63 protein-coding genes and 1 pseudogene are annotated in these 86537 nt (G+C 43.3%); 28 read left to right on the forward strand and 36 right to left on the reverse strand.

Annotation, left to right across the window (positions count from 1 at the left end; all coding sequences use genetic code 11):
- The first annotated feature begins 232 nt into the window (after window positions 1-232).
- Entirely contained in the window at window positions 233-1558 is a 1326-nt protein-coding gene (locus tag CXF69_RS03325; protein ID WP_101205364.1) for a S1C family serine protease, read from the forward strand.
- 170 nt (window positions 1559-1728) lie between these two features.
- Here the strand turns inward: CXF69_RS03325 and yfaE are convergent, their stop codons facing one another.
- The 7 genes from yfaE to CXF69_RS03360 all read right to left on the reverse strand — a co-directional run bounded on the left by yfaE (window position 1729) and on the right by CXF69_RS03360 (window position 11956).
- Window positions 1729-1998, reverse strand: a complete 270-nt coding sequence (yfaE, locus tag CXF69_RS03330; RefSeq protein ID WP_101205363.1) for a class I ribonucleotide reductase maintenance protein YfaE — start codon at window positions 1996-1998, stop codon at window positions 1729-1731.
- Between the two features lie 156 nt (window positions 1999-2154).
- Window positions 2155-3288: a class Ia ribonucleoside-diphosphate reductase subunit beta gene (gene nrdB / locus CXF69_RS03335; protein ID WP_057759544.1), complete on the reverse strand. Its 1134-nt coding sequence runs from the start codon at window positions 3286-3288 to the stop codon at window positions 2155-2157.
- Between the two features lie 97 nt (window positions 3289-3385).
- Window positions 3386-3757, reverse strand: coding sequence for a hypothetical protein (locus tag CXF69_RS03340; protein ID WP_101205362.1), 372 nt, complete (start codon window positions 3755-3757; stop codon window positions 3386-3388).
- A 48-nt stretch (window positions 3758-3805) separates the two neighbouring features.
- A complete protein-coding gene (locus CXF69_RS03345; protein ID WP_102083157.1) occupies window positions 3806-7177 on the reverse strand; it encodes a P-loop NTPase fold protein in 3372 nt (1123 codons plus the stop codon).
- A 210-nt stretch (window positions 7178-7387) separates the two neighbouring features.
- Complete coding sequence (nrdA, locus tag CXF69_RS03350; RefSeq protein WP_101204778.1) at window positions 7388-9664, reverse strand: class 1a ribonucleoside-diphosphate reductase subunit alpha; 2277 nt, start codon at window positions 9662-9664, stop codon at window positions 7388-7390.
- Window positions 9665-10164: 500 nt separating this feature from the next.
- Window positions 10165-10455 (reverse strand): YbeD family protein, encoded by a 291-nt coding sequence (locus tag CXF69_RS03355; protein ID WP_057762424.1) that lies wholly within the window; start codon window positions 10453-10455, stop codon window positions 10165-10167.
- Between the two features lie 541 nt (window positions 10456-10996).
- The gene (locus tag CXF69_RS03360) at window positions 10997-11956 is read right to left on the reverse strand and encodes a bestrophin family protein (RefSeq protein WP_101204779.1); all 960 of its coding nucleotides are present in this window, start codon (window positions 11954-11956) and stop codon (window positions 10997-10999) included.
- 694 nt (window positions 11957-12650) lie between these two features.
- Between CXF69_RS03360 and CXF69_RS03365 the strand changes: the two genes are divergently transcribed.
- Entirely contained in the window at window positions 12651-14150 is a 1500-nt protein-coding gene (locus CXF69_RS03365; RefSeq protein WP_101204780.1) for a SulP family inorganic anion transporter, read from the forward strand.
- 272 nt (window positions 14151-14422) lie between these two features.
- Here the strand turns inward: CXF69_RS03365 and CXF69_RS03370 are convergent, their stop codons facing one another.
- From CXF69_RS03370 to CXF69_RS03400, 7 genes are all read right to left on the reverse strand, one after another.
- Complete coding sequence (locus CXF69_RS03370; protein ID WP_101204781.1) at window positions 14423-14731, reverse strand: ArsR/SmtB family transcription factor; 309 nt, start codon at window positions 14729-14731, stop codon at window positions 14423-14425.
- A 543-nt stretch (window positions 14732-15274) separates the two neighbouring features.
- Entirely contained in the window at window positions 15275-15805 is a 531-nt protein-coding gene (locus CXF69_RS03375; protein WP_198551522.1) for a DUF2798 domain-containing protein, read from the reverse strand.
- 30 nt (window positions 15806-15835) lie between these two features.
- The gene (locus tag CXF69_RS03380) at window positions 15836-16630 is read right to left on the reverse strand and encodes a siderophore-interacting protein (RefSeq protein ID WP_101204782.1); all 795 of its coding nucleotides are present in this window, start codon (window positions 16628-16630) and stop codon (window positions 15836-15838) included.
- 16 nt (window positions 16631-16646) lie between these two features.
- Window positions 16647-17090 carry a MarR family winged helix-turn-helix transcriptional regulator gene (locus tag CXF69_RS03385; protein WP_101204783.1) on the reverse strand — a complete coding sequence of 148 codons (444 nt, stop codon included), beginning with the start codon at window positions 17088-17090 and terminating at the stop codon, window positions 16647-16649.
- Between the two features lie 352 nt (window positions 17091-17442).
- The gene (gene rpoD, locus CXF69_RS03390) at window positions 17443-19365 is read right to left on the reverse strand and encodes an RNA polymerase sigma factor RpoD (protein ID WP_101204784.1); all 1923 of its coding nucleotides are present in this window, start codon (window positions 19363-19365) and stop codon (window positions 17443-17445) included.
- A 529-nt stretch (window positions 19366-19894) separates the two neighbouring features.
- On the reverse strand, window positions 19895-22144 hold the full coding sequence (locus CXF69_RS03395; RefSeq protein ID WP_101204785.1) for a DNA primase: 2250 nt from the start codon (window positions 22142-22144) through the stop codon (window positions 19895-19897).
- Window positions 22145-22296: 152 nt separating this feature from the next.
- Window positions 22297-23478: an outer membrane protein assembly factor BamD gene (locus CXF69_RS03400; RefSeq protein WP_101204786.1), complete on the reverse strand. Its 1182-nt coding sequence runs from the start codon at window positions 23476-23478 to the stop codon at window positions 22297-22299.
- Between the two features lie 774 nt (window positions 23479-24252).
- Between CXF69_RS03400 and CXF69_RS03405 the strand changes: the two genes are divergently transcribed.
- Together CXF69_RS03405 and CXF69_RS03410 are read left to right on the forward strand one after the other, a co-directional pair.
- Window positions 24253-25488 carry an RluA family pseudouridine synthase gene (locus tag CXF69_RS03405; RefSeq protein ID WP_101204827.1) on the forward strand — a complete coding sequence of 412 codons (1236 nt, stop codon included), beginning with the start codon at window positions 24253-24255 and terminating at the stop codon, window positions 25486-25488.
- 40 nt (window positions 25489-25528) lie between these two features.
- On the forward strand, window positions 25529-26407 hold the full coding sequence (locus CXF69_RS03410) for a purine nucleoside phosphorylase YfiH/LACC1 family protein (RefSeq protein ID WP_101204787.1): 879 nt from the start codon (window positions 25529-25531) through the stop codon (window positions 26405-26407).
- 234 nt (window positions 26408-26641) lie between these two features.
- Here the strand turns inward: CXF69_RS03410 and CXF69_RS03420 are convergent, their stop codons facing one another.
- Window positions 26642-27895, reverse strand: coding sequence for a YeeE/YedE family protein (locus CXF69_RS03420; protein ID WP_101204789.1), 1254 nt, complete (start codon window positions 27893-27895; stop codon window positions 26642-26644).
- Between the two features lie 843 nt (window positions 27896-28738).
- Here CXF69_RS03420 and CXF69_RS03425 point away from each other — a divergent pair.
- The 5 genes from CXF69_RS03425 to guaD all read left to right on the forward strand — a co-directional run bounded on the left by CXF69_RS03425 (window position 28739) and on the right by guaD (window position 37089).
- Window positions 28739-29356 (forward strand): flavodoxin family protein, encoded by a 618-nt coding sequence (locus CXF69_RS03425; RefSeq protein WP_101204790.1) that lies wholly within the window; start codon window positions 28739-28741, stop codon window positions 29354-29356.
- Between the two features lie 773 nt (window positions 29357-30129).
- Window positions 30130-31836 (forward strand): xanthine dehydrogenase small subunit, encoded by a 1707-nt coding sequence (locus CXF69_RS03430; protein ID WP_101204791.1) that lies wholly within the window; start codon window positions 30130-30132, stop codon window positions 31834-31836.
- A gap of 95 nt (window positions 31837-31931) precedes the next feature.
- Window positions 31932-34505 carry a xanthine dehydrogenase molybdopterin binding subunit gene (xdhB, locus tag CXF69_RS03435; protein WP_101204792.1) on the forward strand — a complete coding sequence of 858 codons (2574 nt, stop codon included), beginning with the start codon at window positions 31932-31934 and terminating at the stop codon, window positions 34503-34505.
- Window positions 34498-35469 (forward strand): XdhC family protein, encoded by a 972-nt coding sequence (locus CXF69_RS03440; protein WP_101204793.1) that lies wholly within the window; start codon window positions 34498-34500, stop codon window positions 35467-35469. The genes xdhB and CXF69_RS03440 overlap by 8 nt, the downstream gene beginning before the upstream one ends.
- 222 nt (window positions 35470-35691) lie before the next feature.
- The gene (gene guaD / locus CXF69_RS03445) at window positions 35692-37089 is read left to right on the forward strand and encodes a guanine deaminase (protein ID WP_101204794.1); all 1398 of its coding nucleotides are present in this window, start codon (window positions 35692-35694) and stop codon (window positions 37087-37089) included.
- Window positions 37090-37199: 110 nt separating this feature from the next.
- On the opposite strand, the gene CXF69_RS03450 is transcribed toward guaD, so the two are convergent.
- The 6 genes from CXF69_RS03450 to uraD form a co-directional block, all read right to left on the reverse strand.
- Window positions 37200-37727 carry an ureidoglycolate lyase gene (locus tag CXF69_RS03450; protein ID WP_101204795.1) on the reverse strand — a complete coding sequence of 176 codons (528 nt, stop codon included), beginning with the start codon at window positions 37725-37727 and terminating at the stop codon, window positions 37200-37202.
- Complete coding sequence (gene alc, locus CXF69_RS03455; RefSeq protein ID WP_101204796.1) at window positions 37727-38839, reverse strand: allantoicase; 1113 nt, start codon at window positions 38837-38839, stop codon at window positions 37727-37729. The genes CXF69_RS03450 and alc overlap by 1 nt, the downstream gene beginning before the upstream one ends.
- Before the next feature lie 113 nt (window positions 38840-38952).
- A complete protein-coding gene (gene puuE / locus CXF69_RS03460; RefSeq protein WP_101204797.1) occupies window positions 38953-39933 on the reverse strand; it encodes an allantoinase PuuE in 981 nt (326 codons plus the stop codon).
- 80 nt (window positions 39934-40013) lie between these two features.
- Window positions 40014-41369 (reverse strand): urate hydroxylase PuuD, encoded by a 1356-nt coding sequence (locus tag CXF69_RS03465; RefSeq protein ID WP_101204798.1) that lies wholly within the window; start codon window positions 41367-41369, stop codon window positions 40014-40016.
- Between the two features lie 111 nt (window positions 41370-41480).
- Entirely contained in the window at window positions 41481-41849 is a 369-nt protein-coding gene (uraH, locus tag CXF69_RS03470; RefSeq protein ID WP_101204799.1) for a hydroxyisourate hydrolase, read from the reverse strand.
- A 77-nt stretch (window positions 41850-41926) separates the two neighbouring features.
- Entirely contained in the window at window positions 41927-42448 is a 522-nt protein-coding gene (gene uraD, locus CXF69_RS03475; protein WP_101204800.1) for a 2-oxo-4-hydroxy-4-carboxy-5-ureidoimidazoline decarboxylase, read from the reverse strand.
- 523 nt (window positions 42449-42971) lie between these two features.
- Here uraD and CXF69_RS03480 point away from each other — a divergent pair.
- On the forward strand, window positions 42972-43637 hold the full coding sequence (locus CXF69_RS03480) for a TetR family transcriptional regulator C-terminal domain-containing protein (RefSeq protein ID WP_057759606.1): 666 nt from the start codon (window positions 42972-42974) through the stop codon (window positions 43635-43637).
- A 142-nt stretch (window positions 43638-43779) separates the two neighbouring features.
- Here the strand turns inward: CXF69_RS03480 and CXF69_RS03485 are convergent, their stop codons facing one another.
- The 5 genes from CXF69_RS03485 to tolQ all read right to left on the reverse strand — a co-directional run bounded on the left by CXF69_RS03485 (window position 43780) and on the right by tolQ (window position 49369).
- Window positions 43780-45186 (reverse strand): nucleobase:cation symporter-2 family protein, encoded by a 1407-nt coding sequence (locus CXF69_RS03485; RefSeq protein WP_102078477.1) that lies wholly within the window; start codon window positions 45184-45186, stop codon window positions 43780-43782.
- 480 nt (window positions 45187-45666) lie between these two features.
- Window positions 45667-46959, reverse strand: coding sequence for a PD40 domain-containing protein (locus tag CXF69_RS03490; RefSeq protein WP_101204802.1), 1293 nt, complete (start codon window positions 46957-46959; stop codon window positions 45667-45669).
- Between the two features lie 136 nt (window positions 46960-47095).
- The gene (locus tag CXF69_RS03495; RefSeq protein WP_101204803.1) at window positions 47096-48103 is read right to left on the reverse strand and encodes a cell envelope integrity TolA family protein; all 1008 of its coding nucleotides are present in this window, start codon (window positions 48101-48103) and stop codon (window positions 47096-47098) included.
- Window positions 48104-48191: 88 nt separating this feature from the next.
- A complete protein-coding gene (gene tolR, locus CXF69_RS03500) occupies window positions 48192-48650 on the reverse strand; it encodes a protein TolR (protein ID WP_101204804.1) in 459 nt (152 codons plus the stop codon).
- Window positions 48647-49369: a protein TolQ gene (tolQ, locus tag CXF69_RS03505; RefSeq protein ID WP_101204805.1), complete on the reverse strand. Its 723-nt coding sequence runs from the start codon at window positions 49367-49369 to the stop codon at window positions 48647-48649. The genes tolR and tolQ overlap by 4 nt, the downstream gene beginning before the upstream one ends.
- A gap of 621 nt (window positions 49370-49990) precedes the next feature.
- On the opposite strand from tolQ, the gene CXF69_RS03510 reads away from it, so the two are divergent.
- The 3 genes from CXF69_RS03510 to CXF69_RS03520 all read left to right on the forward strand — a co-directional run bounded on the left by CXF69_RS03510 (window position 49991) and on the right by CXF69_RS03520 (window position 55993).
- Entirely contained in the window at window positions 49991-51286 is a 1296-nt protein-coding gene (locus CXF69_RS03510) for an NCS2 family permease (RefSeq protein ID WP_101204806.1), read from the forward strand.
- A gap of 739 nt (window positions 51287-52025) precedes the next feature.
- Window positions 52026-55289, forward strand: a complete 3264-nt coding sequence (putA, locus tag CXF69_RS03515; protein WP_101204807.1) for a bifunctional proline dehydrogenase/L-glutamate gamma-semialdehyde dehydrogenase PutA — start codon at window positions 52026-52028, stop codon at window positions 55287-55289.
- A gap of 11 nt (window positions 55290-55300) precedes the next feature.
- The gene (locus CXF69_RS03520; RefSeq protein ID WP_101204808.1) at window positions 55301-55993 is read left to right on the forward strand and encodes a 1-pyrroline-5-carboxylate dehydrogenase; all 693 of its coding nucleotides are present in this window, start codon (window positions 55301-55303) and stop codon (window positions 55991-55993) included.
- Between the two features lie 192 nt (window positions 55994-56185).
- Here the strand turns inward: CXF69_RS03520 and CXF69_RS03525 are convergent, their stop codons facing one another.
- Window positions 56186-57358, reverse strand: coding sequence for a cupin domain-containing protein (locus CXF69_RS03525; RefSeq protein ID WP_101204809.1), 1173 nt, complete (start codon window positions 57356-57358; stop codon window positions 56186-56188).
- 190 nt (window positions 57359-57548) lie between these two features.
- Between CXF69_RS03525 and CXF69_RS03530 the strand changes: the two genes are divergently transcribed.
- Window positions 57549-57734: an NF038104 family lipoprotein gene (locus tag CXF69_RS03530; RefSeq protein WP_057759633.1), complete on the forward strand. Its 186-nt coding sequence runs from the start codon at window positions 57549-57551 to the stop codon at window positions 57732-57734.
- 213 nt (window positions 57735-57947) lie between these two features.
- On the opposite strand, the gene purB is transcribed toward CXF69_RS03530, so the two are convergent.
- Both purB and mnmA read right to left on the reverse strand, forming a co-directional pair.
- Window positions 57948-59339 carry an adenylosuccinate lyase gene (gene purB, locus CXF69_RS03535; protein WP_101204810.1) on the reverse strand — a complete coding sequence of 464 codons (1392 nt, stop codon included), beginning with the start codon at window positions 59337-59339 and terminating at the stop codon, window positions 57948-57950.
- A gap of 212 nt (window positions 59340-59551) precedes the next feature.
- Entirely contained in the window at window positions 59552-60778 is a 1227-nt protein-coding gene (mnmA, locus tag CXF69_RS03540; RefSeq protein WP_101204811.1) for a tRNA 2-thiouridine(34) synthase MnmA, read from the reverse strand.
- A gap of 260 nt (window positions 60779-61038) precedes the next feature.
- On the opposite strand from mnmA, the gene ispF reads away from it, so the two are divergent.
- The 5 genes from ispF (at window position 61039) to CXF69_RS03565 (ending at window position 66660) form a co-directional block, all read left to right on the forward strand.
- Window positions 61039-61542 (forward strand): 2-C-methyl-D-erythritol 2,4-cyclodiphosphate synthase, encoded by a 504-nt coding sequence (gene ispF / locus CXF69_RS03545; RefSeq protein WP_101204812.1) that lies wholly within the window; start codon window positions 61039-61041, stop codon window positions 61540-61542.
- Between the two features lie 257 nt (window positions 61543-61799).
- The gene (grxD, locus tag CXF69_RS03550; RefSeq protein ID WP_057759647.1) at window positions 61800-62150 is read left to right on the forward strand and encodes a Grx4 family monothiol glutaredoxin; all 351 of its coding nucleotides are present in this window, start codon (window positions 61800-61802) and stop codon (window positions 62148-62150) included.
- 267 nt (window positions 62151-62417) lie between these two features.
- Window positions 62418-62966: a hypothetical protein gene (locus tag CXF69_RS03555; RefSeq protein WP_101204813.1), complete on the forward strand. Its 549-nt coding sequence runs from the start codon at window positions 62418-62420 to the stop codon at window positions 62964-62966.
- A gap of 600 nt (window positions 62967-63566) precedes the next feature.
- Entirely contained in the window at window positions 63567-65462 is a 1896-nt protein-coding gene (gene mnmG, locus CXF69_RS03560) for a tRNA uridine-5-carboxymethylaminomethyl(34) synthesis enzyme MnmG (protein ID WP_101204814.1), read from the forward strand.
- A 238-nt stretch (window positions 65463-65700) separates the two neighbouring features.
- Entirely contained in the window at window positions 65701-66660 is a 960-nt protein-coding gene (locus tag CXF69_RS03565) for an AEC family transporter (protein ID WP_101204815.1), read from the forward strand.
- A 110-nt stretch (window positions 66661-66770) separates the two neighbouring features.
- Here CXF69_RS03565 and CXF69_RS14295 read toward each other — a convergent pair whose 3' ends face one another.
- The 5 genes from CXF69_RS14295 to katG form a co-directional block, all read right to left on the reverse strand.
- On the reverse strand, window positions 66771-66935 hold the full coding sequence (locus CXF69_RS14295; protein WP_156410686.1) for a hypothetical protein: 165 nt from the start codon (window positions 66933-66935) through the stop codon (window positions 66771-66773).
- 48 nt (window positions 66936-66983) lie between these two features.
- Complete coding sequence (locus CXF69_RS03570; protein WP_101204816.1) at window positions 66984-67985, reverse strand: LLM class flavin-dependent oxidoreductase; 1002 nt, start codon at window positions 67983-67985, stop codon at window positions 66984-66986.
- Window positions 67986-68331: 346 nt separating this feature from the next.
- Window positions 68332-70806, reverse strand: a complete 2475-nt coding sequence (locus CXF69_RS03575) for a glucose/quinate/shikimate family membrane-bound PQQ-dependent dehydrogenase (protein WP_102078723.1) — start codon at window positions 70804-70806, stop codon at window positions 68332-68334.
- A gap of 204 nt (window positions 70807-71010) precedes the next feature.
- Window positions 71011-71940 (reverse strand): LysR substrate-binding domain-containing protein, encoded by a 930-nt coding sequence (locus CXF69_RS03580; RefSeq protein ID WP_057759664.1) that lies wholly within the window; start codon window positions 71938-71940, stop codon window positions 71011-71013.
- A gap of 395 nt (window positions 71941-72335) precedes the next feature.
- Window positions 72336-74519, reverse strand: a complete 2184-nt coding sequence (gene katG / locus CXF69_RS03585) for a catalase/peroxidase HPI (RefSeq protein WP_101204828.1) — start codon at window positions 74517-74519, stop codon at window positions 72336-72338.
- Between the two features lie 783 nt (window positions 74520-75302).
- Between katG and CXF69_RS03590 the strand changes: the two genes are divergently transcribed.
- The 5 genes from CXF69_RS03590 to CXF69_RS03610 all read left to right on the forward strand — a co-directional run bounded on the left by CXF69_RS03590 (window position 75303) and on the right by CXF69_RS03610 (window position 81899).
- Complete coding sequence (locus CXF69_RS03590) at window positions 75303-77219, forward strand: AmpG family muropeptide MFS transporter (protein WP_101204818.1); 1917 nt, start codon at window positions 75303-75305, stop codon at window positions 77217-77219.
- A 50-nt stretch (window positions 77220-77269) separates the two neighbouring features.
- Complete coding sequence (gene prmC, locus CXF69_RS03595) at window positions 77270-78142, forward strand: peptide chain release factor N(5)-glutamine methyltransferase (RefSeq protein WP_101204819.1); 873 nt, start codon at window positions 77270-77272, stop codon at window positions 78140-78142.
- A gap of 47 nt (window positions 78143-78189) precedes the next feature.
- Window positions 78190-78993 carry a HesA/MoeB/ThiF family protein gene (locus CXF69_RS03600; protein WP_371546733.1) on the forward strand — a complete coding sequence of 268 codons (804 nt, stop codon included), beginning with the start codon at window positions 78190-78192 and terminating at the stop codon, window positions 78991-78993.
- Window positions 78994-79163: 170 nt separating this feature from the next.
- Window positions 79164-80507, forward strand: coding sequence for an ABC1 kinase family protein (locus CXF69_RS03605; protein WP_101204821.1), 1344 nt, complete (start codon window positions 79164-79166; stop codon window positions 80505-80507).
- Between the two features lie 126 nt (window positions 80508-80633).
- Window positions 80634-81899 (forward strand): YbfB/YjiJ family MFS transporter, encoded by a 1266-nt coding sequence (locus CXF69_RS03610; RefSeq protein ID WP_101204822.1) that lies wholly within the window; start codon window positions 80634-80636, stop codon window positions 81897-81899.
- Here CXF69_RS03610 and CXF69_RS03615 read toward each other — a convergent pair.
- Window positions 81896-82384, reverse strand: a complete 489-nt coding sequence (locus CXF69_RS03615) for an Lrp/AsnC family transcriptional regulator (protein WP_101204823.1) — start codon at window positions 82382-82384, stop codon at window positions 81896-81898. The genes CXF69_RS03610 and CXF69_RS03615 overlap by 4 nt on opposite strands.
- A 221-nt stretch (window positions 82385-82605) precedes the next feature.
- Here CXF69_RS03615 and leuA point away from each other — a divergent pair, with 221 nt between their 5' ends.
- The 4 genes and pseudogenes from leuA to CXF69_RS03635 form a co-directional block, all read left to right on the forward strand.
- Complete coding sequence (gene leuA / locus CXF69_RS03620; protein ID WP_101204824.1) at window positions 82606-84390, forward strand: 2-isopropylmalate synthase; 1785 nt, start codon at window positions 82606-82608, stop codon at window positions 84388-84390.
- 217 nt (window positions 84391-84607) lie between these two features.
- The gene (locus CXF69_RS03625) at window positions 84608-85243 is read left to right on the forward strand and encodes a hypothetical protein (RefSeq protein ID WP_101204825.1); all 636 of its coding nucleotides are present in this window, start codon (window positions 84608-84610) and stop codon (window positions 85241-85243) included.
- 133 nt (window positions 85244-85376) lie between these two features.
- Window positions 85377-85817 (forward strand): transposase family protein, encoded by a 441-nt coding sequence (locus tag CXF69_RS03630; protein ID WP_102078722.1) that lies wholly within the window; start codon window positions 85377-85379, stop codon window positions 85815-85817.
- 8 nt (window positions 85818-85825) lie between these two features.
- Window positions 85826-86209 (forward strand): annotated as a pseudogene (locus CXF69_RS03635) (transposase family protein); the annotation flags it as partial.
- A gap of 93 nt (window positions 86210-86302) precedes the next feature.
- Here the strand turns inward: CXF69_RS03635 and CXF69_RS03640 are convergent.
- Window positions 86303-86537: transposase (locus CXF69_RS03640; protein ID WP_145990088.1), on the reverse strand; the 235-nt coding region annotated here is incomplete at its 5' end.

The following is an 86537-nucleotide window of genomic DNA, read 5'->3' on the forward strand; positions in this document are numbered from 1 at the left end:
TCGTAAAAGCTATTTTAACATGCCGTTGTAAGCAAGCAGACAAGCTGGATAACTGAAATGGTACACGATACGTTACTATTTACTGGTATTGCGGTTATAATTTATATACGTGAGTCTGCCTAGCTGTATAGCATTTGACCATCTGATGAATGGGTCAACACTAGCTAAGCGGTCGCCATTATCTCACATCGTTTTTCACTGTCTGTTTGCAATAAATTTATAGAGGTTTTATATGTCGTCATCCCGGAACACCAATAACAAGGCGTCTTTATTAAAATGGTTACCTTGGGTCTTATTGCTGCTAGTGTTGGCAGCGTTTATCTGGTTGTTCACGAGTATGAAGTCGACGTCAGAGGCCACATGGGAGCCGCCGAGAACCCCGCCTGCGGAGCAGCAAGCAGCAGAGCCAGTGTCGGACACGCCAGCGCCTATCTCTTCTTATCATAATGCAGTGGCGCGTGCGTCGCAGTCTGTAGTCAATATCTATACGACGCAAACGATGACCGAGCATCCTTATATGGATGATCCCGTACTGCGCCGGTTTTTTGAGTATCATGGTGGCCCATCACAAGAGCAGGGCAATACCAATTTAGGCTCTGGTGTGATCGTATCAGAAGATGGCTATATCGTGACCAATGCCCACGTAATCGAAAAGGCCGATGAGATCACAGTCGCGTTCAATGATGGTCGTAAGAGCCGTGCCAGAATCATCGGTACAGATCCTGATAGTGACCTAGCTGTGATTAAAGTCGATATGACTGGATTGACGCCACTTGGCTTCCGTGAAGATCCGATTCGTGTGGGTGATTTGGCTCTAGCGATTGGTAACCCATTTGGTGTGGGTCAGACAGTGACGCAGGGGATTATTTCAGCGACTGGACGTACTGGACTGGGTGTCAATAAATTCGAAGACTTTATCCAGACTGATGCCGCTATCAATCCGGGTAACTCAGGCGGTGCGTTGGTCGATGCTCGTGGTGAGTTGGTCGGTATCAATACCGTTATATTCTCGCGCTCTGGTGGTTCGATGGGTATTGGCTTTGCCATTCCGACGGCACTGGTTGAGCAAGTGATGAATGCTTTGATTAAAGACGGCCGTGTAAGTCGTGGCTGGCTAGGTATCGAGATCCAGTCACAGCTACGTGATCCAACGCAATTAGAGACGTCAACAGGTGTAGAAGTACTAAACGTCATTGATAACAGTCCAGCGGCGAAAAGTGGTCTACGTGTCGGTGATATCGTCCTAACCATCGATGATGTCGAGATGACAGATGCCAATACGTTGATTCAGTATGTTGCCCGTAAGCCACCAAACACTGAGCTAGATGCGCAAATATTGCGTCAAGGTAAAAACGCCCAAGTAAAAATCACCCTAGAAGAGCGTCCAGCACAAGAACCACTTGAGCGTCCTGTCGTACTGCAAAATGAGAGTATGGGCGGCATGGGAGAGCCAAGCATCCAAGGTGATGAAGAAACGCCGATGATGTCAAAGGCAGAGCGTGATCGTATGCGCGAAGAGCTGATGAAACTGTTTGAGCAAGATACCGCAACGCAGTAAGTCGTAGGTTCTTCTTACCACTATGTGCTGGCTCATAACGTGTTTATGGGACAGCACACTGATGTAGCTAATAGCATAAAAAAGCGCGTTCCTTATCTAAAGGAGCGCGCTTTTTGTTGGAGCTGATTTTTCTAAATTTTAAAGGCTAGCTTTATCTATACCTAACCCTGCTATAACTTCTCAATAGGGTCATGATTGATATAGATGACACCTTGCACACGGCAACAGCAGGGCAGGATCTCATCTTCTTCAATCATCGCCAGTGGGTCAAATGGATAATCGACCGTATGCGAGCTAGCAATACGTTTGACTCGGCAACTACCACAGTAGCCCTCGCGGCATTGATAGTTTACCTCGTGTCCGGTGCGTAGCAGTCCATCTAGCAGACTCTCGTCATCATGTAGATAGAACTGCTTTTTACTGGTCATTACCCAAGTCATCGTTAATCCTATTGGGATATGTCTGTGCTACTGCTATCCCTACTATTAACCCATAAGACGATTACAGCGATAGAAATTTTATAACTTCAAATTTCTACCGCTCAAACCTTTATAGCTCAAAGCTCTTATAATGTAGATTCTTATAACGCAAAGCTCTTACAATTCAAAGTCATCAAAATCACTGTCTGATAAGTCAGAGTCAATCTGACCAACCAAGTACGAGCTAATCTCAGTCTCTTGCGGTGCTACTTGCACATTGTCAGACGACAACCACGTGTTGATCCACGGGATTGGGTTTGATTTTGAATTCGGGAACGCCGCTGGCAAGCCGACCGTTTCCATACGCAAGTTGGTGATGTATTCGATATATTGGCAAAGGATGTCTTTGTTTAGACCAATCATCGAGCCATCTTTGAATAGATAGCCTGCCCATTCTTTTTCTTGCTCAGCAGCCTTGCGGAAAATCTCAATGCTTTCCTCATAGCATTCTGCGGCAATCTCGACCATCTCAGGATCGTCACGACCGTTGCGCATGAGATTTAGCATATGCTGCGTACCCGTCAAATGCAGCGCTTCGTCACGAGCGATGAGCTTGATGATTTTGGCATTACCTTCCATCAATTTACGCTCAGCAAAGGCAAATGAGCAAGCAAACGATACATAGAAACGAATGGCTTCTAGGACATTGACCGCCATGATGCATAGGTACATTTGCTTTTTGAGTGATCTTAAATCAACCGTCACTTGCTCGCCATTGATGTTGTGCGTACCTGGCCCATACAGGCTATATAGCTGCGAGTTGCGGTACAGCTCATCATAATACTGAGCGATATCAGAGGCACGGCCTAAGATGTGCTCGTTTTGCATAATGTCATCAAAGATAATATTTGGATCATTGACGATATTACGAATGATATGCGTATAGCTGCGTGAGTGAATGGTCTCAGAGAACGACCATGTCTCAATCCACGTCTCAAGCTCAGGGATAGATACTAGCGGCAGTAGCACCACGTTTGGACTACGACCTTGGATAGAGTCGAGTAGGGTCTGGTACTTGAGGTTACTCAAAAATATGTGCTGCTCATGCGACGATAGATTGCTAAAGTCGATACGGTCGCGTGATACATCGACTTCTTCTGGACGCCAAAAGAACGATAGCTGCTTTTCAATCAATTGCTCAAAGATAGGGTGCTTTTGTTGGTCATAGCGCGCCACGTTGACGGGCTGACCAAAGAACATCGGCTCTTTTAGCGCATTGTTTGGCGTTTGAGAAAAAATCGAGTAAGTCATGGGACTGCCTTTATAATTGATACGGTTATTAATTTGTAGGGATTTGACTGGTTTTGATTTGAGGTTATGACACGTTTTTGGATTATAGCGTTTTAGCTTAGAGGTTCTCTAGCGATATCTGCGACGACTCTTGTCCATCGTTCATATAGGCTTTGAAAATCTCGCTCAGTTCACTATCATCGAGCGCTTCTAATTCATCAAGTGCGCTTTTGCGTAGGGTGCTCACATCAGACTCTTCCGCTGCTGTTTTTACGTCTTTTTTAGCCGCTCTCGATACTGGCTTTTTGGCTGCTTTTACCACGCTTTTTTTGGCGACGGCTGCCTTTGGTGCTTCATTTATACCTAACTGCTGACGCACCTCTGCAATATCAACCTCGACTTGTACGATATGCGAGCCACCATCGTTTAGGTCTGAAAATACGTTTGGGATAAACAAACCACCGTCTTTGATGATTGCGGTATATTGCACATGACCTCCGTCGTTTTATTCTGTCTATATGTTGCTTTTATAGTGGTTTTAAGTTTTATTCATTCTATTTTTGACTTCAACTTGAGATTTATTATCTTTAAATTCGGGTATTTGTATACTTAATCCTAATTTCTTGTTTAATTTTTCATAAATTTGAAATTCATTACGGTCACTTGACGATAGTTTATGCTCAACCTGCGCAACAAGGGTTTCTTGATGGCTTTCTCTAAAACCAATAGGAATGTCTAAAAGCCATTTTATCTTCTGCATATGATTACTTTCTATCCAGCTACTGATCCTGCTTTCTAAGTCTCTTTGATCTAGATGTTTGATATAGGGTGCAATAGATGGGGCTATCAACATGAAATCCATCTCATCTAGAGGATCAGTTTCATTATGTTGAAAATAGCTTTTTGTTACTTCCTCAAGACGTAAATCTATATCTAGAACCTTATTTTTCAAACTCCAAAATTTTCTTAAAATATCATGATTTGGTAAATCTAAAGTATTGGAAGTGATTAGTTGAAAGTAGCTTGCCCATGCCATACTAAATGTAGGAGTACTATCTGGTATGCACGATAATAGTTCATTATCGCTTTCAAAAGCTTCTAACCATTGCTTTTTATTTAAGTTTTTTAGAACTGATTTAGCAAAATCCCTAGCCTCCTTATTACCATGTTTAGTTAGCAGATTAATAGCTTTATGATATGCGTTAGGTTTCTCCCTAATATCTTCATGTATACTCTCTAACGCTCCATTCTCGCATAGCTTAACGATCACTTCTTCTAAAATTGAGTCAGAGCTCCATTCAATTTCATCAAAATGTGCTGCACCACACGAAAATAAATCTGTGTCATCACTATTTTCTAAAATATGTACGGCAAATTTATTTTTCTCATTTCTAGCTAAGTCCCAGATATTATGTAAGCTATTAGCTTCCCTGAATAAATTTAAAACCCAATCAAGTTTATCTTCTTCAAGCTCATGTGATAAATATTCCTTAATGAAATCAGGTACTTGGGCGTTATCTCTATATTTTTCATCTATAATAGCTACTAAAAAAGGTAGTGTTGGATTTTTTTCTATACTTGAATACCTAGATCTTTGCCAAAATCCAGATGATTTTATACATTCTTCAAGTTTTTCCCTATCAGTTTCTTTTAACATAGGTGTAATATTTATAATGAAATTATAGAATGGTTCTATATCATGTTCTCTGGAAGGTAAATTAAGCCAGCTTATAACTGAATTTACTAATGTTTTCCAGTTAGATATATCGCTATCTATTTCCAGAGACTTAATTAGTACTTTGAAATTTTCTGTTTTTAATTGATTAGAATTAAAACCACAGTTAGCAACAATTTGTTCGTAAATATTAGTCTGAGGTAAGACTGTCTTAATTATACTATCTTCACTTGAGCATTCTGTTATCCATGTTTTCCAGTTTTCGTAGGTAAAAGTGTAACGAGATTTTCTTATAGAACTGTCATGCGCAAATAGTATAGCCTCAATCTCTGATAGACCTGATAATTCTGAACGACTAAATTTCTCAGTACCAACTGATTTTACTAACTTGACCACTCTAGTTTTAAACTTCGAATTTAAATGTTCAATAAAATCTTTTCTATTCCTAGTAATCTTAATTAATTTCTGTACAGTCTCCGTATAACTGTATTTTTCAAAATTTAAATCTTTGAAGAAATCTATAAAAGTAGTTTCTATCTTGTTTACATATTCATATATATTTTCTACTTCATCTACAAAAGCATCATGTAAGCTAGCAATAGAGTTTATGACGTGACCATCATTACTACCATCTTTTATTATCCATTCGTTTTCACTAGCTCTAAATGCAAGCCAAAAAGCATCTTGATGATTTTCTCTAAGTTCTTTAAGCTTCTTCCCCTCACCTTTGAAAATAGATGATTTTATTTCTGGAGAGAGAAGTAGTTGTGTGCCTTTATCTGCGCTAACACCGAATAAAAGACCAGCAAGCTCGGGTTTGATCTGTGATTCTTTGAGGCTAGTTGGGAATGACTCAGGAATACCTTCTTTCAACAAAGCAGTTCTAAATTCATTCTCAGTCATTGATTGTCGAGCAAGACTATAGATACATAACGATTCGGCACTAAATTCATTTTTCCAATGTAAAGCTAGAATTCCAACTCTATTAATTGTGCTATGTATATATCTAGGCGATGGTGACTTATCTAGCTTGCTCATACATCTGATATAACTCTCTATATACGCATTTTTAAATTCTTCATGCCAACCATAAAGTGACTTATCAACGCATTTTTTAAAATAATCAATCCAAGCAGACATGACAGGAGGTGGCACCTCAACTGTAATTTGAAAACATTTCTCCATAAATGAAGTTGCCACTATATTTCTTGACGCTGCTTCAGTTTTCCCGTTATCAGTTTTTGAATCGTTATCTTGAACTTGAAAATTGTCACTTTGCCAGATTTTCTGTATAGCTTCCCTATCAAAAGGAATTAGGAACCAAAGTTTATCTTTCCATTCGAGAGGTTTTGAGTTAAGTGAAGAGCTTCTATGTTGAAAAAATGTCTGTAATGTTGACCAAATTGTTTGAGCATAGTCAGGATCAACTCGGTCGAGGTTATCAATAACAATAATAGCTTGTTCATAAGTAGTTGTAGATTCTGATGAGAACAAATGTGACATAATCTCATCAAAGAATTTCTCAAACTCGATAGAGGTTCTTTCTCCATCTTCAGTAATGTCCTGAGTATAGTTTTCAGTCGACTCTGATTCAAAAAAGTCCCATTTAGTCTTATCATCAGAATCTTTATCACCCCAGAACTTCCACCAAATAATCATTAATAAAGGACCGAAGGCAAAGAGCAGGCCAAAAATTAATCTAAAGCTAGGAGAGGTAGCTGCTTCATGAGTAGGCCATACTAAACTATCATACGGAGTTTGGTTTAGTAAGGCCGCTCCTGCAGGTACAAGAATAGCAACAGTTGATAGATATTTCCCAAGCTTTGAAGCAGACTTTTCAGACTTAACAGTTACAGTTTTCTTCCTCGCGCTTACTTGATTTTTCAACTCAATTAACTTTTTATCTTCACTGCTTGATTCTATGGAATCAATTAAACTTTCTAAAAAAATTTTTCTTAAAGGATCTCCATCATGTGCCCACGCATCAAAAGCGAAAAAAAAGACATTCTTATCTTCTTCTTGTAATTGTTGCCTAAGAATATTAATGATTGTTGATTTACCAGAACCCCAGCTACCTTCCAAACCAATAGTTAGACCGTATTCTTCTTGAGTCATTAGCTTGTTTAAGGTCGTTGCCACCTTTTCATGAGTTTTATCTTCAAACAGGTCAGTTTTTGCAACTTGTTCATGAAGTACATGAAATGAGTAATCGTGATTGAGTTCTTTATCAGTCATTAAAGTTGCTGCCTTTTATTTTTGAGAAAAAAGTATAGTTCTTTTGCAAACATAAAATACATACTTAGTACGACACCTAATTATGAAATAAGCTTGAAGTTCAAACTTATTTCATATGACTGATAACTTATACTTATAATTTTCGTAGAAAACTTGGACTAAATCTTTATATTACAGATGAAGACCTTAATTTCTCTAAATTATTCCAACTTAAATCTTACATGCACCGCCAGCACAATCATCTTCCATATCCGCTTGGGCATCGTTCGCACCATCACGAGTATTATGATAGTACAACGTCTTCACACCCATCTTATAAGCGTTTAGCAAGTCTTTTAGCAATATCTTCATCGGTACACGGCCACCAGCATAACGAACAGGATCGTAGTTGGTATTGGCAGAGATACTTTGATCGACGAATTTTTGCATGATAGCGACCAGCTTTAGGTAACCGTCATTGTTTGGCATTTGCCATAGTAGCTCGTACTGATCTTTTAGGGTAGCAATCTCAGGCACGACTTGCTTTAAGATGCCATCTTTGGACGCTTTGATAGAGACCAGACCACGTGGTGGCTCGATACCGTTGGTCGCGTTGGCGATCTGACTTGAGGTCTCAGACGGCATCAAGGCGGTTAGGGTAGAGTTGCGTAGACCGTGCTCAGTGATCTCGCCACGTAGTGTTTCCCAATCGAGATGTAGCGGCTCTTGGCAGATTTTATCCAAGTCGGCTTTGTACGTATCAATCGGTAAGATACCTTGTGAGTACGTGGTCTCATTGAACGCAGGGCATGCGCCTTGCTCTTTTGCCAATTTGTTCGACGCTTTCAAGAGGTAGAACTGCAACGCTTCAAAAGTCTGATGGGTCAGACCAAGCGCGCTGTCGTCAGAGTAGCGTGCACCATTCTTAGCTAAGTAATAAGCATAGTTGATTACGCCCACACCTAGCGTACGGCGACGCATGCTGCCGTTTTGAGCGGCTTTTACTGGATAGTCTTGATAGTCGAGCAGGGCATCAAGCGCACGGACGATTAGCTCGGCTGGCTCTTCGATGTCGCTGACGTTTTCGACTTTACCCAAGTTGACCGCTGATAGCGTACAAAGAGCGATTTCGCCTTCTTCGTCATTGATGTTATCCAGTGGCTTGGTCGGTAGCGCGATTTCCATACATAGGTTTGACTGGCGAATCGGGGCAACCGTCGCATCAAATGGGCTATGGGTGTTGCAATGATCGACGTTTTGGATATAGATACGACCCGTGCTGGCGCGCTCTTGCATCATTAGGCTGAACAAATCAGCGGCTGGGATTTGACGGCTACGTACGTTAGGATCGTTTTCGTACTTGGTGTATAGCTCTTCGAATTTGTCTTGATCTTCAAAGAACGCATCATATAGGCCTGGCGTGTCACCTGGTGAGAATAGCGAGATGTCTTGACCTTTGATGAGGCGCGTGTACATCGTTTTGTTTAACTGTACGCCGTAGTCCATATGACGGACACGGTTGTCTTCGACACCGCGGTTGTTTTTGAGTACCAGTAATGACTCAACTTCTAAATGCCATAGTGGATAAAATAGAGTCGCAGCACCGCCACGGACGCCGCCTTGTGAGCAGCATTTCACAGCCGTTTGGAACAGTTTGTAGAATGGGATACAGCCAGTATGCTGTGCTTCGCCGCCACGGATAGGACTACCAAGGGCACGGATACGACCCGCGTTGATGCCGATACCAGCACGCTGTGATACATAGCGTACGATGGCGCTAGTGGTCGCGTTGATAGAGTCTAGGCTATCGCCGCACTCGATCAAGACGCACGAGCTAAACTGGCGTGATGGCGTACGCACACCTGACATGATAGGCGTCGGTAGTGAGATTTTGAACTCTGAGGTTGCATCATAGAAGCGTTTGACGAAATCAAGACGGTCTGACTTGTCGTATTGGCTAAACAGACACATACCGACGAGCATGTATAAGAACTGCGGGCTCTCATAAACAGTTTTGCTCACACGATCTTGTACCAAGTACTTACCAGCCATTTGCTCAACAGCGGCATAAGCAAGGTTCATATCGCGCCAGTGATCCAGATACTCTTCTAGCTCGTCAAATTCAGCACGGCTATAGTCAGCTAGGATATGTTGATCGTATTTGCCAGCATCAGTCAAAGTTTTGACATGGTCATATAGGTGCGGCGGGGTGAATTTGTTATAAGCAATCTTACGTAAATGGAAAATAGCCAAACGCGCTGCTAGATATTGATAATCAGGCGTGGTTTCAGAAATTAGGTCGGCGGCAGACTTGATGATGGTTTCGTGGATATCACGAGTCTTGATACCTTCATAAAACTGGATGTGCGATTTTAGCTCAACTTGCGATACTGACACATTTTCTAAACCATCAGCCGCCCACGCGATTACCTTGTGAATTTTGTCTAAATCAATAGGCTCTAAACGTCCATCACGTTTGGTTACTTGGATTTTGTCAATATGTGTCATGCTGGCCTCTATTTTGATTGCTTATTGTGATGCTGCGCGCCAAAGCAGCGGCAGACATTCTTTATAACGCTATTATACGGGGGTGTGGTAGCTGTTTTTTTGGGCAAAAAGCTACCACTACTCGTAGTGACGGTTAAAATCACTGAGTACTACATATAGCGTTTTTGTTAATTGGTAGGCACAATATAGCGGGAAAATTTTGAAAATACTATATTGATTTTAGAATAAAACTATGTTGCTACAAGGTTGTAGGCAGTCCAAATTTTGGCAAAGGACGATGGGATAAGGGTTAGACGCAAATGCGGTCAATAATAAATTTTTGTAAAAATATCGTGAGATTTACTTTTCATTCTCTCGGTTATTGTCGACTGATAATGGGAGTCATGGCGGCAATAATGCGGGCGCAGATTGTACATTAAACCACAAAAAATCGCCACCCATAACTTATTACTAGCGAGTGACGATTTGGACTAAAAAGGCGTGAAAGTTTTTTATGCGACTTATAAAACAATACGAACCGTTTTTGCATTATCAAGTGAGGCATAAAGCGCATTCACTTGCTCAGCAGCGGTTAGGTACAAATTAACCCGTGCTGAGTGAAAACGACCCGTTTTAGACGGCTTAACTTCGATAGACGCCAAATCAAAATCAGGGAATTGGCTACCCAAAATTAGCTTCACTTCATTAAGCAAACTCTCACGCTCGCCTTCATGACCGATGATGCTCAGTGGGTAGTTCATCGGGAACTCCCAAAGCTCTGGGTTTTGAATATCAGTCTTTTTGCCTACCAATGCGCCTTTATTTGGCGTCAGGTCAGTGACTTTAACTGACGGCTGATTGCTGGTTGGGTTATTTGTGCTGTTGTCGTTGTTGTCTTTTGAATCATCACTCATGATATGAGCCTCGCTTATATAGGTAAATAGGAAAAAGTTAATCAGTCATTAGTAGTAAATAAGTAAGTAACTAACATTAAGTCATTCGAAAATCGCTGCTATAGATATTTAGTTAGTTAAACATCTGCTCAAATCATGCCAAAAGCATAACGCAAAAATCTGAGACAGGCTCAGTATGGTCGTAAGTGGCACTTAAATCAGTCAAGCTATAGTCGATTCAATTTAAAAGTAGTACAAGGCAACCGAGTGTAGATGTAACTGTGATACTTCAAGCGAGGTTAACGCTGTCATACTTTTATAGTGGAATGGCTATATTAGGCAGAGAATATATGCACTGTTTATAGTGGTCTATAGGTGATTATTCAAGTGAAGTCTGTATTTAGTCCGTTTCATCTTGAAGTAGTAAGCTAAATGGCTTTTATTAAAACTATTATAAAAGCTATTGCAAATAGCCATTGATAGGAGTGATATCAGGCGGAATATCCGTCTCTCCCAATGCTTCTCTTAGATTAATCTCGATAGTGCGTGACAAGGCAGTCAAAGGTAACTGGTTAGCGGCCAAACCAAAAGGCTCTTCTAACTCTTCACTAAGCGCATCCAGACCAAAAAAAGTATAAGCAATCACCGCACAAACCAACGGGGTTGCCCAACCGAGTGATGCCACCAAACCGAAGGGCAACATAATGCAATATAAATAGGTCGTGCGATGTACCAGCAGCATGTAAGCAAAGGGCAGTGGTGTGTTATGAATGCGCTCGCACGCTGCCAGTACAATTGTCATAGAGGTCAGGCGTTCATCCATATTTTGTATGACTTGTTCCGATACCAGTCCTTGACGCCGAATATCGCCAAGCTGTTTACCCATTAGGCGCATTATATAATCAGGTACGTTTTTCGCTTGGCGCATACGGTCATGGTGTATCGCTGCAACAAGAGGCTCGATATCCGCCCAAGGTGGCGTACCACGCAATCGGTGGCGCACAGCATGGGCAAAAGAAATGGTCAGATATACCATCGTTCGCTGAGTATCGTGTGCAGTCGCATTGTCATCCTCGCCATCATCTATGGCATTCGCATCGTCATCATCTATAAAAGACAGCACTTGGCGCGTTAAGCTACGAGAGTCATATACCAGCTGACCCCACAGTCCGCGCGCTTCCCACCAACGCTGATAACTGGCATTGTTTCGAAACCCAAGAAACAACGATAAGGCAATCCCGAGCAAGGTAAACGTTGCCATACCATAATAAGGAAACGAGTCAGGCATCCAGTGCTGAATAATCGTGATGAGCGTACTAAGAATAGTAATCAGCAAAATTTGCGGATAAATTTTTGGAATGATTGATCCACGTAGAGTGAAAAATATCTTAAGGGCATTGGGTGTTTGCCGGACAATCATGTCAGTTTCCTAGCGATGGGGTATATGTAGACACTATTAAATGTCACGTGTGATTCTAATATAGAAATGAGTTCTGTAAAGCCCAAAAGGCTATAAATTTATTCAAACTAAAGAGTAAGGTGATTACTTAAGCTTGATAATTGAGATAGCTATAGGAGTTAAATCCTCGCCAAAAGAGCGATGTTTTTATTAATCTACTTTATGTATGTTAAAATGATGCAAAATATCACTTCTTAACTCTATAAAAGCTGCCACCACAAAGATGAATACGCCACCCTAGCTGTACCCCTCCTCAGTAATGATTGCTTCCTATAGCAATTACTCTTATAAAGCGTCTGACGCTTTTTCTTGTGCGCACGCACTGCTTTAACGTTTGTATCACTATTCGATATATCTAGTGGATCATAAAAATTATCCCACTAAAAATATGTTATGACGATAACTCGATAACTATGCTCGTTCACATTTTTATATTTATCATTTGATAGGCAATGGGCAACGTGTCTGGATATCAAAGGGTATAAACAGAGATGTGCCTAGATAGCAAAGGATCTAAATAAAGATGTGTCAGACTTTTCATGTGAGATGATTTTTAACTACTTTTTAGATACTTTCCAATTAGATATTTTCTAAATAATGATTAGATACCTCGTTTATTGACAGACTAAAGCAGTTCCCCAAAACTGAGTTAAATATGTTAAATACAATTAAAGAGCATTGGCTATCCAATGTGAGAGGCGATGTCTTGGCTGGCATGGTCGTCGCTTTGGCGCTTATCCCTGAAGCGATTGCGTTTTCTATCATTGCCGGTGTCGATCCCCAAGTAGGGCTTTATGCCTCGTTTTGTATCGCGGTAGTGATTGCGTTTGTCGGTGGTCGTCCAGCGATGATTTCGGCGGCGACTGGTGCGATGGCGCTACTAATGGTGACGCTGGTCAAGGATTATGGATTGCAGTATTTGTTAGCAGCCAGTGTGCTGACAGGTGTTATACAGATTATCTTTGGCTTCTTAAAGCTAGGTAATCTAATGAAATATGTGTCGCAATCCGTAGTGCTCGGCTTTATCAATGCCTTGGCTATTTTGATTTTTATGTCACAGGTTCCTGAGCTGATGCCGCAGGCAGGTTCAAACCTAGTACACGTATACGGTCTTGTGGCGCTAGGTCTAGTCATTATCTATGGCTATCCATATATTCCAAAGATCGGTAAAGTGATTCCATCGCCATTGGTCAGTATTGTACTGGTCACGGCTATAGCTATCTTATTAGGTGCAGAGGCTCGAACCATCAATGATATGGGTCAGCTACCTGATACCCTGCCGATGTTTTTGATACCTGATATCCTGTTGAACTTAGATACGTTGATCATTATTTTCCCGTACTCTATCAGTTTGGCGATAGTGGGCTTACTTGAGTCTATGATGACCATGACTATCGTAGATGATTTGACCGATACCAAAGGCGACCGTACGCAAGAGTGTAAAGGCCAAGGTATTGCCAATGTGGTTAGTAGCTTTTTTGGCGGGATGGCAGGCTGTGCGATGATTGGGCAGTCGATCATCAACGTCAAATCAGGCGGCTATACACGTCTTTCTACTTTAGTGGCAGGCGTGTTTTTATTATTGATGGTAGTGTTCTTAAGCGATTGGTTAAAGATTATTCCAATGGCCGCATTGGTCGCTGTGATGATTATGGTGTCTATCGGTACTTTTAACTGGGATTCGTTTAAGGAACTAAAAACCAAGCCGTTACAAAGTAATGTGGTCATGATTACGACTGTCGCTGTGGTGGTCGCAACGCATAACTTGGCCTATGGCGTATTGATTGGCGTGCTGCTGTCAGCATTGTTCTTTGCCAATAAGATTGAGCGCTATATGAGTGTGCATAGTCACATGGATGAAGCATCGCAAACGCGTTATTATCGAGTTGACGGACAAGTATTTTTCTCATCAGCAGAGCGTATGATTGATTCCTTTGATATTAAAGAATCTGTCTCTAACGTGGTCATTGACGTGTCGCGCGCGCATTTTTGGGACGTGACAGCAGTCGCCGCCATAGATAAAGTCATCATTAAATTTCGCCGCGAAGGCACTGAGGTAGAGCTAATCGGTTTGAACGAGGCGAGCCAAGCGATGATAGATAATTTCGGTGTGCATGATAAGCCAGATGCTGAGCAAAGCTTAGGCGCGCATTAAATCAGCCATGCATTAATAGTGTCATATTGATAAGTGTAAAAAAGCTGAGTGTACCTTGGCTTTTTTTGTGCAGATTAAAACCTGATTAGAAGACTATATTCTTTTATGGATAAATATCTTAGAAGCTAATAGGACGGCAGAAACGAAGGGGTAGCTAGAAGGGAAGAAGTAACAGGTTTGGATGATGCGGTATGGAGATAGTTAATCGTTATATTGAAATATCTAGATGTTTTGTAACAAAGAAAAATAGCTCTATAGATTATGAGAATTTTTTAAAGCTTCAACAGCTCTTTTTCAACTTCATTGAGAAATGCTTCGATATTAGCTTCATGACGCTGATAAAACGTCCATTGTCCATGGCGTTCGGACGTAACCAATCCTGCTTTTTTTAACACACCCATATAGTTTGAAATGGTTGATTGCGACAATCCAGCTTTTTCTTGGATGTAGCTGACGCATACACCATCCAGATTAGCATGCTCTGGTAATGACGCTGGAAAGTTTGATCTGTCTTTCAACCACTTTATGATTTGGCGACGCATGGGGTTGTTAAGTGCAGATATTATGTTTTCTGTATTCATAAAATGTGTGATATCGATACCTAGTTAATAATCAACAACTGTCAGAGTGGAACATTGGATTTTTAGCTTACTCATTATGAGTATAAACACTAAAGCGTAGTAGTATTTGTTTACTACCAATGTGTCAACCATATACAAGTAAACGGCTACTAGTAGCATACAGCTTATAACTAGCGTTTGTATTCTGACTATACATTTCTATAACAGTAGAGTATACAGCCAAAACCAGTTTAATTATGACAGTTGTACTGTCTAGTCATCGGAATATTGTCGAATAGTAACAATATATGATGGACAAAAAAAGACTGTATCAAACCGTATTTAATACTAAACGTTGTTACGACTGACTTATTAAATACACGTTAGTTCTTTGCCAAACCAACAGTAAAATAGTATTAGAAAGCTTCTGACATGACAAGGGCGTGTTGAATATTCAACACGCCCTTGATGCTTTATGTTCTTAAATTTTATTAAGCGTTTTTATTAATTTAGTTAGCATCGCGGTAGAGTACCGAAAAACCTAAAAAGCATAGTTGTGATATCTTAGCTTTTTAGAAATGCCTCAATTTTTGGTTTAATAGTCATAGAAACGATGACCATTAACGTCAATCCTACTGGTAATGCAACTAGAAACCCTTCTAACCAGCCATTCAAAAATGCTGTTTGATTAGCAAAACCGATCGTCTTTGAGGCAGTACTAAAGGCTAACATAGACTCCATTATGCAAGCCATCAACACACCTGTAATGAGATTGCGCTTGTACGCTTTGGTATTAGATAACTTATGATTAATAAATTTTGTGACCAGACCCATCAGTAAAAAGCCAATCGGCATGATCGCATACGCCGCTAGTAGCGCTCTAGACCAGTCTATAAAAAATGTATCGGAATATCCGACATTCATATAGGTCATCACACCTGTTAAGAGACCACCTATGACAGTCATTAAGGCAAGTATTAATAACACTTTGTAGAGCAACGGTGTTTTTTTAGTGCCATCATTCTTAGCGCTACCACTTTTAGAACCATCAATGAGCAGGGTCTCGGTATTTGACGGCATAGTATTTGGAGCCATCGTTATTTTCCTCTCATAAAGAGCGTTTAATTAGTCAGTGTTTTTTTCTGCCTGTCGATCGCTTACAGATTGGTCTTCTGCAACACCTGCTTTCCAGTAAGAAAAGGCATATAGCTCATCTTTAGACCACTGTTGCTCGACCTTTAGATAATGACGAAGGGCTTTGATAGATGAGAATTCGCTAGCGATATAAGCAAAACGGCTCTGTTCTGCAGTTGGCAAATCGAGAGATTTCACTATGTCGATTAATTGGCTACCTTGCGTTGGATCTGGGTTGTGTAACCATGTCATGGTGATATTGGCCGCTGTCGGCAATTCTTGCTCATCTTCTGTACCGTGCACTTCGATGATGCATTGACCAGTCGCACTGTCAGGCAAGGTTTCTAATATCGAGCCGAGCACTGGTATCGCTGTGGCATCGCCAATCAGTAGAAAATAATCTGCATCAGGACAAAGCGCTTTGGTTTTAGGCTTCATTAAGATACCGATCTCGTCGCCAACCTCAGCATGAGTGGCCCAGCCTGAAGCGGGTGCCTCATCACCATGAGCGACAAAATCAATCCAAATCTGTTGTTTTGCTACATCGGCGCCGCGATGAGTATAAGTGCGAACAACGAATGTAGTATTGTCATTTAGGTCAATTGGCTGAGCTTTATCGACAGGAATAAGTACTTTATTGTTTGCACCAACTGTCATGGTCGCGATATTGGCAATAGTATCTGCTTGGCCTGTGAGGTATATACGGATGTAGTGCGGAGTAATCATTTGCTTGTGAGCAACGGTCATGATTTCGCGTACTGGTTTTTGATTTATTGTGTTATTCATACGGATCTGTCCTTACTTATTTATCGGTAGTCTTGCTGGTGCTAACGTTGTCTATCATGGTGCGACTGACACGGAAAAATAGCGCAAGCTCTACGAGGCTTAAATCTTTCGTTAATTGCTGTCTTGTCCATTCTTCTGCTGCATCAAGCTTTGTCATAACTTCTTCGCCTTTAGAGGTCAGCTGTAGTAATTGGCTGCGACCATCAAGCGGGTTATCTGTCTTTAATATTAGCTCAGCTGCTAAAAGATCATTTAAGGCACGAGTGATTTGCGCTTTGTCTCGCTGCATGTGTTTAGAGATTGATAGCGCAGTGCTATTCGGGTTATAGCAGACACCTTTTAAGGTTCTGATATTAGTCACGGACAACTCGACACCTTGCTGACGAATGCCTTCTAGCAGCAGGTTGGTATAGGTATGCATCAATTGATGTAGTGTTTCGCTCAATGAATTGTTAGACATAAAAACTCTTTGGTATAGTTGATAGAAGCAACTATATAGAATAAGGTTGATAGTGTCAACTATAAAGTGGTTCTTGAAGAGTAGTCTGTGTCTATAATTAAATAATTTTTAATGAAAGAAGGTAGTAGAAGGTAAAGAAAATAGGGGTGTACATTGAACAAGGAGCGCTTGGGTTAAAGAGATCTATGACTAGGAGGCTATGCAATTATGGAGCTTTGTAATTAATAAATACAGTAATTAATAATTTCTAGAATTAAAAAGCAGGCACAAAAAAAGCTGAGATATACTCAGCTTTTTTATTTTTAATCACTATCTGAAACCTATTAGCTAGGCTCAGTATTTCTCTTCGAGTTTAGTCGTTTTCAAGGAAAGAGCGCAAGTGCTCAGAGCGTGATGGATGACGCAATTTACGCAATGCTTTCGCCTCAATCTGACGAATACGCTCACGCGTTACATCGAACTGTTTACCGACTTCTTCTAGAGTATGATCCGTTGGCATATCGATACCGAAACGCATTTTTAGGACACGCGCTTCACGTTCAGTCAGGTTACCCAATACATCACGCGTCGCTTCTTGCAGACCAGCAGCAGTCGCATCATCAACAGGGCTTGAAATCGTACCATCTTCGATAAAATCACCTAGGTGCGAATCTTCATCATCACCGATAGGGGTTTCCATAGAGATAGGCTCTTTAGCAATTTTCAGCACTTTACGGACTTTAACTTCGTCCATCTCTAAGCGTTCGCCTAATTCCTCAGGTGTTGGCTCGCGCCCCATTTCTTGTAGCAATTGACGTGAGACACGGTTGATTTTGTTGATGGTCTCAATCATATGCACAGGAATACGAATGGTGCGCGCTTGGTCAGCAATAGAGCGGGTAATCGCCTGACGAATCCACCATGTGGCATAGGTCGAGAACTTATAACCACGGCGATATTCAAACTTATCAACGGCTTTCATCAGACCGATGTTACCTTCTTGGATAAGATCCAAGAACTGTAGACCACGATTGGTATATTTTTTGGCGATAGAGATAACCAGACGTAGGTTAGCTTCAACCATTTCTTTTTTCGCGCGGCGAGCTTTTGCTTCACCAACAGCCATGCGACGTGCCACATCTTTCATATCGTGGATTTTCATATCGAGCTGCTGCTCATAATCACGGATACGACGTTGTAATAAAATAACGTCATCAGTGACTTTTTCTAGCGTACCAGCAAATGCAGGCTTACCTTTGATACGTTCAATCAACCAATCAACGTTGGTTTCATTGCTAGGGAAGGTCTTACGGAACTCTTCACGCGGCATACGACCACGGCGAATCACCAAACGCATGATCTGACGCTCTTGCTTACGCACGTCATCATAGACGTCATGCATGATAGCCATGACTTGATCTGACAAGCGGTTGTTTAGCTTCAACATCATAAAGCGTTCAGCAAGTAGGGCATATGCTGTATCAGCCTGTACGCTACCACGGCCATAATCAAGCAATGCTTGCTTGGCTTTAATAAATAGATGCTCGATCTCTTCTAGGCGTAAACGAACTTCTTCTGGATCAAGACCGCTGGTTTCTTCTTCAGCTTCGTCTTCAACGTCATCTTCATCTTCGTCGTCATTATCAAGCGCGGCTGCTTTCGCATTGACCTTAGCTTTGATAACCGGTGGGTTTTCTTTTTCTTCTTTGATGCGTTCACGCTCTTCTTTCGCCGCTTCCTTTGCTTCTTGAGCTGCGATTTTGTCTTCTTCGGTCTCAGGGTCTAAGAAACCAGTGATGACGTCAGATAGCTTTTTTTCGCCGTCTTGGACTTTTTGATACTCGTCAAGGACAAACTGTACGGTACCAGGCCAGTAAGACATGGCATGCTGTACATCACGAATACCTTCTTCGATACGCTTAGCAATGGCAATTTCGCCTTCGCGAGTTAGTAGGTCAACCGTACCCATTTCACGCATATACATACGTACAGGATCAGTGGTACGACCAGGCTCAGTTTCAACAGAGGCGAGTACTGCCGCTGCCTCATCTGCTGCCATATCATCATCACTTGAATCATCGTTCATCAAGATGTCATCGGCATCAGGAGCTGATTCAAAGATTTTGATACCGACATCGGTCAGCATTTGCACAATGTCTTCGATCTGATCGCTTTCGGTAATAGAGTCGGGCAGCTGGTCATTCACCTCAGCGTAGGTAAGATACCCTTGCTCTTTGCCCATTTGGATTAAGGTGGCCAGTTGAGATGTGGACTTAGAAACTGACTTATCGTTCATAAATACTCGCTTACTTGCATCGGACATTTTTATATTGTGACTCGCTATCGCTCGCTCTTTGCGTTGATCTTATCAATCGATTGATCAAAATATGGCGTAGAGGTTGTCAATAATATCAAAAATGAGTTGATATGAATAAAGGCTCAAAACACTACAATAACAATGCTGATAAACAGCTAAAAATTAGAAAAGCTAAAAAGACTTCAATATGGTACTTAAAAAAATACAGTACTTAAAATTTAATACTCAAAAATAGTATCTAAAAGCTGATACGTAAAATAATACCTAAAATTTGTGCTTAACGATGCATGCTCACAATCATTCACCAAGCAGTGCTGTCAATATACAGCGACACAGTTTAACACAGACCACAGTCGTCAAGCACGAGCTAGTGATAGCTACCGACCATTTTTTGCCGTTTATTTGCCATCAGCTAAATGATTTGGGAGCGACTCATGCTACTGGGCATAATCATTAGTAGTGGGGGCAGCTGCTAGACTTTTAAAGGGTCAACATTTGAAATTAAACATTAAGACTGCACAGTGACCATCTGGGCAGATTGCTCTGCCTGCTGTGCGCGTAGCCAATCATTCAATAATTGGGTTTGTTTACGGACGATCGCAAGCTTAATATGATCAGGGTTCTGTATCAGCTCTTGTATTTTTTTCTTCATATTGCGCTCAAGCAGCTGACTGACTAGTTCTTCGATTAGGCCATCAAGCCCCAAGATATTGCGTACAGTTAGCGCTTTATAGAAGCCGCCCCAATTACGGCTGAGCATGTCTTGGGTCGCAGGCTTTACGTTCGATAAGATAAAATGCGCCGCTGCATTGACGTCTTTTGGTAGGTAATTAAGACAGCGCTTAATAGTGCTTACGATGTCTAGCAGGGCAGCATCTTGCAAGTCTTCCCAGGCAAGCGGACGTAGCGTATCAGGCGATGCTTTTTGTTTGATATGAGCAGGTAGGTGTAAGCCATTAATCCCTGACTGTTGCCAAATCGACTCAATAGGGTCGTCGATTAACGCGCGCGGCTGAAACAAAAAGCAAAGCTGCAATTGCTGACTGATGGTCATATCACCATCAAAATCTAGCAGCGCATCTTTGGCCTCGACATTTTGACTGCGTTTACCGCCAAGCTTTTGATAAACGTCATTGTTGAGCAAATAGCGAAAGCTACTGCCTTTGGGCAAGGCGGTCGTCAACGATCGTACTTGGGACATGAGCTTGGCCTTGCCTTCAGCCAGACTCATGTCATAACGCTCACTCAAATATGCAAAAATATACTGCGATAGCGGCATGGCATTAGCGATTTGCTCACGCATGGCATCGCTGCCCTGACTCTTAATAAAAGTATCAGGATCATGATTGTTAGGCAGGGTTAAAAACCGCAGTTCTTTATCATCGGCCAATACAGGCAGGGCAACTTCAAGTGTACGCCAAGCGGCTTTTTGTCCTGCGCTATCTCCATCAAAGCTTAAAGTAAGCGTTGGATTTAGTGTCAGTAGACGCGATATTTGACTTTCATTAATTGCTGTACCCATCGAGGCGATTGCCCCATAGATACCTGCTTGATAAAGAGCGATCACATCCATATAGCCTTCGACCACCAGCCAGCTGTCTGCGCGCTGCTGACGTGATTCATAATAGCCGTATAGTACGTGCTGCTTATGAAAGACAGGTGAGTCTGATGAGTTGATATATTTAGGCTTTACTTCGTCATCGAGCGCCCGACCGCCAAAACCAATAGTGCGGCCTTGGTTATCACGAATTGGGAAGATGACTCGGTCGCGCAATAGATCGTAGTCGCGGCCAGACTCTGACTGACGTACCAATCCTAAGGCTTTTAGTCCTTCAATATCCTGCGGAAATTGATGCTCAAGATGCTGCCAACCAAATGGCGCATAGCCAAGACCAAAGGTCTCAAAGATGTCTTCGGTGATACCGCGTGATAAAAAGTAATGCTTGGCATGGGGATGCGTGGTCAGGTTGTGCTGATAGAACTGCTGGATTTGCTCTAGTAGCTCATATAGATTGCCATCTTTATCCTCGCTTTGCTCAATGCCATGAGCGTCCTGCATACCAGCGCCAGTATCCGTATCTGTCAACCATGCTGGCGGATAGCCACTATCATCTGCATGGTTTGGCAAATATGGCTCTGAGGAATACGAGTCCATAGAATAGGACGCTGAATCATACGCCTCTAACGGTGGAAAATTCTCATAGCCCTGATTGTCATCGTAGCCTTGATTGTCATTATAAATGGGCTGGTCGATGTAGTTTTGGTCGCTGTGGGCGACATTGTTTTGATGACTGTCTTGACGATTATTTTGACGATTATTTTGATGATTATTTTGATGGTTGTCTTTATTTGTACCGTCTTGGCTTACTTTGCTATGTTCTACAGTTGGGCTAGGCACATTGTGAAGTGGCGGCGGTGCAATAGGTTTGGGTGCGCGACGTTGATAACTAACGTTTTGCTGTTCTTCTTTCGGTACTTCAATGCCTGTTTGTTTTGATAGTTCATTAACAGCTTCAATAAATGTCAAATTCTCATAATCACGCAAAAAACTGATGGCATTGCCACCGACGCTACAGCCAAAGCAGTGATAGATGTTTTTTTGTGGATTAACATAAAAGGAAGGCGATTTTTCACCGTGAAAAGGGCAGCAGCCTTTATATTCACTACCAGCCCGTTTAAGCGTGGTGTGTTTGCCAATGATGCTGATCAGGTCAGCTTGGCTATTTAATTGTTCAAGAATATGGTTAGGAATGCTCATACAAAAAACAGTTTACCATAGGTCGATTATGTTGGGGCAGAGGTAATAAGGTACTGCTAGAAAAATAAGGCCAACATAATGTTGACCTTATTATCAATGAATACAGACTGTGTTAGTTAGGCTAAGCTAAGCTAAGAAGAGACTTAACGTAATCAATTATTATCCATATCACTCACACTGTCGTCATTTAGTGTAGTGCGGCGTGTTGGATTGGTATTTAGGGGATCGACGTTGGCTTCTCGTGCAGTCGAGCCAGTGCTTGATTGACTGGTTACGCGCTCAGCTGACGCTTCAGGCAGACCTAAGCCCACACTAATACCATTACGTGCAGCAGTATTATTGGCGACTGGAGTATTGGCAGGCGTCGTATTTGTCCCTGCTAGTCTCAACTGGGCTGCATTACGAATCATTTGTGTCTTGGTGGCGCCGTTATACTCGCCAGACGCGACTGATTTGTCAGTCGTGTTCGAACGACCAAGCTTGCCAAAGGTGATCTTGTTGAGCCAAGTACGGTCACGTTTGGTGCTTAATTTCACACTACCGTTGCTGGTTAGCATTTCTGGGTAGTTGATCTGCAACAGCGTTTTGTATTCATTGGCCAAATCGGTTAGACCAAGTTTTTCATGGCTATAAGCTAATACCGCAAGAGCATCTGGCGTTGACTCACTAAGTGGGTAATACTGAAATACCCATTTGGCACGGTTGACCGCTGCTACATAAGCTTCACGCTCGATATACCAATTTGCGGCGCTCATTTCGCTCTCAGCAAACTGATTATAGATGAACGTCATACGCTGAGCGGCATCTGGTGCATACGGGCTGTTTGGATATTTATTGATAAGCTCTTGGAAATTGGCAAAGGCAATACGCAAATACGCGGTATCACGCTCAGCTTGGTTCAGTTTAAAGAGCTTTAGGCTCTCAGATGAACCTTCCATATTGGCAACGCCGCGCACATAGTAGGCATAGCTGACTTGTGGGTTAGACGGATACAGACGGATAAACTGCTCAGCACTTGCTGCCGCCATCTCATACTTATCGCCTTCGTATTGTGCATACATCATGTCAAGCAAAGCTTGTTCAGCGTACTGTCCGGTTGGGTAGAATGTACGCAGATTGGTCAGCTCTTCGATACCTTGAATATAATGACCTTTGTCAATCTGATTGACAGCCTCGTTATAATACCCTTGCTCTGATTTTTCAGCTGTTTCTACTGCCTCACCATCTTTGGCGCCAGTTAGATTTTTGAAAGTCTGGCAACCCACTAGATTGACGCTAAGCGCCAGTAAGGTTATTGAGGACAGTTTGATAAACGTATTGCCAACAGCTTGCATACTTCTTCTCCGACACAAGACGCATAATAGCAGCGGCGCTATCATGCTATATAAAAGGTTAGTGATAAAAAACGACGCTAAATAGTCAACGATCCACCAGCAAAAATTTTTTATCGAATGCAGTTTTTGTTATGACGTATTGTACTGATAGATTGGGTTTGATACATAGCGCTTGTATAGTAAGCCAGTCATAGACCACATGCATTTAACCACCACATGCATTGAACCGTAGTCAAACGGTTTAAATGGCAAATACTGTTAACAAAACCCAATGCCATTTTCAAACTGTATCTAAGTACGGCATTCGCATACAGTGCCATAGCATACAGCAAAACATGGCTATACTTTATAGAATAACATTTGCTACGTCTATTTTTTCGCCATCTATATTGTATAGGCAGTTTAACATGAGCGGATGTCACGAGCGATATCGAATGTCGCTAGCATGAGTAAATATACAGTAAATTACAGCAATGTCATGTTCTAGAGAGTTAAGCGAGACGTCTTACAGCCTAAAAGCATGCTCAAAAATTAACAGATAGCATGCAGCTTCTATAGGGCTTATGCGTGCGACATGATACACTAGAGCGGTATAGTCTTCGCTTTTTTGTACCTTAAAGGTGGTTATCTGCCATTTATAGGCAAAGACCATAATAAAAAAACGACAATTTTTTATACTGCTATTTATAATACTATCTTCGAAGTCACCTCACAAAACACTGTCAGGGACTTTGCCATGTATCAATGTATCAATCCGCTATGAATAATGATGCCATGACTACCAATTTATCACCGAATCAATCGCTAGATACTGATTCATCAGCACAAGAGTCACCAATGCCAAATGATGTTTTGAACAATAATGAGCTACCTGATAATCAACCAATGATGAGTGAGCAAGTGCATGATGATGCGCTTGATGATGAAGAACTGCTCATCGATGATGGTAATGATCTGAACGATAGCGACATTGATGATAATGATATTGATGACAGCGATATGGACGGCGACGACGATGAAGCTCCAGTAGCGGGTCAAGCTGTACCAGTGATTGTAGACATGACGCATGTGGTCACAGAAGATCAAGCTGGCCTGCGTATTGACAAGGTCGCCTCACAAGCGTTTTCGGACTTTTCGCGTGTACAACTCCAGAACTGGATTACTGATGGTAGTCTGCTCTACAACGGCAGTGTCCAAAAACCGAAAGTCCGTGTCAAAGCAGATGACGTATTGCATCTATCAACGACGTTACAGCAGCATGGCGAAGACCAACCAGAAAACATAGATATCGATGTTGTCTATGAAGATGATGACGTATTGGTAATTAATAAACCTGTCGGTATGGTGGTTCACCCTGGCGCTGGTAATCAAAATGGCACTTTGGTCAATGCATTGCTATATCATTATCCTCAGCAGCATCATTTACCGCGTGCAGGTCTTGTACACCGTATTGATAAAGACACCTCTGGATTGCTACTGATTGGCAAAACCAAACCTGCACAGATGGCACTAATGGAGCAGCTAAAAGATAAGTCTGTTTATCGTCACTATAAGTGTGTGGTGGCAGGGGACCAAGCAAGCTTATCTCGTCATCGCCGTATCGATGCGCCGATTGGCCGACATCGTAACCAGCGTACTAAAATGACGGTGATGACCGCCGGCCGCGAAGCGGTAACGCATCTGCTAAATGTCACGCCATTGAACGAAAACTACTGTCTGCTAGATGTTGGACTTGAGACTGGACGTACGCATCAAATTCGTGTGCATCTAAGTCACATTACTTATCCATTAGTCGGTGACCGTGTCTATGGTGGCCGTCGTCAGTTGCGTTCTGGATTGACAGAAGCTCAGCGCCAAGCTATTAATAATTTCCCGCGCCAAGCATTGCATGCCTATACGTTAGGATTTGTGCATCCGACGACAGGTGAAGACATTGAAGTAACGACGCCACTACCTGAAGACATGCAAAAACTCATGGCAGTACTAAGCGACGGTTATTATGAAGAGTAAACGCTAACGTTTACTAGATGAGAGGTGAGAGCGAGCAGCCATGACGAACACGTTCCCGATGACAATGATTGCGCAAATTGATGATGTGGCTGTTTTTCAGACGGCTGCTTTTGTGTATGATGATATTGATGATTCTGCTGCTAAAAACCAGCGTACAGGGTATGAGGGTCAGTCAAATTACGGCGAGCTAAATCTAGGTCTGCATGTCAATGATAATGCACTACAAGTATTAGATAACCGCATGAGTCTATTGGCTGCTATCAATGAGCAACTGACAGATAAGTCTGCACAAAATGAGCAGCATGAGGCTATTAATCGCTTACATTGGGTCAGTCAGGTTCATGGTAAACATATTCATGATGTCGATGCTACTACACTGAATATGGCGCCACTGTCTGCTGATGCGATGGTCAGTCAACAAAATGGTCGCGGTCTGGCAATCATGACGGCAGATTGTGTGCCTATCGTGTTATATCAACCTACCAGTGGCAAAATCGCAGCGATTCATGCAGGCTGGCAAGGATTGGCCTGCGGTGTGATACAAGAAACAGTTAATCGCTTTACCGATTCAGGCCCTATACAAGCTTGGATAGGCGTTTGTATCAGTCAGGAAAACTATGAAGTAAATACAGACGTTCGCGATAAACTATTATCTGGGTGTATAGCTAACCAGACGTTATCACAGGCACATATCGATAACTTTGTGTCGCTATTTTCTATATCGTCTTATGATGACAAGATAAAGTTGGATTTACCGAAGCTTGCTGCCATGCAGTTAGAAGCTGCTGGTGCTACAGTCATGAATGACTTACCTGTTGACTGTAGTTACGCTGATACTCACTATTACTCGTATCGCCGTCAGACTCATATGCAGCAACCTGCAACGGGTCGGATGGCACTGGTCATCGTTCGTCGTTAGCAGCTTTATAGTCAGCGAACTACTAAACCGCTACGGTGTTACCCTCCCTAGATGTACTATATGTACAATCTACGGTCGGCTGCCTTGTAGCTGTTTTAGATTTCTTTGACTATATAATAATGAATAGTAGAAACAAAGTGATAAACAATAAAAAAACAGCAGATTATTCTGCTGTTTTTTATTTGAATGCTACATTTGTATTAATACAAGGTCTGTATTGGTACAAAATCTGTATTAACAAACAGAGTCGCTAGATTTTGGTACTGATAAGCCAAATAGAGGACGTAAATACAGTGCCAAGAACGTACCTGCCATTGCCAGTATGCCCCAGATATAACCATGTAAGCTAAAAGAAGCGATACCACCGAAGTAAGCGCCGATATTACAACCGAACGCGAGACGTGCGCCATATCCCATCATCAATCCGCCAATGACCGATGCTGCAAAGTTACCTGTAGTAATTTTAGTAAACTTGAACAAGCCACCCGCAGCAGAAGCGATAAACGCGCCAATGATAATGCCGATATTTAATACAGTGGTTGAGTCTGCAAAGATAGAGGCTTCAAGCGCCGCTGCATTAGCACCTTGCCAATAGCCCCAGCTAGCCACATCCATACCAAAGCCGCTTGCAATTTTAGAGCCCCACAATGTGAATGCTGACGTAATACCCCACGGTTGACCACGTGTAAGTAATGTCAGACCGTTAAGTAAAGCTAAGACGATTGCAGCAGCAAATAGCGGCCAAGAGCCACGAAAGATTCGTTTCCAGCCAGACTCAGAAGGCACGGGCGCCATCTTCGGTGCGTTTCTTTTTTTCTCAACGACTAATGTTACCCATGCGATAATGCCGAATATGGCTAGCGACACCAGCCATGCCCCTGTATAGCCAAGACCTGTAGAGGTTGCTAAAGAGAAAGGTGCATAAGCGGGCATCTCTTCTGTCCAGAATGGCAAATGATAAGCACCAATCGTGGCGCCCACTATGAAGAAAATAAAGGTGATGAACATAACAGAGCGTCCACCGCCTACCGCATAGAGCGTACCAGAAGCACAGCCGCCACCAAGCTGCATGCCGATACCAAATACAAATGCGCCTACGACTAGACTGACCCCTAATGGCGCGACATAACCTGCGACAGGACCGCCAAATAGCGTCGTGCCATAAGCAAGGATTGGCGCAAATAGTGTAACAGCAACTGCCAACATTAGCATGTGTGAGCGCATCGCTTGACCGTTACCTACTGCCATCATACGTCTAAAAGCAGAGGTAAAGCCAAAGCGGGCATGAAAAAGGGTATAGCCTAACAAAAGACCTATCCCAAGTAGCAATGATTGAGAGATATGTTGAGTGGCTAATAGATACGCAAGCACCATCAATCCTACGATGCCACCACCCATAATCAAGGGTTTTTGCGGTGCATTTAGGGCCAGATCATCTCTGACGATAGGATCTTTTGTGTCGTTTACAGGTTGAACGAGAGTAGTCAAGGTAATAGCTTCCTTATCCGATGATGTTATCAGATATCATTTTTATAAGAATTTATATGAGTATAGTTGCGCAGGTTTGCAGAATTGGAAACTGTACGGCTGTTAATTCGATTGATTTGGTTTAGCAGTAAGAAGCGCTACATCATAATCCTATTGTCATTAATGTAAATACGAAGTGGTTAGAAAAAGTAGAATTAGTATATGATGATATGGAATAAATAAACCGCTGTGTATATGACCTTATATCAATAGTTATCAATAGTTATCAATAGTTATCAATAGTTATCAATAGTTATCAATAGTTATCAATAGTTATCAATAGTTATCAATAGTTATCAATAGTTATCAATAGTTATCAATAGTTATCTATAGTGCTGATAATTATAGGTTTATTAGGTATCAGGAATTTGTTTGTGTCACATTATCAGTTAACGCGACTGACCCATTTATACAAAATATATTAAAAGTATATGTGATCTGATTAGCCAGACTTTAATAAATAACTTAAAAACAAAAATACGTCTGATACAATGGGCTTGAATTCAATGAAGGTCGTCGCATATATACTGGTATGTATACGCTGACGTATAGAGACTATGTAATTAAAGACAGTGCAGTTAAAGACTATGCGATTGCTCTATCATTATTGATGTTTTTACCAGTTAAATTGACTCAAAGAAACGTTGCTCGGCTCGATTCTATTGTATCGCCTGAAAGCTTAAGAGCTTGAGCTATCGATAAGCATTTATTGTGAAAGTGAGGCCACTAACTATCGATTGTGGCTAAGTATCCAATATTTTGTAAGTTTTACTATTCAACCAATTATTTATTATTAGAGTACGTATGAATACACCTGCTAAATCGTCTAACACCTCTACATCTACTGATAACACGCCTAATGTCTCAATCGCTGTTATCTTCCATAGTAATTATGGTCATACCAAGCGTGTCGCTGAGGCGATAGTACAAGGTGCGCATCAGCAATTGCCAGCCGCGCAAGCCAAGGCTGTCGATGTGTATGATGTTGATTGGGATTATTTAGATCAGGCAGATTTGCTGGTTTTTGGTAGCGCAGTGTATATGGGCAGTGTGACGGCTGAGTTTAAGACCTTTATGGATGAGACATCCAAGCGTTGGTATCATCGTAAATGGGAAGGCAAGTGGGCAGCAGCGTTTGCCAATTCGGGCGGTCTGAGCGGTGATAAACTTGCTGTATTGCAGCAGATTTCTCTATATGCGATGCAACATGGTATGAATTGGATTGGTCTGCCATTGATGCCAACAGGTCATGAAGCTCATGACTTAAACCGTCTGTCTAGCTTTTTGGGTTTAATGACTCAATCGCTTGATGGTCCACCTGAAGAGACACCAGGTTCGGGCGATATTGATACTGCTATTTGGTTTGGTGATCATCTGGCCAAAACGATTATTAAGCATCAACCAGCTGATGCTAAGCTATAAAAACAGCTAGAACCGACAGAGCGATCGAATAAAAAAGCAGACATTATTGATGTCTGCTTTTTTTGTGCCAATTTTTATTGAGCGATAAGTGCGATCAAGCGCTAGGCTTTTATTGAGCAATAAGCTTAGTAGGGGCGGGCTTCACGGGGATAGGACTGTCAACGAATTGAAATGATTGACAACCTCCTAGTAGCATCGTTGCTACTAGCAAATAGGTAAAGGCAAATGACTTCATAGTAATATCTCAAAAACGATTTCAGCCCAACGATATATCACGACTAATCATCATTAGTAATAATAGTAGTGTAGAGTCAGGCTTATTTGCAGACATTATATATAAAAATCAGCTGCTGATAGCAGTTTAAAGGAGATATATGTATTCGGTACTGTTCTTACGCAGGCTATCTCGCTGTTTGTAATATGGCTTATCTAACGCTCAGCTTTACTCGCTATATATAAAATTAGCCAACTGTTTGATAGTACCTATAGGCATTTTAACGGGTTGTGTTATAAATAAGAATAGTGATAATATGTTGAAAGCTGACCAAATAGTCAAGTATCCTATAGTACGAGTTTTCTAACAAATTTGTTCGATGAATGCTCATATTTGCAACCAGCTTACTTGATATAAAAAAGTGCGTTGTGCTGATTTTTTTATCTCTTAAGAATGTGTTAGCAAGATACAAACCAAGTGCTTACGTTCAGCATTTGAGCCATCAAATTCTTTAAGCCTTATGCTTATCTTCATTATTTTATTTTAGCCGAGTCTTGCTATGATTAGTTTTTACTTAAATGGGAAACGCCACGAGCTAACCCAGCTTAACCCTAATACGACGGTGCTTGAGTATCTACGATTGCATGAAGGCCAAACGGATACGAAGGAAGGTTGTGGTAGTGGTGATTGTGGTGCCTGTACTGTGATGGTTCAGCGCCTGCCTAATGCTAGCCAGCCAGCGCTTAGTGATGAAAATGGCGACGAAAAAAATGCTACGCCACCGTTCTATACGATTAACTCTTGCATTACGCTAGTGTCGCTCATGGATGGTCATCATCTGATGACGGCTTCTTATTTGGCAGATAATCCTGAGCATCATCCAGAACGTGCTCTGCTGCATCCAGCGCAGCAAGCGATGGTTGAATATCACGGGTCGCAGTGCGGTTTTTGCACGCCTGGGTTTGTGATGTCGCTGGCTTGCGTTTACGAAAACAATCGTATGCAGACAAGTCCAGAAGCAGCAAGTCAGAACGATGCCAAGCAATTAAGTTACGATGAAGTGGTTGCATCAATATCTGGCAACTTATGCCGCTGTACAGGTTATCGTCCGATTATCGAGGCGGGCCTACTGATGAGCGATATCGGTCAGCAGAGAGAAGCAGAGCAGTCGGCGGTGAAAGACTTGACGATCAGTCTCACAACAGATGCTATGGCAAGTACAAAAGAGTCGATAGTCTCTGAACATGTGCCAGCTGAAACTAAATTAAACAATGCAGAGTCGAATGATATTGCACCTGCACTTAATGATGCTGGGCGACAGTTATATATGCCCAAGTCACTAGATGAACTTAATCAAGTATTAGCGGCCAATCCACAGGCTACGATTTGGGCAGGTGGTACGGATTTGGGACTGAGTGTAACCCAATATTTGGTTGATCACGAGGTCATTATCCAGCTTTCAGCTGTCGAGGCATTAAAGTCATGGTCATTATTTGACGCAAAGTCTGACCCAAGCAATGAAGACTCGAATAACGAGCAAGCTCCTAGCCAAATACTAATACTAGGTGCTGGCATGAGCTATCAGCAGATGTTGCCTGTGCTTAAGCAGTATTTCCCAAGCTTTGCTCAAGTATTTGAGCGTATTGCCTCTCCGCAAATCCGTAATATGGGTACCATCGGCGGTAATATAGCCAACGCTTCTCCAATTGGTGATTTACCACCGATTTTATTGGCGTTAGATGCGTCAATTCATCTGCGTCATTGCGCGCCTAATCGTAAAGAATCAGATAATAGCAATGAGATTTATACGGATGAGATCATACCTTTATCAGAATTTTTCTTAGATTATAAAAAGACCAAACTGCAAGCAGGCAGTTACGTAGTCGCTATTCATATTCCTCTGATGCATGACAATCAACACTTATTTATTCATAAAATTAGCAAACGCTACGAAGATGATATTTCAGCGTGTCTATTGGCTGCGCGAATCGATGTATCAGCAGATGGCATGACAATAGAGAATGCAAAGCTTGGGCTTGGTGGCATGGCTGCCATACCGTTATTAGCTACAACCTGTCAGCAAGCGCTCGTTGAGCAAGCGGCTGAAGTTGCGAGTTTTGAGCAAGCAGCACAAGTCTTGTCTGCAGACGTTACGCCTATGACCGATGTCAGAGCCAGCCGTGAATATCGCTCACATGTGGTACAGCGTCTACTGGTGAAGTGCGGTAAGCAATTGGTAGCAGGTAGACAGACTGAGACTGCTTAATTAGCAGAGTTGTAAATTGCTAATACCGCCTTATCGTTATATTTGCCAAGAATAAAAGAGCATTAATAAAAGCGTCCTAATAAAAGAGATCCGCCATGAGCCATCATTCGTCTTTATTTGACAGTTATAGTATCCGCCGCGTGCGTCCGCCAAAAAACAAAATTGGTACCTCGGCTAAGCATGATAGTGCGATTAGCCATGTCATGGGGACGGCGACTTATGTGGATGATATTGCAAAACCGCAAGGCACGCTACATCTGGCAGTAGGTAAAAGTAGCCACGCTCACGCACGTGTATTGAGTATGGACTTGAGCGCTGTTAGAGATGCGGATGGGGTGGTAGATGTCTTAAGTTTTAAAGATTTGCCTGCGCAGACGGATATCGGTGCGGTGTTCGACGGTGAGCCACTGATGGTGGATGACATCACAGAGTATGTGGGTCAGACGTTATTTGTAGTAGTAGCGAGCAGTCATCGCGCTGCCAAAAAAGCGGCTACCAAGGCAGTGGTGGAGTATGAGCCATTGCCAGCAGTACTTAGTATTGATAAAGCGCTAGAGCAAGAGTTGTTTGTGCGTCCGAGTCATTTTATGAAGCGTGGTGACGCGGCGACTGCACTTGAGAACGCACCGATTCGCATTGAAGGTCATATTCATATGCGCGGGCAAGAGCACTTTTATCTCGAAGGCCAAGTGTCTTATGTGGTGCCTTGCGATGATGGCGGGCTAGAAGTATACACGTCGTCACAGCATCCAAGCGAAGTACAGCAGCTGGTCGCCGAAGTAACAGACTTGCCATTTCATGCGGTAAACACAGTCGTGCGCCGTATGGGTGGTGGGTTTGGTGGTAAAGAAACGCAAGCCGCTGCTTGGGCGTGTCTATGCGGTATCATCGCCAAACGCCATAATGTCCCTGTCAGTATGCGTCTAGATCGTCAGGATGACATGGTGGTGACGGGTAAGCGTCATGAGTTTGCCAATCGTTACAAAGTCGGCTTAGACAAGTCTGGTCGTATATTGGGCGTTGATATGCAACTGGCTGGTTTGTGTGGTTACGCGCCAGATTTGTCTGATGCTATTGTCGATAGAGCAATGTTCCATTGTGATAATGCCTATTATTATCCAGCTGCTCATGTAGCAGGTCATCGCTGCAAAACGCATACCGTATCCAATACTGCCTATCGAGGGTTTGGTGGTCCGCAAGGTCTAATGACTGCTGAGTATATGATGGACCATATTGCCTATACGCTAGGGCAAGATCCATTACAAGTGCGCTTAGCAAACTTATATCAAGATGGTCAAAGTACCCATTACGGTCAGACGATTGAGCATTTTGATTTAGCGACCATCATGACTAAGTTGGCAGACGATTGCGATTATGACAATCGCCGTCAGCAAATCCTAGAAGCCAATCAAAAAGCTGCCGCTGAAGGCAGTGACAAACGCTTGGGTCTTGCTCTAACGCCAGTAAAATTCGGTATTTCATTTACGGTGCAGACGCTTAATCAGGCAGGTGCATTGGTACATATTTATACTGATGGCAGTATCCACCTCAATCACGGCGGTACGGAGATGGGGCAAGGGCTATATATTAAAATCGCCCAAATTGTTGCCAATGAATTTGACGTTGATCTGGATACAGTCAAAGTATCAGCGACGCGTACCGACAAAGTACCTAATACCTCACCAACTGCCGCGTCATCAGGTACAGACATTAATGGCAAGGCAGCGCAAAATGCTTGTCTAAGCATTAAAGCTCGCATACTTGAATTTGCTGCTGAGCATTTCGACGTAGCGCAAGAAGACATACGTTTTGAAAAAAATCATGTCTATATTGGCGATAAAGAAACGCTGACTTTTGCTGAGATGATTCAACTATCGTACCAAAACCGTATCAGTCTATCGTCCACTGGCTACTATAAAACGCCGAAGATATTTTACGATCGCTCTAAAGCATGGGGACGTCCGTTCTTCTACTTTGCCTTGGGTGCAGCCTGTGCTGAGGTTGAGATTGATACCTTGACGGGCGAGTACAAAGTACTACGCTGTGATTTGTTACATGATGCAGGACAATCGATTAACCCTGCCATTGATATTGGGCAAATTGAAGGGGGTTTTGTGCAAGGTATGGGTTGGCTCACGGCAGAAGAGCTGATCTGGAATGATAAAGGTAAGCTCGCATCTGATAGTCCTGCTAATTATAAAATTCCAACCGCGCATGACTTGCCTAAGCAGTGGAATGTCAAATTGTACGATCGTAAAAACGAAGAACAAACTATCTATAACTCTAAAGCCGTTGGAGAGCCGCCGTTTATGTTGGCAGCCAGTGTTTGGTGTGCCCTTAATAATGCAGTCGCGAGCCTTGGTGATTATAAAAAGAATCCAGAGCTGACCATGCCTGCGACGCCAGAAGCGGTCTTAAAAGCAGTGATGCGCATGCAAGGCACATCGTGGGATTTAACAACTAAAGTAGATACAGATACGGTTGATAGTTTAGTAAAAGGCGCAGAAGAGAACAGTGACCTATACAACGAGAAGGCAATGCCGCAAGACGTACGTCATGCTAAAGACATCGATCCAAAAGAAGTCGAAGGCAAACAAACTGATGACCAGCCTAACGCGATAGAACATCCAAATGTAGCAGGGGCAAGAGGTCCTGCGCACAGTGAATGAGTCGTTAGCACCGCCAGCCGTCTGGTACGAAGGTCTAGCGCGATATCAGCAGCGAGGTATCGCTCACGTGTTGGCGACGGTCGTAGCCGTAAATGGATCTGCGCCTCGAGCGCTCCAGGCAAAGATGATCGTCACGCAGGATGGTATTGTAGATACGCTGGGCGGCGGCGGCCTAGAGCACGATGTTATCAACACGGCACGGCAACTACTGAACGGTGAAATAGCGGCAACGGTATCAAAAGAAGTCAAACCCAAAGTTGCTGAAACTAATGATGACAGTACGTCAGTATCCTCTAAAGCGGTGCGCCGTGATGCTGTCTACACCAAGCACTACCCGCTAGGTGCAAAGTTGGCACAGTGTTGCGGTGGTAGCGTAACTGTTATGTTCGAATGCTTCAATGTAACGCCGCCGATGTCAGTACTAGTGTTTGGTGCAGGGCATGTAGCATCAGCGCTAATGACCATCCTCGCTGAGCTACCTTGTCAGGTAGATTGGGTGGACAGTCGCCCAGAGATGTTTAAGCGGTACTTAGTTGATGAATCTACTACTAATCCATCCACACTTTATAACTTACCAGTGCATATCCGTCCGCATATCGATGATGAGCCTGTAGATTTTGTGCGCCCATTTATCGAGCAGGGTGGTCAGCGTTTTATTCTGGTTATGACTCATGACCATAGTGTTGATTTTGAGTTAGTACGGGCGGCATTAGATACTATTTCTGATACTAGCTCGTCTGAGGAACAATGTTCAGATACTTTGACACCTTACATAGGTTGCATTGCCTCGGCAACCAAAGCCAAGCGTTTTAGAGATCGTTTGATGCAGCGTGGCTACAGTGAGCAACTGGTCAATCAGTTGGTTATGCCAATTGGATTGAAAATTGGCGGAAAAGAGCCGATGGCGGTGGCGGTTTCTATCGTGGCACAGCTCCTACAACAGTATCATCAAGCTATTTCTTGAACGGTTCCCTTCATATAATTTTTATACTTGTTATTAAATCATTGGTGGTGTGTCAAAAAGTATGCTGATTAAAACTTGAACAGTTTTTGAAGCCTTGAAAGCCCTATAGAATCAGAGAACTTAGCATAGATTTTTTATTGGCTTCTATCGCCAGCATACTTTTTAGAACACCACCAAATCATTAAAACGCTCAGGACTACCAAGCCATTGTGAGATCTACGAATGACCCTACATATTTATCAAGCTCGACTGCTGCACTACTTGACCGAAAGCGATCGTACTGAGCGTACAACCTCTGATCATTTACAGACATTAGCTGTGGAACGAGACATTACGTTGCTACCAGTGATTGAAGGTGTACAGGTTTATCCTGAATATATCGCTGATGGTGCGCTTGTCGTAGATGGTGTGACAGGGTGCATTGTAGAGTATGGTCGTAGTGAAACTATACTGTCAAAGTATGCAAATGAAGAGGGTAGGCTAGCAGTCAAGGTGCATGACTATCGCGATAAATTGATCATGCCAGGTTTTATCGATACTCATGTACATTATCCGCAAATAGATATGATTGCTGCTTATGGTGAGCAATTACTTGACTGGCTTAATAATTATACTTTCGTCACCGAGGCCAATTTTGGCGATCCAAAAGTAGCGCATGATACGGCACAGTTCTTCTTAAACCAGCTGCTGGCAAATGGTACGACGAGCGCCATGGTGTTTTCTACCAGCCACCCTGAATCAGTGAACGCATTTTTTACTGAAAGCCATCGGCTCAACACCCGCATGATCACAGGCAATGTCTTGATGGACCAAAATGCGCCTGATAATTTGTGTGTACCTGCTGAGCAAGGTATTCGAGACACCCAAAACATCATTGATAATTGGCATGAGCGTGGTCGTCAGCATGTAGCGATTACCCCGCGCTTTGCTATTACTTCGACACCCAAGCAACTACAAATGGCAGGTGAGCTGTATGCCAGTTACGAGAGTGTTTATCTGCAGACGCATCTAGCAGAAAACCGTGATGAAATTGCCTTTGTGAAACAACTGTATCCCACTCATAAAGGCTACCTAGATGTCTATGATACGATGGGATTACTGGGTCGACGCACCACCTTGGCACATGGTATTCACCTTGAAAAATCGGAGTATGAACGCTTACGCGATACTGGTACGCAGATATCACACTGTCCGACGTCCAACCTGTTTTTGGGTAGTGGATTGTTCGATTTACCCAAGACGTTAAGTTATACTGGTGTCAGTATCGCCACTGACGTTGGAGCAGGGACAAGTCTGTCGATGCTGACGACTCTGTCAGAAGCGTATAAAATCCAACAACTACAAAGCAATCAACTATCCGCTCATCAAGGGCTGTACCAAATTACGTTGGGTAATGCCCAGTCGCTATTATTGGACAATAAAATCGGTAACTTTATGCCCAATAAAGAAGCAGATTTTGTGGTTATCGATATGGGTGCAACGGAATTGCTTGAGCGACGTATGGTGCAGACCAAAACACTGGAAGAGCAGTTGTTTGTACTAATGATGCTAGGCGATGATAGAGTAATTGATCAGACAGTCATCGCTGGCGTGAGTCGCTATCGTAAATCTATGTCTTGATAAACTAGCGAAAAATATGAATAACGAAAAAGCCCCGTTTATGTTAAACATAAACGGGGCTTTTATTGGTTTGATTTGTGCTTATGGGATAGCTTGGCGGTGTTCATTTTCTAACTGACGTTTTCTAATTCAATAGACACATGCCAATCCGTGATATCAATCTCATGACAGTTATCACCCTCGCCATTGATACGATCAATAACTAAAAAGTCACTGTCACGCCCGAGAGCGAGTAGAGGGTGATGCCAGACATTGGTATCATACTGTACGGCTTGATTAGATTTTGCATAAAACACTGCTAGATCATTAGCTGAATGCGGCGGCACGCCAGCTTTGGCGACGACGACAATATAATCTTGCCCCTCCATAGATACAAATGCCTGTGTTCCAAGCGGATGGTATTCCATGACCGAGAGTGCAATCGGATTCTCACGTTTCTTGGCCCGAAAGATACTCATACCAACTGAGCCACCATCAAGCTGACTTTTGGCAAGTGCATGATGGCGAACCGCATAGCCATTGTTGATCTCATAAGTGTTGTCAGCGGTTTGCTCACAGGTATCATAGCGCTCGATGACCGAGCCATAAGGTGCAAAATTTGCTTTGGTCAAAGGTATCGCTGTTAATGTGACAGACATTATTTTGCCTCTTTACTATTAGTGTCAACCTCAGCAATCCTGCCATACACGCGTACACGGCTGATGCCGCCATCTGGGAAGATATTGACCCGAATATGAGTAACGGGTTTATTAAGTTGAAGCTTGTCTTTACCAAAGTTATGAACGGCATTGGCATTGGTTTTCTGCGGCTCAAGCAATGTCTCCCAAAACATACTCTGAGTCACTAAGGTTTGTTCGGGTGTATTTGGTGAGTAGGCGGCTTGAATCGAAACTTTATCAGGATAGTTGCCTTTGAAATGTGCCGTATCTATCTCGATAGCGTCAACGATACCTGCTTGACCTAGCGCGATAATGCACCAGTCATTGCCTGGCTCACGGCGACGACGGGTCTCCCAGCCATCACCCATATTAGGTGCTTTAGTCGGTAGTAGTAAATTACTAGCCGCACCAAAATGTGCGTCGTTACTAGCAATGGCACGACCACCATTTAACGCGCCTGCCAAGTCAAGTGTCTCGCCTTGTGTATTTAGGCTGGCATCAAGTTGGATATCACCATAGACACGTAGTCGGGCAACGCCGCCATCTGGATAAATATTCAAACGAATATGGGTCACGGTTTGCCCATGATCAATCTCGACAAGCTCATGATTGTGACCTTGCAATGGGGTCATACCTACTAGCGCCTGCCAATTTTTACCATCCCAGTCTTTTTTGCTTAGACTGGCAAGCTCAGTTTCATCTTGCTGTAGCAGATCTGGCGCGTATAAGGCATCGACACTGGCGGAAGAGGGGAAGTTACCTGTAAAATGACTGGTATCGATATCTAGACCAGCTATTTTGGTTGGGCGCGCCAGTTGAATCACTAAATAATCGTAACCCAAATGGCGCTTGCGACGTGTTTCCCAGCCGTCCATCCATTTACCGTTGTCATCGAACTTACCAACCACAAAGATAGGCGCATCAGGATTTAGAATACGGCTTTTATCCGCAAAAAAATCATCGGTGGCGAATAGCGATTTTGCGCCCAAACGACTGTCGGCGACGTTTGATTTTTTGGTAAATGCTGGCAGGGCATCAGGTAGATTGTTTGCAGAGATAATTTGTCCAACTGCTGAAGTATTTTGACTCACAATGATTCCTTTTTAATAACGGTGTGTGTTGATAGTGTGGGTGCTATCTTATTTATTAATCTATGCCAATTCGTACGCGCTTAGCTAAGCAGAACTAGAACAATAGCCTAAGCTTACATCCAGTTAGCAGTGTTGTCTGACGTAGCAGGATGGTTTTCGTACCAGTGTTTAGCGATATCATCACGGCGGCATATCCATACGTCGGGCTTATTGGTGATATAACTCAGAAACTGCTTTAGCGCTTTGATGCGTCCTGCACGCCCAATAATGCGGCAATGCAAGCCAATGGTCAGCATTTTAGAGGTGTGTGCGCCTTCTTCGTATAAGGTATCAAAGCTGTCTTTGAGATACTGATAGAATGGTTCAGCATGGGTGAATCCCGGGCTAGAAGAAAAACGCATGTCATTGGTCTCTAGGCTATAAGGGATGACCAAATGTGGTTTACGCGTGATCATATTGCCGTCTTGGACCTTTACATTGAGCCAATACGGTAACTCATCACCGTACGAGTCAGAGTCATAGGTATAGCCGCCTTGCTCGGCAACCAGTTCACGAGTATTTGGACTATCGCGTCCTGTATACCAGCCGAGAGGTTGTCCGCCTAGCATACGTTTAAATATTTGGGTAGCACAGCGAATGTGTTCGCGCTCCGTCTCACGGTACATATCCTGATAAGTAATCCAGCGTAGACCATGACTGGCAATTTCATGACCATCTTCTAATACACGCTCGATGATATGCGGGGTCTTTTCAGCAGCGGCAGCACAGGTAAACGTGGTGATTGGCACGCCGTACTCTTTGAATACATCTAATACACGCCATACACCGACACGGCTACCGTATTCGAATGCAGATTCAATAGACTGGTGACGGTTGTTAAATTCTGGTGTGCCTAAGATATCAGACAAGAAACGCTCTGATTGCCCATCGCCATGGATGACGCTATTTTCTGCACCTTCTTCGATGTTTAATACAAATTGTACGGCGATTTTTGCGCCACCTGGCCAGTTCGCTTTTGGTGGGTTGCCAGCATAGCCTTTTAGGTCGCGGGGATACGTACTGATATCAAAGTCACTGGTAATTTTTTTGCTCATTATCTATATTCCTATATCGCTAGAGCCTTAGATATTTATTTAAATATTGCTTGTAAAGGACAGTTATTTTTTATCAAAAATTAAAGTGATGATGCATAGGCCACGAGCTGTTGGCGCTCCGCATCCGTCAGCTGAGTAATATTACCAAGCGGCATATAGCCAGTCTGTACCGCAGTGACGATTTTCGCTTTATGAATTTTTAAGTCTTCTGGTGTTTGCAAAATGATTCCTGCTGGCGGCGCGGCAAAGCCTTGCTGTGTCGGTTGTACCGCATGACAGGTGCTACAGCGCGTATGCACGACATCCATCATGGCGTCATCTGCTGACGCGCTCACTGGTACGGCTTCAGCAATAGCGGCATCATTGTTAACGCTATTAGTAGCATTACTATTAGAATTGGTATTAGCGTTAGCAACAGCATCAGTGCTTGAGTCAGTAGTCGCGCTTGTAGCTGGCGGCGTGCTATCAGTTGTCGTAGGTGCTACTGAAGTAGTAGCAGGCATTGCTGGCGCTGGCTCAATCGGCTCAGGTCGCATCCAGATAATTAATAATACAGTTAATACGGCTGGAATGACCAAGTAGCGCGGTTTTTTATGACCCAAATGCTTTTGGTTAAAGTAATGACGGGCAGTCGCGGTGATGATACCGACGAAGACCAATACCAACCAACCTTTCTCATGAGCATACATCATTGGGTAATGGTTGCTGATCATGGTAAAAATCAGCGGTAGGGTAAAGTAGTTATTCATCAGTGAGCGATTTTTGGCTTGTAATGCCAATTCAGCCACTTCTTTACCTGGTTTTTCGCCGCGACGCACACAGTCAACGAGCGCACGCTGAGCCGGCATGATACCGAAGAATACGTTACCTACCATCACCGTGCCCAAGATGGCACCGATATGAATAAACGAAGCGCGATCACTAAATAGCTGATAAGAGCCCCAGCTCGCGATGACCAGCAAGATAAAAATCAAGGTACTAAAGATAAACGCGTTTTTACCCAAATGACTGCGTACGATCACTTCATAAATGAAGTAACTGCCAAATAAGAAAAGCAAGCTGGTGGCAATGGCACCGATACTAGTAAACGGCACTTTGCTTGGGTCAATTAGGTAGGCAGTTGCATTGGCATAATAGACGATAGACATCATCGCCGCACCCGTCAGCCAAGTGGTATAAGCTTCCCATTTAAACCAATGTAGCGTCTTTGGCATCTCTTCGGGTTCGAGTTTGTATTTGGCAATCTCATAAAACCCGCCGCCATGGACGGCCCAAAGATCACCCGAAATGCCTTTGTCTGTTTTCCACTGTGGCGGTTTGCGTAGACTTAGATCTAGCCACACAAAATAAAACGATGCACCAATCCATGCCACCCCAGCGATAACATGAAACCATCGGAAAAATAAACTCAACCATTCGAGAAGATAGGCGCCCATGTAATAAATGTCCTTTAATATGACAGTGTCTTAATAAAATGTCTTGGTAATTTCTTTTGATAGTATTTCTTGAACACTAATAACAAAGCAGAGAGCTAAACAGCGCCAAAGCTACGATCCGCGATAGGTACTATAACCGTGCGCACTAAGCAGAAGTGGCACGTGATAATGACTGGCATCGTTTACCACAAAGTCGATAACCACTTGCGGGTAAAATGCTGTCAACTGCTGAGCATTAAAATAAGACTGAGTATCAAACGTTACGGTATAGCGGCCAATATTTAGCTGATGCTCTGTGCTATCGATGGCTGTATCAAACTGCCAAGCGTCTGGTGTGACACGGCCATCACTATTGGTTGTGCCATGTGCCAATAATGTGGCGGCACCGTTGTCTCGTATGCGGTGTAAGGTAACGGCGACATCAGCCGCAGGTTTGCCAAGATGAGTGTCTAAGATATGTGATGATAGGGTGGCAGACATAATGCTTCCTTTAAATTTGTGAGAAATATAAATAGGATAAAAATGCTAGTCTAACTCTGCGACTACTATTTGCCTGTCTAAGCATTGTCTAGTAGTTTGTTTAAACGTAGACGCGTAATTTTATTTTGCTCAGCGGCTGCATTGGCAAGCTCTGTGGCACGATCATTAGGCAAGCGCGCTAATAGTAGATCCAGCATTTGCTGCGCGCTTTTACCCGTCGCAAAGACAATAAAAATAAAACCAAATTTATCAAGATAGTCGCGATTTCCTTTGGCAAGTGCTTCGAGGACTTCGTCTGCTGCATCGTTAGCGCCTGATTGTTCGTGTGCGGCGCTACTTTGTGTGTTGCGGTATTTCTCTTTTAGAGATGCTACGTTGCCGATTTGTGGATGCCCATCAAACGCTTCTAATAAGTTAGCCTCATCATTTTGTACTTTGTTCCAGATAGCGTCGCTACTTGTTAGCAGTGCATCAACGTCTACAAAAGGGCGGGCGTCTGCAAGCTTATAAGCCCAGCTTTTACTGGTGCAGCAAGTCAATAGCTGAGCGATGGCGACTTCTTGTGATAAATCGTTGAATTGCGCTAAGGTTAAGCTCACGATGACATCCTTTTCTAATAGGGTAGCCCGTTATCTGTGTCGGGCGATAAATGTTTGATAGAGGTTTATACCTTATGGTTATTTGCATAAACTTACAGGTATAAGCAGTAATCTTGATAAGCAGCGGCTGTTTCAGTTTTATGGCTGCTTTGATTAAGCTAATCGCTATTAATTTGCATAAAATCAAAAGTCGATAATCTATGTGTTCGTAGTCAGAGCTTTGGCGCTTATATACGCTTTGCATAATTTCAAGTTATAGTGAACTGACAATATGAAACAGATTTGCTAAGGAAACACTGATATTTTGGCCGTCTAAAACGTCTGGCAAGAGGTAGTTAATGACGGCGTAATTGATTTACAGTTCCCATTTTGCTAAAACCTGACTAATTGGTCAACTGTTTTGTGCGAAATATTTTTATTTAACAGGTTATGCTGCTCAAATCTATGTGTTTATATAAGAATACATAGCAAAATATAGCGACTATTTTGTCGAACCTGTCTCTTAGAGTGAGATACCACTGCTATGACTCAAAACAATCAAAAGGAAGAAACCTCAGTGACTGATACGCCCTCGCACCGTAGCCAACAAGCCATTCGCGCACAGAATCAAGCGCTTATCTTAGCGGCAGCTGAAGAAGAGTTTGTGCTTCAGAGCTATCGCGGCGCTACGATGCAGGGCATTGCTGATAGAGCAGGCTTACCTAAAGCCAATGTTCACTACTACTTTAAAAATAAAAAAAACCTCTACATGGCAGTGCTACGCTCGATCATTCAAGAATGGAATGAAGGCTTGGTAACCATGACAGTAGATAGCGACCCAAAAACAGTCATCGAAAAATTCGTCCGTACCAAGCTACATCAGGCATTTGTCAATCCAAGTCGCCATAAATTATTTGCGATTGAAGTCATCGGTGGTGCACCGCATTTGCATGAATTTATGTCCACTACGATGAAGGAGTGGGTACACGATAAAGCGCAGGTAATGAAAGAGTGGCACAAGCAAGGAAAAATTGGGATTACTGATCCTCTACAACTACTGATTTTGATTTGGGCGACTACCCAACGTTATGCTGAATTCGAGATTGAAATCGTTGGATTGATGGATAAGACGGCGTATGACGCAGCAGATGAAGCGCGTGCGGCAGACTTTCTGGTGCCTTTTATTTTAAAAGGCTGTGGCCTTGAATGATAACAAGATAGCTATTTGACAAGGTTCCTATTTAATAAGTCAGGTGCTTAATCAGCGAAGTGCACAGATTGTTTCTATTTTTCTGTGCACCTCGCTTAATGCTAAACACTTCGATATATTTAACCCTAGCTTTCGCTTAGCATTAAGCGACTTCTTGCGTTGGTTCTAAGTTGTCTTTTGCGTGCTGTGCTTTAGTATCAAACTCGATGCCATAGTTTTTGGGTAAAATCATATCAAGCGTGATTGCCACAATCCCTGCCATCGTTACTGCTGAGCCAAAGATATTTTGAAAGAACTGTGGCGTTTGTGACAGTACGTCAGGAACAAAGGCGATACCCGTTGCCAGACCTAGCGAGGTGGCAATGATTAAGACATTACGATGCGTAAATTGCACGGTAGATAAGATACGAATACCAGCAGTCGCTACCGTCGCAAACATCAGTAGCGTGACGCCGCCAACAACAGGCTTCGGTAACTGCGTAAAAATAGCACCAAGGACAGGGAATAGCCCCATCAGGCATAGAATGCCGCCCACATAGAAACCCACGTAGCGACTGGCAATACCCGTCATTTGGATCACACCATTGTTTTGGCTAAAGGTCGTCACAGGGAAGGTATTGAATACCGCCGCAATCAGAGAGTTAACACCATCTCCTAGTACACCGCCTTTGATGCGTTTCTCATAAAGAGGGCCTTTGATCGGTTCACCTGATATCATTGAGGTCGCCGTCAAATCGCCTGAAGTCTCAATACTGGTAATGATGTACATAAAGGCAATGGGAATAAAGGCCTGCCAATCAAAACCAAAGCCATATTTAAATGGGATTGGCACCGTAAAAAAAGCCGCTTCAGAAACCAGAGAAAAATCAATACGGCCCATAAATACGGCAGCGATAAGCCCGAGTATCAAGCCGATAAAGATGGCGCTTGAGCGAATGACTTTATTATTGATGATGCTAATCAGTACGACACTTGCCAGCACACCACCGCCCAAAAGTAAGTTCGGAATACTACCAAAATCTTCAGCACCAAACCCGCCTGCTAAGTCAGTCAGACCTACTTTAGTTAATGACAAACCAATCGTGACAATCACGCAGCCTGTAACAATGGGGCTCATAAAAGATTTGAGTTTGGTTATAAATTGACTCAAAAATATCTCAACAAATGCACCGAGAAATGAAACACCAAAAATAACTGATAGAATCTCTTCTGGGCCACCGCCGCGGTTTTTTACCACAAACCCTGCTGTCAGTACCGCTGCCAGAAATCCAAAGCTGGTGCCTTGTAACGCCATGAGACCAGAGCCAACAGGACCTACTTTACGGGTCTGAATAAAGGTTGCAACGCCAGATACTATCAATGACATACTGAGAAGGTAGGGGATATGCTCTCCTAAACCTAATGTGCCACCTATGATAAGAGAGGGTGTGATGATACCTACAAACGCTGCAAGTACATGCTGTATAGCACCTAAAAATGCTTTGATGGGGGTAGGACGGTCATGCAGTCTATACAGTAAGTCGGTATTCGCTGGAACGTTTTCACTCATGGTGGTTTCCTCCTAAAATAACTGCTTAGTACCCGCTTGACTGTAGATATCAGACAATGTGGTAGATCACGAGATCAAAGTCTTAACCCAATCCTTGACTTGTTTTTTATCGATGTAAACAATAGGATACGCATCCGTCTGTAAGATAAACAATGAAAATAGCTAATATATGTTGGCTAATATTTGAACAACCTGACCAATTAGTCAGGTCTATTTAGGCTATAGGTAAAATACAAATCATTGCAATGTTTTTTTTGATACTAGTGCGTTTACAGGTTTGTTACGAAGGAGGGAGGGTTAGGTAACATTGGAAAGCAGATCAAAGAAGAGGGGTGCTGACCATTGAGAACGAATAAGTACTAAGACCTATCGTTATATCTATTGCTGTTTTTTAAACAAAAAAAAGCCCAACCATAACGACTATGATTGGGGCATTTCAATTTTGCTTACTTGATATTTATTCTACTATAACCAAAATTGCTACTTTGGGCTTGATGACCATACGGGTGAGCGGATAACGCCTTGCCCTGATTTACCAAACGCTTCGCCACCATTGAGAGATTTGATGGTCAGCACCCCTTTGCCGCCTTGGGTCGATGCGTAGACCACGCGTTTACCGTTTGGTGAGAAGCTTGGAGCTTCGTCGATACCTGTATTGCCAAGATTGGTAGTGATAGCACCATTGCTATTCATAATAGCCGCTGAGCGTCCACTCAAAAAGGCAATTTGTGTACCGTCACTGCTAAACTGTGGACTGGTCGCATAACCTCCATTTGAAACTTTAATGGTTTGTCCCGTGGCAAACTCGTAGCGATAGACTTGCGGCTTGTTAAAGCCAGTTTTATCACTGACAAAAACGAAAGATTTGCCGTCTGGTGCATAGCTTGGTTGTACTTCACTGCTTGGTAAATTGGTAAGCCTTCTAGGTGTACCGCCGCTGGCACTCATCTCATAGATATCAGCGCTACCTTCAAAACTACTAGAGAATAATATCTTGCTACCATCAGGAGAGAACGAGGGGCTTAGGTTACTACCTGAAAAAGGCGTCAGAGCAGTTGCACCGCCGCCACTGACGTTTTGCACATAGATAACAGGATATGATTTCTCACGTTGTACCGAGTAGGCGATACGGTTGCCATCAGGTGACCATGCTGGTGAGAAGATAGAGCCTGCCACTTCAGTAATGGTTCTAGCGTTTTCGCCATCAGCATCCATTACTTTGAGACGAGAGATCTTTTGTTTGCCAGTTCCTGTTTCTTCAATATAAGCAATGCGTCCTGAGAAATCCCCTGGAATACCAGTAATCAGCTCGTACACTTTGTCTGCGATGACATGACCGGCATAACGCATACTTTCCCTATTATTGTCGGCGGTTAGGCTTTGCTTGCCTTCTATCACACGACCAGATTTGACATCGATGACTTCATAATCGGTGATTATTTTGCCACGATTGGTACGCGTACTGCCGACAACCAGATACGGTATGCCCATGCTTTGCCAAACGGGTAATGTACCTGTCAGCTCTTTACTGCTGTGCGGCTGCTGTGGTAGATCTTGATTGGTTACTTTTAGCTCGGTTTTACTCAAGTCATTTAATATAATCGGTGATAAGACAGAGTCACCCGCAAACGATACAAACGCAACTTGGTTTTGCTGAACAGGAATCTCATAGTCCAATTCTAGTACAACAGGTGCAGCGAGCACGCTTTGCGATATTAGCAATGCTGAGGTACTGGCGAGTAATGAGACTAGTAGTTTTTTGTGGGTACGCATGAGTAAAGGGAGCTCCTAAAATTAGTATGATATTCATTTTTTATTTAATGAGACAAGCATCTAGATGAGGCAGCAACCTATGCGAGACAAGCCGCTTAACGTCACGTTACCAATATTATAAGAACCTAGCAACTGATTAATTGCTGCCTTTAAACTGTATGGTAAAAGTCGGGTATTTAGGGTCATCAGCATCAATCGGGAGACTGCCAGTATTGAGTACCGCTTGTTTTGCCGCTTCGTTGACCGTGTTATCAGGTCCAGAGGCCGTCACGTTGATCACATCGCCATTTTCATTGACAGTGATGGTCAAGATGGCACGTTGAGTAGAGCCTCGCGCGGCGGTAGGCGGCGTATAGTTGCGCTTGATTAAATTGATGATTTCGCTGTTGCTAGCACCGCGACTGCCACTGGATGCAGAACGACTACTACCCTTGGACGTACTAGAGGTTGACGTATCACCAGATATAGTAGATTGCCCATCTGACAGGCTAAAAGTTTTCCCTGCATTGCCAGAGCCGGCAGTATCAATCTCAATATTGCGATCGCTAGCAGTGGGACGTTTTATCTTTGGTGGATTGTTCTGCTTTTGACGAAACTCTCCCAGTCTTTTTTGTTCTTCTATGAGCTGGTCGCGTTTGCTTTGATCGACTTGGTCAAGCTCTTCCATGGCTGACTCGTCTAATTGTGCTGCCCACTCAGCCATTTTGCGCTCATATTCTTGATTTTGCTCAAGCAAACGTTGTTGATGGTCTTCGCTCATCAGTATGGGTTGACCAGCGGGTTCCTCAGATCGTGTAAATACAGGCACGCGCTGAGAGCTTGACTGACTTTGATTTTGCGCACTTACGCTACTACCAGATATTTCTGGCTGGGCACTACTAGACGAGTCGCTAGTGCTACTATCCATCTGCATTGCGCTGGCTGCTGCACGGTTGGCCAATATTTGTCCTTGCATTTCAGCAAGTTGCTCAGGAGATACCATGACCGTCTCAATACTACCAGCAGTCTCGACCTCAATGGTTTGATAGTTGTAAACCAGTATGCCGATGATAAGACCATGCGCCAGTAAGCTTAGCAACGTCGGCAGTGTTAGCCCGTTGCTTTCTGGTTCGGTAGGTACATAGACGGCAGGAGCATTATGCATGGTAAGGATACTCATGAACGTGATTTGTCAGATTGATTACTAGGATTAGCTATTATGATATGAAACGTTTACTAAAGGATATTTATCACTATAAAGAAGGCGTGGGTAGAGGCGCACCGGTCAGTAACCCAACTTTTTCGATACCTGCTTGCTGCAAAGTTGCCATGAGCGTCATGATGGCACCATACTGATTGTTTTGATCGGCATTGATCATCACCTGTACTGGCTCAGCATTACTATTATCGCTCTGAGACTGTAGGTTAGATAATGTATTAATCAGCTCAGGCTCACTTACAGGCACGTCAACATTGCTTTCATAACTGATAAAAATATCACCCTTGTCAGTCAAAGAAACAATCACAGGTAATTGGCTTTGACTCATGGTATTGGTTTGTTCTTTTGGCAAATCAACATCGACGCCTGTAATCAGCATCGGCGCTGTCACCATAAAGATCACCAGTAGCACCAGCATGACGTCAATGTAAGGTACGACGTTCATTTCTGCATTAAGAGCTTTTTTTTCACGGCCGTAGGGGTTTGGTTTCATAGCCCTGTCACCTGACCTGCATTAACTTGGGTTTCTTTGCTAATAGGTGCTTGTACGCTGGTCTCACGCTGCAGCATGCCCGTCATCTCATCACAAAATAAGGCACGCGAGTCATATAGTTGGCTCGATTTTGCTGTGAAGTGGTTGTATGCCAATACCGCAGGGATAGCGGCAAACAAACCCATGGCTGTGGCAATCAGTGCTTCGGCGATACCGGGAGCGACAGAGGCGAGGGTAGCTTGCTCAGTTTGCGACAGTCCCAAAAAGGCATTCATAATGCCCCACACTGTACCGAACAATCCGATGTACGGAGCAACGGAGCCAATGCTGGCTAGCGTCGTCAGTCCCGACTCTAGCAATTGCTGCTGGCGACCTAGGCCGACGCGTAGCTTGCGTTCAACACCATCGATAATGTCGTCTTTAGGTTGACGCTTTTTATGCATTCTTAGGTATTCTGAAAAGCCCACATAAAAAATCTGCTCAAGTCCCTGACGATCAGGAGAGCCTTGAATGCCTTGATATAGTTTGGCCAAGTCTTCGCCTGACCAAAACCAAGTCTCAAATTGTTGATCAAAGTTTTTGGCTGTACCGAGCCGCGCACTCATACGGAAAATAATGACCCAACTGAACAAAGAGGCTAATAGCAATAACGCCATCACAATCTGTACCAATAGACTGGCTTGGGTAATAAGATCAATAATATTTAATGATTCAGGCATGTAATGGACTCACGGATAATTGACAACAGCTGGTTTAAATAAAGACATCCAAACCAAACGAACCCTAAAAATAATACTCACGCTTTCTTGCTCAATTCTCAAGATAGTACTGATATCAAAAATCTTGTTTGATAAAGATCCTCTGATCATAAGTCCAACCACTGAGACATCAACATAATAGCCTGTTAGTTTACTTCTAAATGAGAAAAAGGTCATTATTAATGTGTTAAACGACTATTTAGTTGGGCTACTACTGATTCATTCAATAGTTAGTTGGATAACATGGATAATGACCGAGCAAATACTTATTACCTAAAACTTATGACTCAAACCGAATATTTCCTCAATGACGAGTAGAAAGTAGTTTTTCGAATAGCGTCGAGCAGCATGACTATATATAGCTTTTCATGTGGCTTTTCTGACCGATAGTCTTGAAGTCTCTCAAAATCCTATTTTGTACGAGATAGACATTATCAACGATTGAGTTTGTAAGATAACTGGTCTAATATGTTACGCTTTGTTACTACATTATTCTTATTGTGGCATCGTTATTTTTTCGCTGAGGTCATGTTCAATTTTAGGTAATGATGACTTTTTATTAGCCAGTCGGGGGCGACACTTATGAATGCAATTGAACGCTATTTTGGGATTAATGGTGAAAATACCACGATCAAAACAGAAATCATCGCTGGTATAACCACGTTCTTGACGATGGCTTATATTATCTTTGTCAACCCTAACGTCTTAGCCGATGCAGGTATGGATAAAGGGGCCGTATTTGTAGCGACCTGTATAGCAGCAGCAGTAGGTTGTTTCATTATGGGTATCTACGCCCGACTACCAGTTGCGCTCGCACCAGGTATGGGTCTTAATGCCTTCTTTACCTATGGTGTGGTGCTTGGTATGGGCTACGCATGGCAAACCGCGCTAGGTGCGGTGTTTTTGTCAGGTTGTATCTTTGTACTATTGAGTCTATTTAAGATTCGTGAAGCAATTATTAATGCTATTCCAACATCCCTCAAGAACGGCGTAGTTGCTGGTATTGGTGCGTTCTTGGCGTTTATTGCATTGCAAAGCGCAGGCATCATCGTCAATCATGATGCAACTTTAGTTGGTCTTGGTGACATGACATCATTCGGTCCTGTCATGGCTTCATTAGGTTTTGTTGTTATCATTGGTCTGTCTTACAAGAGAGTCCCAGGTGCGGTAACCATTGGTATTTTATTGGTTGCACTGATTAGCTTATTAATGGGCTATACACAGTTCACAGGTATCATCTCTTCACCGCCTTCTATTGCACCGACGCTGATGCAGTTAGACATTGCTGGTGCATTTGATGTGGGCATGATCAGTGTGATTTTTGCTTTCTTATTTGTCGATTTGTTTGATACTGCTGGTACTTTGATTGCTACCACTAGCCAAGCAAAATTAACGGACAAAGATGGCAATATCCCGAACATGGGCAAAGCACTACTTGCTGATTCAACAGCGACAGTAGCGGGTTCTTTACTAGGTACTTCATCGACGACTAGCTATATTGAGAGTATCTCTGGTATTGCCTCAGGTGGCCGTACAGGCTTAATGGCTGTTACGGTAGGTGTGCTATTCCTGTTTAGTATTTTCTTCTCGCCGCTAGCAGGTATGATTCCAGCTTATGCAACGGCTGGCGCTATCTTTTATGTAGCCGTACTTATGATGGGTACCCTAAAGGACATTAACTGGAGCGACTTAACAGAAGCAGCACCAGTGGTCGTGGTATTGCTATTCACACCGCTTACATACTCTATCGCTGACGGCATCGCACTTGGTTTTATTACCTTTACGGCTGTAAAAGCAATTGCAGGTAAGTTTGCAGATATCAGTATCGCTGTCTGGATTTTGACTGCTATATTGTTGTTCAAGATTATTTTCTTATAATGCAACGTGTAGTAAGACATTAATAGCGTCTTAAACAAGAAACCCTCCTTATCATTTGATGACAAGGAGGGTTTTTCTTTGTCAGTAAATAAGCCTATCGTCTTGATCTAAGCCCTGTATGCTCGATGCTAATGTTTGGTATTTTTGTTACTAGTGTTAAGCAGCGTGATGACAAACTATAGGCAATAGCAAACAAAAAAACGTAACCAAAGAGTCATAGTCAGTAAATTGCTTGTAAGTTATTGTTATTTAGATAGAAATTAATTATTTGAAAATGATTAATTTCGTTAGTTTGAAAAAAAATTTCGTGATATTATAGCCGAGTTAAGCGCATCACCTCAATCAACGCCGTAGAGGTTTTTCTTACAGTGAATTAGCATCATCAAAGATGACAGATTTGTAATTATTAGAGCGATTTTTCGGTTCAATAAGGTGATATTTGGTCATCACACTCCTTTCACTACTAACAAGAAGAAGGCACTAATGCCGCTTAGCTTTTCGTTGTTGCCTTTGTATTGTTAACGTAGCCCGTTTAACAGTCGAACGACCTACTTAACCGTCTCCAGCCTATGCTGGATTTTTAGTTTTGTGATGGCGCCGTTTGGTCTTTTGATTATTGCTGTGAATATCCGTCAATAACCACTATTTTTTGATAGCGGTTATGAGCAGTTATACAGGACGATCAGACTTCCTAAAGCACCATTTATTATGGTTTTTAAACGATAGTTATGGAGTTATTATGAACCCAGTAGACCAGTTTACCCCGCAAGAGCCGATCTTGTTTAATCCTGTTGATATGCTGTCGCCTGAGTATCTCGCCCAGTCAGCAGAAGCGCTAAATAAACGTATTTCGCCACTATATAGCGCAGATGAAGAACGTTGGTTGTCTGAGTTATTGCCACTTGCCAAACCCAGTATAGAAGAACGCGATGCTGCTGCTGAGCAAACGCGCAAACTGGTCGAGCACGTACGTAATGATGGTAAAGCCGTCAAGATGGTTGACTCATTATTGCTTGAGTATAGCCTCGATACCCAAGAAGGTATCTTGCTAATGAGCTTGGCAGAAGCCTTGATTCGTGTGCCAGACAACTATACGGCTGATGCGTTGATTCATGACAAAATGAGTGTGGCAGATTGGAAAAAGCACATCAAAAATGACAATGGCTTTATGGTCAATGCTTCTACTTGGGGCATGATGATGACTGGTCGCGTTGTCAGTATTGACAGCAGCACCACTGCATCAGGTTTCTTGGATCGCATGACTAAGAAGATGGGTGAGCCTGTCATTCGCAGTGCGATGCAAAAAGCCATGCGTATCATGGGCCATCAGTTTGTATTGGGCGAGACCATCGAAGACGCCAATAAAAACAGCCAACCATATCGTAATAGAGGCTATACCTATTCATTTGATATGTTAGGTGAAGCGGCGATCACGCATAAAGATGCGGAAAAATACTTCAATGACTATCTACATGCGATCAGAGCTACGGCCAACGTAAAAGTCAAAGAAGGCATGCCAAAGCCGTCAGTGTCTATCAAATTATCAGCACTACATCCTCGCTATGAAGCCACGCAAGAAGCGCAAGTAATGGGCTTATTGCGTCAGCGCTGCCTGCTATTGATTGAAGCGGCACGTGAAGTCAATGTCGATATCAGTATTGATGCTGAAGAAGCAGATCGCCTTGAGATTTCTCTAAAACTGTTTGAGTCTTTGTACCGTGATAATTTAACGGCGGACTGGGATGGTTTAGGTATCGTTGTACAAGGGTACTCTAAACGTGCTATCGCTGTATTAGCATGGCTGGCTCGTTTGTCTACTGAAGTCGGTGATCGTATACCAGTACGTCTAGTAAAAGGCGCTTACTGGGATACTGAGATCAAACTTGCTCAGCAAAAAGGTCTATCAGGCTATCCCGTTTGGACACGTAAAGAAGGTACGGATACTGCATACCTTGCTTGTGCGCGCTTCTTATTGTCAGACCATCTGCGCGGTCTAATCTGGCCACAGTTTGCGACGCATAATGCGCATACACTGTCATCAATCATGACCATGAGTGCACATAGAGACTTTGAATTCCAACGTCTGCACGGCATGGGCGATGCACTTTACGATCATATTTTGCAAGCTTATGAGATTCCTGTACGTATCTATGCGCCAGTAGGTGCACATAAAGACTTGCTACCGTACTTGGTACGCCGCTTGCTTGAGAACGGTGCCAACAGCTCGTTTGTTCATCAGTTGCTAGACAAGTCTTATCCAATCGAAAAGCTAACAGTGCATCCATACGACAAGCTGCTTGGTAATGCAACATTGCACAATCCAGACATCCCGTTACCGTTAGAGATTTACGGTGAACGTCGTGCAAGTTTTGGCCCTAATATCTTTGTAGAGTCACAATGGTTGCCGTTCAAATCAGCTATTGATAGCCATCTGCATAAGACATGGTCAGCAACCTCTATTATTAATGGTAAAGCTGTTGATACCTATGAAGTAGATGGTCAAACGAATCAGCTTGATAAGCAGACTGTACTTGCGCCTTGGAATCATGAAGTTAGTGCTGGTGAAGTAACTTATGCCAATGCTGAAGTGGCTCGCCAAGCGATTGACGTTGCTGTTGCTGGTCAAGATGTATGGAAAAATGTACCAGCAGCTAAGCGTGCTGAGATATTACGTAAGATTGCTGAGCTATACGAAGAGAACTACGCTGAGCTAATGGCACTATGCCAAGTTGAAGCGGGTAAAACCATGCAAGATGGCATCGATGAAATCAAAGAAGCCGTTGATTTCTGTCGTTTCTATGCTGACGAAGCAGAGCGTCTAGATGACGTCGTACATGAGTTCACAGACTTGGCTGGTAAGCAGTCTCGTCAAGTGTATAAAGCACGTGGCACTTTCGTTTGTATCAGTCCATGGAACTTCCCATTGGCTATCTATACGGGACAGATTGTAGCTGCACTTGCTGCAGGTAACACCGTAGTAGCGAAACCTGCTGAACAAACCAGTTTGGTAGCTCACTTTGGTGCCCAGTTGATGTATCAAGCGGGTATACCTGCAGAAGCATTGCAATTGGTCATTGGTGCAGGCGACGTAGGTGGTGCTTTGACGGCTGCTGATAATATCGCAGGTGTGATATTTACAGGTTCTACTCAAACAGCCCAACGTATCAACCAAAGCCTAAATGATCATGCACAAAACAGTGGCGAATTGCCGGTCTTTATCGCTGAAACTGGCGGTCAAAACGCAATGATCGTTGATTCAACAGCACTGCCAGAGCAAGTCGTTAGAGATGCGGTACTATCAGCATTTGGTTCAGCAGGTCAGCGTTGTTCAGCTTGTCGCATATTGTGTGTACAAGAAGAGATGGCGGATGATTTAATCGAGCTGTTGCAAGGCAATATGGCTGAGCTGTCTGTAGGTAATCCTCTATATGCTGCGACAGATGTAGGTCCAGTAATTGATGCGGATGCTAAGCATGGTTTAGAGGCGCACATCGAACGTATGAGTGCTGAGCCGACTGCTACTATTTTGGCACAGACGCCGATGAGCTCAAGCTCAGTCGTCAGTCAAGAGAAGTCTACTTTTGTATTGCCAACCGCAATCGAAGTGAAGAGCATCGATGTGATCGGTGGTGAGCACTTTGGCCCAATCCTACACGTACTACGTTATCAAGCGCGTGATTTGAATAAGCTGATTGATGCCATCAACAATACAGGCTTTGGTTTGACGTTAGGTATCCATAGCCGTATCGAAAATACTGTTGAGCACATTGAGCGCCGCGCATTTGTCGGTAACACTTACATCAACCGTAACCAAATCGGCGCGGTCGTAAACGTACAGCCATTTGGTGGTTGTGGTCTATCTGGTACTGGTCCTAAAGCTGGTGGCCCGCACTATGTCGCGCGTCTCATGCAACTTAGCTCAGAATCAGTCAATGCTGAACAGTCAGCTGCTCATATGACAGCAACTGAAACCCAAACTACCACTCAAACAGAACTCGCATAAGGAGTAGCAACATGGCGACTGAATTCAAAAAAAATCATGCCCAGGTTTGTGAATCTTGGCGATTACTCGGCGCAGTCAACCGCGCAACGTATCTACAAGCAGCCATTCCAAAACTGGCATTGCTCACTGGTGACGCTAATAAAGCAAAGCGTTTATTCAACCATTTGTTGAGCGCTGCGCCTAGCTTGGATGAGATGCATCGTATGACAGGGGCAACAGGCGAGTCCAATGACTTGTATGTGACTGGTCGTGGTAAGACGATGGTCATCGGTGGCGAAACTGCTAGAGCCATGGCAGTATTAGGTCAGCTTATCGCGGCATTGTTGACAGGTAATGAAGTTATATTGCATTGCCCAAGCCAAGATGAGATGTGTAATGAAGCTGCTAAGATACTGCACGACACAGGTATCAGCGAAGATGTATTGAGTGTGGCTAACGATTCGCAAACAGTCACGCTTTTATATATCGATCGTCTAGCACAAGTGGCTGTCTCTGGTAGCCGCAGCGAAGTGCAAGCTATCAGTCAAGAGCTTGCCAATACTGACGGTATTTTGACACAGGTTATCAGTGTCACTGATATGGAAGGTTTGTCAGAAATGCTAACGCCTGATTATCTGCATCGTTTTGTCACTGAGCGAGTCAAGACTATCAATACCACAGCAATCGGTGGTAACGCGAGCTTGCTTGAGCTTGGTACAGAGTAGAAGAACTGCATTAATTACGAATCCGCTTAGCTTTTATACCAACTTTCATAAAGACTAAGCCGTGTTTGGTAGCGCTATAAATGCCAAACTAGTAACTGTATAAGATGTATAAGAAAAAACCGCTATCTGAGTAATTATCAGATAGCGGTTTTTTTTATTTGCGCTGTTTGGCTGAAATTTGATTATGGAATTTTATTCGGCAATATCCACCCATACCCAGCCGTTCTCTAGCCATTCGCTCAAATCATCTGCATCAACATCGGTGACGTCTCTATGTTGTAATGCTTCACCATTGGCCAAGCGTACTAGTAATGCTATCGCCGCTTCATCGAGCCCATCGATACGTTGACCATTGGCATATAGCACGGTGCCATCAGTGGTCTGGCTATAGAGTAGGCGGTTGCTATAGTCCGCCTGCAATGTGGCCCCTTCTGATAGCGCTTGCATTAGCTCATCGGTATCTAACGTCTCTTCTGGCATCAGCGCATCATATTGACGCTTACTAACCACCTCAGAGACTGCTTGGCGAATCATGTCATCACCGCGATCAGACTGTAGCATCGCCAGCAATTGCGCCTTGATAGCGGCAATACTATCTGCTTGCAATTCACCTGACGCTTGTAGTGCTTGCGGTAGTAGCATCGGGATAAATAGCTTGCTGTCATTAGTCGCAATATCGGCCACACTATCGATGATTTGCATCAGGTTTGGACGGCGGCAACCAAACGAGAAAGTCAGACAGTCATCTTGTGCCACACCGAAATGTGATAATTTAGGCGGTACATAAAGGACATCACCTGCTTCTAGTATCTCATCAAAGATCAGTTCGCCCATGTCGTCAAATAAACGCAGCGGCTCATCAGCAACAAACTCTGTCTGGTCATCACAGAATTTGCCTAGTTGCCAACGTCTAGAGCCATAGCCTTGTGCCAAAAACACATCGTAGTCGTCATAATGTTTACCAACCGACCCACCTGCTGGCGCATAAGAGACCATGATGTCATCGCGCTGCCATTGCGGAATAAAGTCAAATGCTTGCCACAACTGACCAAGTTCTGGTGACCATTGTTCAAGATTTTGTACCAATACGGTCCATTGCTCTGGTAGGTTTTCAAAATCAGTCTCACTCAGTGGGCTTTTTTTGAGTTGCCACTGTGCCTGACCTTCTTTTTTACTGGCTGCTTGTGTCAGCAGTCTTGCGCTAGCATCTTCTTCAAGTGCAAGACCAATCATGTCATCTGGCTCAAACATATCAACTAGCTGCGGCAACCCTTGCTTAATAAGCAGTGGCTTCTTTTGCCAATATTTAGTCAGGAATTGCTTAGGCGTGATAGAGTCGGGTAAACAAAGAGGAATAGAAGTCATTGATAAATCCATATTTTGGCGGTGTACAAGATTAATAATAAGGGATGCTTTATAGGAAGGTTTTAATAGTTTAAGATTGTCATCTATTTGATGTCTATTATTTTGGTGACGTTTATATAGTACATATAAGCAATAACGATTATCAAAATAATAGCTGTCAGCAGAGCACCCACTCAATCGTAGGAACGTTATGAAAAAGCTGCATTTTGTTGTCATCATCGCTAGCGTATTTTTGCTACAGGCCTGTGTCCATAAAATTGTCACAGTACCCGCAAAAATCGCTTATAAAACTACCAAAGGCGTGGTCAAAGGAACCGTTGCTGTGGGTAAAGCCATCATACCGGGCGACAGTGATGACGATGATGATAAAAAATAAAACCTTACTTATCGACTATGGGTTTTGAATCAAAAGCAATCGAATCAAAACCAGTCATAGTATTCAAAGTAAGGTTACTGTTTATTCAGACAATAGCTATTAAGATAATAAGTGAATAAGATAAAATTACTATCAAGATAGGAGCGAGTAAATAATACTAGGCGCTCCTACCTTTCTAGACTGATTCCATTATCAGTATGCTCTTATTAGCTATTAAAGCTTGGCAATCCATTCTTTAATAGCGCGTGCTTGCTCAGCGGCATTACCGATATAAGTAGCAGGCGTCAATGCACGTAGACGTTCTTTGTCCACATCACTAACTGCTGATAGCTCATCACTTTCGACAAACGTTAGCATGGCTTCACGAGTCATGGCATTACCACGAGTCAAGGCTTTTAGCTTTTCATACGGGTTTTCAACACGGTAGCGACGCATGACCGTTTGAATCGGTTCTGCCAACACTTCTTGTGCTTGATTCAAATCATCATTTAAACGCTGTGCATTTAGCTCAAGTTTACCCACGCCTTTTAAGCAAGCGTCAAACGCAATCATGCTTTGGGCTAGGCCAACACCGATATTACGCAACACTGTTGAGTCCGATAGGTCACGCTGCATACGTGAAATTGGTAACTTCTCACCCAAATGGGCTAGCATCGCATTGGCAACGCCTAAGTTACCTTCAGAGTTTTCAAAGTCAATTGGATTAACTTTATGCGGCATGGTAGAAGAGCCAACCTCACCGTCTTTTAGGCGCTGTTTGAAATAGCCTAAGCTAATATATTGCCAGATATCACGGTTAAAATCGATCAAGATGGTATTGAAGCGCTTAACGGCATCAAACAACTCAGCGATATAGTCGTGTGGCTCGATTTGAGTCGTATAAGGGTTAAACGTTAACTCAAGACGCTGATTGATAAACGCTTCAGCATGGCTCTGCCAGTCGACGTCAGGATACGCTGAAAAATGCGCATTATAGTTACCAACGGCGCCATTGATTTTACCTAATAGCTCTACTTGATTGATTTGCTTGATTTGACGGGCTAGGCGGTAGGCCACGTTTGCCATCTCTTTACCCAATGTCGTTGGACTGGCTGTCTGACCATGTGTGCGTGATAGCATTGGCTGATCAGCATGAGCAATAGATAAGTCGACGATGCTATCAGTCACTTGCTGCATTTTCGCAACGACCAGCTCGCGGCTGTCTTTGAGCATCAATGCATACGATAGGTTATTGATGTCTTCACTGGTACAGGCAAAGTGAATGAACTCAAGTGAGTCAATCAAGGCATCCTGACCACGGAACTTGTCTTTGATAAAGTACTCAACCGCTTTTACATCATGATTGGTCGTCGCTTCGATGTCTTTGATAGCTTGGGCATCTGCTTCGCTAAAATCATCAACGATTGCATTCAAAAAAGCGTTGGTCTGGTCATCAAATGCTGCTAATTCACCAATTGCGCTGTTGTCAGCCAAAGACTGCAACCAGCGAATCTCTACCGTAACGCGAGCTTTGATTAGACCAAATTCAGATAAATAAGGACGTAAGCTGTCAGCCTTTGATGCGTAACGACCATCAATTGGAGAGAGAGCGGTAAGTGGGGTCATGGTTATGCCTCAGTAGTTATGAAATAAAAAACTGCAAGAGTCTGGATAAAAAATTACCATATAATAAACGACGTCGAAATCGTTGCGCGTAATATAGCAGAAATATAATATTAAAAAAGCGGTCTATGCAAATAAAGCGATGTTGACGTTCGTTAAAATTATGTTATTCACTGCGTCAACATCTGTGCTTTAGGTTGGGTCTTAGGAATCAATTAAAATCCGCAAGGTGCATCGATAGATTCAATCACGCCGCCGCCCAGACATACTTCATCGATATAAAATACCGCTGACTGACCAGGGGTGACGGCGCGCTGTGGCTCATCAAATACCACACGCACTTCGCTGCCATCAGCATTGATCGCAAATACGCGACACGCTTGGTCTGGCTGGCGATAGCGAGACTTTTCCATACAGGCTAGACCTTCGTCGCTAAACACATCCGCAGGTGGTAAACCATCAATCCAATCAAGCTTATAGGCTTTTAGCTCGTTGCTCATTAGCATGGGATGTTCATGCCCTTGACCGACGATTAAACGGTTTTTCTCTAAGTCTTTTGCCAATACAAACCACGGTTCTTCAGGACGGTCTTTAACCCCGCCAATGCCGATGCCGCCGCGTTGACCCAATGTGTAATACATGAGGCCATCATGAGTACCGATGACTTTATTATCATCAGTAAGTATCTCGCCTTTTTGGGCAGGCAGGTATTGCTGCAAGAAGTCTTTAAAGCGGCGCTCACCAATAAAGCAGATACCCGTAGAGTCTTTCTTTTTAGCCGTCGCTAGGTCATGCTTTTCAGCTATCTGACGTACCACTGGCTTTTCAAGCTCACCAACAGGAAATAGCGTTTTGGCGATTTTGTCACCGCCAACCGCATGTAAGAAATAGCTTTGGTCTTTATTGTTATCAAGACCGCGTAAGAGCTGAGCAACCTCGTCACCTTCAGCATTGGTATAGTTCACACTGCGGCGCGTGTAGTGACCTGTAGCGATATAATCTGCCCCAAGGGTCAACGCATAGTCCAAAAACGCCTTAAACTTAATTTCTTTATTGCACAAGATATCAGGGTTTGGGGTGCGTCCTGCTTTATATTCCGCCAAAAAGTGCTCGAATACGCGATCCCAGTATTCCATAGCAAAGTTGGCCGTGTGCAGCTTCATACCGATTTTGTCACATACGGCTTGCGCGTCTGCTAGATCATCCATCGCCGTACAGTATTCGGTGCCGTCATCTTCTTCCCAGTTCTTCATAAACAAGCCTTCGACCTTGAAGCCTGCCTGCTGAAGTAATACGGCTGATACAGAAGAATCGACCCCACCTGACATACCGACAATCACATGCTTGGTGCTAGGATTTTCGACATCAGCAAGTGTTAAAGGGCGATGAGCATTAAAAGACTCAGAAACGGTTGTGCTTGAAGTATCTTGTATGGCTGACATAAAACGGCTCAACTATTTATACGTTATCCAAAGTACATATTGACGCTAAAAATTATGCAATCACTACAATACGTAGTCTTAGCACCACAACGTCAGCTTGTCTTTTGGATCTGGTATTATGATAAAATAAACACCATATTATACCAGTTAATTGAAACTGGTGGCGACCGATGATGTCTGGCTACTAGTAAAACCACTTTGAAAATTCAGATAGTGGTTTTGAATTATTTTAATCACCTTTAACTCATCTTGGAATAATAATGATAAAAATTGGTCAAGGTATCGATGTTCATGCTTTTCATAATAATGGTCAGCAGCAACAATATGTCATTCTAGCAGGCGTGCCTATTGAGCATACTCACAGTTTGCTGGCACACTCTGATGGTGATGTGGTCTTGCACGCATTGGCTGATGCGCTTCTTGGTGCTTTAGCACTTGGCGATATCGGGCAGCATTTTCCCGATACCGATGCGGCACATGCTGGATTGGATTCACGAGTATTGCTGCGTTATGTTTATAGTAAAGTGCAAGAGGCTGGTTATAGCCTAGGTAATGCTGATATTACGGTAATGTGCGAGCGTCCAAAGTTAGCGCCGCATAATCCAGCAATGCGCGCTAATATCGCTAGCGACTTACAAACAGATATTAGCAATATCAGTGTAAAAGCGACCACGACTGAAAAATTGGGATTTACGGGTCGTCAAGAGGGCATCATGGCCAATGCCGTGGTATTATTAGTCCCTAATACTGTTGAACCTACATAGATCGAAATTCGTGCTTGTAATACAGCGGCAGTCGCCCCATGTATCAGCCACGTCTTTATACAATTATTTTTATATAAATAATCAGGTGGTGTGTCAAAAAGTATGCTGATTAAAACTTGAACAGTTTTTGAAGCCTTGAAAGCCCTATAGAATCAGAGAACTTAGCATAGATTTTTTATTGGCTTCTATCGCCAGCATACTTTTTAGAACACCACCAATAATCATTTTAATGAACCGCTTTATCAATAGGAGCTTTTATGAGTGAGCAAACCCCAAACACTGCTGCAAACGACGTTGAACAATTGATCCGTGATCAAATCCGTGACAATAAAGTCATTATCTACATGAAAGGCACACCGCAATTTCCACAGTGTGGCTTTTCAGCGCGCTCTATCGAAGTGTTGACTCAGATTGGTCGTCCATTTGCGTTTGTAAACATTTTAGAAAACCCAGAAATTCGTGCAACGTTGCCAAAAATCGCTAACTGGCCAACGTTCCCGCAGTTATGGATTGATGGCGAGCTAATGGGCGGATCAGACATCATCTTACAAATGTATCAATCAGGCGAGCTAAAGCCATTGGTTGAAGCAAACAGCCCTGCTGCTTAATACTTGAAAGTGTGAATTGGATGTCTTTAATGTCCAATTAGCCTTTGCAAGACACGAGCACAGCAAACCCAAGTAGTCATTTGATGGCTATTTGGGTTTTTTTATTGTCGCTATTAGTATCGTTAGTACCGTATTTATTATTGTCCCTATTAGTGTTTCCACGCGCCTATGTCATTAGGCCTCGTTGTTTTTATAGGATTTACCCCCATATAGTGTCCAAGATACCAGCGATATAAATAATAATTATCAGATGAGTAAGAGAGCTTTATGAATAACCAAACCAGCGAACAATTAAATGAGCAAAGAGAAGCGGCTGAACAGGCAATGATCGAAAAACGCCGTGAACGTTTAAAAAATGAATCTACACGCATTATTGAGATTGCTAATACTGAGTCATACTCAGCACTTAAGTGTATTCATCAGCTTAGTGTGGCGGGCGGTGCAACTGAAGCGACATATGTGGCTATCGAGCAGCGCATCGTTGTAGACCAAGATCCTGCAGGTGCTTATCATTTGGCACTGTTAGCACAGAACACACCAGATTTGCCAATCGATGCCCGTCAGCTTATCGAATTGGTAGTCAACAAGGGTGATAACCATCAGCGTTTAGCATTGCTCAAAAACTTACCATTACCGCCAGTTGAGCTCATCAAAGCGCAGATTTTGGCGAGTGATGATGGTGAAGCGATTGGTCAAATGAACGCCTATCTACAGATCAATCCAGAAGGGTATGGTAGCCATCATATGCTGTCTAGTGGGCAGTCAGATCAGATCGTACCGCTTAGCCCTGGCAACAATAATCAAAATGATGATTAAAACAGTAACTAAGGCGTGTCTTCAATTCATCCGATAGTCATCTAAATGGGCTAAAAATGGCTAAATCTTGCCAAACATCGTCAAATAGCTGTTTAATATCCCGATATTATCTGCGCTATTTTTCTTGTTTGACGGCAATTTATCTCATTTTTATCACCATTTTTGAAATAAAGACACGCCCTAGTAAGTCAACAACTAACAAGACAGTAACCAGAGTGGAGAACTTTTCGCTTAATTTTAATAGTTTTTGTTCTAACGTTTTTTAAGTATCAAAAAATTGTTATAATTATGGGTTATTCAGGGCGTGTCCTTAATCTGAACAAAAGCATCTGGATGGGCTAAAAATGGTTAAATATTGCCAAACTATGTCAAATAGCTGGTTAGTATCCTGATATTATCTGCGCTATTTTCCTTGTTTGGCTGCAATTTACCTCATTTTTATCACCATTTTCAAAATAAGAACACGCCCTAACCAATTATGAACGACTTATCTGAGTCGTTACCTTTTTATAAATTCGACTGACGTTTATTTGCTGACTGTTCTCTTATTTGAACATAGGATATGGCAATCAGCAGCGTTATGAGTCAAGTGAGGCACACATGCAATACCCAAAACATTACGACGTGATAGTGATCGGCGGTGGTCATGCTGGCACAGAAGCTGCTCTGGCGGCTGCACGTATGGGCGCACAGACCTTATTGTTGACGCATAATATCGAGACGCTCGGGCAGATGAGTTGTAACCCTGCGATTGGCGGTATTGGTAAATCGCATTTAGTGCGTGAGATTGATGCGCTAGGCGGTGCAATGGCGCTGGCAACGGACAAAGCGGGTATCCAGTTTCGCGTACTAAATAGTCGTAAAGGGGCTGCCGTTCGTGCCACGCGTGCGCAAGCAGATCGTATCTTGTACAAAGCGGCTATCCGTCATACGCTAGAGAACCAGCCAAACCTAGATATATTCCAGCAAGCCGCTGATGATATCTTGGTAGAGAATGGTCGTGCAACGGCTGTTGTGACTTCTACAGGTATTGTCTTTAAGACCGAAACAGTCGTATTGACCTCAGGGACTTTCTTGGGCGGTGTCATTCATATTGGTTTAGAGAATTCAAATGGTGGCCGTGCAGGGGATCAGCCTTCTATCAAATTGGCAGATCGTTTACGTGAGCTTAAACTGCCAGTTGGTCGTCTGAAGACAGGTACGCCGGCACGTATCGATGCGCGTAGTGTTGATTTCAGCGTGATGACTGTACAGCCGGGTGATACGCCATTGCCAGTGATGAGCTATATGGGTGATGTGTCTATGCATCCTGAGCAGGTCAACTGCTATATCACCCATACTAATGCGCGCACCCATGATATTATTCGCGAAAATTTAGACCGCTCACCGATGTTCTCTGGCAAAATCGAAGGTGTGGGTCCGCGTTATTGTCCATCTATCGAAGACAAAATTCATCGTTTTGCGGATAAAGACAGCCATCAGATTTTCATCGAGCCAGAAGGTCTGACCACGCATGAGCTATATCCAAATGGTATCTCAACCAGTTTGCCATTTGATGTGCAGTTAGACTTTATTCATAGTATGAAAGGCTTAGAAAACGCCCATATTACTCGTCCAGGTTATGCGATTGAGTATGATTACTTTGATCCGCAAAACCTAAAACCAACGCTAGAAACGAAATCTATCGATCGTCTGTATTTTGCTGGCCAGATCAATGGTACGACGGGCTATGAAGAAGCGGGCGTGCAGGGTTTATTGGCAGGTACAAACGCAGCATTGGTCACCACTAATAATAGCGAGTTTGACACGTGGACACCACGCCGTGATGAAGCGTATCTCGGTGTGCTTGTCGATGACTTGATTACCCACGGTACTACCGAGCCGTATCGTATGTTTACGAGCCGTGCAGAATATCGCTTGCTCTTACGTGAAGACAATGCCGATCAGCGTTTGACAGAGACTGGTCGTAAGCTAGGTCTAGTAGACGATATACGCTGGCAAGCCTATCAAGAAAAAATGGAAGCTATCGCGACAGAAACTTCACGCCTAAAAGATATGTGGGCCACGCCTGCTAATGCTTTAGGTAAGCAAGTAGCCGAGCAAACAGGTGAAGTGCTGTCTAAAGAGTCGACTGCCTTTGATTTGCTAAAGCGTCCGCAAATACATTTTGCTGATATCGCGGCTATCACGGACTCAACTGTTGATCCACAAGTAGGTGAGCAGATAGAGATTTCTGTTAAATATGCAGGCTATATCGATCGCCAGCAAGAAGACATCGATCAGATGAAACGTCTCGAGAATACCGCACTACCGATGGACTTTGACTATAGCGTCGTATCTGGACTATCAAATGAGATTGTACAGAAACTCACGCAAGTCCGTCCTTCGACTTTAGCCCAAGCCGGACGAGTGAGTGGGGTTACACCTGCCGCCATTCAGTTATTGGCGATGACGGTTAAAAAGCATAAAAAAGCAAAAGCTGCATTGGACTCATAATAGCTATGCAATAAAGCCTTTTATAATAAAGCACTTATAGTTAAAAAGCCCGTAACGACATTTCGTTACGGGCTTTTGTTTGTCAAAAAAACCGTTAGTTTTAAAAGAAAGTCACATGTAACCTTGTCCTACTTACTACTTTGTATCTATACTAGGTCAGTAAATTTTCTTATTACTTGTTAATTTGTCTCGCTGATGTCCATATATTCATGGGCTTGTCACCGAACTGAGTCTACTTATGATTGATGCTATTGTTTTTGCTATTACCATTGTTTTACCCAACCTTGCCTTAATGTGGTTGGGTTTTTTTATGCAACGACGTGGTGAAGCAAGCCAAACTTTTATCGATCAGGCATCAAGTTTTGTCTTTAATTATTGCTTGCCGTGTTTATTGTTTTTTAGCGTGGTTGATAGCGACGTCGATTATGGTAAGCAAATTACGCTTATCCTTGTTGGTATCTTAGTGACGTTTATATTATTTATTGGCGCAGAGTTCTATGCCAAACGCTTCGTCAAGCGTCCTGAGGACCAAGGCGTGTTTGTACAAGGCGTATTCCGTAGCAACATGGCCATCATTGGCCTTGCAACCGTGGCCAACGCTTACGGCGCACAAGGATTGAGTATCGGCGCTGTCTATATGGGCGTGGTGACGATACTGTTTAATATCTTAGCGGTTATTACTCTAAGCCGTGTATCCAAAAGTGTGGATGATACATGGATTAGTCGCGGGACGATGATTGTGAAAAAGTTACTGACCAATCCTCTAATTTTGGCATTGGTTGGGGCATTCGTCTATAAAGCACTGCCATTGCCACCACTTACAGGGGTGATTCATACGACTGGCGACTTATTAGCAGCGGTGGCTCTGCCGTTAGCCCTGATCTGTGCGGGTGCTAGTATTAACCTAAAGTCTATGTTGCACCCTTCGGGCTTATCCATGCAGGCAAGTATTGGTCGGATTGTCATTGCACCATTGATTGCGATCGCTGTTGGGCTCGGGTTTGGGTTGTCAGGTGTGCATATGGGGGTGTTGTTTTTGATGGTCGCATCACCAACAGCTGCAGCCAGCTATGTCATGGCAAAAGCAATGGGTGGTAATGATGTATTGGCGGCTAATATTTTGGCATTTACCACTGTTGTCGGCATGTTTGGTATGGCGATTGGGGCAGCGACGTTACGTGCCCTTGGATTAATGTAATACAGATTTTATACTATCTTTAAATAAGTAAGTACTTTCGCCTTATCTAATTTTAACAGCATTAAAAAAGCCCTCTTTTCAAATAAGAAAAGAGGGCTTCTGGTATTAATCTAGCGTTCGCTATTACGCTTGTCTTCACGGCGCTGCTTGCGCTTTGGACTAGTACGATAGGTTAAATAACCACCGATAGCCATAACTGCAAGAAAGGCAACGATATACATAAATATCGACGAGCCAATCATGAGCGATGCACCGATAATGGGAGTTGCTTCCATGTCAAAAATCCAGTTAAGGTTCATCAATAATTATGCAAGTGTCTCATTTCATTGTAAAGTAAATAAGTTTAGCTCCGGTGTAAGTTCAAGTGAACGGATACGGGCAGCTTGGTCATATATATTGGCCGTCACAATCAGCTCATCTGGCTGATAGGTTGCCAAAAACGCAGCGAGTCTTGGTTTGACCGTGTCGACAGAGCCAATGAATGATACTGACAATGCATTGTCTACCATCATTTTCTCTGCTTGACTCCAGATACTGTCCATATCGTGGGTAGGCTTAGGCATTTGACCTGTTTCGCCACGACGCAGACGTACAAAACTCTGCTGTGCTGAAGTAAAATGATACTCGGCGGTCGCATCATCATCAGCCAGCAATAAGTTTGCAGCTAGCATCACATAAGGCTTATCTAGATAGACAGACGGTTTAAACTGTTCACGGTAAGCCTCAATTGCTTGCCCAAGCATTTGCGGGGCGAAGTGAGAGGCAAACACATAAGGTAGTCCTAAATGTGCAGCCAAAGTCGCACCAAATAGAGAAGAGCCTAATATCCAAATCGGTATGCCTGATTTTGTGCCAGGGAATGCCTGTACAGGGCTGCCATCTGTATCATTACCTAAGAAATACATCAGCTCTTGCACATCTTGTGGAAAGCGTTCGGCATCTTTCATTTGTCGACGAAGTGCCTGAAACGTCGCACCATCAGTACCAGGTGCACGGCCTAGGCCTAGGTCCACACGGTCACCATATAATGCCTGCAAAGTACCAAACTGCTCAGCAATCACGAGAGGGGCATGGTTCGGTAGCATAACGCCGCCAGCACCAATACGGATACGGTCGGTTTTACTACCGATATGCGATAGTAGTACTGAGGTGGCTGCACTGGCGATGCCCGGCATATTGTGATGCTCTGCCATCCAGTAGCGGTTTAAGCCTGATTTTTCTGCTTGCTGCGCGGTTTCCACTGTTTGGGCGATGCCTTCAGCGATGGTTTTGCCTTGAGGTACAGGCGCAAGATCTAAAAAAGATAAAGGGATTTTATTACTCATAAATGTTCCAGTAGTGTGTAAATTATTTTCTACTGATATGCTTATAGACAGTGGTAGTTTCAAGTGCCGCTAGTCACTGTTAATGAATCATAACAAAGTCAGTTAACTCTGTTGTTAAGCTCGCTTAACAATTATTAAGGTGTATTTATACAGGTTGTCGTTGGTCAAAATAAGCGATAAATAAACCATAAGTAAGGTAATAAAAGGATTTAGCAGCATTACACTATGGCATTAAAAAAAGATGGCATTAAAAAAAGCAGGCAACCTAGGTTACCTGCTTCTCTAATTGGTCGATTATAAGATAATGATAAATTAAATAATCACTATCTTAAGAACCAATGCAACATTATTTATCTTGGTCACCAAGCTTGTAAGCTAAGACATAATCACCAATGGTTGTGCCAACTGAACCATGACCACCTGCGACCAATACGACCATTTGCTCACCTTTAGAGTTCAAGTAAGTCATTGGCGTGGCTTGACCACCTGCTGGAATACGAACATTCCATAGCACGTCGCCATTTTTTAAGTCATAAGCTCGGAAGTTGTTTTCTGTCGCCGCTGACAAGAATGCGACGCCGCCTTTAGTGATGATAGGTCCACCGATACCAGGTACGCCCAGTTCCAGTTTGATAGGAATAGGAGACAAGTCTTGTACCGTACCATTTTTGCGCTGATAAGCGATATCACCTGTGGCTAGGTCAGCACCAGCGATTGTGCCCCATGGTGGCTGCTGACAAGGTACGCCTAATGGTGACAAGAAGGGCCCCAATTCTACTGCATAATCTGCACCTTCATTGGCATTGACGCCTTGCTCGCCTTTATTGGTTTCTGCATCGCCCAACGTGTCTCTAGGAATGAGTTTTGAGGTAAATGCCAAGTAAGTCGGCATACCAAACATCACGCCATTCTCAGGATCGACTGCAATACCGCCCCAATTAAAGGTACCAAAGTTACCAGGATAGACCAAGCTACCATTGGTTGATGGCGGGGTATAGCGACCATCATAGTTGAGCTGATTGAACTCAATACGGCACATCATTTGATCGACGAGACTGGCACCCCACATGTCTTTTTCAGTCAGTGGTTCAGGCTCAAAGCTCAAGCCAGAATAAGGCTGAGTTGGCGCTGCGTGCTCTCCCGCTATGAGATAGCCTTGCGGTGCAGGACGTTCTTTAATCGGTACAATAGGCTCACCCGTTGCGCGGTTCAAGACGTATACATCACCTTGTTTGGTTGGCACAACCAGCGCAGGCTGTACACCATCGGCCGTATCTAGATCAAGTAAGGTTGGCTGAGCAGGCGTGTCCATGTCCCAAAGGTCATGATGCACAAACTGCTGAACCCAGCGTGCTTCGCCAGTCTTGATATCTAGAGCGACAACAGACGTTGCATACTTTTCTTCAGCGGCATTTCGATAACTACCTAGCTGATCTGGCGTACGGTTACCCATAGGGAAGTAGGCCAATCCAAGCTCTTCATCGGCAGTAGCGACTGACCATGAATTTGGCGAGCTGGTCTTATAAGTTTGGGTTGGATCATTGACATCGAAAGGCGCTGTATTATCAGGATCGCCTGAATCCCAGTTCCAAAGAAGCTCACCGGTATTGACATCATACGCACGGATCACACCAGAAGGCGAGTTGACGTCATAGTTATCATTGACAGCACCGGCGACGATGATGGTATCGCCCGCGATGACTGGTGGTGACGTAGAATAATAGTAACCTGCTTGATTGAACGGCATGTTATGCATCAAGTCTAATGCACCATCATCACCAAAATCTTGGCAGCGTTGCCCAGTATTTGGATCGAGTGCATACAACTTCGCATCAGACGTTGGGATAAATATCTTGGCATCGCATTGCTTAGATGCATTTTCAAAGGTATTACCAGCAATTTTCTGTACTTGCACGGGGCTGGTCGCTTGACCCGCATAATAAGATACGCCGCGACAGGTTTGGTGCTGACGTTGTAAGTTTTCCTCTACTTGAGGATCAAACTTCCACAGCGTCTCACCAGAGTCGGCATCTAGCGCTAGTACCCAGTTGTGAGGGGTACATAAGTATAAACCGTTGCCAATCTTTAATGGTGTTGCCTGATAAGTGGTCTCACCGACATCGTTAGGACCTTTGACATCACCTGTTTGGATTTGCCATGCCAGTTCTAAATCTTTGACGTTATCGGTATTGATTTTATCTAGAGGTGAGTAGCGCTGACCATAATCAGTACGACCATACGCGCTCCATTCGCCATCTGGCGTTTGCTGACCGTTTGATAACGGATCACCAAGGTTGGCTGAGGTCTCATCTGAGCTGACGTTTTGCTCGTCATCATTTGCAGCAGTCAAGTTAAGCTCACCGAGTTTGTCAGTGGCATTATTAGCTAGACTACCAAAAGAGAGTAGTGCACCTACGATTACGCTTACGAGCAGTCCCCAATAATACAGAGGGCTTTTCTTAACGTTGTTTATAGTTGGTGTGCTATTTGAAGCTACTTGAGTTTTAGGCCCACGCATTTTGTTGGATACCCATGGCAATAGCATGAGCAAACCAAATATAAGCGGGAAGCCAACTCGAGGTGCTAGCGCCCACCAATAGAACCCAGATTCCCAAAGTGCCCAAGCCATGGTCGCTACGATAAATAGCGCATATAACCCGTAAGCACTCCAGTGTTTTTTGAACAATAAAAAAGCTGTCGTTAGTATAATGACGCCAGCAATGAGGTAGTAAGGACTACCGCCTAAGGACAATAAATAAGCGCCGCCAATGAGTAGAGGGGCGGCAAAAATTGCCATAATGATCGCTACGAGTTTTTCCATGAGCGGTATCACCTGTTTACAAAAGAGCAAGTTAATATGTATTGATATTTAGTCACAAATCAATTTCATTCGACCAAATATCAATACAAGTGTGAATAATATATAAAAGAAACATTGAATAACGTTCTAGAATCTATTTTATCATCCACAGCTCAGTCTAGTAAGGGTGAGCAAGTCTGAGATACTTTATTTAACAAATGCTCATTAATTTGCAAATTGCTTTTGGCATAGCTCCATGAATGCGCGACCATATTGACGGATTTCTGCATCATCACGTACCGCCATCCAACTGGTAAAGCGACCAAAATGATCGACGGGGATGGCCGTCAGGTTTTGATAATGACTTGGCTCAAATGCCATTTCTGCGATGATACCAATACCTAGGCCTAGACCGACATAGGTGCTGATCACATCGGCATCGAGCGCCGCTAATACGATATCTGGCTCCAGCCCTGCTTCGTCGAACGTCTTGTCAATCGCGCCGCGTCCTGTAAAACCACCGTGATAGGTCACAATCGGATAGCTGGCAAGTGTGGGCAGGTCAATAGACTCTTGGCTAGCCAGTTCGTGATCACTTGGTACGATAACGCGATGCGTCCAGTCATAGTAACGGTAGCATCTAAGATAATTATTATGTAGCAAGGACTCAGTAGCGATACCGATATCGGCTTGACCACGTATGACCATCTGAGCGATGGTCTCAGGATCTGCTTGTTGCAAAATCAAATTTACCTTAGGGAAACGATCTTTGAACTCTTTAACCACTTGCGGCAGTACATAACGCGCTTGTGTGTGAGTGGTGGCAATCGTCAGCGTACCGATATTAGGATTATTAAAGTCTAAACTGAGGTTTTCAATGGTACGAATTTCAGCAAAGATAGACTCGATATGAGGCATAAGCGCTGTGCCCATAGTGGTCAGTCCCGTCAGGCGTTTGCCTTGGCGCACGAATACTTCCGTCTTTAACTGGTTTTCTAACGCAGCAATATGCTTTGATAAGCTTGATTGACTGGTATGTAGCACGGTCGCCGCCTGGCTTAAGTTATAACCGTTAATCACCGTATGCCATACTGTTTCTAGCTGTTTGAGCTGAATCTGCAAATGCCGTTGGTTGACCACTACGTCGATTGCCATAACTTAATCCTATTGTATAAATATACAAACCTCGTCTGTATATGAAAGTAAAAATGTCTGAACATACAGTAATAAAGTAGTGTAAAACAAAGCTATTATTCTTGTATATAATAAATAGCTATCAATTTATGATAATTATGAATATAGAATTTGTATTTTGCAATGCTAAAAAATTATTCGTTCAGTAAATGCTGCTTAGTCAGTAAGCGTTGTTTATCCAGAGAAGCCATTTGACCTAACAACTTATAAAGAGCGGTCACTATTAAGCATAAAAAACTAAGCATAAAAAAACAGCTACCTTCTGAAAGATAGCTGTTCGTCAGTTATAAAGTTATTTATTACTATTAATATTTACTACTATTAATTAGTCGGTATTGACCAACTTCAAACTTGGTTTATTTTGCAATATCAAAGCGATCTGCATTCATAACCTTGTTCCAAACGCGGACGAAGTCACGAACAAATTTCTCTAAGTTATCATCTTGCGCGTATAGCTCAGCATAAGCACGTAATATAGAGTTAGAGCCAAATACCAAGTCTACGCGGCTTGCTTGCCATTTGACGTTTCCTGTACTACGCTCACGTACCTCGTAGCTATTAACAGTATTGTCGGCTGCTTTTACAGGATGCCATGTGTAGTTCATGTCTGTTAAATTGACGAAGAAGTCATTGGTAAGCACGCCCGCACGTTCAGTAAAGACGCCATGTTGGCTTTGACCATGGTTGGTATCAAGCACTCGCATACCACCAAGCAATACGACCATCTCAGGTGCTGTCAATCCCATTAACTGCGTGCGATCAAGTAGCATCTCTTCTGGCGATACTGCGTAGTCGCCCTGAATCCAGTTGCGATAGCCATCATGTAGCGGTTCTAAATCAGCAAAAGATTCGGCGTCAGTCATTTCAGCGTCAGCATCGCCGCGACCTGGATTAAACGGTACAGTAATATCTACGCCTGCATCGTTTGCTGCCTGCTCAATAGCGGCGTTACCAGCCAATACAATAAGGTCTGCTAAGCTAACGTCTTTCTCAAAGCCAGACTGAATGATTGTCAATGTCTCAAGTACACGCTGTAATTGTTCTGGCTCATTGCCTGCCCAGTCTTTTTGTGGAGCTAAACGGATACGTGCACCGTTGGCACCGCCGCGATAGTCGGAAGCGCGGAAGGTACGAGCGCTGTCCCATGCTGTAATGATCAACTCACGACGACTAATGTCACTGTCTAAAATCTGTGCTTTTAGCGTTGCAATATCATCAGCAGTCAAGTCCGTATTACCTGTAGGAATAGGGTCTTGCCATACAAAGTCTTCGCTCGGTACGTCGGCACCTAAGTAACGAGACTTCGGTCCCAAATCACGGTGAGTCAGTTTGAACCACGCTCTAGCGAATACTTCATCAAAGTACTCTGGGTTGTTATGGAACTTCTCTGAAATCTCACGATAGATAGGATCTTTAATCATCGCCATATCAGCATCAGTCATGATTGGGTTGCGGCGTACACTTGGATCATGCGCATCTAAAGGACGGTCTTCTTCCTCAATGTCGACAGGTTCCCACTGCCACGCACCAGCTGGACTCTTAGTCAACGCCCATTCATGGTTGAACAACAAATCAAAGTACTCATAGTTCCACTCAGTTGGATTCGTGGTCCAGGCGCCCTCGATACCACTTGAAACGGTATCACCTGCATTACCACGACCTTTAGGATTGCGCCAGCCTAGACCTTGCTCTTTGACGTCAGCGGCTTCTGGTTCATCTTCTAGTATCGTCGCATCACCATTACCGTGACACTTACCAACCGTGTGACCACCAGCGGTTAGAGCAACGGTCTCTTCGTCATTCATCGACATACGACCAAACGTAGTACGGATGTCTTGTGCGGTTTTGATTGGGTCAGGATTGCCATCAACACCTTCTGGGTTGACATAGATCAACCCCATTTGCACAGCAGCTAAAGGATTTTCTAATGATTCGCGCTCTTCATCACTGTCGTAACGGTTTTTGGTAGCAGCTAGCCATTCGCGCTCAGAACCCCAGTAGATGTCTTTTTCTGGATGCCAGATATCAGCACGACCACCAGCAAAACCTAGGGTTTTAAAGCCCATAGACTCATAAGCCATGTTACCTGCCAAAATCATCAAATCGGCCCAAGACAATTTATTGCCGTATTTTTTCTTGATTGGCCACAATAGACGACGGGCTTTATCAAGGTTGACGTTATCTGGCCAGCTGTTCAATGGCGCAAAACGTTGGTTACCAGTATTAGAACCGCCGCGACCATCAGAACGACGATATGTACCAGCTGAATGCCATGCCATACGAATCATCAAACCACCATAGTGTCCCCAGTCAGCTGGCCACCATTCTTGCGACTCAGTCATTAGGTTTTTTAAGTCAGTCTTGACCGCTTCTAGATCTAGCTGTTTAAAAGCTTTAGCATAGTCAAAGTCTTCACCCATTGGGTCAGTCTTTTTGTCTTGCTGGTGCAATATGTCTAAGTTCAGGGCGTTTGGCCACCAATCTGTCGCAGCAGATGCAGTGGTAGTATGTGCCTGATGCATAACAGGGCAGCCACCCATGCTCGGACGCTCAGGCTCATGCGTGTTATCAACGTTTTCGCTATGGATCGTTGGGCCTTGACCATCACCCTGATCATAGGTTGTGTTAGTAGGCGCATTATTATTGTTGCTTTCGTGATCTACAGGACAACGAGCAGCATCTGGGGCAGTGTTTTTGTCGGTGGTGTTATTGGTTGAGTCGGACATGGTATAACTCCTAGGCTATGATAATCGAAAGAACAAACCGTGAATCTCGGTAGTCGTTGTTTATGTACAAAGCATAACTAAGCTGAGTGGATTTATAAAACTAATATATAAGAATTATAAGTTTTAAATTACCAATCATAAAATACTTGATGTTTTGTTTATCTCAATCATTATTAACGCCCTTGCTTATCATCGCCAGTTAAGAGTAAACCAATAGAGTGCACCTAACCAATCAAGCCTGCGTCAGTTTTACTACTACCTTTATATTACCTATAAATAATGTCATTGTCAGACATCCTTCAAAATAGAAATTAGCAATAAAAAAGAGAGCTAAGATAACCTTGGTAAAACACTGCGGTTTTTTGCGTTACGATTAAGAAATATAAGCGATTGTACATGGCCTGCAATCGCTAAGTTAATGCAAAAACATCTAGTCAAGATAAAGGTTCTCAAGTACCATAACTGGATTTTGTTGTAATCATAATATTGGTGCAACGTAGAGCAATTTTTATCGATCCTTTTGTCGATAACTGATTCTAAAGATTGATAAAAATTGTGCGCGGTTGTGTTCTTTGTCTGAATTGTTGGTGAGTTATTATGTCTGCTGTCAAATCTGTACCGCCCAATCAACCAATTGCCAAAAAGTCATGGGGCGAGGCTACAAAAGCTTATCTCGATCCTCGTGTCATTATTATGCTGTTTTTGGGGTTCTCAGCGGGTATACCTATTCTGCTGATTTTCTCAAGTCTGTCGCTATGGCTGAGAGAAGCAGGCATTGATCGTAGTGTCGTCACTATGTTCAGCTGGGCAGCACTGGGGTATTCGTTCAAGTTTATTTGGGCGCCATTGATTGATGCGCTCCCTGTACCGTTTTTGACCAAGTGGCTAGGGCGTCGTCGTAGTTGGATGGTGGTATCACAGCTGCTTATCGTGCTGGCAATCTTTTTGATGGCAAGGGTAAATCCTGTTAGCGAAGATGTCTTGGTTTATATGGCAGGCGCGGCCGTGCTGCTTGGGTTCTCTTCTGCGACGCAAGATATCGTGATTGATGCGTACCGTATTGAGCTTGCGCCGCCGTCTATGCAGTCTATCTTGTCCTCTATCTATGTGTCAGGCTACCGTATCGGTATGATTGTCGCAGGGGCAGGCGCGTTATATTTGGCTGATTATTTCGGCTCAAATGAGACGTTTTATAGTTATGAAGCATGGCGCAATACCTATTACATCATGGCAGGAGTCATGACGTTAGGGGTATTAACGACGTTTGCTAGTTATGAGCCAACCGCTGAGACCCTGCAAAGTAAAAAGCAGAAGGGTAACTTAAAAGTATTCCTAATTTATTCGGCGTTACTGCTTATCCCAGGTCTGCTGTTTGGTGTTATTTACTTGATTAATATTTTGATCAATACAGTATTTGATAGCACAGTGGCCTTGATACCACTAATGGTAATGCCAGCGATTAAATTTTACTTTTTAGCATTGGTCGCGTGCGCGCCATTGTTATTACTGTACTTTATTATTAATCAACCAAAAATCATTAACAAAGCCCCGTTGGTCGCTGAAACTCGTGAAGACTACGTCAGACTGGTAGCGTTGTTTGTATTTTCAGTGATTGCCTTTATCGCTGCTTATATATTGATGGGACAAGTCTTACCAGAGTTCGAAGGCGCGTTTTCTAGTTTCTTTGTAGAAACCTTGCACTTGTTAGTAAGCCTAGGCGCGGCAATGGCAGCAGGTTATGCACTAGTACAAGTAGGACTGGTGAAAAAAGAAGTGGCCATGGCAACATGGATCGAGCCTGTCTTAGATTTTTTCCGACGTTATGGCAAAAAAGCCCTGCTACTATTAGCCTTGATTGGTCTATACCGTATCTCAGATATCGTCGCAGGCGTGATCTCCAACGTCTTTTATCAAGATATGGGCTTTAGCAAAACAGATATCGCCAATGCCGTAAAACTGGTCGGTGTGATTATGGCAATTGCAGGTGGCTTCTTGGGCGGGATTTTGGCTCAGCGTTTCCGTATTATGCATGCCATGATGATTGGTGCGATTTTAGCGTGTGCGACCAACCTGTTGTTTGTGGTATTGACATACAACCCAGGTAGCCTGCCGATCATGTATATGGCAGTGATATTTGATAACTTGGCTGCGGGCCTTGCGAGCGCTGTATTTATCGCTTTCTTATCAGCACTAACCTCGATTCGCTTTACCGCGGTACAGTATGCGATTTTTTCCTCACTGATGACGCTAATACCCAAAGTAATGGGTGGTTATTCTGGTGCTATCGTCGATAATATGGGTTATCCGTTTTTCTTTATCTTTACCTTCGCTATTGGTATTCCAATTTTGGCACTGATTTACTTTGTTGATAGACATATTATCATTGGTGATAACGATGATATTTATGGCGATGATAATAATGATGGCAGCGGCGGCAATAGGGTAGGTGACAAACTGAGCAAAACCAATCCTAACCTGACCGATACCAAAGAGCCACCACGCGCATCAGAGTAGGCTAAACAGTATTTTACCTTTATTCATTCACTGTTATTTAAGAGCTATCTATGACCATATCGACCATTCGTCACATCAAGCAGCACATCCAGCAATTGACGAATGGCGATGTACATAATCAGCTACCATCGTTTTGGTTTACGGACTGGTTGCTGTATGTCATTGATAAGCCTGCGATAGCGTTGATGATGGATGAAGATTATCAGCTGACTGCTAGTGAGCTTGCTCAGTTCAACGCTGGTGTGGTAAAAATGCAGCAAGGCATACCGCTCGCGTACCTGACTGGGCAGCAGGAATTTTGGTCGATGAGCTTTAAGGTAAACGAGCATACTTTGATTCCTAGGCCTGATACCGAGGTATTAGTTGAACAGATATTAAACTGGATAAACGCTCAGCCAACGCAACTTAGTAATAAGCGATTGCTAGACTTGGGGACAGGGTCAGGTTGTATCGCTATTAGTCTTGCCCATGAGTTAAAGCACGCTAATTGGCAAATCGTGGCGGTTGATTTATCGTCAGAGGCGCTTAAAGTGGCTCAGTACAATGCCGTGAGCAATAATGTTGCCAATGTTGAATTTATCCAGAGTGGTTGGTATCAAGCGTTACCTACTAACGATGAGCCGCAGTTTGACGTGATTGTATCAAACCCTCCCTATATTGACGAGACAGACGAGCATTTGGCAGGTCTAACAGCTGAACCGATTAGTGCGCTCAGTGCACCCAATCAGGGTTTAGCTGATATCGAGCATATCGTCCAGCAAGCGACGACATATCTATGTACAGGTGGGTTATTGGCTATTGAACATGGCTATGATCAAGGTGATGCGGTTCGGCAGCTGTTTCTAGACAATGGTTTTGAATCAGTACATACCGTAAAAGACTACGGTGATAATGATCGCGTTACGCTAGGGCAAGTCCAGTAGATGGTTTTTTGGTAGTAGATTTCTTTGATTATAGGTTGTAGATGAATATGGTAGAAGAGATGGTACAGCTATCGGATGATGAGCTGCTCCGTTATGCTCGGCAAGTTTTATTAGACGGTTGGGATATGGACGCTCAGCTGCGATTAAAGACAGCACGTGTGGTCATAATAGGGGCAGGCGGCCTTGGTTGTCCTGCGTCTGAGACATTGGTACGGGCTGGAGTGGGTCACGTCCATCTGATTGATGATGACGAGATTGAGGCGAGCAATCTACAACGGCAAACGCTGTTTTTGCCAGAAAATATTGGTCAGTCTAAAGCACTGACCGCAGCGCATATGTTAGCGCGCATCAATCCTTTGATAGAGGCTCGCGGCACAGTGGCACGATTGGATGAAGACAACGCTTATGCATTGCTCGATATGGCAGCCTGCAAGCCTGACTTACTCTTAGACTGTACGGATAATTTTGCCACGCGCGACATCATCAATCGTATTAGTGTACGCTACCAGATTCCGCTGTTATCAGCCTCAGCGATTGCGATGCAAGGGCAGTTAGCACTGTTCGAACCTCAGCTCGATACTGGTTGCTATCATTGCGTGTTTGGCTCCGTAGTGCTTGACGAAGCCGCTGACGAACGTACGTGTGCCAACTCTGGTGTGCTAGCCAGTACCACTGCCGTCATGGGTAATCTACAAGCCAATACTGCACTGCAATATTTAGGATTAACCAAAAATCTACTGACAAACAAGCTGCTCATATGGGATGGTAGTCAGATGCAGCAGCGGCTGATGGGCTATCGAAAAGACTCACAGTGTCCTGTCTGTAGCAGTCCTATAGTCAACTCTCTATAAATTGGATACGGTGTTAAGCTTGCTTAGTCTACGAGTTGTAGTACTTTCACCTGCCTTCCTTGTATCCAAATTATATCGAACCGACTATAACTGAATAATCTGATTTTAACGCATTTTTATATTGTATTGCCTATCTTCAAACCTCCTTCTTATTACCATAGTTGTTTTTTATGAAAATTCATCGTCCGCATTTATTAAAGCATACTTTTAATGTCATGAACCGTGTTCGCCAAACAGCGAGTGTGGCAGGTCTGTCTGCGCTAAGAGTGGCAAAAGGTGAGAAACCTGACGCGATGCTACTCAAAGAAACCTTTGAGCAGTTAGGTACGACTTATATCAAAATCGGTCAGTTTATCGCCAGTACACCGTCGCTGTTTCCACGTGATTATGTCAAGGCTTTCCAGAGCTGTTTGGATCAAACCACGCCATTGTCTTATGCTTATATCGAGCAAGTTCTGACAGAGGAGCTGGCGATTGATGGTATGACGCTCGCTGATAAGTTTGCTCATATTGACTCAAAGCCACTGGCCTCTGCCTCTATCGCTCAAGTTCATGCAGCTCGTCTGCACAATGGCGATGAAGTGGTGCTAAAGGTACAAAAACCTGGCGTCGAGACCATCATGCAGACCGATTTGGGTGTATTACATGGCGTAACTAAGCTACTTGAAATCCTGATGCCATCGATGAAATTTGCGAGTATTGCGCCGATTATCGATGAGATTCGCCTGCGTATGCTTGCCGAGACTGACTTTATCGCTGAAGCACAGAATATTCGAGATTTTCAGCAGTTTTTAGCGGTATCAGGTAATACTCGTGTCGTTGCACCAACCGTCTATGAAGAGCTGACTACCAAGCGTGTGCTAACGATGAGCCGTCTATATGGCGTCTCTATGGTCGATGAGTCACTCATGCGTCAATACTGTGCAGATCCTGCTCAAGTCATGGCAGATACTTTAAATACATGGTTTGCCAGTCTTATGCTGTGCAATAGTTTCCATGCTGATCTGCATGCGGGTAATCTAATGCTATTGACTGATGGCCGTATTGGATTTTTGGATTTTGGTATCGTCGGTAAGCTCAAAGCTGAGAGCTGGCGTGCGTGCATGGGCATGATGCAAGCCATGCAAGACAGTGATTATCAAGCCATGGCTCGCCATATGATTGATATGGAGATGACGCATGGTGGCAATAAAGTTGATGTGACTGCACTAGGGAATGACTTGCAGCGTATGATGACAGCTATCATGGCAGAAGATAAAACCTTTACCAGTGGTGTACCGTTTAATAGTAAAGAACAAGCCGATGAGCTGAATAAAATGATGCTTGAGATTGTCGAAGTTGGTAAACGTCATGGCATCCATTTCCCACGCGACTTTGCTCTATTAACCAAACAGATGTTGTACTTTGATCGGTTTATGCGTACGCTAGCTCCAGACATGGACATGTTTAGCGATCAGCGGGTACAAATGCTAGGGCAAGATACGGTAGAGACGCCAGCGTTAGATGTATCATAGTTTTTCTAGTACTTTATGACGAATTAATATATCTAATAACTTCTCTATATCTGCGTTTATTTATTACTGCTTCTGACTGTCTAACACAAAGGATTGTGTGCTAATTGCCGCAAAAATGGCTCTGTCATGATGACTGCTTTTAAAAGCCGTATGGTCCCGACGATTACCAACGAAGCTGCCATTGCCTGTATCGGTATGTACTGCATGGCAGTCGTTATGGGCTATGGCCGCTTTCTGTTTACCGCCACCTTACCTGATATTATGGTGCAATTGTCGCTATCAACGACGATTGCAGGCTGGCTGGCATCAATCAATTATATCGGCTACTTTATTGGCGCTCTTATCGCCATGTTTGTGCCTCAGCGCTCGACATGGCAAGCGATGACGCTGTGGGCGATTATCAGTGTTGTCACCACGATGTTACTCGTCATACCAAATATGTCGCTCACGCTATGGTATATTATTCGCTTAATTGCAGGCATGGCAAGTGGCGTGGCGATGATTCTAAGCTCATCTTTTGTGATTCAAAACCTTAGCTCTGAGCGCCGTTCTGTATTGTCAGCAGTCCATTATGCAGGTATTGGCGTTGGCATTAGCGCCTCTGCCATCGTGACGTGGTGGCTATTAAAACTAGGCTATCACTTCGATGTAATTTGGCTAGTCGCAGGTGTCACCAGTTTACCGGTTGTATGGCTACTGTATGCGATAAAGCCAAGACAAGTACAAGCTGTTGATTCACAGCAGATTGATGCCAAACAGCACGTGTCAGTGCACCAGACCTATTTGAACTTTAAACGCTCCTTATATGAGGCCATTTCTGGACATCATAAAGCGCTTACTTTACTTTTTGTCAGCTACGTACTGGCAGGGTTTGGTTATATCAGTTCAGCAACTTTTTTACCCGTCATGGCAGCGCAGCGTCTAACGACACAGACGTATGCTGGACTCATGATTTGGTTGGTCGTTGGTATTTTTGCGATGTTGTCAAACCCCCTATGGGGCGCGCTTGCCAAACGTATCGGTGAGATAAAAACCTTAATGGGGCTGACGGTATTGCAAGCATTTGGCATGTGCTTGCCCATATGGTTTGATGGTGCATTTGGATTATATGGCAACGCTGCGATTTTAGGATTGACCTTCGTCGGTATGGTATCGATGACACTGACTTTATTTAAAAACATCAATCCTGCCTATTCTAATTTACTGATTGCACTAGCGACGTTAGCTTATGCATTGGGTCAGTTTTTAGGACCCTTGGTAACAGTGGCACTGGCAGGGAAGGATGGCAATTTCAATGCAGGGTTGCTTTTCGCTGCTATCGGATTAATGATCGGATTTGTACTATTGGTATGGTTTCGTCGACAGTCGCCAAAGACAGCTAAGCTCGTCTAAACCACGCTACGGCTAAATACTTCTCGTAATTCAAAACTGGTATGAACTTGGGCCACGCCTTCGATACGATTGAGGCGATGCAATAAAAACTCTTCGTAATGTGTCATATCACGTACCCTGACCTTAATCAGATAGTCTTCCGTGCGTCCTGTGACAATACTACAGCTAATGACTTCCTCAAAGCTCTGAACTTTGCGTTCAAACTGCTCAAAACGTTCTGCTGTATGTTGATCCATACTAATAGCGATAAACACGGCTAGCGGATAGCCAAGTTTTTGCGCATCGGTTTTGGTATGGTAGCCAGTGATTATGTTCGCATCTTCTAAGCGTTTGATACGACGTGCGCAAGGGGTGGCAGACAGGTTGACGCGTTCAGCGAGTTCAGTAATACTCATGCGTGCCTGCGTTTGCAATAAGTGTAGTAACTGTCTATCTATCTCGTCTATATCTGCAGTTCTTGTACTATCAATATAATTGTCTGGCATTTCTTAAGCCTTAATAGTGGATTTATTCGATTATAATATCTAAATTGTGTTTTTCCACTAAAATAACAGAAAATAAAGTAAAAGAAAGCAGGTTTCTCTCCGTTAAACTTTGATATTATTATGGTATGAACACTAGTTATCTCGTATGATAAATACTGATTTAATCAACAGTTAATCGCCTAGCTAAATATATAAACAACCAAGTCATCTAAGGATTGATTATGTCTGACCAAGCCACGCACACTGCAGCCACAGGGACTGCAAAGATCACACCAAAAAGTGCTGCTTTTGACTTCCGTAAATACCGTCCATTTGCATTTGCGCCATCGCTGCCAGATCGTACTTGGCCAAGCAAGACGATTGAGAAGTCACCGATATGGGCAAGTGTGGATCTGCGTGATGGTAACCAAGCACTGATTGATCCGATGACCATTGAACAAAAAATGCGCTTCTTTAAGACTTTAGTAGATGTTGGTTTTAAAGAGATTGAGATTGGTTTTCCGTCAGCGGCGCAGGTAGAGTTTGACTTTGCGCGTAAGCTTATCGAAGAAAACCACGTACCTGAAGATGTGACGTTACAAGTATTGGTACAAGCGCGCGAGCATTTGATTGCCCGTACTTTTGAATCATTAAAAGGTGCTAAACGTGCGGTTGTCCATGTCTATAACTCAACCAGCCGTGTACAACGTGAAAAAGTCTATGGCAAAGATAAAGCTGAAATCAAAGAGATTGCTATTGCAGGTGCTAAGCTATTGCAAGAATATGCAGCAAAGTACCCTGAGACAGATTGGGTATTTCAGTACTCGCCAGAGAGCTTTAGCCAGACAGAAACTGAATATGCCGTAGAGGTTTGCGATGCAGTGTGTGACGTGTGGCAACCACAGCAGGGTCAGGAAGTTATTTTTAACTTGCCAGCGACGGTTGAGGCCTCTATGCCCAATGTCTTTGCTGATCAAGTAGAGTACTTCTGCCGCAATCTGGCCCAGCGCGAGCATGTGATTGTGAGCTTGCATACTCATAATGACCGTGGTTGTGCGGTAGCAGCAGCTGAATTGGGCGTACTTGCAGGTGCGGATCGTATCGAAGGCACATTGCTTGGTAATGGTGAGCGTACAGGTAACATGGACATCATGGTCATGGCCATGAACTTGTTTAGCCAAGGTATTGATCCTGAGCTTGATTTTAGCAACATGAGCGAAATCGTACAGGTTGTGAGCGAATGCAATAACTTACCATTGCACCCTCGTCATCCTTATGTAGGCGAATTGGTTTTCACGGCATTTAGTGGCTCACATCAAGATGCGATCAAAAAATCTCTCGACTACAATGAAAGCAATCAGAGCGAAACAGACAATGTCTGGGACGTGGCTTATCTACCCATTGATCCTGCGCACATTGGTCGTAGCTACCAAGATGTGGTACGTATCAATAGTCAGTCAGGCAAAGGCGGCGTCGCATATATCTTGCAGCGTAACTACGGTTTCAACCTACCACGTTGGATGCAGATTGACTTTAGCCGTGTGGTACAAAAGCAAGCTGAAGCGGCTGCACGCGAGCTGCAGAATGATGAAATCTTGCAGACCTTTGAAGATACTTACTTGCAGCAAGGCAAGTTTGAGCTGCTAGATTATAGTGTTAACAATAAAGGCGGCGCGGTTTACTTTAGTGGTCAAGTACAAATGAATAGCGATACTATTGATATTGATGGCACGGGTAACGGCCCATTATCATCGTTTATTGATGGACTTGCACAGCATACTGGCAAATCACTACATATTATTAACTATACAGAACATGCGATTAACCCGCATCATAACAGTGGTAATGGTATCGATGATGATACCAACAGTGATAACAAAACCAATGCCAATGCTGCTGCTTACATTCAGTTAAATGTCGATGGCGAGGTATATTCAGGCATCGGTACTTGTAGCAGTACAGTATCAGCCATGCTAAAAGGGGCGTTATCAGCCTTTGCTCAAGCGCTAAATACAGAAGCTGCTTAATATTAAGTAGTCATTAATATCACGCAAAATTCTGTATGCTAATAACGCCATCGCTCCTTGTCTCTAGCAAGTAAAGCGATGGCGTTATTTTTTGCTATAAATACCTATGACATTCCGACTATAAGTTTATGAGCAATAGCATAATGTTACTTGTGTTTTTGGTGTCTAAGACTTACGCTAATGTATATATTAAAATATTATAAATAAAAGGTTAATTATGGAACCTATCTCATTTGCTTCATTCACGCTAGCATCTATTTTGGCCTCAATACCTGCGAATGGTGAGGCTATTACCAAGCCGACAATCACCACTCATATTAGTCCAGCCATCGCTGGACAGTGGGAAATAGACTTGGACAGCAGCGCTCATTCTACTCACGCCATGATGACCAAGGAAGCGGAAGCTAACCAGTCTGCATCAAATAGTGCGCAACAGCCTAGCAGTGTAGAGCCCAAGGTGATAACAGGCATGGACGGCGGCGTACTGACTCAAAGTGAAGAGCGGGTTCTAAACATTACACCAACTACTAGTAATAACTTACTTGCGTCAGTTGGTAAGTCTAACCAGTGCCGTGAGCTATATAACTTTAGTGTGGATAATGAAATGTGGTCTGTCAGTGGCAAAGAGTGGACATACGGCCGATATCTGGTTACCCATCGTGAAGAAGGGCTGCCAGTTATTGCAATCAAGACTGTTTATGATAATAATGAAGTAGATTGCTCAGGCAATCAGATCGACCAGACTGATGAAGCGCTGATTGCATTTATCAATCATGATGGCAATCGGATGCAATGGTGCGCTGATCCTGATGGCAACGAATGCTTTATGAACTTCAATAGAGTGTTGCCATAATTAGATGTGCTCGTTGTACTTTACGTATAATTGACAACTTATTGATGACATAAAAAAACCGCTATAGTAGACCTCTTGCAAAAGTAGTTGTAAGACACAACGTATATTATTGAACTCTACTTACTTAATAGATATGCCAAACATAGATAAGCTACTCAAACAAAGTGACGCTGGTTTTAAACGCTACACTGGCATTCATAAAGCCACCTTTTATGACATGCTTGAGGCCATGCAAAAGCATGAAGCATCTAAGACCAAATCAGGTAGACCAAGTGTGCTCAGTCTTAAGGAGCAGATACTACTAGCCCTGACTTATTGGCGTGAATACCGCACGCTTTATCATATCAGTATGGACTTTGGTATTCATGAGTCTTCTGCTAGCCGTATCATTCGTAAAGTAGAAGACACACTGATTGACTCTGGTAAGTTTGAATTGCCCAAAAAGCTGCCTAGTCGTGTCGATGAGGACATCAATTGGTCAGTCGTCATTGTCGATGCCACCGAAACCCCTATTGAGCGTCCAAAAAAAACCAGAGAGACTACTATAGTGGCAAGAAGAAACAACATACCTTAAAAGCGCAGGTTATCGTTCATTGGCAAACTGGTTTGATACTTGATGTGCAAACCTGTAAAGGGTCAATCCACGATTTTAAGCTGTATAAAGATACTTGTCCTGATTGGTTACCTGAGAATACTAACTATCTAGCAGACAGTGGTTATCAAGGGTTAGCAAAGCGACATAACCAAACTTTCACACCATTTAAGAAACCTCGTGGTGGTCAGTTATTGGAGATATGCAAACAGGCCAATCACTATCTGGCAAAGTTCCGTATTGTGGTTGAGCACAAAATAGGCTTAATCAAGTTGTTTAAAATCGTGGCTCATAAATATCGCAACCGTCGTCAGCGCTACGATCTTAGAATGAAGCTATTTGCTGGTATCATTAATTCCGAGCTTAGACTATGACTTTTGCAAGAGGTCTATTGATAGCGGTTTTTTTATGTCTGTTTTAATTAAAGTTGCGACTAAATTAAGCGAACTCTAGGGCGTGTTGAACATTCATAATTTGAGCCAGATATAAGCACAAGCAAGAGCGACCGTATTTTCATAACTCTGCTTGAGCTTATCAAATCTAGTGACAACCGCCCTATACTGTTTTAGCTTAGCGAAAGCGTTTTCTACTAGATGCCTGGCTTTATATAAGTCCCAGTCCATATGGTCGTTAGAAGACTGAGTGTTTCGTTTTCGAGGGATGTTATTATGCGTCCCTGATTGTTCAATATGGGCTCGTAGG

Origin of the sequence: Psychrobacter sp. Choline-02u-9 (assembly GCF_002836505.1) — a bacterium.
Classification (GTDB): domain Bacteria; phylum Pseudomonadota; class Gammaproteobacteria; order Pseudomonadales; family Moraxellaceae; genus Psychrobacter.

What these genes read in the sequence shown, in the direction of transcription:
- CXF69_RS03325 (WP_101205364.1), top strand. Translation starts at nt 233, where the DNA reads ATGTCGTCATCCCGGAACACCAATAACAAGGCGTCTTTATTAAAATGG.
- yfaE (WP_101205363.1), bottom strand. Translation starts at nt 1,998, where the DNA reads ATGACTTGGGTAATGACCAGTAAAAAGCAGTTCTATCTACATGATGAC.
- nrdB (WP_057759544.1), bottom strand. Translation starts at nt 3,288, where the DNA reads ATGACTTACTCGATTTTTTCTCAAACGCCAAACAATGCGCTAAAAGAG.
- CXF69_RS03345 (WP_102083157.1), bottom strand. Translation starts at nt 7,177, where the DNA reads ATGACTGATAAAGAACTCAATCACGATTACTCATTTCATGTACTTCAT.
- nrdA (WP_101204778.1), bottom strand. Translation starts at nt 9,664, where the DNA reads ATGACACATATTGACAAAATCCAAGTAACCAAACGTGATGGACGTTTA.
- CXF69_RS03360 (WP_101204779.1), bottom strand. Translation starts at nt 11,956, where the DNA reads ATGATTGTCCGGCAAACACCCAATGCCCTTAAGATATTTTTCACTCTA.
- CXF69_RS03365 (WP_101204780.1), top strand. Translation starts at nt 12,651, where the DNA reads ATGTTAAATACAATTAAAGAGCATTGGCTATCCAATGTGAGAGGCGAT.
- CXF69_RS03370 (WP_101204781.1), bottom strand. Translation starts at nt 14,731, where the DNA reads ATGAATACAGAAAACATAATATCTGCACTTAACAACCCCATGCGTCGC.
- CXF69_RS03375 (WP_198551522.1), bottom strand. Translation starts at nt 15,805, where the DNA reads ATGGCTCCAAATACTATGCCGTCAAATACCGAGACCCTGCTCATTGAT.
- CXF69_RS03380 (WP_101204782.1), bottom strand. Translation starts at nt 16,630, where the DNA reads ATGAATAACACAATAAATCAAAAACCAGTACGCGAAATCATGACCGTT.
- CXF69_RS03385 (WP_101204783.1), bottom strand. Translation starts at nt 17,090, where the DNA reads ATGTCTAACAATTCATTGAGCGAAACACTACATCAATTGATGCATACC.
- rpoD (WP_101204784.1), bottom strand. Translation starts at nt 19,365, where the DNA reads ATGAACGATAAGTCAGTTTCTAAGTCCACATCTCAACTGGCCACCTTA.
- CXF69_RS03395 (WP_101204785.1), bottom strand. Translation starts at nt 22,144, where the DNA reads ATGAGCATTCCTAACCATATTCTTGAACAATTAAATAGCCAAGCTGAC.
- CXF69_RS03400 (WP_101204786.1), bottom strand. Translation starts at nt 23,478, where the DNA reads ATGCAAGCTGTTGGCAATACGTTTATCAAACTGTCCTCAATAACCTTA.
- CXF69_RS03405 (WP_101204827.1), top strand. Translation starts at nt 24,253, where the DNA reads ATGACTACCAATTTATCACCGAATCAATCGCTAGATACTGATTCATCA.
- CXF69_RS03410 (WP_101204787.1), top strand. Translation starts at nt 25,529, where the DNA reads ATGACGAACACGTTCCCGATGACAATGATTGCGCAAATTGATGATGTG.
- CXF69_RS03425 (WP_101204790.1), top strand. Translation starts at nt 28,739, where the DNA reads ATGAATACACCTGCTAAATCGTCTAACACCTCTACATCTACTGATAAC.
- CXF69_RS03430 (WP_101204791.1), top strand. Translation starts at nt 30,130, where the DNA reads ATGATTAGTTTTTACTTAAATGGGAAACGCCACGAGCTAACCCAGCTT.
- xdhB (WP_101204792.1), top strand. Translation starts at nt 31,932, where the DNA reads ATGAGCCATCATTCGTCTTTATTTGACAGTTATAGTATCCGCCGCGTG.
- guaD (WP_101204794.1), top strand. Translation starts at nt 35,692, where the DNA reads ATGACCCTACATATTTATCAAGCTCGACTGCTGCACTACTTGACCGAA.
- CXF69_RS03450 (WP_101204795.1), bottom strand. Translation starts at nt 37,727, where the DNA reads ATGTCTGTCACATTAACAGCGATACCTTTGACCAAAGCAAATTTTGCA.
- puuE (WP_101204797.1), bottom strand. Translation starts at nt 39,933, where the DNA reads ATGAGCAAAAAAATTACCAGTGACTTTGATATCAGTACGTATCCCCGC.
- CXF69_RS03465 (WP_101204798.1), bottom strand. Translation starts at nt 41,369, where the DNA reads ATGGGCGCCTATCTTCTCGAATGGTTGAGTTTATTTTTCCGATGGTTT.
- uraH (WP_101204799.1), bottom strand. Translation starts at nt 41,849, where the DNA reads ATGTCTGCCACCCTATCATCACATATCTTAGACACTCATCTTGGCAAA.
- CXF69_RS03480 (WP_057759606.1), top strand. Translation starts at nt 42,972, where the DNA reads ATGACTCAAAACAATCAAAAGGAAGAAACCTCAGTGACTGATACGCCC.
- CXF69_RS03485 (WP_102078477.1), bottom strand. Translation starts at nt 45,186, where the DNA reads ATGAGTGAAAACGTTCCAGCGAATACCGACTTACTGTATAGACTGCAT.
- CXF69_RS03490 (WP_101204802.1), bottom strand. Translation starts at nt 46,959, where the DNA reads ATGCGTACCCACAAAAAACTACTAGTCTCATTACTCGCCAGTACCTCA.
- CXF69_RS03495 (WP_101204803.1), bottom strand. Translation starts at nt 48,103, where the DNA reads ATGCATAATGCTCCTGCCGTCTATGTACCTACCGAACCAGAAAGCAAC.
- tolR (WP_101204804.1), bottom strand. Translation starts at nt 48,650, where the DNA reads ATGAAACCAAACCCCTACGGCCGTGAAAAAAAAGCTCTTAATGCAGAA.
- tolQ (WP_101204805.1), bottom strand. Translation starts at nt 49,369, where the DNA reads ATGCCTGAATCATTAAATATTATTGATCTTATTACCCAAGCCAGTCTA.
- CXF69_RS03510 (WP_101204806.1), top strand. Translation starts at nt 49,991, where the DNA reads ATGAATGCAATTGAACGCTATTTTGGGATTAATGGTGAAAATACCACG.
- putA (WP_101204807.1), top strand. Translation starts at nt 52,026, where the DNA reads ATGAACCCAGTAGACCAGTTTACCCCGCAAGAGCCGATCTTGTTTAAT.
- CXF69_RS03520 (WP_101204808.1), top strand. Translation starts at nt 55,301, where the DNA reads ATGGCGACTGAATTCAAAAAAAATCATGCCCAGGTTTGTGAATCTTGG.
- CXF69_RS03525 (WP_101204809.1), bottom strand. Translation starts at nt 57,358, where the DNA reads ATGACTTCTATTCCTCTTTGTTTACCCGACTCTATCACGCCTAAGCAA.
- CXF69_RS03530 (WP_057759633.1), top strand. Translation starts at nt 57,549, where the DNA reads ATGAAAAAGCTGCATTTTGTTGTCATCATCGCTAGCGTATTTTTGCTA.
- purB (WP_101204810.1), bottom strand. Translation starts at nt 59,339, where the DNA reads ATGACCCCACTTACCGCTCTCTCTCCAATTGATGGTCGTTACGCATCA.
- mnmA (WP_101204811.1), bottom strand. Translation starts at nt 60,778, where the DNA reads ATGTCAGCCATACAAGATACTTCAAGCACAACCGTTTCTGAGTCTTTT.
- ispF (WP_101204812.1), top strand. Translation starts at nt 61,039, where the DNA reads ATGATAAAAATTGGTCAAGGTATCGATGTTCATGCTTTTCATAATAAT.
- grxD (WP_057759647.1), top strand. Translation starts at nt 61,800, where the DNA reads ATGAGTGAGCAAACCCCAAACACTGCTGCAAACGACGTTGAACAATTG.
- CXF69_RS03555 (WP_101204813.1), top strand. Translation starts at nt 62,418, where the DNA reads ATGAATAACCAAACCAGCGAACAATTAAATGAGCAAAGAGAAGCGGCT.
- mnmG (WP_101204814.1), top strand. Translation starts at nt 63,567, where the DNA reads ATGCAATACCCAAAACATTACGACGTGATAGTGATCGGCGGTGGTCAT.
- CXF69_RS03565 (WP_101204815.1), top strand. Translation starts at nt 65,701, where the DNA reads ATGATTGATGCTATTGTTTTTGCTATTACCATTGTTTTACCCAACCTT.
- CXF69_RS14295 (WP_156410686.1), bottom strand. Translation starts at nt 66,935, where the DNA reads ATGGAAGCAACTCCCATTATCGGTGCATCGCTCATGATTGGCTCGTCG.
- CXF69_RS03570 (WP_101204816.1), bottom strand. Translation starts at nt 67,985, where the DNA reads ATGAGTAATAAAATCCCTTTATCTTTTTTAGATCTTGCGCCTGTACCT.
- CXF69_RS03575 (WP_102078723.1), bottom strand. Translation starts at nt 70,806, where the DNA reads ATGGAAAAACTCGTAGCGATCATTATGGCAATTTTTGCCGCCCCTCTA.
- CXF69_RS03580 (WP_057759664.1), bottom strand. Translation starts at nt 71,940, where the DNA reads ATGGCAATCGACGTAGTGGTCAACCAACGGCATTTGCAGATTCAGCTC.
- katG (WP_101204828.1), bottom strand. Translation starts at nt 74,519, where the DNA reads ATGGGTGGCTGCCCTGTTATGCATCAGGCACATACTACCACTGCATCT.
- CXF69_RS03590 (WP_101204818.1), top strand. Translation starts at nt 75,303, where the DNA reads ATGTCTGCTGTCAAATCTGTACCGCCCAATCAACCAATTGCCAAAAAG.
- prmC (WP_101204819.1), top strand. Translation starts at nt 77,270, where the DNA reads ATGACCATATCGACCATTCGTCACATCAAGCAGCACATCCAGCAATTG.
- CXF69_RS03600 (WP_371546733.1), top strand. Translation starts at nt 78,190, where the DNA reads ATGGTAGAAGAGATGGTACAGCTATCGGATGATGAGCTGCTCCGTTAT.
- CXF69_RS03605 (WP_101204821.1), top strand. Translation starts at nt 79,164, where the DNA reads ATGAAAATTCATCGTCCGCATTTATTAAAGCATACTTTTAATGTCATG.
- CXF69_RS03610 (WP_101204822.1), top strand. Translation starts at nt 80,634, where the DNA reads ATGATGACTGCTTTTAAAAGCCGTATGGTCCCGACGATTACCAACGAA.
- CXF69_RS03615 (WP_101204823.1), bottom strand. Translation starts at nt 82,384, where the DNA reads ATGCCAGACAATTATATTGATAGTACAAGAACTGCAGATATAGACGAG.
- leuA (WP_101204824.1), top strand. Translation starts at nt 82,606, where the DNA reads ATGTCTGACCAAGCCACGCACACTGCAGCCACAGGGACTGCAAAGATC.
- CXF69_RS03625 (WP_101204825.1), top strand. Translation starts at nt 84,608, where the DNA reads ATGGAACCTATCTCATTTGCTTCATTCACGCTAGCATCTATTTTGGCC.
- CXF69_RS03630 (WP_102078722.1), top strand. Translation starts at nt 85,377, where the DNA reads ATGCCAAACATAGATAAGCTACTCAAACAAAGTGACGCTGGTTTTAAA.